The organism is Parabacteroides caecihominis (assembly GCF_023656785.1).
Classification (GTDB): Bacteria; Bacteroidota; Bacteroidia; order Bacteroidales; family Tannerellaceae; genus Parabacteroides; species Parabacteroides segnis.
The window spans coordinates 57672-173014 of record NZ_JAMOKS010000014.1; the positions used below are offsets into that span (position 1 = coordinate 57672).

General features: G+C 43.4%; 98 protein-coding genes (2 of these 98 cut by a window edge). 73 read left to right on the forward strand and 25 right to left on the reverse strand.

Going from position 1 to position 115343, the window contains the following annotated elements; all coding sequences use genetic code 11:
- The 6 genes from NBH14_RS13290 to NBH14_RS13315 all read left to right on the forward strand — a co-directional run.
- Window positions 1-730, forward strand: partial view of a sugar transferase gene (locus tag NBH14_RS13290; protein ID WP_186959678.1) — the 3' portion only. It extends 671 nt beyond the left edge of the window; 730 of the gene's 1401 nt are visible here — the last part of the coding sequence; the start codon falls outside the window, past its left edge; the stop codon is at window positions 728-730.
- 1 nt (window position 731) lies between these two features.
- Window positions 732-2516: a chloride channel protein gene (locus tag NBH14_RS13295; RefSeq protein WP_128133966.1), complete on the forward strand. Its 1785-nt coding sequence runs from the start codon at window positions 732-734 to the stop codon at window positions 2514-2516.
- A 3-nt stretch (window positions 2517-2519) separates the two neighbouring features.
- Complete coding sequence (fmt, locus tag NBH14_RS13300; protein ID WP_186959677.1) at window positions 2520-3494, forward strand: methionyl-tRNA formyltransferase; 975 nt, start codon at window positions 2520-2522, stop codon at window positions 3492-3494.
- 2 nt (window positions 3495-3496) lie between these two features.
- The gene (locus NBH14_RS13305) at window positions 3497-3868 is read left to right on the forward strand and encodes a YbaN family protein (RefSeq protein WP_128133965.1); all 372 of its coding nucleotides are present in this window, start codon (window positions 3497-3499) and stop codon (window positions 3866-3868) included.
- Window positions 3869-4007: 139 nt separating this feature from the next.
- Window positions 4008-5102, forward strand: coding sequence for an MBL fold metallo-hydrolase (locus tag NBH14_RS13310; protein WP_186959676.1), 1095 nt, complete (start codon window positions 4008-4010; stop codon window positions 5100-5102).
- Between the two features lie 31 nt (window positions 5103-5133).
- Complete coding sequence (locus tag NBH14_RS13315) at window positions 5134-5976, forward strand: aldo/keto reductase (protein WP_186959675.1); 843 nt, start codon at window positions 5134-5136, stop codon at window positions 5974-5976.
- Window positions 5977-6093: 117 nt separating this feature from the next.
- Here the strand turns inward: NBH14_RS13315 and NBH14_RS13320 are convergent, their stop codons facing one another.
- The gene (locus tag NBH14_RS13320; RefSeq protein ID WP_128133963.1) at window positions 6094-7560 is read right to left on the reverse strand and encodes a catalase; all 1467 of its coding nucleotides are present in this window, start codon (window positions 7558-7560) and stop codon (window positions 6094-6096) included.
- Between the two features lie 328 nt (window positions 7561-7888).
- On the opposite strand from NBH14_RS13320, the gene NBH14_RS13325 reads away from it, so the two are divergent.
- On the forward strand, window positions 7889-11818 hold the full coding sequence (locus tag NBH14_RS13325) for an AlbA family DNA-binding domain-containing protein (protein WP_186959674.1): 3930 nt from the start codon (window positions 7889-7891) through the stop codon (window positions 11816-11818).
- A gap of 98 nt (window positions 11819-11916) precedes the next feature.
- Here NBH14_RS13325 and NBH14_RS13330 read toward each other — a convergent pair whose 3' ends face one another.
- The 3 genes from NBH14_RS13330 to NBH14_RS13340 are packed head-to-tail and all read right to left on the reverse strand — an operon-like array spanning window position 11917 to window position 17614.
- A complete protein-coding gene (locus NBH14_RS13330) occupies window positions 11917-15051 on the reverse strand; it encodes an efflux RND transporter permease subunit (RefSeq protein WP_186959673.1) in 3135 nt (1044 codons plus the stop codon).
- 7 nt (window positions 15052-15058) lie between these two features.
- Complete coding sequence (locus tag NBH14_RS13335; RefSeq protein WP_122328957.1) at window positions 15059-16174, reverse strand: efflux RND transporter periplasmic adaptor subunit; 1116 nt, start codon at window positions 16172-16174, stop codon at window positions 15059-15061.
- A 33-nt stretch (window positions 16175-16207) separates the two neighbouring features.
- Window positions 16208-17614, reverse strand: a complete 1407-nt coding sequence (locus NBH14_RS13340) for an efflux transporter outer membrane subunit (protein WP_048318046.1) — start codon at window positions 17612-17614, stop codon at window positions 16208-16210.
- A gap of 242 nt (window positions 17615-17856) precedes the next feature.
- On the opposite strand from NBH14_RS13340, the gene bamJ reads away from it, so the two are divergent.
- Window positions 17857-18264, forward strand: coding sequence for a BamJ family beta-barrel-assembly machinery protein (gene bamJ, locus NBH14_RS13345; protein ID WP_046147635.1), 408 nt, complete (start codon window positions 17857-17859; stop codon window positions 18262-18264).
- Window positions 18265-18280: 16 nt separating this feature from the next.
- On the opposite strand, the gene NBH14_RS13350 is transcribed toward bamJ, so the two are convergent.
- From NBH14_RS13350 to NBH14_RS13390, 9 genes are all read right to left on the reverse strand, one after another.
- Complete coding sequence (locus tag NBH14_RS13350) at window positions 18281-19084, reverse strand: Fic family protein (protein ID WP_186959671.1); 804 nt, start codon at window positions 19082-19084, stop codon at window positions 18281-18283.
- Between the two features lie 126 nt (window positions 19085-19210).
- Window positions 19211-21496, reverse strand: a complete 2286-nt coding sequence (locus NBH14_RS13355; protein ID WP_186959670.1) for an NADP-dependent malic enzyme — start codon at window positions 21494-21496, stop codon at window positions 19211-19213.
- Window positions 21497-21626: 130 nt separating this feature from the next.
- Window positions 21627-21896, reverse strand: coding sequence for a hypothetical protein (locus NBH14_RS13360; RefSeq protein WP_186959669.1), 270 nt, complete (start codon window positions 21894-21896; stop codon window positions 21627-21629).
- A gap of 19 nt (window positions 21897-21915) precedes the next feature.
- On the reverse strand, window positions 21916-23637 hold the full coding sequence (locus NBH14_RS13365) for an SWIM zinc finger family protein (protein WP_186959668.1): 1722 nt from the start codon (window positions 23635-23637) through the stop codon (window positions 21916-21918).
- The gene (locus tag NBH14_RS13370) at window positions 23613-24749 is read right to left on the reverse strand and encodes a VWA domain-containing protein (RefSeq protein WP_186959667.1); all 1137 of its coding nucleotides are present in this window, start codon (window positions 24747-24749) and stop codon (window positions 23613-23615) included. The genes NBH14_RS13365 and NBH14_RS13370 overlap by 25 nt, the downstream gene beginning before the upstream one ends.
- On the reverse strand, window positions 24716-27127 hold the full coding sequence (locus NBH14_RS13375) for a DUF5682 family protein (protein ID WP_186959666.1): 2412 nt from the start codon (window positions 27125-27127) through the stop codon (window positions 24716-24718). Before NBH14_RS13375 ends, NBH14_RS13370 begins: the two co-directional genes overlap by 34 nt.
- Entirely contained in the window at window positions 27088-28200 is a 1113-nt protein-coding gene (locus tag NBH14_RS13380) for an ATP-binding protein (RefSeq protein ID WP_046147216.1), read from the reverse strand. The genes NBH14_RS13375 and NBH14_RS13380 overlap by 40 nt, the downstream gene beginning before the upstream one ends.
- 35 nt (window positions 28201-28235) lie before the next feature.
- Window positions 28236-30161: a DUF4132 domain-containing protein gene (locus NBH14_RS13385; RefSeq protein ID WP_186959665.1), complete on the reverse strand. Its 1926-nt coding sequence runs from the start codon at window positions 30159-30161 to the stop codon at window positions 28236-28238.
- A 6-nt stretch (window positions 30162-30167) separates the two neighbouring features.
- Window positions 30168-33404: a DUF4132 domain-containing protein gene (locus NBH14_RS13390; protein ID WP_186959664.1), complete on the reverse strand. Its 3237-nt coding sequence runs from the start codon at window positions 33402-33404 to the stop codon at window positions 30168-30170.
- Between the two features lie 89 nt (window positions 33405-33493).
- Here NBH14_RS13390 and NBH14_RS13395 point away from each other — a divergent pair, with 89 nt between their 5' ends.
- The 3 genes from NBH14_RS13395 to NBH14_RS13405 all read left to right on the forward strand — a co-directional run bounded on the left by NBH14_RS13395 (window position 33494) and on the right by NBH14_RS13405 (window position 36910).
- On the forward strand, window positions 33494-33847 hold the full coding sequence (locus NBH14_RS13395; protein WP_250817510.1) for a DUF8478 family putative metalloprotein: 354 nt from the start codon (window positions 33494-33496) through the stop codon (window positions 33845-33847).
- Between the two features lie 232 nt (window positions 33848-34079).
- Window positions 34080-36380, forward strand: coding sequence for a TonB-dependent receptor (locus NBH14_RS13400; protein ID WP_186959662.1), 2301 nt, complete (start codon window positions 34080-34082; stop codon window positions 36378-36380).
- Between the two features lie 101 nt (window positions 36381-36481).
- Window positions 36482-36910, forward strand: coding sequence for an HIT family protein (locus NBH14_RS13405; protein WP_007657113.1), 429 nt, complete (start codon window positions 36482-36484; stop codon window positions 36908-36910).
- Between the two features lie 54 nt (window positions 36911-36964).
- On the opposite strand, the gene NBH14_RS13410 is transcribed toward NBH14_RS13405, so the two are convergent.
- The 3 genes from NBH14_RS13410 to NBH14_RS13420 form a co-directional block, all read right to left on the reverse strand.
- Complete coding sequence (locus NBH14_RS13410) at window positions 36965-37285, reverse strand: type II toxin-antitoxin system RelE/ParE family toxin (RefSeq protein ID WP_186959661.1); 321 nt, start codon at window positions 37283-37285, stop codon at window positions 36965-36967.
- Window positions 37273-37572, reverse strand: a complete 300-nt coding sequence (locus NBH14_RS13415; protein WP_250817511.1) for a hypothetical protein — start codon at window positions 37570-37572, stop codon at window positions 37273-37275. The genes NBH14_RS13410 and NBH14_RS13415 overlap by 13 nt, the downstream gene beginning before the upstream one ends.
- 126 nt (window positions 37573-37698) lie before the next feature.
- Window positions 37699-38481: a response regulator transcription factor gene (locus NBH14_RS13420; protein ID WP_186959660.1), complete on the reverse strand. Its 783-nt coding sequence runs from the start codon at window positions 38479-38481 to the stop codon at window positions 37699-37701.
- A 163-nt stretch (window positions 38482-38644) separates the two neighbouring features.
- Between NBH14_RS13420 and NBH14_RS13425 the strand changes: the two genes are divergently transcribed.
- A complete protein-coding gene (locus NBH14_RS13425; RefSeq protein ID WP_186959659.1) occupies window positions 38645-39244 on the forward strand; it encodes a porin family protein in 600 nt (199 codons plus the stop codon).
- 133 nt (window positions 39245-39377) lie between these two features.
- Here the strand turns inward: NBH14_RS13425 and yihA are convergent, their stop codons facing one another.
- From yihA to NBH14_RS13450, 5 genes are all read right to left on the reverse strand, one after another.
- Window positions 39378-39980: a ribosome biogenesis GTP-binding protein YihA/YsxC gene (yihA, locus tag NBH14_RS13430; protein ID WP_186959658.1), complete on the reverse strand. Its 603-nt coding sequence runs from the start codon at window positions 39978-39980 to the stop codon at window positions 39378-39380.
- Window positions 39981-39984: 4 nt separating this feature from the next.
- Entirely contained in the window at window positions 39985-41445 is a 1461-nt protein-coding gene (locus NBH14_RS13435) for a sodium:solute symporter (protein WP_186959657.1), read from the reverse strand.
- 373 nt (window positions 41446-41818) lie between these two features.
- Entirely contained in the window at window positions 41819-43132 is a 1314-nt protein-coding gene (locus NBH14_RS13440) for a SpoIID/LytB domain-containing protein (RefSeq protein ID WP_186959656.1), read from the reverse strand.
- Window positions 43133-43140: 8 nt separating this feature from the next.
- On the reverse strand, window positions 43141-45138 hold the full coding sequence (locus tag NBH14_RS13445; protein ID WP_186959655.1) for an OPT family oligopeptide transporter: 1998 nt from the start codon (window positions 45136-45138) through the stop codon (window positions 43141-43143).
- A 240-nt stretch (window positions 45139-45378) separates the two neighbouring features.
- Window positions 45379-45957: an HdeD family acid-resistance protein gene (locus NBH14_RS13450; RefSeq protein ID WP_128133459.1), complete on the reverse strand. Its 579-nt coding sequence runs from the start codon at window positions 45955-45957 to the stop codon at window positions 45379-45381.
- A gap of 163 nt (window positions 45958-46120) precedes the next feature.
- Between NBH14_RS13450 and rfbA the strand changes: the two genes are divergently transcribed.
- From rfbA to NBH14_RS13640, 38 genes are all read left to right on the forward strand, one after another.
- Window positions 46121-46996: a glucose-1-phosphate thymidylyltransferase RfbA gene (gene rfbA, locus NBH14_RS13455; RefSeq protein ID WP_186959654.1), complete on the forward strand. Its 876-nt coding sequence runs from the start codon at window positions 46121-46123 to the stop codon at window positions 46994-46996.
- Window positions 46993-48066, forward strand: a complete 1074-nt coding sequence (locus NBH14_RS13460) for a GDP-L-fucose synthase family protein (protein ID WP_186959653.1) — start codon at window positions 46993-46995, stop codon at window positions 48064-48066. The genes rfbA and NBH14_RS13460 overlap by 4 nt, the downstream gene beginning before the upstream one ends.
- Before the next feature lie 13 nt (window positions 48067-48079).
- Entirely contained in the window at window positions 48080-49231 is a 1152-nt protein-coding gene (gmd, locus tag NBH14_RS13465) for a GDP-mannose 4,6-dehydratase (protein ID WP_128133457.1), read from the forward strand.
- Between the two features lie 112 nt (window positions 49232-49343).
- On the forward strand, window positions 49344-50480 hold the full coding sequence (locus tag NBH14_RS13470) for an OmpA family protein (RefSeq protein ID WP_186959652.1): 1137 nt from the start codon (window positions 49344-49346) through the stop codon (window positions 50478-50480).
- A gap of 100 nt (window positions 50481-50580) precedes the next feature.
- A complete protein-coding gene (locus NBH14_RS13475) occupies window positions 50581-51978 on the forward strand; it encodes an undecaprenyl-phosphate glucose phosphotransferase (RefSeq protein WP_186959651.1) in 1398 nt (465 codons plus the stop codon).
- 69 nt (window positions 51979-52047) lie between these two features.
- Window positions 52048-52470 (forward strand): Holliday junction resolvase RuvX, encoded by a 423-nt coding sequence (gene ruvX / locus NBH14_RS13480; RefSeq protein WP_186959650.1) that lies wholly within the window; start codon window positions 52048-52050, stop codon window positions 52468-52470.
- A 3-nt stretch (window positions 52471-52473) separates the two neighbouring features.
- Window positions 52474-53031 (forward strand): peptide deformylase, encoded by a 558-nt coding sequence (gene def, locus NBH14_RS13485; protein WP_186959649.1) that lies wholly within the window; start codon window positions 52474-52476, stop codon window positions 53029-53031.
- A 19-nt stretch (window positions 53032-53050) separates the two neighbouring features.
- Window positions 53051-54598 (forward strand): acyl-CoA carboxylase subunit beta, encoded by a 1548-nt coding sequence (locus NBH14_RS13490; RefSeq protein ID WP_186959648.1) that lies wholly within the window; start codon window positions 53051-53053, stop codon window positions 54596-54598.
- Window positions 54599-54627: 29 nt separating this feature from the next.
- A complete protein-coding gene (locus NBH14_RS13495) occupies window positions 54628-54954 on the forward strand; it encodes an acyl-CoA carboxylase biotin carboxyl carrier protein subunit (protein ID WP_007657087.1) in 327 nt (108 codons plus the stop codon).
- 255 nt (window positions 54955-55209) lie between these two features.
- Window positions 55210-57339, forward strand: coding sequence for a tetratricopeptide repeat protein (locus NBH14_RS13500; RefSeq protein WP_186959647.1), 2130 nt, complete (start codon window positions 55210-55212; stop codon window positions 57337-57339).
- Window positions 57340-57493: 154 nt separating this feature from the next.
- Window positions 57494-59449, forward strand: coding sequence for a threonine--tRNA ligase (thrS, locus tag NBH14_RS13505; protein ID WP_186959646.1), 1956 nt, complete (start codon window positions 57494-57496; stop codon window positions 59447-59449).
- 33 nt (window positions 59450-59482) lie between these two features.
- Entirely contained in the window at window positions 59483-60133 is a 651-nt protein-coding gene (gene infC / locus NBH14_RS13510; protein WP_128133451.1) for a translation initiation factor IF-3, read from the forward strand.
- Between the two features lie 50 nt (window positions 60134-60183).
- Entirely contained in the window at window positions 60184-60381 is a 198-nt protein-coding gene (gene rpmI / locus NBH14_RS13515; protein WP_128133450.1) for a 50S ribosomal protein L35, read from the forward strand.
- 106 nt (window positions 60382-60487) lie between these two features.
- Window positions 60488-60832 carry a 50S ribosomal protein L20 gene (gene rplT, locus NBH14_RS13520; protein ID WP_005635321.1) on the forward strand — a complete coding sequence of 115 codons (345 nt, stop codon included), beginning with the start codon at window positions 60488-60490 and terminating at the stop codon, window positions 60830-60832.
- Window positions 60833-61287: 455 nt separating this feature from the next.
- Window positions 61288-63462: a beta-N-acetylhexosaminidase gene (locus NBH14_RS13525; RefSeq protein WP_186959645.1), complete on the forward strand. Its 2175-nt coding sequence runs from the start codon at window positions 61288-61290 to the stop codon at window positions 63460-63462.
- Between the two features lie 129 nt (window positions 63463-63591).
- Entirely contained in the window at window positions 63592-65835 is a 2244-nt protein-coding gene (locus NBH14_RS13530) for a GH92 family glycosyl hydrolase (protein WP_250817513.1), read from the forward strand.
- 157 nt (window positions 65836-65992) lie between these two features.
- The gene (locus NBH14_RS13535; RefSeq protein WP_250817515.1) at window positions 65993-67297 is read left to right on the forward strand and encodes an AAA family ATPase; all 1305 of its coding nucleotides are present in this window, start codon (window positions 65993-65995) and stop codon (window positions 67295-67297) included.
- Window positions 67278-68063, forward strand: a complete 786-nt coding sequence (locus NBH14_RS13540; protein ID WP_250817517.1) for a hypothetical protein — start codon at window positions 67278-67280, stop codon at window positions 68061-68063. Before NBH14_RS13535 ends, NBH14_RS13540 begins: the two co-directional genes overlap by 20 nt.
- Before the next feature lie 464 nt (window positions 68064-68527).
- Window positions 68528-70447 (forward strand): UDP-N-acetylglucosamine 4,6-dehydratase family protein, encoded by a 1920-nt coding sequence (locus NBH14_RS13545; RefSeq protein WP_250817519.1) that lies wholly within the window; start codon window positions 68528-68530, stop codon window positions 70445-70447.
- Window positions 70448-70950: 503 nt separating this feature from the next.
- On the forward strand, window positions 70951-72309 hold the full coding sequence (locus tag NBH14_RS13550; protein WP_250817521.1) for a sugar phosphate nucleotidyltransferase: 1359 nt from the start codon (window positions 70951-70953) through the stop codon (window positions 72307-72309).
- Window positions 72310-72576: 267 nt separating this feature from the next.
- Window positions 72577-73062, forward strand: coding sequence for an acyltransferase (locus NBH14_RS13555; protein WP_250817523.1), 486 nt, complete (start codon window positions 72577-72579; stop codon window positions 73060-73062).
- 5 nt (window positions 73063-73067) lie between these two features.
- Window positions 73068-74582, forward strand: a complete 1515-nt coding sequence (locus tag NBH14_RS13560) for a lipopolysaccharide biosynthesis protein (RefSeq protein WP_250817525.1) — start codon at window positions 73068-73070, stop codon at window positions 74580-74582.
- Window positions 74579-75172 carry an LbetaH domain-containing protein gene (locus NBH14_RS13565; RefSeq protein WP_250817527.1) on the forward strand — a complete coding sequence of 198 codons (594 nt, stop codon included), beginning with the start codon at window positions 74579-74581 and terminating at the stop codon, window positions 75170-75172. The genes NBH14_RS13560 and NBH14_RS13565 overlap by 4 nt, the downstream gene beginning before the upstream one ends.
- Before the next feature lie 4 nt (window positions 75173-75176).
- Window positions 75177-76160, forward strand: coding sequence for an acyltransferase family protein (locus NBH14_RS13570; protein WP_250817529.1), 984 nt, complete (start codon window positions 75177-75179; stop codon window positions 76158-76160).
- On the forward strand, window positions 76157-77128 hold the full coding sequence (locus tag NBH14_RS13575; RefSeq protein WP_250817531.1) for a glycosyltransferase family 8 protein: 972 nt from the start codon (window positions 76157-76159) through the stop codon (window positions 77126-77128). The genes NBH14_RS13570 and NBH14_RS13575 overlap by 4 nt, the downstream gene beginning before the upstream one ends.
- Window positions 77125-78216: a glycosyltransferase family 4 protein gene (locus NBH14_RS13580; protein WP_250817533.1), complete on the forward strand. Its 1092-nt coding sequence runs from the start codon at window positions 77125-77127 to the stop codon at window positions 78214-78216. The genes NBH14_RS13575 and NBH14_RS13580 overlap by 4 nt, the downstream gene beginning before the upstream one ends.
- 33 nt (window positions 78217-78249) lie before the next feature.
- Entirely contained in the window at window positions 78250-79338 is a 1089-nt protein-coding gene (locus NBH14_RS13585) for an EpsG family protein (protein ID WP_250817535.1), read from the forward strand.
- A 39-nt stretch (window positions 79339-79377) separates the two neighbouring features.
- Complete coding sequence (locus tag NBH14_RS13590) at window positions 79378-80226, forward strand: glycosyltransferase family 2 protein (protein WP_250817537.1); 849 nt, start codon at window positions 79378-79380, stop codon at window positions 80224-80226.
- Between the two features lie 37 nt (window positions 80227-80263).
- Entirely contained in the window at window positions 80264-81439 is a 1176-nt protein-coding gene (locus NBH14_RS13595; RefSeq protein ID WP_250817539.1) for a glycosyltransferase family 4 protein, read from the forward strand.
- Between the two features lies 1 nt (window position 81440).
- Window positions 81441-82028 (forward strand): acyltransferase, encoded by a 588-nt coding sequence (locus NBH14_RS13600; RefSeq protein ID WP_250817540.1) that lies wholly within the window; start codon window positions 81441-81443, stop codon window positions 82026-82028.
- Window position 82029: 1 nt separating this feature from the next.
- The gene (locus NBH14_RS13605) at window positions 82030-82908 is read left to right on the forward strand and encodes a polysaccharide deacetylase family protein (RefSeq protein WP_250817542.1); all 879 of its coding nucleotides are present in this window, start codon (window positions 82030-82032) and stop codon (window positions 82906-82908) included.
- Between the two features lie 31 nt (window positions 82909-82939).
- Window positions 82940-83548: a sugar transferase gene (locus NBH14_RS13610; protein WP_250817544.1), complete on the forward strand. Its 609-nt coding sequence runs from the start codon at window positions 82940-82942 to the stop codon at window positions 83546-83548.
- A 6-nt stretch (window positions 83549-83554) separates the two neighbouring features.
- Window positions 83555-84190, forward strand: a complete 636-nt coding sequence (locus NBH14_RS13615; protein WP_250817546.1) for an acetyltransferase — start codon at window positions 83555-83557, stop codon at window positions 84188-84190.
- 7 nt (window positions 84191-84197) lie between these two features.
- Window positions 84198-85202 (forward strand): ATP-grasp domain-containing protein, encoded by a 1005-nt coding sequence (locus NBH14_RS13620; RefSeq protein ID WP_250817548.1) that lies wholly within the window; start codon window positions 84198-84200, stop codon window positions 85200-85202.
- Window positions 85192-85842, forward strand: coding sequence for an HAD family hydrolase (locus tag NBH14_RS13625; protein WP_250817550.1), 651 nt, complete (start codon window positions 85192-85194; stop codon window positions 85840-85842). Before NBH14_RS13620 ends, NBH14_RS13625 begins: the two co-directional genes overlap by 11 nt.
- An 18-nt stretch (window positions 85843-85860) precedes the next feature.
- Window positions 85861-87105 carry a DegT/DnrJ/EryC1/StrS family aminotransferase gene (locus NBH14_RS13630; protein WP_250817552.1) on the forward strand — a complete coding sequence of 415 codons (1245 nt, stop codon included), beginning with the start codon at window positions 85861-85863 and terminating at the stop codon, window positions 87103-87105.
- Window positions 87106-87261 (forward strand): cupin domain-containing protein, encoded by a 156-nt coding sequence (locus NBH14_RS13635; protein ID WP_250817554.1) that lies wholly within the window; start codon window positions 87106-87108, stop codon window positions 87259-87261.
- An 81-nt stretch (window positions 87262-87342) separates the two neighbouring features.
- Complete coding sequence (locus NBH14_RS13640) at window positions 87343-87540, forward strand: hypothetical protein (RefSeq protein ID WP_250817556.1); 198 nt, start codon at window positions 87343-87345, stop codon at window positions 87538-87540.
- Window positions 87541-87619: 79 nt separating this feature from the next.
- On the opposite strand, the gene NBH14_RS13645 is transcribed toward NBH14_RS13640, so the two are convergent.
- Genes NBH14_RS13645 through NBH14_RS13655 form a run of 3 tightly spaced genes read right to left on the reverse strand, consistent with a single transcriptional unit; the run spans window position 87620 to window position 88885 of the window.
- Complete coding sequence (locus NBH14_RS13645; protein WP_250817558.1) at window positions 87620-87937, reverse strand: hypothetical protein; 318 nt, start codon at window positions 87935-87937, stop codon at window positions 87620-87622.
- 33 nt (window positions 87938-87970) lie between these two features.
- A complete protein-coding gene (locus tag NBH14_RS13650; RefSeq protein WP_250817560.1) occupies window positions 87971-88432 on the reverse strand; it encodes a glucosaminidase domain-containing protein in 462 nt (153 codons plus the stop codon).
- A gap of 9 nt (window positions 88433-88441) precedes the next feature.
- Complete coding sequence (locus tag NBH14_RS13655) at window positions 88442-88885, reverse strand: HU family DNA-binding protein (RefSeq protein ID WP_250817562.1); 444 nt, start codon at window positions 88883-88885, stop codon at window positions 88442-88444.
- 152 nt (window positions 88886-89037) lie between these two features.
- Between NBH14_RS13655 and NBH14_RS13660 the strand changes: the two genes are divergently transcribed.
- The 16 genes from NBH14_RS13660 to NBH14_RS13735 all read left to right on the forward strand — a co-directional run bounded on the left by NBH14_RS13660 (window position 89038) and on the right by NBH14_RS13735 (window position 105656).
- A complete protein-coding gene (locus NBH14_RS13660) occupies window positions 89038-89385 on the forward strand; it encodes a hypothetical protein (protein WP_250817564.1) in 348 nt (115 codons plus the stop codon).
- A 159-nt stretch (window positions 89386-89544) separates the two neighbouring features.
- Entirely contained in the window at window positions 89545-89769 is a 225-nt protein-coding gene (locus NBH14_RS13665) for a DUF4248 domain-containing protein (RefSeq protein ID WP_186959623.1), read from the forward strand.
- A 175-nt stretch (window positions 89770-89944) separates the two neighbouring features.
- Window positions 89945-90334, forward strand: a complete 390-nt coding sequence (locus NBH14_RS13670) for a hypothetical protein (RefSeq protein WP_250817566.1) — start codon at window positions 89945-89947, stop codon at window positions 90332-90334.
- A 337-nt stretch (window positions 90335-90671) separates the two neighbouring features.
- Entirely contained in the window at window positions 90672-91199 is a 528-nt protein-coding gene (locus NBH14_RS13675) for a MarR family transcriptional regulator (RefSeq protein WP_128135565.1), read from the forward strand.
- A gap of 7 nt (window positions 91200-91206) precedes the next feature.
- Window positions 91207-92607 (forward strand): replicative DNA helicase, encoded by a 1401-nt coding sequence (locus NBH14_RS13680; protein WP_250817568.1) that lies wholly within the window; start codon window positions 91207-91209, stop codon window positions 92605-92607.
- Window positions 92594-94042 carry a DNA primase gene (locus tag NBH14_RS13685; RefSeq protein ID WP_250817571.1) on the forward strand — a complete coding sequence of 483 codons (1449 nt, stop codon included), beginning with the start codon at window positions 92594-92596 and terminating at the stop codon, window positions 94040-94042. The genes NBH14_RS13680 and NBH14_RS13685 overlap by 14 nt, the downstream gene beginning before the upstream one ends.
- 99 nt (window positions 94043-94141) lie before the next feature.
- The gene (locus tag NBH14_RS13690; RefSeq protein ID WP_250817580.1) at window positions 94142-94804 is read left to right on the forward strand and encodes a YjbH domain-containing protein; all 663 of its coding nucleotides are present in this window, start codon (window positions 94142-94144) and stop codon (window positions 94802-94804) included.
- On the forward strand, window positions 94801-96012 hold the full coding sequence (locus NBH14_RS13695; protein ID WP_250817573.1) for a YjbH domain-containing protein: 1212 nt from the start codon (window positions 94801-94803) through the stop codon (window positions 96010-96012). The genes NBH14_RS13690 and NBH14_RS13695 overlap by 4 nt, the downstream gene beginning before the upstream one ends.
- Window positions 96013-96573: 561 nt before the next feature.
- Window positions 96574-97776 carry a carboxypeptidase-like regulatory domain-containing protein gene (locus NBH14_RS13700; protein WP_250817574.1) on the forward strand — a complete coding sequence of 401 codons (1203 nt, stop codon included), beginning with the start codon at window positions 96574-96576 and terminating at the stop codon, window positions 97774-97776.
- Between the two features lie 14 nt (window positions 97777-97790).
- Window positions 97791-98573 (forward strand): polysaccharide biosynthesis/export family protein, encoded by a 783-nt coding sequence (locus tag NBH14_RS13705; protein WP_007657036.1) that lies wholly within the window; start codon window positions 97791-97793, stop codon window positions 98571-98573.
- A gap of 11 nt (window positions 98574-98584) precedes the next feature.
- A complete protein-coding gene (locus tag NBH14_RS13710; RefSeq protein WP_186959615.1) occupies window positions 98585-100945 on the forward strand; it encodes a GumC family protein in 2361 nt (786 codons plus the stop codon).
- Between the two features lie 15 nt (window positions 100946-100960).
- Complete coding sequence (locus tag NBH14_RS13715) at window positions 100961-101689, forward strand: tyrosine-protein phosphatase (RefSeq protein ID WP_186959614.1); 729 nt, start codon at window positions 100961-100963, stop codon at window positions 101687-101689.
- A gap of 39 nt (window positions 101690-101728) precedes the next feature.
- The gene (locus NBH14_RS13720; RefSeq protein ID WP_128135569.1) at window positions 101729-102016 is read left to right on the forward strand and encodes an HU family DNA-binding protein; all 288 of its coding nucleotides are present in this window, start codon (window positions 101729-101731) and stop codon (window positions 102014-102016) included.
- Window positions 102017-102446: 430 nt separating this feature from the next.
- Complete coding sequence (locus tag NBH14_RS13725) at window positions 102447-103025, forward strand: DUF3575 domain-containing protein (RefSeq protein ID WP_186959613.1); 579 nt, start codon at window positions 102447-102449, stop codon at window positions 103023-103025.
- Window positions 103026-103038: 13 nt separating this feature from the next.
- Window positions 103039-104049 (forward strand): DUF3868 domain-containing protein, encoded by a 1011-nt coding sequence (locus tag NBH14_RS13730; RefSeq protein WP_186959612.1) that lies wholly within the window; start codon window positions 103039-103041, stop codon window positions 104047-104049.
- Window positions 104050-104087: 38 nt separating this feature from the next.
- The gene (locus tag NBH14_RS13735; RefSeq protein WP_250817576.1) at window positions 104088-105656 is read left to right on the forward strand and encodes an Mfa1 family fimbria major subunit; all 1569 of its coding nucleotides are present in this window, start codon (window positions 104088-104090) and stop codon (window positions 105654-105656) included.
- Window positions 105657-105756: 100 nt separating this feature from the next.
- Here NBH14_RS13735 and NBH14_RS13740 read toward each other — a convergent pair whose 3' ends face one another.
- Window positions 105757-106683, reverse strand: a complete 927-nt coding sequence (locus NBH14_RS13740; protein WP_128135510.1) for a magnesium transporter CorA family protein — start codon at window positions 106681-106683, stop codon at window positions 105757-105759.
- Window positions 106684-106879: 196 nt separating this feature from the next.
- Here NBH14_RS13740 and dnaB point away from each other — a divergent pair, with 196 nt between their 5' ends.
- The 7 genes from dnaB to NBH14_RS13775 all read left to right on the forward strand — a co-directional run.
- Complete coding sequence (gene dnaB / locus NBH14_RS13745; protein WP_186959610.1) at window positions 106880-108409, forward strand: replicative DNA helicase; 1530 nt, start codon at window positions 106880-106882, stop codon at window positions 108407-108409.
- Window positions 108410-108596: 187 nt separating this feature from the next.
- Window positions 108597-108875: an HU family DNA-binding protein gene (locus tag NBH14_RS13750; protein ID WP_186959609.1), complete on the forward strand. Its 279-nt coding sequence runs from the start codon at window positions 108597-108599 to the stop codon at window positions 108873-108875.
- 522 nt (window positions 108876-109397) lie between these two features.
- Window positions 109398-111197 carry a hybrid sensor histidine kinase/response regulator transcription factor gene (locus NBH14_RS13755; RefSeq protein WP_186959608.1) on the forward strand — a complete coding sequence of 600 codons (1800 nt, stop codon included), beginning with the start codon at window positions 109398-109400 and terminating at the stop codon, window positions 111195-111197.
- Between the two features lie 241 nt (window positions 111198-111438).
- Window positions 111439-112635 (forward strand): hypothetical protein, encoded by a 1197-nt coding sequence (locus NBH14_RS13760; protein WP_186959607.1) that lies wholly within the window; start codon window positions 111439-111441, stop codon window positions 112633-112635.
- Between the two features lie 131 nt (window positions 112636-112766).
- Window positions 112767-113912, forward strand: coding sequence for a fimbrial protein (locus NBH14_RS13765; protein ID WP_186959606.1), 1146 nt, complete (start codon window positions 112767-112769; stop codon window positions 113910-113912).
- A gap of 21 nt (window positions 113913-113933) precedes the next feature.
- Window positions 113934-115079 (forward strand): fimbrial protein, encoded by a 1146-nt coding sequence (locus NBH14_RS13770; protein ID WP_186959605.1) that lies wholly within the window; start codon window positions 113934-113936, stop codon window positions 115077-115079.
- 1 nt (window position 115080) lies between these two features.
- On the forward strand, window positions 115081-115343 hold the beginning of the coding sequence (locus NBH14_RS13775) for a FimB/Mfa2 family fimbrial subunit (RefSeq protein ID WP_186959604.1). Its footprint extends 634 nt past the window's final position; 263 of the gene's 897 nt are visible here — the first part of the coding sequence; it begins with the start codon at window positions 115081-115083; the stop codon falls past the right edge of the window.

The window sequence follows — 115343 nt, forward strand, 5'->3', positions numbered from 1 at the left end:
AAAACTGCTTACGATTCTTTATTCGCTTTATCATTATAAACTGCCAATCAAGGTGTTGGCGGATAAGTTGAGTATGTTGTCGCAGGTGAAGATAAAGACAATCCGCGGGATTCCGCTGGTGAATGTGACGGAGAATAACCTGTCGGCGGTGGAAAAGAATATAAAGTTTGTGATGGATAAGGTTGTCTCTGTGTTGGTCTTGCTGATATTTTCGCCGATGTATCTTTATATAGCCTGGCGGGTGAAGAAAGATTCGCCGGGACCGGTCTTTTTCCGTCAGGAACGGATTGGATATATGGGGAAACCTTTTTATATCTATAAGTTCCGGACGATGTATGTGGATGCGGAAGATAACGGCCCTCTGCTTTCATCGGAGAAGGATAAACGGATTACTCCGTTCGGCCATATATTGAGGAAATACCGGCTGGACGAGTTTCCGCAGTTCTGGAATGTACTGAAAGGCGATATGTCAATCGTCGGTCCACGGCCGGAACGGAAGTATTTTATCGACCAGATTGTGAAAAAAGCTCCTTTTTATTATTTGTTGCATAATGTGAGACCGGGTATTACTTCATTGGGAATGGTGAAATACGGTTATGCCAATGATGTCGATAAGATGATAGAGCGTTTAAAGTATGATATATTATATTATGAAAATATGTCGTTAGTGCTGGATATAACAATTTTGATTTATACGGTGAGAACGGTATTTACAGGTAAAGGTATTTGAAATGGCAAAAGAAGGTTTATTTTACAGGTTCCTGTTGTGGAGGGACAAGCATATAAAAGAAAAGCATTTTATTCTGGTAATCAGTTTCCTGGTCGGGATATGCACGGCAGCGTCTGCGATTATCCTGAAACAGTTGATACACCTGATTCAGCATTTGCTTACCGGAAATTTTGATGTGAGCGGGGTGAATTACCTGTACCTGCTTTATCCGGTAATCGGTATTTTGCTGGCAGGTTTGTTTGTAAAGTATATTGTGCGTGACGATATCAGCCATGGGGTAACGAAAATCCTCTATGCTATTTCGCAGCGCAAAAGCCGTATCAAGCCTCATAATACCTGGACTTCCATTGTGGCCAGTTCGGTGACTATCGGTTTCGGTGGTTCGGTAGGAGCGGAGGCTCCGATTGTACTGACGGGAGCGGCCATCGGTTCCAATCTCGGACGCCTGTTCCGGATGGAGCAGAAGACGTTGATGCTGTTAGTCGGCTGCGGTGCGGCAGGTGCAATTGCCGGTATCTTTAAGGCGCCGATTGCCGGGTTGGTTTTTGTGATCGAGGTCTTATTGCTTGACCTGACGATGACGTCGGTGTTGCCTTTGCTGATTTCATCGGTGACGGCGGCGACGGTTTCCTATATTTTTACGGGGACGGAAGCGATGTTTAAATTCTCGCAGACAGAAGTGTTCGAGATAGAACGTATCCCATACGTGTTGTTGCTGGGTGTCTTCTGCGGATTGGTTTCTCTTTATTTTACGCGGGTGATGAACCGGGTGGAAGGGATGTACCGCAAGTTGGGTGTGTACTGGAAGAAGTTCCTGCTCGGCGGTGTTATGCTGAGTGTGCTTATCTTCCTTTTCCCTCCGTTGTATGGTGAAGGTTACGACACGATTGGTTCGTTGCTGAACGGGCAGTTCTCCCATATAATGGATAAGAGTTTGTTCTATGATTTGAATGATACGTACTGGGGAATACTGGTATTCCTGTTCCTGATTCTGCTGACTAAAGTGTTTGCCTCGAGTGCGACCAATGCCGGCGGGGGATGTGGTGGTATCTTTGCACCGAGCTTGTATCTGGGCTGTATTTCCGGTTTCCTTTTTGCGCATGCTTCCAATTATTTCCCTTTCACCATGTATATCTCTGAGAAGAATTTTGCATTGTTGGGGATGGCGGGAATTATGTCGGGCGTCATGCATGCACCGCTTACCGGTGTGTTCCTGATTGCGGAACTTACCGGTGGATACGACCTTTTCCTGCCGCTGATGATTGTTTCCATCAGTTCGTACCTGACGATTCTGATGTTCGAGCCTCACAGTATCTATTCGATGCGTCTGGCGCAGAAAGGCGAATTGCTGACCCATCATAAAGACCGCGCCGTACTGACTTTGCTGAATACGGATAGCGTGATTGAAAAGGACTTCCAGGTTGTTTCTCCGGAAATGTCGCTGGGAGATATGGTGAAGGTGATTGCAAAGAGCGGACGTAACTCATTCCCGGTAGTCGATGAAAAGGGCGTTTTGCTGGGAATCGTGTTGCTGGATAATATCCGCAACATTATGTTCCGTCCGGAGTTATATAACAGGTTCCATGTATCCAAGTTCATGGTGTCGGCTCCGGCTAAGATATGTATCGGGACACCGATGGAGCAAATCATGGGTGTTTTTGATGATACAAAGGCTTGGAACCTTCCCGTGGTGGATGAAGAAGGACGTTATGTCGGCTTTATGTCGAAATCGAAGATATTTAATTCATACCGCGAAGTATTGGTAGAAAACTTTTCAGGAGATTAAAAGATGGAAAAAAAAGAGTTACGGATTGTATATATGGGCACCCCCGATTTTGCGGTGGAGAGCCTGAAAGCCTTAGTTGAAGGCGGATATAATGTAGTAGGAGTGATTACGATGCCGGACAAACCGGTCGGACGTCACGGAAGTGTCTTGCAGGCAAGCCCGGTGAAGGAATATGCCGTGTCGCAGAACCTTCCTGTCTTGCAGCCGGAGAAGTTGAAAGATGAGGCATTCCTCGCTGAGTTGCGTGCTTTGGAGGCTGATTTGCAGATTGTGGTCGCCTTCCGCATGCTGCCGGAGGTTGTCTGGAATATGCCCCGTTTCGGAACATTCAATCTTCATGCGTCTTTGCTGCCTCAGTACCGTGGGGCGGCTCCCATCAACTGGGCGGTGATTAATGGCGATACGGAAACGGGTGTGACCACTTTCTTCCTGACACATGAAATAGATACCGGCAAGATTATCCGTCAGAAACATTTGCCGATAGCCGATACGGATGATGTCGGAATCGTACACGATGCCCTGATGACTATGGGTGCCGGCCTGGTGACGGAAACGGTGGACTTGCTGCTGGAAGGAAAAATGGATGCCGTTCCCCAGGAAGAGTTTTTTAAAGACCCGGCAGAACTTCGCCCGGCTCCGAAAATATTTAAGGAAACCTGCCGGATAAACTGGAATCAGCCGTTGAAGAAGATATATGATTTTGTTCGCGGACTCTCTCCTTATCCTGCTGCATGGACAGAGTTGGTTGCTCCGGACGGAAGCCGCATGGCGTTGAAAGTGTATAAAACGGAAAAGCGTCCGGCTTCGCATGACCTGGCAACCGGCACTATCTGTACGGATGCAAAGAGTTATGTCGATGTGGCTGTTGAAGACGGTTATATTCGTTTCCTGACGTTGCAGCTGGCCGGAAAGAAACGGATGGAAATAAAAGATTTCCTCAACGGTTTCAAACAAATCGGTGATTATACAGTAGAATAATAATGAAGGAAACCAGGCGCATTATCTATATAACACTGGGTTCTTTCTTCCTGATATTGGGAGCAGTCGGCGTATTTGTTCCGTTGCTCCCGACTACTCCTTTCTGGTTACTTACCTGCTGGTTTTATATCCGTAGTTCCGAAAAGTTATATAACCGGGCGATGGATAACCGTTATTTCGGACCGTATATCCGAAATTATCTGGTAGACAAAGCAATCCCGCTACGTTCAAAGATTATCTCGGTGGCGGTGATGTGGCTGTCTGCCATTCTTACTTCTCTTTTCCTTATTGAATATCTTTGGGTGAAAATCTTGCTGATCCTGATAAGTATCGGGGTGACCTGGCATATTCTTTCGTTTCCTACAAAAAAGTAAAATTTCTTTAGCCGTATATAATTAGGAGAGTAACGGATAGATACTGTAATAATGGTAATTATATCTGTAATTCGTCTACCAACAACCTCGCCGGATTGTTCTATTTTTGTATCATCAATAAAAACAAAGAACTCGGTTTATGAACTTAATAAAAAAGAGTAAGTGGCGTATGATAGCAGGAATAATTATAGGTATACTGATCGTATTGGGAGTGGCTGGTATTGCATTTGTCAACCAGCCGAGTTTCGGACGTCTGCCCAAAGGCGAACGGCTGGAAAGAATCAAACGTTCGCCCCAGTACAGGGATGGGGCATTCCAAAATCAGCGTCTCACGGAAGTAGTGACTTCGGAAGGTGGGCGCTTACGGGCCATGTGGAAGTTCCTGTTTTCAAAACCGGAAAGACTTTATCCCGATAAACCTGTGCAAGCAATTAAAACCGACCTGAAAACCTTGCCGGAAGACTCTGACTGGATGGTCTGGTTCGGTCACTCTTCTTATCTGCTCCAGTTATCGGGGAAGCGTGTGCTGGTCGACCCGGTTTTCTGTATGGCTTCGCCCGTATCTTCTGTCAACAAACCGTTTAAAGGCACGGATATTTATAAACCGGAGGATATGCCGGAGATTGACTATCTGGTTATCAGCCACGACCACTGGGACCATTTGGATTATCAGACAGTGGTGCAGTTGAAAGAACGGGTACGGAAAGTTATCTGTCCTTTAGGCGTAGGCGAGCATTTCGAGCGTTGGGGATATGACAAAGAGAATCTGGTGGAACTGGATTGGAAGGAAGAAGCCTCGTTGGACGAAGGTTTTACCGTTCATTGCCTGCCTGCCCGTCATTTCTCGGGACGCGGACTGACTCCCAACCAAACTCTTTGGGCTTCTTTCCTGCTTGAAACTCCTTCACGTAAGGTCTATATAGGAGGTGACGGCGGTTACGACACGCATTTTGAAGAAATCGGCCGCCATTATCCGGACATTGATCTGGCTATTCTGGAAAACGGACAATATAACGAAGACTGGCAATATATCCATCTGATGCCGGCTGCCCTGGGTGAGGCTGCCCGTGATCTGAAAGCGAAAAGGCTCGTCACTGTCCATCATTCCAAATACGCACTTGCCCGTCATCCCTGGGACGAACCGTTGAAGAATGAACTTGAAGCAGCTACCCGAAACTCGTTGGACCTGATTGCCCCGGAGATTGGACAGGTAGTAGAGTTGGAGGTCCGGTAATTTTGTATCACGTAAAACAATTAAATAAATTATGGAAACAGTAAAATTGAACAACGGCGTGGAAATGCCGATTTTGGGTTATGGTGTCTATCAGGTGACACCCGAAGAATGTGAACGTTGCGTATTGGATGCTTTGAGTGTCGGCTACCGTTCTATCGACACCGCACAAGCCTATTTTAATGAGGAAGGAGTTGGAAATGCGCTCGTTAAAAGCGGTATCCCCCGGAGCGAGGTATTTATCACCACCAAAGTCTGGATATCCAACGGAGGCTATGAAAAAGCAAAAGCATCTATCGACGAATCCCTGCGCAAACTGCAAAGCGATTACATCGACCTGCTCCTGATTCACCAGCCTTTCAACGATTATTACGGTACTTATCGTGCCATGGAAGAGGCCTGTAAAGCAGGCAAGGCACGCGCCATTGGAGTAAGTAACTTCTATCCCGACCGTTTCATCGACCTGGCAGAGTTTTGCGAAATAAAGCCGGCTGTCAATCAAGTGGAAACACACGTCTTCAACCAGCAGATAAAACCGCAGAAAATCATGGAGCGCTATGGCACCCGTGTTATGTCGTGGGGTCCGTTTGCCGAAGGACGGAACGATTTCTTCACAAACGAAGTATTGAAAACAATAGGGGAGAAATATGGAAAATCAGTGGCACAAACCGCTTTGCGTTTCCTTATCCAGCGCGGTGTTATCGTTATTCCCAAATCAACTCACAAGGAGCGCATGATTCAGAATATGGAAGTGTTTGATTTTGTCCTGACGGAAGAAGATATGCAGGCTATAGCCGGACTCGATAAGGCCAAAAGTCTGTTCTTCTCGCATTACGACCCGGAGATGGTGAAATGGCTGATTGATCTGGTAAAATAATGAAGTAACGAAAAAGGCTTTATTGACTAATTGTGAGTTTATTACAGTTTCCTCGTAGTTTCGTGCTCAGGAAACTCCAGTTCCCTGCCTAGGAAACTGGAACCCCTTCGCAAGTAATTATCTTGTTTCTTTCAGTGCATCTTCCAGACTGATGCCTAACGCATCGGCAATGCCTTTGCCATAAGCAGGATCGGCTTTGTAACAGTTGCGTACGTGACGTTGCTGGATGAACAGTTCGGCACCACCGATCTGACGGGCGGTGTTTTCGAATAATAGCTGCTGTTCGTCAGGCGGCATCAGGCGGAATAAAGCACCCGGCTGGCTGTAATAATCGTCATCGTATTCGCGTTCGTTATAATTATAGATGTCGCCGTTCGCTTTCAAAGGCGGTTCTTTCTTTTCGGGAGAGTCCTGCCATTCGCCGTAGCTGTTCGGTTCGTATCCTTTTGCGGCACCGTAGTTTCCGTCTACACGCATAGCTCCGTCGCGGTGATAAGCATGGAAAGGACAGCGAGGTTTGTTTACCGGTATTTGTTCGGAGTTGACTCCCAAACGGTAACGTTGTGCATCGCCGTAAGAGAAAAGGCGTCCCTGAAGCATCTTGTCGGGAGAGAAGCCGATACCTTCTACTGTATTTATCGGGTTGAATGCGGCTTGTTCCACATCGGCGAAATAGTTTTCCGGATTACGGTTCAGTTCAAGGATGCCCACGTCTTGCAGCGGGAAGTCGCCGTGCGGCCATACTTTTGTCAGGTCGAACGGATTGATACGATAGTTGTCTGCCTGCTCTTCCGTCATCAACTGAATCTGGAATTTCCATTTAGGAAAATCTCCCTTTTCAATGCTTTCAAACAAATCACGCTGATGCGACTCGCGGTCTTTGGCGATGATTGCTTCTGCTTCCTGGTCTGTCAGGTTCTTGATTCCCTGTAATGTCCGCAGGTGGAATTTCACCCAGATACGTTCGTTCTTTGCATTGATAAAGCTATACGTATGACTACCGAATCCATGCATGTGACGATAGGAGTAAGGGATTCCACGTGAGCTCATTGTAATGGTGACCTGATGCAATGCTTCAGGAAGTAACGTCCAGAAATCCCAGTTGTTGTTTGCACTGCGCATGTTTGTTTTCGGATCTCTTTTGACGGCGTGGTTAAGGTCGGGAAACTTCAGCGGGTCGCGCAGGAAAAATACCGGGGTATTGTTTCCGACTAAATCCCAGTTACCTTCTTCCGTATAAAACTTCATGGCAAAGCCGCGGATATCACGTTCGGCATCGGCCGCTCCGCGTTCGCCGGCAACAGTGGAGAAGCGGACGAAACATTCGGTCTGCTTGCCTACTTCACTGAAGATTGCTGCTTTTGTGTACTTGGTAATGTCATGTGTGACAGTGAAAGTACCGAATGCTCCGGAGCCTTTGGCATGCATACGTCTTTCGGGAATAACTTCGCGGTCGAAATGGGCCAGTTTCTCCAAAAACCACGGATCTTGTAATAACACTTGTCCACGCGGACCTACTGTCTGGATGTTCTGATTGTCTGCTACGGGACGACCGTTGGCAGCTGTTAGTTTCTTGTTCTCCATAAATGAATTTTTTATCTGTGTATAGTCGACGACATTCTACCCTTGAATATTAATGTAACCGAACGGACACAGCTTTTGTTTTTAATTATTGAACAAAAGTAAAATGTTATTCAGCAGAAATCAAATAGGTAATTTTGATAGGCGGATAAGGGGTATTTATCAGGAGAAACAACAAACGGTTGTCCGGCCTGATAAAGATTTGGTATTAATCATCAATCTCATTTGGTTTTTCAGATTATTGTAGTATATTTAGCCTTCAGGAATCAAGGCGTTTGCCTAATTGTTGGCTTTGAATAAAAATATGAACTAAAAAAACTGAATAACGCATATGACTGATCTGACTATAAACACTTTATATGAAAACAATCTTTCACTGGAAGGATCGACCCGTATTGATTTTACGAAGACTGTAAATTATATATCAGCTCACACCTCTTTGGATATAGGGATTGTAAAGAACAGATGTCCGTCCAGTTACCATATATCGAATCTTTTATTAAGGAAAGCACAGCTATTATATCGGAATAATGATGTTTCCTGGATAGAGGCAATCGCTGCTTTCGAAGAACTGCATGCAGAATGTTTGCAGAAAGACAGGAAAAATGCGATCGGAGCGTTTACTCTTGCTTTGGATATTTTTAAGTGGATCAGTGAAGGATCGGATTACTTGCAGTCTGTCTATAAAGATGATGTGGAGCAGAAGCGGGAGGAAATCTTTCGGCGGATGGATAATCTGCAAGGGAAAATAGAAGCATGTAAATGCATTTTGGATAAAAGGACCGAATCTCGGCTGGCGAGCATACTGTTCAGGTTGAAAGCGAGCGGGAATCTTTGGCATGCAGAAAAAGAAATCCGGCGGATATTATATCTTTTATCCTATGACACGGATGTTCTGACGAATGCTTTGATGTTGGTTATCCGTTTGATCAATGAACTGATAGCAAGCAACCGAATCGGGAAAAACGAACTTGCAGAGTTATACAGCCTGTTAAAAAGAAAAGCGCAGGCGGTGGAAGATAAGACTGCCGAAGTATGGTACATGGATGAATGGAACACTGTCCATCCGGTTATTACGAATGCGATACAAATACATGCTTTCCTCTACCTGGTATCGAAAGAGGCAGAAGTTGCCGATTCTGACCGGGCGGTGATTGCTGCACGTATTTGCCGGTATTTATCCCGTATCCCTTCTGTTTATGGTGGTGTACTGAAAAATAAATCGTATACGCTGCTAACCGGAGAGAACCGGCTGAACGGCAAAATCCGCTGGGACAGTTTGTGTGATTATGATGAAAGGCGTATGCTGGAACAACTCGTTACGATACCAATTGAAGATGCTGCCTGTCCTGTTTTTGAGCAGGCACTTAAGTGGCAACAGTATAGCAATGCATCGAATACGCTGACACTCGATAACGATGGTTTTACGCTCAGTACACATTTGCCCCATGCTTCCCTTTTATGGAAAGGGCGCAAAGACCGGGCATCCGTGTTGAATAACAGGTTGTTTGTGGCCTTATTCGATAAACCGGTCTGTTCGTTCGATGCCTGTAAGACCATAAAAGATTACAGGTTGTACTGGAAGCAGCTGGCGGAAGATTTTCCTCTTTCTTTGCCGGGCAGCAAACCGGTTGTCGAGATGTTTCCTGAAGAAGAAGCATTTACTGCGAAGAAGTCGGAAGAAGAATTTCCGGGGATTGTCTATCCTTCGCCTAACGAGCGGGTAAATATTCGTATTTTATCGATTAATAAAGAATCGATGTCGATGTATGCGGAAATAATCGACAAAACTTATCAGGGAATGAAAGCCCGTTTGCCTTTTGCCTATATCAATTCCTGTTATAGCATGATTCCCGGATTTTCCGATCTGTTTTCTGTCAACCAATTGTTTCAGGCTAAAATAAAAGAAGTGGAGAAAGGTGAAATTCTTTTATCCCTGATACAGGATTTCAATGAATTTATTTATCCGGAATGTGTACGGCGGAAAGCATTGCTGGGGAAGGTAGTCGAAGTTCGTGACGGGAAAGTCTGGTGGTTGCTTTCGTCCGGAGCTACGGCTACGACTGCTTTGACCTCGCATAAAAAATACCGGATCGGAGATATCTTTAAGGTTGAATATGTCGGTCTCCTTTCCCACAAACTGAAAAATACGATCAATGTGCAGTCGCATGTGCCTCGTCCTGACCATGCGGCTTTCGACCGGTCCGTGTTGGAGAATATACGCGATTTCTTTGTATTCCTGACAAAAGAGATTTATAAAGGAGACGGCGATTCCGTGTTATTGACCGAACAGAAGAAAGAGAATAACCCTTTTTTCGTCGCCCTGAAAGATCTGAGCCTGGAAAATGTGAATATTACTCCTTGCGATATGGAAGAAAGCAAAGAAGTAGTGGAAAAAGAGGTGAAGAGCACGCTTGCTGATAACCCGGCATTAACGATCGAACTGGTGCGTGAACTGATCTTTTGCGTGGATTCGCTGGTTTTGGAACTGGATGATTCTACCGAACGGTTCAATGTATATAACATATTGAGTCTCTTGTGTAACTTCACCGGCAACCAGGCGTTGGCTAGTTATTACCAACTTTGTGCCGACTATATATATAATGTAGAAGTGCTGATGACGGAGCCTTATCATACCCGTTTTTCGGAAGCGAACATACAAAAGTTCCGCGATCTGCTGAAGAAGATGGAGCTCATGGATATAAACCGTTATGGCCGTAATCTGAAACAGTGCCGGCAGGTGATACGGGTGATGCAGACGTTGTATGAAAAAGACTCTTTGTCGCTCTTGAACTCTTTTATGCAGGACAAGAACCCGCTTGTTTCGGAATTGGCCCGCTATTTCAGTATTGTTCGTTTTCTGAGGGAGAAAGATACGGAGTTGCAGGAGGTTATCTATAAAAGTATCAACTTGCTGTTGGGCTTTAAGGATCCCGGGAAAGAAAAGAAGACATATGTTCCGGTCTACTTCGGGCACGAAGGCATGGAGAAGGAATTTAAGACATCGGCCTTTATTCATGCCAATAAAAATGCCGGCGAAGATCAGAGTGTCGTCCTGGCCCGTGTCGTCGCCTCTTTCATGAATACGGACGGAGGAACGCTTTATATCGGCGTCAATGACAAAGGCTATCTGAACGGGTTGGCAGAGGATTTGAAATTTGCCCGTAACGACAGCGATGTCTACCTTCGTGAAGTCAACAGAAGTATCATTTGCCAGTTGGGAGAAAAAGAAGAAGACCGGAACCGGTATCAGGAAAATATCCGTTGCCGGATCTATGAATATGAAGACGGGAGGATGGTATTGGCCTTTAGGGTGGTGCCGATCAATGAAGTGGTGAAGGTGAAGGGGGTTGTATATACCCGAACAGGCAGTTCAAGTATGGCAAAGGCGGTGTGCAACGTGGACGAGTTTGTTAAACAAAGGCGTACACTGAAACTGGATTCAACACCTAAGAAGCCTGAGTTTCCGGTATTCTTCAGCGAGGAACGGAAAGAATACATTTTTAAGGTACAACAAGACAGTAATGTGCAACAGGAGATTTTTCTCCTGCCGGAAGTAGAGGTAAAAGAAGAGACCGTTCTTCCGCCGATGCGCGAGATAAAAAAAGACAATGAGAAGGGAAAAGCTAAAAACAAAGCGTATGCGTGCAAAACATCCGGTTTGCGAACGAACCCCCTGATAAAGAAACCGGACCACGGATATACGCCGGGGCACTTATTCGTTTCTTTGTTTGCCAACGGAAAGATCGCCAGTTCTCCCAGTCCCAAAATAGGTGTTTGGGGAGGCGAGGGAAAAGTCCTGTTCTCTTATAATCCGGAAGATAAAGAGGATATCCTGGTTGCAGTTTTCGCCAATGGCGAGGTCGGCCTGTCGAATCTGAAAAAAGGAATATCGCAACCCAATACTCCACTGGCATTCATCGATTCGGTAGACGGACTGCTCTTTTTGTCTCCGGCTCATAAAACAGACTATCTTTTGCTGATCGCGGATAAAGACGGGGAGAAAAGATTCCGTATTATAGCATTGGATGATTTTGAAAAGTCGATGAGCATTCAACCCCGTAATACGCTTGTACTCGAACCGGATAAAGGAACGTTCGTCTATGCAGAGATCCTGTCTGCCGAACAGGTCGGAACCCTTAATGAAGATAAATTGTCGTTGAAGGAATTTGACCAGTACAATGCCGGACGGCGATGGGAACATACCGTTTATAAATCGGATGTGGAAGTACTCAGTTCTATGTGCGGGATTACTTTCTGATCATATTGGTGATCATTCCGCAACAGAATAGATAAGAGGATGCGTCGAAAAGTTACAGTCTTTTGGCGCATCCTCTTTTTATAATCTAAAGACCTGCATCAAGCTTTAGTTGCAGTTTTATTGGGAGAGGCTTTATCCAGCCATTTCTCCTGGAAGGTTTGCATCCATTCGTAGAAGCTGGGGATAAAGGCGGTTGCAAAAATCGTATTGATAGCCATACCGAATACGACGGCTGCCCCCAATGATACACGGCTGGCTGCCCCTGCTCCGGTGGCAAACAACAACGGCATGACTCCGAGTACAAAGGCAAACGAAGTCATCAGGATAGGACGCAGGCGGACGTGTCCGGCTTCGAGGGCCGCTTCGCGTATCGGATTACCAGCGGCACGGTAGTCGCGGGCAAATTCGACAATCAGGATACCGTTCTTTGCGGAGAGGGCTATCAGCAGGATAATCCCGATTTGCGTGTAGACGCTGACGGGCACTCCCATAATGAAACAACCGAGAATGGCTCCCAGCAAGGCGATCGGCAATCCCATGATGGCTGCCAGCGGACTTGTCCAACTTTCATATTGTGCCGAAAGAACCAGGAAGGCCACCAGTAAAGCCATACCGAATATCAACATCGTGGTCGAGCCGGCTTTGGTCTCCTGATAGGCGACGGAGGTCCATTCGTAACCGAAATTGTCGCCCAGCTGTTCCTGTATGAGTTCTTCCATCGCCTGTATGGCTTCTCCCGAACTGTATTTCGGATTGGCAATACAAGTGATGGAGGCAGAAGAATACATATTATACAGGTTAATCTGGTCTAGTCCCAATTGTTGTTTCGCTTCTGTAAAAGCGGAGAAAGGAACCATCTTGCCGGAACTGTTTTCCAGACTCAACCGCATAACATCATCGATGACCTTTTGCGCCTGTCCGCCGGCTTCAATCTTGACCTGATAGATACGCCCGAACTCGACAAAGTCATTTACATAGGCGGCTCCCATGTAATAGCTGAGGGTGGAGAAGACATCGCTCAACTGTAATCCCAGTAACTGCACTTTGTCGCGGTCGATATTCAGACGGTATTGGGGGACATTCGCCTGATACATACTGGATAAACTCAGAAGTTGAGGTTTGGTACGGTATGTTTCCAGCAATGTCTGTATGGCATGCTGCATTTCGGTCGGTCCCAGGTTCTTGCGGTCTTCCAGTTGCAGTTGCAGACCGCCGGAAGCACCCAGGCCGGGAATGGCGGGAGGAACCAAAGCAAAGATTTGCGCTTCCTGGATGCCATAGGCTTCCCGGTTGAAGCGGGTGACGACATCTTGTGCCGTATGACCTTTCCCTTTTCGTTCACTCCAGTTCTTCAGTACGACAAAATAGGTACCGGTATTCGACAGTTCGCCGCCTCCCATCACAGAGAAACCGTTTATTCCCATATAGGTTTTGACTTCCGGATAAGTGTCCAGTATCTTGTTGATTTTCTGGCTGACGGCTTCGGTGCGTGGCAGGCTCGAGGCCGGTGGCAACTGGCTGGAGATAATGAAATATCCGTCGTCTTCTTCCGGGATGAAGGTCGAAGGCCAGCGCATGAACATGACGGCTGCCGTAGCTGAAACGATCAGGAAGATTATCAATGTGACCAGCTGATGTTTCAACATGCGGTCGACAATATCATCGTAGATCTTCTGTGTTTTGTCGTATACCTTATTGAAGGCTTTGAAGACGACAAACTTCGGGTCGTTAGTGACGCGTAGGAACAGGGCGCAGAGTGCCGGTGTCAATGTCAATGAGTTAATACCGCTCAGGACGGTTGCGGCAGCAATCGTCAGGGCGAACTGTTTGTAAAGCTGTCCGGAGATGCCGCCAATAAAAGTGGTCGGGATAAATACCGCCAACAGAACCAATACGACACCGATAACCGGCCCGACAAGTTCGCCCATCGCTTTTGTTACCGCTTCGCGTGCCGTATATTTCCCGGTATCCATGTATCGCGACGAGTTCTCGACGACAATGATTGCGTCGTCTACCACAATGGCAATCGCCAGGATCAATCCGAATAACGTTAATGTGTTGACCGAGAATCCCAATGCGCCCATGACAGCCAGTGTTCCTATCAATGAAACAGGAATACTGAGGCAGGGAATGATTACCGCCCGGAAATTCTGGAGGAAAAGGAAAATAACCAGGACAACCAGGGCTGTTGTCTCCAGGAAAGTCACCAACACTTCGTCGATAGAAGCGTTGATGACTTCTGTCGTGTCGAGAGTAACGCCGTATTCGACGCCTTGCGGAAGGGTGGAGGCAATCTCTTCCATCTTTGCCCGTACAGCTTTGGATACTTCCAGCGAGTTGGAGCCGGGCAGCTGGTAGATGGCAATGGCGGCAGCCTGTTGTCCCCGTAACCGTGAAGTCACGTTGTAGGAGGAGCTGCCCAGTTCGATACGGGCAATATCTTTCAGCCGGAGTATTTTACCGCCTTGCTCTGTCCGCAGGATGATATTGCCAAATTCCTCTGGCGTAGTCAGCCGGCCCTTTACAGTCAGGGTGTATTGATAAGGATTGTTCGCCTCTGCAATTGGCTGGCCTACGTAACCGGCAGAAACCTGCCTGTTCTGTGTCGAGATAGCCTGGAAAACCATATCCGGCGTCAGGTTGCGGATGCGCATGACTTCGGGGTCGAGCCAGATACGCATACTGTAGTTGCCGGCTCCCATGACACTTACCGAACCGACTCCCGGCAGACGAGCCAGCTGGTCGGTCAGGTTCAGGCTGGCATAGTTGCTCAGATAAAGTCCGTCGTAAAGAGAATCCCTGGAAGTGAGGGAAAGCATCATCACGATGTTGGATGATTGCTTTTTAGTCGTGATTCCTTGTACGATTACTGCTTCCGGCAGACTGCTTTGTGCAATGCTGACACGGTTTTGTACCATGACGGTAGCCATGTCGATGTCCGTACCGACAGCAAACGTGATGGTCAGCGAGTAAGTGCCCGAACTGGAGGAGTTGGAACTCATATAGAGCATTCCGTCCACACCGTTCACCTGTTGCTCGATAGGCAGTCCGACGGTTTGTGAAACCGTCTGTGCATCGGCACCCGGATAGACTGCCGAAACCTGTACGGTAGGCGGTGTGATATCCGGATATTGGGCGATGGGTAATACGTTGAGTGTGACCAATCCCGCAACCACGATAATCAGGGCAAGAACGGTGGCAAAGATGGGTCTGTTTATAAAGAATTTTACCATGACGTTCTTATTTTATAGGGGTAATACTCATTCCGTCACGCACTTTCAATAAAGCGGTGGTGACGTAACGTTCGTTCGGTTCAAGTCCGCTGACGACCTGGCGTAAGGTGTCGTCTACCAACTGTCCCGGTTCTATATGACGGTACCGTACGATATTGGAATCGTTTACGATATAAAGATATTTGCCCAGCTGGTCGGTGCCGATGGAGGCATCGCGTACCAGGACAGCATCCCGCTTTTCGCTGTAGGGCAGGGTGATGGTGACGTATAATCCGCTTTTCAGTTCGCCGTCCTTGTTATCCAGGTTGGCACGGACATTCAGTGTTCCGGTCGACAGGTCGACATTGGGAGAGAAATAATCCAACTGTCCGGTGTAGTTTTGCCGTCCGTTGTCTCCCAGATGTACGGCGATTGTTTCCGGCAGTTTGACGGTCGAATCGTTTTGGGCAGCGGTAATCATCATTTTCATAAACTGGTTATCTTCTATATTGAAGTTGACGAACATTTTGTCATCTTTATAAAGGGTAGCCAGCGTGACGGGTTGCGCCGCTCCGTTGATATAATTGCCGATGTCGTAAGTGGCCCGGGTGATTCGTCCGTCGAACGGGGCACGGATATAGCAGTAGCTGAGGTTGGTGCGTGCCGTATTCAGTTCGGCTTCCGAATTACGGACGGATGCTTCCATTTCCTGTGCGGTCGATTGGGCCTGCAATACCTGTATCTGGCTGACGGCTCCGCTTTTGGCGGCTTCTTTCATCCGCTCGTAATTGCTGCGGGCATAGTCGAGTTGCGCTTTGGAGGTTTTAAGTGCCGCCTCGGCCTGGGTCACATTATCCTGATAAGTGTCGGGCTCGATCACGAAGATGAGTTCTCCCTTCTTCACTTTGCTGCCGGCCACCAGGTGGGAGGTCCGGAGATAACCGTTTACCCGGGCCACCAGATTGACGGTCAATTCCGAACTCAGATAACCGGGATAGTCTTTTGTCAGCGTAATATCTTTTACTTCCGGTGTTGCCACGCTGATGGAAGGGGCGGCTGTTTCCGCCGGTTGCTTTTTCCCTTTGCACGATGCCAGCGTAAGGACCGACAAGGCGATCAGGGCGATTCTGACAGATGTTTTCATATTTGTGTTTTTTAGTTTGATAAACTACCTTTCTTAATACCCATCTTCGTCCCAGCCTCCGCCCAGTGCCTGGTAGAGCTGAATCAGATAGACGAGCGACTGGCCTTTGGCTTGTGTCAATTGATTCTCATACGACAGCAGCGAGCGTTGTGCATCCAGTACATTCTGAAACGGCGTCAGTCCCTGTTTATACAGGTCGAGTGAGAGATCGAGCGTTTGCTGGCCCTGGTTGACTACTTCGCGGAGGGCGACGATTTGTTTGATGGAGTTTTTATAGGAACTCATCGCGTTATCGACTTCCTGTACGGAGGTGAGGACGGTTTCGTTGAACTGCCTGATTGTTTCGTCTAACTGGGCTTTTGCCAGGCGGGTTGCCTGTGCCAGTTTGCCTCCCTGGAAGAAATTCCAGGAGATGGCGGGTGCGATTTCATATGTCAGGCTGTTATGGTTGGCTATCTTATCGATGTCGTGAGAAGCGAATCCGATGGAACCTTTGACGAAAACCTGCGGCCACCAGTCGGATTTGGATGCACCCAATGTCGCGGCCTGGGCGTTGACTTGGCGTTCGGCAGAACGGATATCCGGACGACGCAGTAACAGGTTGGCAGGGAATCCTACTCCGACGGTTTCGATGTAATCGGGCAGGGGGCGCGGATGGTCGATCAGTCCTTTAACGTCTTGCGGATACAGTCCCATCAGCACAGCCAGGGCGTTCGTGTACTGGATGATACCTGCTTCCAGCATGGGGAGCGAGGCCTTGGTACTGTAATATACAGATTGTGCCTGTGCCACATCCAGCTTCGACACCAGGCCGGTTTCATACCTTTTCTGGGTGATTTCGACTACAGCCTGTTGCGACAGACAGTTTTGGGTAACTACATCGACCTCCTGTTGCAGTTCACGCAGGTTGATGTAGGCCGATGCGACCTGTGCACAAAGCGATACCATGACGGCGTTGTATTCTTCTTTGGAGGCAGCGAAATTCTCTTTCTGCGCTTTCACCCGGTTACGGATACTGCCGAATACGTCGACTTCCCAGCTCATGGAGAGCGAGGCATCGGCATATTGGGTGATTGTTTGTGGCAAACTACTGGTGTTGCCGCTGCTTTGTTGCCGGTTCCATCCCGCCGATAGTCCCAGCGTCGGTGAATAACTGCCCTGTTGTATGCGCAGGTTGGCTTTCGCCATAGCGATACGATCGGCAGCCATCTGCACAGAATAGTTCTGCTTCACGGCCACATCGATCAGGGAATCCAATACCGGATCATTGAAATTCCTCCACCAGTTGTCATCAACGGGTAGGGTTTGTTGGAAATTACTGTCATTCTCCTGCCACGCTTCCGGCAATGCGTGATCGAGGTACTTATGCTTTGCCTGTGCCATCAGCGTCATTGGCAGAAAAAGGCAAAGCATAGTATAACACCATGTACTTATGTGCATAACTTTTTGTTTAGATTCTACACATAAACACAAAAAAGTCACTCTTGGTTTAATAAAGGACTAATTTTCACAGGATAGTAAAATCTCGTTTAAAATGAATAAAAACTCGTTTTAAACGGGCTCCATACTCGTTTTAAACGAATTTCAGCTCGTTTTAAACGGACTTCACATTCGTTTTAAACGAAGTTTAGGCCTTTTTTGAAGAATAATTTATCTTTGTCCTCTAAAAAAGAATGGCTAAAATGGCAAAGAACAGGAAAGAAGAATATAAAGAGCAAAATCTGCGGTATCTGGAAGAAATAGCTTCACAGGAAGGTGTAAAGAAACTGGCTGGCGGGATATTATATAAAGTAACGGAGCAGGGGAGCGGTACTGTTTCTCCCCGGTTGGATAACGTTGTTTCCGTTCATTATCGGGGGACTCTGATGAATGGGCGCGAATTTGATAATTCATACGAACGCAACTGCCCGGAGGCTTTCCGTCTGAACCAGGTTATTGAAGGATGGCAGATTGCACTTCAACAAATGCATGTAGGGGATAAATGGGTTATTTATATCCCTTATACAGTAGGATATGGTAACCGGGCTTCCGGTCCGATTCCTGCATTTTCAACGTTAATCTTTGAGGTAGAGTTGCTGGGGATTGCCTGAAGATTATCGAGATTACTTACGCTTTGAGGAATTCATCTAAAAAACCTTTTGAGAAGTTCCGGGTAAGATTCTTTTTTTCCGCAATTTCATTGCTCATCCTGTTCATGGCTGTCCGGAAGAAAAAATGTATGAGATATTCATGCGTATTTTCTTTGCGGATACATTTCAGGCAATTTATATATTCGGCTCTGTCATCGTTTCTGATTATCAGGAGAGGAAGTTCTTTTTGTAGAAGGATACGATTTGCAAGCAGGCGTCCTATGCGCCCGTTTCCATCCCTGAAAGGATGGAGATATTCGAAATAACCATGAAATAAACCGGCTACAACCATGGGGTGGATTCCTTTTTCAAGTGCTTTTTCTGTTGATTCCAGTAGATGGGAGACTCTTTGTATTAATTCTTCGTGATCGCCGAATATTGTATCTCCCGCACACATATCAACATCTGTATATTCACCGGGAGTAGCTCCGGGATGCCTGTAAGCAAGCGTATGTTCAGTCAGGATGAAATGTAACTTTTTAATATACTCTTCAGTCAGGGGACCTTCTAAGTTTTTGATCATGTATTCGTATGCACTGAAATGATCCAGTATTTCAAAAGCTTCAACTAATGGTTTTCCTTGCGGAATCATACCTAATCCCTTTTCTTTCAGGATACGTGTTTCATCTACCGAAAACGAATTACCTTCGATGGCACAGTTGTGTGTTGAGAAAAGAATTTCATTGTAGGTAATGAAATCCTCTTTTGAGAACCTGTCAGAAATCTGTTCTTTATATTCTTTGACCAACTGGTCATATTCTTTTATTTCGTTTTCGTACATAGATCGAATCTTCTATTGTTTGACTGAATGCAAATATATGCCTTATATTTGTATTTTGGTGCTTCAATAGGATACAAAAAAAGAGGCTGTTCTGCACAGCCTCTTCCTATATAAAGAATAAAGTTCTTATTCTCCTTTTTCAATTTGCTCCTGTACGATTGCATCTACAACGGCAACGGTTGTCAGGTTGAGGATGTCGCGGGTAGAGCTTTCTACGTCGGTGAAGTGAATCGGTTTGTTCAATCCCATCTGGATCGGGCCGATGGTTTCTACGACACCCATTTCGAGCAATAGTTTGTAAGCACTGTTGGCCGAACTCAGGTTCGGGAATACCAATGTGTTTACATCTTTGCCTTTCAGCTTGTTGAACGGATACATATCGTCGCGCAACTTCTTGTCTAATGCAAAGTTTACCTGCATTTCACCGTCTACGACGATTTCCGGATGATTCTTGTGAAGGTATTCGATAGCGCCGTGTACTTTCAGCGGACTTCCCTGTTTATCGGAACCGAAGTTTGAATAAGATACCATCGAGATAACCGGATCGTGCGCGAAGAACTTCACCGCATCGTGTGTCAGGCGGGCAATGTCGATCAGGACTTCTGTTGACGGATGACGGTTAATCAGCGTATCTGCCATAAAGAAAGTACCCTTTTTGCAAGTTACAATGTTCATGGCACCGAAATGATCGTATGTCGGACGGATACCGATGATTTCTTCCGCCAACTTTGTCACTTCCGAATAACGGCTGTAAACACCTGTGATAAATGCATCCGCATCGCCGGTTGCCACCATCATCATACCGAAAGCGTTCCGACCGACCATCTTTTCGCGTGCTTCCGAGAAAGTAACGCCTTCACGTGCTCTCTTTTCAGAAAGGATACGGGCGTAGCGGTCGCGGCGTTCTTCTTCACGGTCGTGGCGCAGGTTGACGATTTCGATACCTTCCAGGCTCAGGTTTTCTTCGGCTGCCAGTTTTTCCAAACGTTCTTCATTGCCTAACAGGATCGGATAACAGATTCCTTCGGCTTTGGCTTCTACGGCAGCTTTCAGCATGTTCACGTGGTTGGCTTCGGCAAATACCACACGTTTCGGATTTGCTTTTGCCATATCGGTAAAGGAACGGAGCAGTTTATTATCGTAGCCCATCATTTCACGCAAATGGTTGGCATAGCCTTCCCAGTCTGTGATTGTTTTGCGTGAGACACCCGACTCGATAGCTGCCTTGGCAACAGCAACCGATACTCGTGTCAACAACCGTGGGTCGAGTGCTTTCGGCAGGATATAATCGCGCCCGAAAGTCGTACGTTTCAGTTTATACGCTGCATTGACCACATCGGGAACCGGTTCTTTTGCCAGTTCGGCGATGGCATGTACGGCGGCCAGTTTCATCTCTTCGTTGATTGCTTTGGCATGTGTATCCAATGCTCCGCGGAAGATATACGGGAATCCTAATACATTATTGATCTGATTCGGATAGTCCGAACGTCCTGTTGCGAAAATAATATCTTCGCGTGATGCCATTGCATCGGCATATGAAATTTCCGGATTCGGATTAGCCAGAGCGAATACGATCGGGTTTTCGTTCATGGAACGCACCATCTCTTGTGTCAGCACATTGGCAACAGACAATCCCAGGAATACGTCTGTACCGACAACGGCTTCTTCCAGCGTCTTTATATCTCTTGTAGTAGCAAATTCCTTCTTCGATTCGTTCAGGTCGGTACGATGCGTAGAGATAACCCCTTTACTATCACACATAATGATGTTTTCCTTGCGGGCTCCCAGCATCACATACAGTTTCGTACAAGAGATGGAAGCGGCGCCTGCACCGTTGACAACGATTTTTACATCTTCAATCTTCTTTCCGGCTATTTCAAGCGCATTGAGCAGACCTGCACCGGAGATGATTGCCGTACCGTGCTGGTCGTCGTGCATCACCGGAATATCCAGTTCCGCTTTCAGTCGCTGTTCAATCTGGAAACATTCGGGCGCTTTGATATCTTCCAGGTTGATACCACCAAAAGTAGGGGCGATTGCTTTTACGGTTTCGATGAACTTATCGGGATCTTTCTGGTCCACTTCGATATCGAATACATCGATTCCTGCGAAGATTTTAAACAGGAGGCCTTTGCCTTCCATAACCGGTTTGCCGGCAAGCGCTCCGATATTACCCAGTCCCAAAACAGCGGTACCGTTAGAGATAACGGCTACCAGATTACCTTTTGATGTATATTTATAGGCATCAAGCGGTTCTTTCTCTATTTCCAGGCAAGGCTCTGCCACACCGGGAGAATAAGCCAATGATAAATCTGTTTGTGTACTATAGGGTTTTGTTGGAATTACTTCGATCTTTCCGGGTTTGCCTTCGGAATGATACCGAAGTGCTTCCTCTTTTGTTATCTTTGCCATAGACTTATGATATTAGTAGATTTTGTGTACGTTTTAAAATCGCCCACAAAAGTAACAAATTATTAGATATATAGTATGATATGCTTACAATTAGTTGGAAATATTTTGAATAAAACCTTTGATGTCAAAATTAATTGTTAACTATATTCTTTTCATAAAACTCCAGTGCGCATAGATTGGCGGCGACGGTTTCCAGGGTTGTTTGTCCGGCTTGCCAGGCATAGACCGAATCGATAAAACGGTCTGTTAAACGGATGGCTTCAGACATATTTAATTCATTCATCCAGTGTTTGAGGTCTTCCAGCTTTTGGAGGGTGACCGGTTGTATGTTGCGCAAGCCGGAGAAGGCGATGTCGGAAAGCTGGAGTTCCAGTTCGGCAAGGAGATTCTTTATGATCATTGTGTTCGCTTTTAAAAAGTTAGAAGTAGAAATTATCAATCTCTGAAGCGGTGATAATACTGATTGGAATCAGTGTGTCCGGTCGTTCCTGGCAGACCATGTAACGCTGTTTCTTTTCTGTATAGGGTTGTCCCAGTTGTTCCAGTTTGCGGATGGCATTACGGTTCAGTTCGCTGTATGCCAGGGAACCTTCCGTCTCTGTCTGACCGTCAGTCATGGTGAAATAGAGTTTCTGTTCGGAGGAGCTGAACCGTACCTCTGAAAGATGAGTGAAAGGGACTAAAGCCAGTTGTTCGGGTTGTTTTTTCCGGAAATAATCGTAGCATTGGTCCGGACGTATGGATAAATCGGATAACTCCGGAATCGTAAGTAATGTATTCAGATGACCGATTGTTACTTTATCTGCTATCTCACATTGTGTCTGTGAAGACGATGAGAGGCGGTTTTGCCTGTTCAGCTTGAAGTTGCGCAATGTAAGGGTGGATATCGATAACCGGGCCAGTGATGCGCTGTTCCCCCAAAAGCTTTGCATCTCGAGTTGTTTCCTCAGGTTTTCCGGTGTAACGAGTGACTGGGTATGTTCATAATAATCAGCCATGCTCAATGTCAGCGTGCAGATACTCTCTTTCTCCTGATAGAAGAAATAAGCCGTAATTCCGAAATAACCCGAACGGGTTTGCCAGGGATAAGCGCCCAGTCCGGCGAAATGGCCGATAGGGGTGGTGTAATAATCCGAGCGTGTCCCTTCAATCAGTTTGCCGAGCATCTCGTTGTTTTGTGTATTCCGTAAGAGTAAGGTAAGCGTGTTATACAACCGGGAGAGCGTGGCAAAAGTTGTCAGAGGCTGAAAACCCACATGTTTGGCAAGCATATTTTCGATATCGGAGGAGAGCGAACGGAATAAGCGGGCCAGATTTCCGATTCCGCAGGTTTCCAGGCGGATGGAATACTGGATGGCTGTTTCCGCCTCGTTTTCTCCACAACTGATCAGGCCTTTTTCCAATATGCCGAGGATGAAACGGGAAGCTCCCTGTAGGACTTTTACCGTATCCTCCGTCAGTAGGGAGAGTTCCGGCTGGTTGCCGGCGGAGTCGGACGATAGTATTCCTTGCCGGCTCAGGTATGACAGGATGGCTATCAGTTTATGTTTGCACAATCCGTTTTCTCCGCATTTGCAGACGGAACGGTTCAGGCTGTCTTCTTTGGGAAAATAGACCGTGATGTTTTCGGTGTTGATAGTGGCTTCCAGCATATCGCCTTCCGTGAAGTCGGCCGTCCAGCCATCCTGGATAAGACGGAGGGTGTCTTCGAACAATTTCTTGCCGGCCTGTTTGCGAAGTTGTGCAAGGTCTGCATTTATCAATTTCTCCCAGGGGGCGGAAGAAGGCAGGTCCGGAGACGTTTCCGGCAGGGCGTTATCGTCTTCTGCGGTTGCTGCATAACCGGCTGCGGCAAGTATTCCCATCAGGATATGCTTGCAGACAGTTTTGGAAGGACAGCTGCATGTACTTTGGGATACATTGGGGGCGAGGCAGACGGTGATGTCGTCCAGTTGGACCTGTAGATTGCTGCCTGTAACCGTCAGGGCGATTTGTCCGGTCGTTTCCAGGTCTTTCAGGGCACGTTTATATAGACCTTTGTTTGCCAGCGTAACCAGGAAGGCTTCGTTGGCAAAAGGGACGAACTGTCCGGCGGAAGCGTGGCATCCGTCTCCGTTTATGATATAATCTTTCCTATCCATTCTGCTAACTCTTCAGGGGTTATTGCGGCTACATCGGCACCCATGCCGGCAATGGTCCGTGCGGCACGGACATCATAACAGGGGGCACCGGAGTAGTCGAGTGCCGGTAATACGAACAACTTACTTCCTGCTTCGATGATGTCGCGGCAGGAGCGGAACATATAACTATAGTTGTTCCCGTCGTAAAGGTCGCTTACCAGTACTACTATTGTTTTTTGTGGCGCGGAGATTAGTTTCTTTCCATATTCCAGCGCTTTATGTATATCCGTTCCGCCACCCAGCTGTACTTTCATCAGGATACCGACCGGATCGTCGAGATGTTCGCTCAAATCGACGACCGATGTGTCGAATATCGCCAGCTTGACCGAAAGAAAGGGCATTTTGGCAAAGATGGAGGCCATGACAGCCGTATAGATTACCGAATCGAGCATGCTGCCGCTCTCATCTACCAGGATGATGATATGCCAGGGATTGTAACGACGTATGTTCTGGTTGAAATACAGGCGGTCGGGGATAATTGTCCCGTGTTCGCGGCTGTAGTTTTTCAGATTCTTTTCGATGGTCTGCTTGAAATCGAAGTTCCGGAATATTTTGTAGCTGGAATTGGTATGCGGAAGTTTCTTTCCGTAGAAGGCTTTGCGTACATTTATTTCCAGCTTCTTTTGAATCTCTTTTATGACCTGTTCCACGATTGAATAAGCCAGCTTCCTGACATGTTCCGGTATCATGTTGCGGAACGTCAGGATATTTTTCAGCAGTCCGATATTCGGTTCGAGTTGGCTCAGGACAGATTCGTCGGTCAGCAGTTGGGTAAGGTTATATTTATCCAAAGCCTGTTTCTGCATGATTTCGACGGTCTTTCTGGGGAACAGCTTCTTTACTTTTTTCAGCCATCCGGGGACGGTCAGCATGGAGCCGCCACGGCCTCCCCGGTTCGGGAAGTCGTTCCGTATTCCCTGTTCATCGGTATATTCGCGGTTGTATAGGAAATAAAGCGTACCGTCCAGTTCTGCGTTCTCCGGGTCGAGGGGCAGGCTGTTTTCGGCAAAGTCTCCCAATATAAGCCGCCAGCGGTTGACTATTTCGTGCTTGTCCATTCGATGATTCTCCATGTTTTTAGTGCTTCTGCCGCCAGTTTATCCAGGCGCATAGCTTCGGTGATTTCCTGTTGCGAAACAGTGATACTTCCTGTTAAGCGGGCTTCCGCTACCTGATGATATTCCGCAACCTGTTGTCCCAGACGGCTGACTTCTGCCGGGAGAAAGCCGGTGAAGGCATAACGCAGGTTGGGCAGAATAGTCAGGAAAGTCTCCTGGTCGGCATTGGCGATAACGCGGTCTATCGCTTCCAGGATATGCGGGTCGGTAAATAACACATCGCGGGCAATCAGGAACAGGCCGCAGATAAAGGAGGCCGCCTGCTCAGGATGCGTGATGCTGCTTTCGAGGTAGGCGGCTATCTGCCGGCAGAAAACAGCCTGTCCGGTTTGTCCTTCTTTATAATGTATAGCAAGGCAGAGGCCGAAGAGGCGGCTATTGCTGAAACTATCGTTCAATATCTTCTCTACGGCAGACAGGAAAGCGGCGGTATCGAACCAGTCTTTCGTATCCATGGTGAAACTGTAGAGATTGCGCATCTGTTCACATATTTCCTGTTCTTCTTCTTCCGTTGTGCTTTTCAGTGACGGAATCAGTACGACTGCTCCATTGAACGCGGTTCGTGCCAATCCGGCAATGACCGGCTGGATAGTTCCGTCCATCAATTGCTGCATATTGGCGAGGTATAACAGGCTGTTGATAAGTTTGCAGAGGCTGATAAAATTCCCTTCGCTTTCCACTACCAGCCGGACAGTGTCTTCATACCGGGAATAAAAGCCTTCTATCCCCATCACCTGGACGGAGATGAGCAGTTTGCCCAGCTCTTCTGCCGTCATACTGTCTTTAAAATTCTTTTCGATGAGCGAGTTGCAAACCTGCGAGAGTGTCGCCCCGTAGACGGACAGGTCAATCAAACGGGTTTCAACGCCTGTGCCGTAACGGCATATCCATTGTTCCCGTACCAGGTTTTTGTTCTTCTGGTTCACATAATCGGGACCAGACTGAAGGGTGGCGAAACCTGTCTCCAAAAACTCCATCTGGTGAAGGAAACGGCTTTTCCTGTAATGGGCCGGATTCTTAATGATGTCGAGCGTTACTTCCTGCCGTTCGATAGTCGATGTCTTTAACCGGTGAAGCGAACATAAGGAACGAAACTCACGAACCACAGGCGGAATGCAATCGTTGGCCGCAATCTTTCCGGCACCCATCCCGGAGAGAAGACGATACAGGAAATCCACTTCGAAAGTCGAAGTCGCATTCAGATCGCCTTTCACAAAACAACTTCGTACACCATCCAGCAATTCATATACGCCGGCACTCTGCTTGCCTCTCAATATAGCCAGCGAACGTGCCATATTCAAGGCATTAATTTCATCGGGCAGGGAGATTATCTGTGTTTTACGGGCATAACGGGCCGTCTTTATAATATATTCGAGAACGGTCGAAGCAAACGGGTCTTTCTTTTGTTTTTCCATCTTTTCCCAGACTTCCTGGTAGAAAGCGGGGAAGGGCATACCGGCGGCGTAACCGCTTTTACTGTCGGCTTCCTTAAATGTGTAAGGCATCAGATAAGAAGCGACATGTTCCGGGTTGCCTGATTTCAGCGATTGTTTCCGGTCTGATTGCAACTCATCCATTAAGCCGGCGATATGGAAAGCACCTGCCACTACCAGTATTTTCTGATGGTTGGGGATTGCTTTCCGTATTTCTGCTGCCATATAAGTTTCCCGTTGCCGGTCTTCTTTCAGGGACATTTCGTTGCCCGGTGTTGCCAGCCGCATGAAATAACCGAGATGAAATACGTTACGCACGAAATCGTGTGTTTTCATTTTTCCGGCATCCAGTTCGAAGCGGCTTTCCCAAAATTCCGCAAAGCTGCGGCAACCGGCTTTGCGGGCAATCATGGCCGTATAGGTATTTACTTCGTATTCCTTATTCTCATTATAATAGAACTGTGTCTGCGGCTCTTCCTCTATTTTATTTATCAGTCGAAGTGCATAGGGCAGGTCTATAAAACGGGTCGGTATGTTGCGACGTGCCCCTTCACGGATAGCGACCAGTTCCGGCGAATAAGAGAGGAATGGATAGTAAGCGCGATACTTCTCTTTTTCTTCACTTACTTTTCCCTCCTTGTCGTCGTAACTGTAATAGATGCAAAAAGGCGGAACCGATTGCCCGTCGGCTATGTAAGGCAACAGTTGTGCCGAATCCGAAGGCCCTTCTATCAGGATCAGTTCCGGACGGAAGCTGTCGATTGTCTGTTGCAGATGCAGCGCACAGGCAGGGGAGTGGTGACGTACCGGAAAGTACACCACCTGTCCGTCCATATTGAAACTGGTAGCGAAGAGGTGCTCTATTTCAGCCAGGTCCGGTTGTCGTAATATTCCTTCCATTTTCCTCCTTGTCTTTCGGCTTTCAGCCGGACTACGCCGTTAAAGTAATCTTTCAGTTTGGGTAAATCGTCTTTGTTTTCTTTCATGACGGCACCCAACAGGTTTTGTACCAGGGAACGCATGCTTACGCTTCCGTCTCCGTAATAATATCCATCCAGGGCGGACTGGTAATAAACGGATACGGCTTCGGCTGTACTCATTACGCCCGACATCTTCTGTATCTTGGCTTTCTCGAAGGAGGTTCCGTTGCGTAGTTCGTTGAAGGTGGAGGCCAGAATGTCGACAACCTCCTCCTGCACTGGCATTTCCAATCCGTTGGCAGCCAGCATTCCCTGGCATTGGTCGGTGATGATGCGGCTTTCCAATGCTACGCTGCGTATCGGTTCGACTGTCTCGAAGTTGAAACGGCGTTTCAGGGCACTACTCATTTCGTTAATCCCTTTGTCGCGGGTATTGGCAGTTGCTATCACATTGAATCCGGATGAGGCGAAGAGCAACCCTTCTTCTCCCAGTTCGGGAATATTCAATACCCGGTCGCTCATAATACTGATCAGGCTGTCCTGTATTTCCAGCGGGCAGCGGGTAATCTCTTCGAAGCGTGTGATGATTCCTCGTTTCATGCCGATATAGACGGGAGAGGGGACAAGGGCTTCCTTGACCGGTCCTTTGGCAAGCAAAAGGGCATAGTTCCAGGAATATTTGATATTGTCTTCGCTGGTTCCTGCCGTCCCTTGTACTGTATTGGTACTGATGCCGCAGATAGCGGCAGAAAGCAATTCGCTTAACATGGTCTTTGCTGTGCCCGGTTCGCCAACCAACATTAATCCCCGGTTACCGGCCAGGGTGATAATGGCACGTTCAACCAGGGCGTCGTCGCCGAAGAACTTCGGGGTGATGGTGACCAGCCGCCCGTCCAGTTCTATCGGTTCGCTTTGACCGAGGATAAAGGCACGGACTGCACGGGGAGAGAGTTGCCAGTTTGCCGGCTTGGCTCCTGTATCTTGTTTGCGGAGTGCGGCAAGCTCGTCGGCATAGCGCATCTCCATCAATGGTTTCTGAATTTTGTTATCCATATAATATATGTAAGTGCTGTATTTGTTTTATTCGATTATTCATTCAGCGGAAAGGCACGATTCAGTATATCCAGCAGAGTGCTGATAAAGCGTTCAGGGATAGACGATAACGGTAGCCTTTCCTCTTTGGGCAACTGTATGGTGTTTATATCTTCTCCTTCTTCCACGGATGAGAAGTATAACTCTTTCAAGAAACAATCACTTTCTTCGTAAACAAACGAAAGTTGTGCTACCACATTGAAAGACCGGTCTATGATATGAAGCGTGTTGTTTTCTATCCGGATAGTTATATCTGCCGTTTCAAACTCGTAAATGTTGCTGAGATAGACTTTTTTCCCTGAATAACGAAGAAGGGTATCTCCCTGCTTTTCCGTTTCGGTCAGACGATGGATCGGTGCGCTCAGTTGGGGAATGAAAGGAATGAGCTCGTAATCGTCCAGTTGCTCTTTCCAGCCAGCCAGTGTTTCATCGGGCAAGTCAATCGGATGCACGAGGGAAATGACAGCGTTGTCCGGGAGAAGGAATTCTTTTTCGTCGACAGTTGTGAACGTGCCGTCTTCCAGGTAACGGAAAGAATCCTGGAGTTTCCCTTCCTTATAGACGCCCCAGATAAGTCCGGTTGCTATATACCGCATGACCGGATTCTCTATAAAGGTTGCCAGCCAGGCCTCTTTGGGCCAGGTCCGTCCGTTCTTGAGCGACTGTTCCAGCCGTTTTTTTTGAATATTAGTCTGCGTCTTAACCCGTTTCTTCAGGCCGGCTTGTTCGGCTCTGGCATTTTCCGCTTTCTCCCGATTATCGCTCTTTAAAGGGGCGGGAAGTGACTTGCTTACTTTCTGCTTTTCAAGATCAAGTACGGATATGCTGAAGTCGGGCATCAAAGTTACCCGGAAAGTACGTGTGCCATAATCCACCATCTTTTCTCCCTGGCGGTTAAAACCGAAGTTGGGGATGATTTGGTCGGCGAGTTCTTCTATCGACAGGCCTTTCCGGATGGCGGCTTGCCGGAATGCTACCCAGGCAGCACGTTTGTACATGCCGTATGGAGCAGTCTCCATCCAGTCGTTGAGTATGATAAGCGCGTTAGGACTAGCTTTCAATCCCAGTAACTTCATCGTGAGGCCGACAAGTTGTTTGCGGGAGGCTTTCGACCATGACTTTATCAGAGGGGCTAATTGGGCTATCTGCCATTCTGCCCCGTAGAAACAATAAGGAAGCAGAAGCATCCTCCTGTTGGCCTCCGCACTGTCTGCCAGCCAATAGCGGAACAGTTCTTCCAGGGCCGCCTGCCATTCTTTTTCATCGATGAAAGGGACAATCGCATCACAGGCATGTAGCCGGGTGATTTGGGTGAGTGCCATATGTTCGCTTAATACATAGCGGAGCACATGGCGCGGCACAAACTCGTCTACATCGGTTTCGTTTGCCCAATGGATTCTCGTATAAGGCTTCTGCGGTAACCAGGCTATTTGTTGCGTGCAATAGAGCTCGATATGTTTGCTGCAATAGTCGATAACAGCCTGTTTGTTTCTGAATTTGATTTTACTGGCTGAGGCATGTGAGTTATCCCAGTATTTGAATAACTGCCGGGTCCAATTCTGCGAATCTTCATCCAGTTCCGGATATAGCTGTTCCAGTAAATTGCGGGTTTTCTTCTCCTTGTCGAGGATAATCTTTTCGATGTTCCTGCGGATTAGTTTGGAGTTTTCCTTCAGTAATCCCAGTAACTGCTCATAGTCTTTCAAGCCGCAATCGGAAAACAGCTTATTCAACCAGATCAGTCTCTTTTTCAATGCGACATCACTATATAAATAATCGTATGCTGCCTGTTTGTTCTTACGGATTATATCGTCGAGCGGCATCTCCTGAAGTGTTTTCAGAACCTGCCAGTCGGAAGCTGTATATACTTCGCAATAGCTGTCGAATAATGCTGCTAAATCCGGTTGTTGCTTTCTCTTCATATCCTTTTATTCTTCTTTCAATACATCAAAAATACCCAATATACTGCTCAGGAAGCGGGCCGGAACACTTTCGGGCGAGAGGATTGCGTTGTTTTTCGGTTCGTCGTCGGTCGTCTGGTCTTCTCCCAGGCGGTAGAGGATGACATCTCCGAGTGTCACGTCGTCATTATATTCCTGCCCCATGTACATATATTCGAAGTTCAGCAGGGCGGCCATATTCAGATACTTGTCTACCAGATGATAACAAGTGTAGCTGCCGGCATCCCATACCTCTCCGCGAACCATGTTGTGTTTCTTTGCCATACCGCTTATCTTTCCTGACTTGACGGTCAGGCCGTTGTAACGGGTTATCTTATTTCCGTCCGTCTCCTTTTCTCCTAAAACAATTATGGGAGCGGTTAGTTGCGGGATGGGCTGCACAATTTCATAATCATCCAGTTGCTCCTTCCAGCCTGCAAGAACTTCTTCCTCCAGTTCGATAGGATGGACGAGGGTGATAGCGGCTTTTTCGGGCAGCGTATATTCCTCTTCATCTACCGTATTGAATGTGCCGTCTTCCATATAACGGAACGTTCCGGTCAGTTTGTCTCCGTCATACACACCCCATATCAGGGCGGTTGCAAAACGATGCATAATCGGGTTCTCTACAAAGAGGGTGTTCCAGGAACCGGCTGTCCAGCGGCGTCCGTTCATCAGTACCTTTTCCAAACGGTTGGTTTGTGACTGTACGGTGGCCTTGATTTGTTTTTTCAGTTCGGAGAATTCCTTTTTGGCGGCCGTCGCTTTCACTGCGTCGTCATTGGCTCCGGGAGCAGGCATCGACTTGATGGCTTTCTGTTTTTCGTTGTCGAAGATAGAAAGTGAGAAGTCGGGCATCAAGGTTATCGTGAAGTTTCGCGGACCGTAATCGAGTATCTTTTCTCCTTCCTTATTGAAGCCCAGGGTGGGGACAATCTTGTCGGAGAGTTCATCCTCCGGTATTTCCAATGCTTTGGCTGCAAAAGAGAAGGCTGCTTTGGCGGCATTTTTGACCTGATTGTTGGGGAACTTGACAGAGATGCCGTCTATCATGACCAGTGCAACGCTTCCTCCGTTCATGGCGATGGCGTTGACCACAAAGGCGGCGATAGCACCGCGTGAAGCCTCGGCCCAGTCTTTCAACTGCGTTTTGAGGCGGAGTATCTGTGTGTCGGAACCGTAGATGCAATACGGGACCATAATCATTTTCTTTTTGGCTTCCGCTCCGTTCTCTTTCCAGAACAGATAAATGTTCTCCATCATTTGCTGGAAGTCCGGAGTATGCAACTGTTCCGTTATTTTATCGCAAGCCTTTACTTTGTAGGCCTCTTCCAGACAGAGATATTCGGAGAGGATATAACGGGTGACGATGGCGGGCGCTTTTTCGGTCATGTCGGCAAAGCGTACGTCGGTGAACATGTCTTCGGGTATCCAGGCAATGAATTTCTGATTGTCCTTGTCGAAGTTGTCGGTGCAATATTCGACGACGCTTTCTTTGGTAAAGGTAAAGTCTGCACCGAACTTTCGTTCGTTGTCCCAGCGTTTGATGATTCGTTTACCGGCCGCCAGGGCATCTCCTTTCAGTTTGGATAATCCCGATTCCAGCAACGGACGGGTTGCTTCTTCATGGAGGTTAATCAATTCTTCGGCAGTCTTGCGGAGTATCTTCGATTTGTTGGATAATAACCCGAGCAACGGTTGGACATCCGTTATTTTACAGGTTCCGTAAATCATGTCGAGCCAGTTCTGTGTCTCTTCAATCGAGAGGTCGCCGCTGTTCAGCAAGTCCAGTGCCAGAGACTGGTGGCTGATAATATCTTCTTTATCCAGAACGTCCTGCATCCGGTTTGGGTTATAGGCATAGGCTTTGAAGGCTTCGGCATAGGTGAACCGGCTGGTTGTGTCGAGTAATAGCCGAAGGCTTTCCTTTGGAGAACTATTCAGCCATTTCTTACGTGTTTCAAGGAAAATATATGTAAGATATACCGGATTATTTATTGCGGCATTGGTACGGACCTGAATCAGCAGCACGTTGATGAACCGCCGGGCCAGTTCCGACTCACAGTATAGAAGAGCCAGGGCACCGATCAATAAAGCCGGAGCATTCCTTCCGTATCCCCAGCCGAAGTTGCCGCAATTCTTCAGACGATTCTCCCAGGCAACCTGCGGTGTCGAATCGTCGGTCAGGGCTGAAATAAAATTACCAGTGTTACCTAAGTTTTCTCCCAGCAGGTTAAGCATGCAGCGGGCTTGTAACTCTGTACTTTCTGCCAGTTCTTCCGTGCCTTCTCCATTTTCGAGTAGGATTGACAAAAGGTAAAGGCTGTAGGCAGCCTGTTGGATGGGAGTTGTCTTTGCCAGCATCCGGTAGACTTCTATGAATAATTCCTTATCTTCTTTATACAGGGTATGGAACATGGATGCCTTGTCGGCATCATTATCTTCCGTCAGAATCAAATAATAATAAATGCCTAAAGGTGCCCCGATCGATTGCAGGAATGCCAGCATCTTATGCGGATTGAGATGGAAGAACAAGGCCCGTGCCGATATAGTCTCTTTGAGCAGTTGGAGTAAACGCTCTTTTAGTTCGGGAACGAACTTATAGCAGAAATACAGGATGAATGTGAAACTCGGACCGGAATATCTGTAAGCCAAAACGGTCAGTACCGGTAGATAGCGGGCATATTTATCCGCATCCTGTTCCAGCAACAGGATGGCCAGGTATAAAGCCAGGTATAATTCATGGGTGTTGTTTCGTTGTTCTTCCAGTTCCTTTAGTTTATCGGAAAGAAGCAGGTCGGCAAATGCTTCCGATTCGGACGGGCAATATTTCAGTAATATCTGTGCTGTTTCATATAACTCCGGGCCTTGTGTTTTGTGACGGGTTACCGACTCTTTAATCAGGTTTCTGAAATCATGGCCGTAACCGATGAGCAGGCAAATCTCCAGATCATCTTTCATTCCCCATTTATGGATAGGTCCGTCGCGACGTATTTTCGAGAGAATAACCAGCATGCGGCGTGCCAGCTCCGCATTGTCCCCGTTTAATTCATGTATAATCCAGGCGTCATAATCAACATATATCTTTGGGCCCGACATCACCGTTTCGGGAACCTGGTCGATTTTCTCGTCCAGATATTCATATACTTTCGGGGTGAAGGCGCATTTGTAGTATCCTTGCTCATAGATTCTAGTCCATTGTTCGAGCATTTGTTCTTTTGTCATGGTGTCGTTTTAAAGTTTGCTTTGATTGAATATATAAGCAAATGTATAAAAAATATTTTGTAATTTTGCACCTTCCAAACAATAAGGGTGTGAGACAAACAATGAGAAAATATCTGAAATGGCTGCTGCCGGTGATTTTTATCGCCTACTATAGCTGTATCACGTTATTTATCCATGTCCATATCGAACATGGCACGACGATTGTCCATTCTCACCCTTTCGGAAAGCTGAACGGCGGTCCTTGCCATCATCATGCTTCTCTTTCCGAGATACAGCTATTCCATATACTGACGACTCTTAGTGTGGAAGATGGAGCTGTTCATGCGTTACATCTGAATTTTAATGCACAACAGATCGCTAAAATAGTTGAACATCCGGTCTATCCGGACTATAAACTCCCTGACAAAGGGCTGCTTAGCCTTCGTGCCCCTCCTGTTTTCTGATAAAGAATAGTAAGACTTTTATTGATAAGGATAGGTGTTTCTACTATAAACATCCCGTCCTTCTAATCTTTTGACCCAGGTCGAAAACCTTTTTGACCAAGGTGACAAACGTTTTTGACCTAGGTGGTAAACGTTTTCGACCTAGGTCAAAAGTATAAAACATCGGGTGCTTCAGATTAGGAAGTGCCGTGTTTTACATTATAACATTACCTATTTATCAGAACAAATCGCAATGAATAAGATAATTACGCTTATACTATGCCTGTGCTGTGTCTTTACAACAGCATGGGCGGATGATGCTCCGGCCCTGAATCCGTCGGATGCCAATATCGTGGGACATATACTGGACAAGAAAACGGGTGAGCATCTTTCTTTTATTAATGTTTTCCTAAAAGGAACGACAATCGGTACATCGACCGATGCTACCGGTCATTATTACCTGAAGAACCTGCCGGAAGGCAAATACACCCTGGTGATGAAAACGCTGGGCTTTAAGACTGTAGAGAAACCTATCACCTTGAAGAAGGGGAAAACGTTGGAAATCAATTTTGAGGCGGAGGAAGACCTGGTATCGTTGGATGGTGTTGTCGTATCGGCAAACCGTAATGAGACAACCCGCCGCCTGGCTCCTTCGTTGGTGAATGTGCTCGATTCGAAAACATTTGAGACGACACATGCTACTTCTTTAGCAGACGGTCTGAACTTCCAGCCCGGTGTGCGTGTGGAAAACAATTGCCAGAACTGTGGGTTCCAGCAGGTGCGTATCAATGGACTTGAGGGTCCTTATACGCAGATATTGGTTGACAGCCGCCCGATATTCAGTGCTCTGACGGGTGTGTACGGTTTGGAACAGATTCCGGCCAATATGATCGAACGTGTGGAGATTATGCGTGGGGGAGGTTCCGCCTTGTTCGGCTCTTCCGCTATTGCCGGTACGATTAATATCATTACCAAAGAACCGTTGCGAAATTCGGCACAGATTTCTCACTCACTGACGATGATTGGCGGCGACCGTCCCGATAACAACACAACGATAAACGCTTCGCTGGTGACGGACGACCATAAAGCCGGTATCTATATGTTCGGACAGAACCGTTATCGCGGAGCTTACGACCATGACGGTGACGGATATACCGAACTGGGCAAACTGAATGCCCGCACGCTCGGTTTCCGTTCTTACCTGAAAACAAGCATGTATTCGAAGCTGACTTTCGAGTATCATAATATCAATGAATACCGTCGTGGCGGTAACTTGTTGGATTTACCTCCCCACGAAGCCGATATTGCCGAGCAGACCGAACATAATATCAATGGCGGTGGCTTGAAGTTCGATTTGTTTTCAAAGGATTATAAGCATCGTCTGAATGTTTATACTTCTGCCCAGCATACTCAAAGAAGCAGTTATTATGGCGCAGACAAGAATCCGAATGCTTATGGCAGCACGACGGATATGACCTTTGTCGGAGGAGCGCAGTATTCCTATGAATGGGATAAATGTCTTTTCATGCCTGCCGAGTTTACCGGAGGTGCCGAATATAACTATGACGATTTGCAGGATAAGATGTTAGGGTATCACCGCACGATTGAGCAGACTGTGCATATCGGTAGTGTTTTCCTGCAAAATGAGTGGAAGAATGAGAAATGGAGTTTCCTGGTTGGTGCACGGATGGACAAGCACAATTTGATAGACCATGCGATATTCAGTCCGCGTGCCAATGTGCGTTTCAATCCGATCAGCGATATAAATCTGCGTCTGTCTTATTCGAGCGGTTTCCGTGCCCCTCAGGCTTTTGACGAGGATTTGCATATTACGGCAGTCGGCGGTGATGTGGCGATCATCCAGATATCTCCGGACCTGAAAGAAGAGAACTCGCAAAGTATCAGTGCCTCGGCCGACTTTTACCGTCGTTTTGGTCCGGTACAGACTAATTTCCTGGTAGAAGGTTTTTACACGGATCTGCGTAATGTCTTCATCCTTGAAGAGATAGGTCGCGACAATGATAATAACCTGCTGATGGAACGCCGTAATGGAAAAGGTGCCCGTGTGATGGGAATAAACCTGGAGGCAAAAGCTGTCTATTCATGGATGCAGATTCAGGCAGGTGCAACTATCCAGCGCAGCCGTTACAAAGAACCGGAGAGCTGGAGTGAGAATGAGAATCTGGCACCTCAGAAAAAGATGTTCCGTTCGCCGGATGTATATGGTTATTTCACTTCTTCATTTACGCCGGTGAAGCGGTTGACGGCTTCGTTGACCGGCACTTATACCGGCAGCATGCTGGTTCAGCACCTGGCCGGTTATATCCCGGAAGACAGGGAGGAGAAAACGAAGGACTTCTTCGACCTGAATGTAAAGGTTGCGTATGATTTTCCTCTTTATAAGTCTGTTACTTTGCAGGTAAATGCAGGTGTTCAGAATATCTTTAATTCTTATCAGGATGATTTTGATAAATATGAGAAACGGGATGCCGGCTATATTTATGGTCCGGGTATTCCCCGCAGTTATTTCATAGGTTGTAAGATCAGTTATTAAGATGCTGATTTAAAATATTCGGAAAGGCCCGGTAAAAGTTTCTTGTTTTTACCGGGCTTTATGTTTACTTTAGCGCCCATTATAAATAAATCTGATATAACATGAATTTAAGTGATCCCAAAGATTGTTTGTATTGCACGAACAATCAGACTTTAGATGATTTGATGATCGAAATAGCTCCTTTATCAGTCTCCCGGCTTTTTCTTTTCAAGGAACAGACTTATTATGGCCGTTGTCTGGTTGCCTATAAAGAGCATGTGCATGATTTGAATATGCTGAGCGATGACGAACGGAATGCGTTTATGGCAGATGTCGTAAAAGTAACCCGTGCCATGCAGAAAGTATTCAATCCGCAAAAGATAAATTACGGTGCTTATTCCGATAAGCTGTCGCATCTGCATTTTCATCTGGCCCCTAAATATGAAGATGGTCCCGATTTCGGAGGAACATTCACAATGAACCCGCAGAAAGTCTATCTGTCGGAACAGGAGTACAAGGAGATGGTGGAGAAGATAAGAGAGGCGTTGTAATAACTAAAGTAAAAACGGGGGAGAGAAATTTTTATGCTTCTCTTCCCCGTTCCTTTATCTTAATCGTTTGCTGATATCGTTGGGATTCTGACTGTTGGGCCAAATATCTGCGATATAGATAGTCTTTTTCTCTATATAGTAAACGATTTTATGGTTTTTATGCTCGACAAAAGAACGATAGGTTCTTTTACTTGTTTGTAACTCCGGCTCAAGTATCCCCATATAAGGATTTGAGGATAGCAAGTTTACTGCATCATTGATACCATTGATAAATTTCTCCGCTGCGAGGTTTCCCATTTTCTTTTGGTACCAAAGGGCTATCTTTTTATATCTTGCTAAGGCTCTGGCTTTCCAATGAATGCTTATTTTATCCATTGAGCTGTCATTTTTTTGACTTCTTCATGAGTATAATAAACCGTATCTTCCTCAGCCAACCTCAGCCTTTCCATCTTTTCCTCGTGAGACAAAGGACGCATAGCATTTTCTATCTCTTCATCAGTGATGATGTCGATGTCATCCACTTGAGTAGTACGGGATATTTTGTATCGGTTAGATGCGATACGTTTAATATACTTCTTTACTTTCTCGATACTTTCCGTGTCAAGGTTAATGATTTCGTTGAACAGTTCCAGGCGTTCACCCTGTAATTCCATTGCTTTCATATCTTTACTCCTTTCGGTTTTGATGAATTACAAATGTATTTATTTTTTTGGAACCGACATAAGATAAAGTAAAGAAAAGTATAATCTTCTCAAAATTGGTTCATTTCAGATTCGATATTGGATTCCTTACAGTAAATTGTTGTTATTAGCAAAGGTGATTGCTTCATTGATGTTTTTCACATCCAGTTTCTGAAAGATATTCTTTTTATGAGATTTGACTGTATTTATATCTATATAAAGGAGATTGGCTATATTTTTATTGGAATATCCCTGGGCCGATAACCTCAATACCTCATTTTCCCGGATTGAAAGTTTGACTATTGATATCTCTTTCCATTTCTTGCTTTTGAAAGAATAGGAGTATTTACGAAGGTCATTTTTACTGTTAACAATAACATTCCCAATCGTTTTTTTCGAAGACAAACTGATCAGACATAGTGCCAACCATAAATCACCATTGGGAGTAAGGGAGATAGGTGTTGACTTATAATTGACCATGATTACTTTTGAGTCAGGTTGTATCATACGAAAATCGTAAGAAATAGAAAGTCCCGATCTTTCTTCAACAGGATATTGATAAAAAAGCTTGGAAGCCTTCTCCTTGATTTCAAATAACATTTCCAAATCTTCCGGAGGAACGATCTTTTTATAAAACGGGGGACCTGTTTGTTGTACTTCTTCTACCGAATGGTTACACAGGAACATTGGATTATCAGAAACATACAGATAGTTTTTCTTAAAATAATCAATAATGTAAACAACCTGGGTGTTAATTCTGGATAAAGCAGTCAGTACTTCTATGCCTGGAAGGATCTTTTGGTAACACAAATCATTTATCTCATCTCCGATTTGAAACCCCTTAAAGAAAGCGTCCTGACTGAAATTAGTATTGTTGTTCGGATAATTCATAACCTGTCTTTTGAAATTCTAAAAAACACCCTAAAGAGGGATAGGCAAAGATAATCTATTCATCTATTTTTATCCCCTGAAAATTGGTCATTAAGTAAATTTCATATTTAAACAGATATCACATTTGGTCTCCGGTCAGGAGTAACCGCAATTAAATACTAAAATGAAAAGAAGTCTTTTTATTATCTTATTACTCATTCCCCATTTTTTATATGCCCAAACAGGTATTAGCTGCGGATTGAACGTTTCGAAAAGAACTTTTAAGGATGCCAAAACCGTAACGGGACTATATGCCGGATTATATCACGATTTTAAAATAAGTCCCCGGTTTTATATTCAACCTCACCTTGCATTATCTATGGGAGGTGTAAAGATGTCGAAGGATAATATGGAAACAGTCATTAAATCAAATTACCTGGAATTACCCGTATATGCTTCGTTTAGATTTCCATTCAATAAAGAAGATAATTTTGTTGTTAATATCGGGCCATACGTCGCTCAAGGTTTATTCGGAAAGGCTAAAACGTATTCTGATGGCTGGTATGAGACAAATTCATACAATACATTTGATGAAATACCCTCATTGGATTATGGCATTGCAGGAGGGGTTGCCTATGTAAATAAAGGCAATTCAGCCTATTTCTTCATCGATTGGATGTATGGGTTAAAGGAGTTCTCTAATCCGGAAGAGGAAAATGATTTCGGAAAGGTTCTGCAGATCAGGGTAAGACTGGCTATTTCTTTGAATTTTGACTGGTTGTAATTTCTTCAGGAGGCTGTGGTTGCACGGCAACTATACTTGGTGAAGCGCGACCTTGCAGAGCGGATGATTGTGTCCGCTCTGGTATAATTGTGGCGATTCCGTACAACCGACACCATGTCGCTCCCGGATAATGCTACCCTTTTAAACTTTTATTTATTGTATCGATATAATCAAGTATTTCTTCCCGCCCGTCTTTTTTCTCGGAAGAGGATAATAGGATAGGGGGCAACTCTTCCCAACTTTCCAGTAGTTTTTCCTGATAGGCTTTCAGATTTTCTTGTAGACGGCCTTTGCTGATCTTATCTATCTTAGTGAAGATGATGGAGAAAGGAACACCGTTCTCACCCAGCCACTCCATAAACTCCAGGTCGATTTTCTGTGCTTCATGGCGGCAGTCGATTAAGACGAATAGATTAGTTAGCTGTTCACGTTCCAGGATATAATCTTCGATAATCCGCTGGATATTCTGTCTTCCTTCTTTTCCCCGTTGAGCAAACCCATATCCGGGTAGGTCGACCAAAAACCAGTTGTTATTGATAATAAAATGATTGATAAGCAATGTCTTTCCCGGCTTCTGAGAAGTCATTGCCAGACCTTTTTTGCCTGTCAGCATATTGATAAGGGAGGATTTGCCAACATTGCTTCGCCCGATAAAGGCATACTCCGGAAAGTTTCCTGCGGGGCATTTCTTTACGTCTGTGTTACTGATAACAAATTCTGCACTTTTGATTTCCATATTCTTAAACTTTTATTGTTTTGTGTTTGACAGAGGCCGCCCATAGCCCGAAGAATGTGATGGCTCCGTTGAGCATCAGCATTTCGTAACCGAAGGCATAGCCTGTATGTTGTTTCACCAGGTAATCCGTTGCGAAACAGATTAGCGGCGAGAGAATACATATATAAGGAACATATTTGTCACGCGGTTGTTTTTTGGTGAACAGGCCGAAGACAAATAATCCCAGCAAAGGACCGTAGGTATAAGAAGCAATCATATAGATTGCATCAATCACACTGCGGCTGTTTACGGCCTTAAAGATAAGGATTATTATGGCAAACAGAGCAGAGATAAGTAAATGAACCATCAATCGGGTGCGTTTAGCCTTGTTCGCTTCCTCCTTTTCAACTCCCAGAATATCGACGCAAAAAGAGGTGGTCAAAGCCGTTAATGCCGAATCGGCACTACTAAAAGCGGCTGCAATAATACCGATTGTAAAGAAAATTAGAATAGAATGCCCCAAGATTCCGGAAGTGCAGAACATTGGCAGAATATCATCGTTTAAGGCCGGCAGTTCGATATTCTTTTGAGATGCCAGGCTCAGCAATAATACACCTAATGCCAGGAACAGGAAATTTACCGGCGTGAAAGCAAAACCATAGGTGTACATATTCTTCTGTGCATCTTTCAGGCTTTTGCAGGACAAGTTCTTCTGCATCATATCCTGGTCGAGTCCGGTCATGACGATGGTGATAAAGATGCCGCTGAAAAACTGTTTCACGAAATGTTGTGTGCTGTGCCAGTCGTTGAATTCAAAGATACGAAAATGGGGATTCTCGGTCAGGGTCTGTACCATGCCTCCCATATCCAGGTCCATGGCATCTTTCACCTTCCAGATGATGACGACCAGCATGGCAACCAGGCAAAGTGCCTGAAGCGTGTCCGTCCAGATAATAGTCTTGATTCCACTCCGGTAGGTATATAGCCAAACCAGAAAAATACTGATGATAACAGTTACCCAAAAAGGAATATTCCAGGTACTGAAGACGTAATGCTGTAAAATCAGGACAACCAGATAAAGCCGTGCCGCTGCCCCGACAATCTTTGAAAGCAGGAAGAAAGAAGCGCCGGTTTTATAACTTCGCTTTCCAATCCGATCACCCAGATAGGAGTAGATAGAAGTCAGTTTCAATTTATAGTAAAGCGGTAACAGCACTTTGGCAATCAGTATATATCCGAAAAAGAATCCGAAAACCGTTTGCATATAAGTCATGTCTATGCTGCGGACCATCCCCGGAACTGAAACGAAGGTGACACCGGAAAGCGATGTCCCAATCATCCCGATAGAAACGATATACCACGGAGATTTACGGTTTCCCAGAAAGAAAGCATCATTACTTGTACTTTTCCTGCCTGTTATCCAGGCAATCAACAACAGTATGCCAAAGTAAATTGCAATTATAGAGAGGATGATATAGCTATTCATTCACCAGTATTTAATTAAGTAGAGCAGGGTATTTGGTCCCTGTCGAACGTTCGGATACAAAGATAACAACAATTTGCTAAAATGTAATATCATGTAAACTTCTTCTTCTTTCTGGCGGGACGTTAGAGGGAAAATAAGGGCGTTTGTGAACCGTATGTCAGGTTAGGTCTAATGAATTTTATCGGTGTTTTTCCCCTTTTTGTGGGTAAAATATCCTTATTAATCTATTTTGTTTGTCTTCTTGATTTATTCTTTATTCCTTTGTAATCAGTTAGAGCTCGTGAGAGTGAAGACAACCGGATTCCACTAGGAACCGGAAAGATAGGTAAACACAAAAAAAGGCCGCTATCGTGAGATTAGCGACCTTTTTAGATTAATACCTTTTCTCTATAAATGCTCCCCGGAAATAATGTTCCAGTATTTTTGTATAAGAATATCCTTTTTCGCCCATGACGGCTGCACCGATCTGGCAAAGTCCTACGCCATGCCCCCAGCCGGCACCCGTCAGTACGAAACGTTGGGGAATACGAACGCGTATATCTTCTTTGTCTACCACAAAGGCGGAACTGTACAGATGGGTTTCCGATAAAGTGCGCCGTATCTCCAGTTCCTTGCCGATAGTATAAATACGGCGGGTTCCCACAATCTGTAACTCTTCGATACGTCCGGAAGTTCCTCTTTTCAATGGAATCAGGTCTTGTATTTCGCCAAAGTCGATGCCGCTTTTGCGATGAATCAGTTCGGACAGTTCTTCTTGAGTGTAAGACACTTTCCAGCGATAGAAATTTATCGTTTCCTGATCATAGTTGTTCAAGACCTGGCTGAGTATCTTTTTATTTGTTGTGTTGCAAAATGCGTTAGGAGAATTACGTATCCACATTTCCGCTTCAATCGGGTCGGTCAGGTCGGGATAAGAAGTCTCTTTACTGTCCCGTACAACCGTCAGATAGGAGTGGGGTACCGGCTCCCAACAGTGTTCGAACTGTTCGGTCACGCCTCCGCAACATTTAGAGAAACGTGCGTCGCAGATGGATTCGCCATCGGTCAGTATCTCGCCGCGGGTTTCGTGGACCGCTTCCTGTACGATTGCGGTAGAAGCACGGGTAATGCCTTGGTAACGCTGGCAATGGTCGTCGGCACACACATCGAACATGGTATGATCTTCGCGGTCGTACCAACGGATTAATTGGTTATTGTCGCGATGGCAACTCTCATATTTTTCCGAAGCGTTACCCAGGCGGAAATTCTTTTCTATCTGCGCCAATAGCCAGCTGCGGGAGATTACGGCGTGTGCCTTCAGCAACTCTTTTGATGCTGTGGCACTCATTTCAGACGAAATCACGCTTGTCAGATATTCTTCAACGTCAATACTGTTGATTACAACAATCCCGTCATTTGTTGCCACCAGGTTCAGTGCTCCTTTGAAGCGTTGGTCTTCCTGGCGTTGCCAGTGGAAGTCTACTCCGATTGTCACAGCTTTCAGGTCGAACGATGATTGGGGCGAAGCCGGTTCAAAGAAAAGTTCCTTGTAGAGCTTGCCGTTATAGACGATATTTCCGTTTACAAACAATGCGCGTTGTTCTCCCGTCAGGAAGGAACTGCTCTCCGTATGGATATATTCTCCATTGAATACGAAAGAGAGAGCCTTCCCTGTCATAATTCCAACATTAACTAACGGTGCATCCATTCTTTATTTTATTCTTTTTTCGCGCTCAATGAACTTATCGCCAGATAAGCCATCAATGCAATATACATTACAACAGCCAGCGGTTCGGCAAAGTTTCCTTCCAACCATTTTTCATTCAGCAGGTTGATGCCACCGAAACGTAAAGCTGCGCTGATAACTCCCATCAAGGCACCACCTGCGATGAAACCGGATGCAAGTAATGTTCCTTTTTCCAAACGGGCCGTATTCAATGCCTGGTCTTTGCTGCGGCTTCCTACATACCAGCTGATGGCTCCACCGATCAGCAGCGGAGTGTTCAGTTCCATCGGGATAAACATACCCAGTGCGAATGCCAGTGCCGGAATTTTACAGAAGTTCAGAACGATAGCCAGTACGGCACCGATGCCATACAGCACCCAGGGTGCTCCCGAACCGCTCATCAGCGGTTCGATAACGGCTGCCATTGCATTAGCCTGCGGTGCGGCCAGCTGCCCGGTCGTAAATCCGTACGTCTGGTTCAGGATAAGGATTACACCGCCAACTGTTGCAGCAGAGACTAAGGTGCCGAGAAATTTCCATGTCTGCTGTTTAGCAGGCGTACTTCCCAGCCAGTAACCTATCTTCAAGTCGGTAATGAAACCGCCTGCCATGGAAAGTGCCGTACAGACAACACCTCCGATAATCAGGGCCGAAACCATACCGGCCGTTCCTTTCAGTCCGGCAGCCACCAGAATGATGGACGATAAGATTAATGTCATCAGCGTCATACCCGACACCGGATTTGTTCCTACAATAGCAATGGCATTTGCGGCAACAGTCGTGAACAGGAAGGCAATAATCCCGACAATCAACAACCCGATTAAGGCATAATACCAGTTATCCAATACTCCGAAATGGAAGAACAGATAAGTAACAATCAGCGTAGCAAAAATACCGATTGAGATAATCTTCATCGATAAGTCTTTTTGTGTGCGTACTGTGGCTGTGTCTGCTTCCGTATTTTTCCCTTTCAGTTCTTTAGCTGCCAGTCCGACGGCCCCGCGGATAATTCCCCATGAATTGATAATACCGATAACTCCGGCCGTTGCGATACCACCGATACCGATATGGCGGGCATAGGTCGTAAAGATTTGTTCGGCACTCATGCTTCCGACTGTTGCGGTAATAGCGTCATTACCGAATGTCAATACGTCTGCACCGAAGATGGCAGACATCAGCGGGATGATGACCAACCAGACAAGGAATGAACCGGCACAGATAATCATGGAATATTTCAATCCGATGATATAACCGAGTCCCAGTACAGCGGCACCTGTATTAACTTTCAGCACGACTTTCGCTTTGTCGGCCAGCATTTCACCAACTCCGACAATGCGCGTGCTGACAGTTTCGCTCCACCAACCGAAAGTGGCAATAATAAAATCGTATAAACCTCCGATCAAACCCGCCAGAATAAGCGGTTTCGCCTGGCTTCCGCCTTTCTCGCCCGAAACAAGCACTTGGGTGGTTGCCGTTGCTTCCGGGAACGGATATTTGCCATGCATATCCGAAACGAAATACTTCCGGAACGGGATTAACAGAAGAATGCCGAGTATGCCGCCCAGCAGCGAACTCATGAATACTTCAAAAAAGTTGATGGTAATTTCCGGATATTTGTCCTGAAGGATATACAGGGCAGGAAGAGTAAAAATCGCCCCGGCTACGATTACACCGCTACAGGCTCCGATAGATTGGATAATTACATTTTCTCCCAATGCATTTTTTCGTTTGAAACCGCTCGACAGTCCGACGGCAATGATGGCAATCGGGATAGCTGCTTCAAACACCTGTCCGACCTTCAATCCCAGATAGGCGGCAGCCGCGCTGAATATGACAGCCATGACAAGTCCCCAGAATACAGACCAGGGAGTTACTTCCCTGTATTGTTTTTGAGGTGACATAATCGGGTTAAATACTTCTCCTTCTTTGAGTTCTCTGTAGGCATTTTCGGGTAGCCCGCTTACCTTTTCTTCATCTTCCTTTTTCACTGTGAGTATTATTTTTAGTTAGATTTAATCCCAAATGTGTTTTTCTGTATCTATAGCGTTACAAAACTACGTTATTTTTTTTATTGAACAAATGATTAAGGCTGGAAGAATGACAGACAGGGATATTTAGTGAAACAAAATCCCCACCTTTTTGACATAGGTGGGGAAAACGCCCCATATGTGTGGGGAATAATACCCATGCATGTGGGGGAAAAGTCCCATTCGAGTGGGGAAAAAACTTTACTGTAGCGGAGTTGTCGCTCTTTTGTGCAGGCTTCTTAGTTCGAAAGAAAGCATTACACGGAAGATACCGATGATAAGAAGTGCATAAGCAATCATATAAACAAGGGTGAATACGCCCAATCCCGGTTGCCAGATGATAGCGATGCTACAGATGATTGCCAGGATACCGAAGGCCATATACCAACCCCAGTTTCCGGTTCCGAACCGTTTCAGGTCCATGGCATAGCCTGTGGAAGAGAAGCCTCTGAACATTAGCCAGAACGCCAGGATAAACGGCAGTACGGTCATGCTCAGTCCCGGACTGGCCATGAGGTAAATACCCAGTATCAGGTCGATAATACCGCCTGCCAGATACCAACCCCAGCTCGAAATGTGCTTCCGGTTCGACACGGCAAAAAGGATTTCGAGCGTACCGCTTACGAACATGGCGACGCTGAATAGAAGGCTTAAAGCCACATAACTTGCCATCGGTGTGAACATCAGGCATATTGCGATCAGGATATATAATAATCCCAGTAAAAGTGAAACCCACCAGTTCTTTACAGCGGAACTGATTCTTTCGTCAAATGTATTCATATCAAGTTACCTTTAAAAATTATTTCTACTGTAACAAACCGTAAGAAAGAAAGGTTTCACGATTAAGTAAATTAAGGGTGCCGATTGTATTTCCTCCATGCCTTCAAAATGAAATATTTTATATACATTTGCCCCGTATTAAGTAAAATTAAAAGTCTGTTTTATGAAAGGAATTGTACTGGCCGGAGGTTCCGGAACCCGTTTGTATCCAATAACCAAAGGAGTATCCAAGCAATTGTTGCCTATTTATGATAAACCGATGATCTATTATCCTGTGTCTGTATTGATGCTTGCCGGGATAAGGGAGATCCTGATCATTTCTACCCCGCAGGACTTACCCGGGTTCCGGCGGTTGCTGGGAGACGGTTCGGATTATGGCGTGCATTTTGAATATGCCGAACAACCTTCGCCCGATGGTTTGGCACAGGCTTTTATCATAGGGGATAAATTCATTGGTAATGATTCGGTTTGCCTTGTGTTAGGCGACAATATCTTTTACGGACAGAGCTTTACGGCTATGTTAAAAGAGGCCGTTAACAATGTGGAGAACGAACAAAAAGCAACCGTCTTCGGTTACTACGTAAACGATCCGGAACGCTATGGCGTTGCTGAATTTGACAAGGACGGAAACGTGCTGAGCATTGAAGAAAAGCCGAAGAACCCCAAGTCGAATTACGCTGTTGTCGGACTCTATTTTTATCCGAATAAAGTGGTCGAAGTGGCAAAACAAATCAAGCCGTCGGCACGCGGAGAACTGGAGATCACAACCGTAAACCAGGAGTTCCTGAAAGACGGAGAGTTGAAAGTTCAGTTATTAGGACGCGGTTTTGCCTGGCTCGATACCGGTACGCACGATTCGCTTTCGGAGGCTTCTACATTTGTGGAGGTGATTGAAAAACGACAGGGACTGAAAGTGGCTTGTCTGGAAGAAATCGCTTACAGGAAAGGTTGGATCGATGACGAGAAACTGAAAGAAGCAGCTACTCCGATGATAAAGAACCAGTACGGCCAATATTTATTGAAGTTGATAAAGGAATGAATAAAGACAGTAAAATATTTGTAGCCGGTCATCGTGGCCTGGTCGGTTCTGCTATCCTGAAGAACTTGCAGCAGAAAGGATACACAAACTTTGTTTTGCGTACCCATACAGAACTGGACTTGACCAATCAGTGTGCGGTAAATGAATTCTTTGCGACGGAAAAACCGGAGTATGTCTTTTTAGCTGCTGCCCATGTTGGCGGTATTATGGCAAACAGCCGGTATCGTGCGGATTTCATTTACATAAATCTGATGATCCAGAATAATGTGATCCATGCTTCCTATATTAATAATGTAAAGAAATTACTGTTTTTAGGCAGCACCTGTATTTATCCGGGCGAAGCGCCGCAGCCGATGCCCGAAGATTGCCTGCTCACTTCTCCGTTGGAATATACTAATGAACCCTATGCCATCGCAAAGATTGCCGGTATAAAGATGTGTGAAAGTTATAACCTGCAATACGGAACGAACTATATCGCAGTGATGCCCACTAATTTGTATGGGCCGAACGATAATTTCAATCTGGAGACTTCGCATGTGCTTCCGGCGATGATCCGTAAGATTCATCTGGGCAAATGCCTTCATACCGATAATTGGGAGGCTTTGCGCAAAGATTTGAATGCACGTCCTGTAGAAGGAGTGACCGGGAATGCAACGGATAATGACATCCTGGCTATTTTAGCTAAATACGGTATTTATCCGGGAAAAGTGCAGCTGTGGGGAACCGGAAAACCACTCCGTGAATTCCTTTGGAGTGAAGAAATGGCAGATGCTTCTGTTTATATTATGGAACACATCGATTTCCCGAATGTGCGTCCGGAGGGAAATGAAGTGCGCAACACACATATAAATATAGGTACGGGAAAAGAGTTATCTATAAAAGAAGTTGCTACGCTGATTCAGGAAAAGATCGGTTTCGATGGCGAACTGGCTTTTGATGCTTCCAAACCCGATGGGACATTACGCAAACTGACAGATGTAAGTAAGCTGCACGCTTTGGGATGGCATCATAAAATAGAGGTTGCCGAAGGTGTGGAACTTTTATACAACTGGTATTTAGACAAACAATAATAAATTCGTATAAATGAGTAAAGTAGCTTTAATAACAGGTATCACAGGACAGGATGGCGCTTATCTGGCAGAATATCTTGTAAAAAAAGGATATACGGTGCATGGCATCAAACGTCGTTCATCCATGTTCAACACAGACCGTATCGATCATCTTTATCAGGACCCTCATGTGGAGAATCGGAACCTGATCCTTCATTATGGCGACCTGACCGACAGCCTGAACCTTACCCGTATCATCGGTGAAGTGCAGCCTGACGAAATATATAACCTGGCAGCTATGAGCCATGTGAAAGTAAGTTTCGATACTCCTGAATATACGGCGAATGCCGATGGTCTGGGTGTGTTGCGTATCCTTGAAGCGGTGCGTCTGCTGAACCTGATCCCTAAAACCCGTATTTACCAGGCTTCTACATCCGAATTATATGGATTGGTTCAGGAAGTGCCTCAAAAGGAAACGACACCTTTTTATCCCCGAAGCCCGTATGCTGTTGCTAAATTATATGGTTATTGGATTACGGTAAACTATCGTGAAGCCTATAAAATGCATGCTTCCAACGGTATTCTGTTTAATCATGAATCGCCGCTTCGCGGAGAAACTTTTGTTACCCGTAAAGTAACTCGTGCCGTTTCGCGTATTGCTTTGGGTATGCAGGAAAAAGTTTATATGGGAAATTTATCTTCCAAACGTGACTGGGGACATGCTAAGGATTATGTCCGTGCCATGTATGCAATTCTTCAGCAGGATGAACCCTCTGATTATGTTATTGCTACCGGGATAACGACGACTATTCGTGATTTTATCAGTAAAGCATTTAAAGAAATAGGAGTAGAAGTCATTTTTAAAGGCGAAAATGTTAATGAGGTCGCAGTATTAAACTATATTGACGAAAAAATGTTTATAGAGAAAGTAGGTGAGGCTTATCTCGAAAAGTTTAAAGAACGGATAGGTGAAGAGGTGGTTGGTATTGACCCTCAGTACTTCCGTCCGACCGAGGTTGACTTACTTATCGGGGATGCTACGAAGGCCCGTACCCGTTTGGGTTGGGAGCCGAAATACACCCTCGATGCTCTTATTCAGGATATGATGCAGAATGATATTAAGCTGATGAAAAAAGAGTCCTACCTGAAAGAAGGTGGATATAAGATTCTGAATTATTTTGAATAAATTAAGAACAAAACATAGATTTATTTTGTTTTAGTTAAAAAAAGAGTTAATTTTGCTCTAAATTTGAGCGTTATTTAAGGTAATTGATTGTTTAATTAAAAAGTTGATGAATATGAAGACTAAAGTATTACTTTTAGCTTTATTGTCAGGTTTTGTTTTCTCTGTGTCAGCACAGGAATTTAAACCACAAGTTGGTTTTAGTACTGAAAAAGGTTATAAGACAAATTTCAAGAAAAACAAAGCTGGCGATAATTGGTTTATTTCTGTTGCCGGTGGTGCAAGTATGTTATTGGGTGACCAGAATAATAAAGCAGATTTTGGTAACCGTCTGAATTTTGCACCTCAGTTCTCATTTGGTAAGTGGTTCAATCCGTATTTGGCTTTCCGTACTCAGTTGAACGGCGGTATCCTTCACGGATTTGTAGGTGACAACGCAGAGATCATGCAGCACAACAAATATGCAGCTGCTCATGTAGACTTGTTATGGGATGTTACCAATTTCTGGGGAGTTTATAATGAAAAAAGAGTATTCCGTTTGATTCCTTGGGTCGGTTTCGGTTATGCACAGCGTTTCGAAAATCAGGGATATGCTAGAACAGAATCTCCTACATTGAATGCTGGTATCCTTACAGCTTTCCGTTTGAGCAAACGTGTTGATTTGAACGTGGAAGTTCAGGGTTCTTTGCTGAACGAACAGTTCAACCGTGTTAACATGTTCCACCTGACAGACGGTATCGCTCAGCTGAGCGCTGGTTTGACATTCAAACTGGGTAAAACTGATTTTGAAGTATTGGAACCGATGGATTACGCTTTGTTGAACGACCTGAACAATCAGATCAACTCTTTGCGTGCTGCTAACGATGAACTGAGCAAACGTCCGGAATCTTGTCCTGAATGCGAAGAAGTTGTAACTAATGTTGTAAACAACTATGTTGACAATGTAGTATACTTCCGTCTGAATAGTTCTAAAATCGATAAGAACCAGCAGATCAGTATTTACAACACTGCTGAATTCATGAAGTCCAACAATGCTCCTATCAAGGTTATCGGTTATGCTGATAAGAACACAGGTACTTCTAAATACAACATGGGTCTTTCTGAAAAACGTGCTAAAGCCGTTGCTAAAGAATTGATCGACAAATACGGTATCAACTCTAACCAGATTACTATCGAATGGAGAGGTTCTGACGAACAGCCGTACAGCGAAAACAACTGGAACCGTGTTGTTATCATGTCTGCTAATAATTAATTTATTTTTAATTATATCTGAAAAAGGCTGCACATTCTATTGTGCGGCCTTTTTTTTGCACAGAATATTCATTACTTTTGTGGAATTTTAGAACACAGTTATGGAATTCGACAAAAAACATGGTTACCTTATCCAGTGGCTGATAGGAATGGGAGATTTAGTTGTATTAAATCTATTGTTCTTCGCTGTCTATTATGGATTGGGGGAATTTTATACAAAAGCTATATCCTATAGCTTGAGAGAGGTTGTTCTCTTATTGAATTTCTGTTATTTCTTTGCCCTTTATTTTGTTCCCATGCAATTGCATGTGGCTGTTGTTTTTATTGACAAGATTGTACAGCGTGCCTTTGCGTTGGTTTCTATATTTGTCTTTCTGTTTGCTACTTGTCTTATCTTTCTGAATATAGGGGATGCCCTGGCTACATTTCTGCTGGTTTATTATGCTGTAACGGTTATAATTTTTGCTCTTTGGAGAGTGTTTGTTCGCGTTACACTAAAGATGTACCGTAGAAAAGGACATAATTTTAAAAGAATTATTATTGTAGGAGCAGGTAAGAACGGTATGGAATTGTATCGGGTTATGAAGGATGATCTTTCCTATGGATTTAGTATCATGGGGTTTTTTGATGATAATCTGTCTTTGCAAAGTGTGTTGCCGAATTACCTGGGTATGACGCATGAAGTGGAGAAGTATGTATTAGCTAATGATATAGACGAAATCTATTGTACTTTGCCTGGAACGCAGGACGAGAAAATATTGCGGATAATGAATTTTGCTGAAAAGCATATGATCCGTTTCTATATTGTTCCGGAGTTTTACAGGAATATAAAGAAGAGTCTTGTTATGGAAATAATGGAGTCTATTCCATTATTGGCAGTTCGCCGTGAACCTTTGCAGGCTGCTTACAACCGGGCATTAAAGAGAACTTTTGATATTCTTTTTTCTTTGGGTGTTTTACTGACCATTTATCCGATACTTTATATTGTTATAGGAATATTGATAAAAGCAACATCTCCGGGTCCCATTTTTTTCAAGCAAAAGCGTACCGGTTTGTACGGGCAGGAATTTGAGTGTTATAAATTCCGGACAATGCGGGTCAATGCAGATGCTGATAAATTGCAGGCAGCGAAAGATGATCCGCGTAAAACCCGTATCGGAGATTTTCTTCGGCGTACGAATCTGGATGAGTTCCCTCAATTTATCAATGTATTAAGAGGGGAGATGTCGGTAGTGGGCCCTCGTCCTCATATGTTGAAACACACTGAGCAATATTCGGCTCTTATCGATAAATATATGGTGCGCCATCTGGTAAAACCCGGAGTGACGGGATGGGCGCAGGTAACCGGTTATCGGGGAGAAACCAAGACGCTCGAACAGATGGAAGGACGTGTGAAACGGGATGTATGGTACATCGAGAACTGGTCGTTCTTCCTGGACCTGAAGATTATCGTGGTGACGATTCTGAACATGTCTAAAGGTGAAAAGAATGCCTATTAAACTTATAAATTGCACACTTTTTGTGTATTTGTGTAATACAAATGCATATTTGTGCTATCTTTGCAGCCGATGGGAAGGATACTAGCAATTGATTATGGCCGGAAACGGACCGGGTTAGCAGCTACAGACACTTTGCAGATGATTGCAAACGGTCTGACAACGGTGCCGAGTGGAGAATTGGTCTCCTGGTTATCTGCTTATGTGGCAAAAGAACCGGTCGATTTATTCGTGGTTGGCTTGCCGAAGCAGATGAATAACGAGCCTTCGGAAAACATGAAGTATGTAGAGGCTTTCGTGACGCATCTGAAACGGACCATTCCGGATATTCCGGTTGAATATTATGATGAGCGTTTCACGTCTGTCCTGGCGCACAAGGCAATGCTCGACGGAGGTTTGAAGAAGAAAAAAAGACAGGATAAAGGCCTGGTGGATGAGATCAGTGCAGTTATTATCCTTCAATCATATTTAGAAAATAAAAAATATCAGTTATAGTTTATGATTTTACCAGTATACTTATACGGTCAGCCTGTGTTAAGAAAAGAGGCTGAAGATGTACCCAGGGATTATCCGGAATTAAAGCAGTTAGTAGCTAATATGTTCGATACGATGTACAATGCCGATGGAGTAGGTTTGGCCGCTCCCCAGGTTGGGTTGTCGATTCGTTTGCTTGTGATCGATGCTGATGTGATGGGAGATGATTTCCCTGAATGTAAGGGATTCAAGCGTGCGATGATTAATCCGGATATCGTTGAAAGCAGTGAAGAAGAGATTTCTATGGAAGAAGGCTGTCTGAGCCTTCCTGGCGTACATGAGAAAGTGTCCCGTGCCAGCAAAATTCGGGTGAAATATTTTGATGAAAACTGGGAGGAACATGACGAGGTGGTAGATGGTTTTGCTGCCCGTGTGGTACAGCACGAATGCGAGCATCTGGAAGGTCACGTGTTCATCGACAATGTTTCGGCTATCCGTCGCCAGTTGAATAAAGGAAAACTAAATAGTATTATTAAAGGGACTGCTCGTTGTTCATACAGAGCAAAAGCTGTCGGTAAATAATAAAAATCTATTAAATAATATGACAGATTTAAGTAAAAACATTCAGGCCCTCAGGGAGAAGAAAGCCGTCGTTGAGATGGGTGGAGGCGAGGCTGCTATCGAAAAGCAGATCGCAATGGGTAAACTTACTGCCCGTGATCGTATTCTTTCCTTGCTGGACAAGAACTCTTTTCATGAGTACGATTTGTTTGTAAAGCACGATGGCCGTGACTTCGGAATGGATAAGAAAGATTTTCCGGGTGATGGTGTAGTTACAGGTACAGGTACTATTTTCGGTGCTCCGGTATGTATCTACGCACAGGACTTTACTGTAGCCGGTGGTTCATTAGGTTTGCAACATGCTCGTAAGATCACCAAGATCATGGATCATGCATTGAAGATGAAATGTCCGATTATCGGTATCAATGACTCAGGTGGTGCACGTATTCAGGAAGGTGTTGGTGCTTTGGCCGGATATGGTGAAATATTTTATAGAAATACAATCGCATCAGGCGTTATCCCTCAGATCTCATTGATCCTGGGCCCGTGTGCCGGTGGTGCCGTTTATTCACCTGCTTTGACAGACTTCGTATTTGTGGTTGAAAATATCTCCAAGATGTTTATCACCGGTCCGAATGTGATCAAGACTGTTTTGGGTGAAGACATCTCCATGGAAGACTTGGGTGGTGCCCGTGTTCATGCGGAAACAACAGGTAATGCTCATTTCTATGCCTTGAGCGAACAGGAATGTTTCGAACAGGTTAAACGTCTGGTCAGCTTTATTCCCTGGAATAATACAGATCATGCTAAACCAGTTGAAGCGAAAGAACCGTCGGCTATGCTTAATATTGAACAGGTTGTTCCTTCCGATCCGAAGCAGCCGTACGATGTGCGCGATGTTGTTAAATGTATTGTCGATGATTCTGACTTCTTGGAGGTGCAGGAATTGTGGGCAGCCAATATCGTAGTAGGTTTTGGGCGTATGGGGGGCGAAACTGTAGGTTTCGTTGCCAACCAGCCGATGGTGTTGGCCGGTGTACTCGATTGCGACAGTGCCGACAAAGCTGCCCGTTTCATTCGTTTCTGCGACTCATTCAATATTCCTATTATTACATTGGAAGACATGCCGGGTTATCTGCCGGGCGTAGATCAGGAACATGCCGGTGTGATCCGTCACGGGGCAAAAGTTTTATATGCTTATTCGGAAGCAACTGTGCCTAAGATCACAGTGATTCTGCGTAAAGCTTATGGTGGTGGTTACATTGCGATGAACTCACGTCACCTGGGTGCCGACTTTATGTTTGCATGGCCGAGTGCAGAGATTGCCGTTATGGGACCGGAAGGTGCAGCTAACATTATTTTCCGTAAGGAAATCATGGAAGCTGAAGACCAGAATGCAATGCGTCAGGAAAAAGTGAAAGAGTATATCGAGAAGTTCGCTAATCCTTATGTGGCAGCTTCGAAAGGATTTATCGATTCTGTTATCGAGCCGAAAGAAACACGTGCGTTGTTGCTTCACGCTCTGAAACTTTCTGTTTTGAAAGAGGAATACAGACCGGCTAAAAAGCACGGAATCCCTCCGTTCTAATTAAATCCGTACATATACTTTTTGAAAATATGGAAAATAAAGAAAACGAATATGTAGATTTTGTAGTTACCGCCCGTAAATACAAAACGCTGCTGACAGAGAAATATAAGAACCGTAAGATGTGGCATAAGCCCTTCGTCGGTGATGTGATTTCGACTCTTCCGGGAACTGTCGTGAAGATTTATGTGGAAAAAGGGCAGGAAGTTGAAGCCGGCCAGTTGCTCCTCATTCATCAGGCGATGAAGATGTACAATCGGATCGTCGCTCCGGTATCTGGAGTGATTACTGAGTTGGACGTTACCGAAGGAGATAAGATCGCAAAAGATCATTTGATGGTAAAAATACAGCCGAAGTAAAATTTGGTTATTTCATAGTACGTGCGAAAAGGTTGTGCCAGTAGTGTTTATACACTGGTGCAACCTTTTTATTTGATACATTTTACACTCAATTTAAGTTTTTTGGCTTGATTACGGTTTGTTGAGGATTATTTTTGCTGCGAACCGTTTTAACATTCACATGAATTGCTTATTTTTGTTCGCTGAATAAAGAGGGGTGTCAAAAGTCTGTTGAAACCTTTTGGCATGCCTCTTTTTAACACTTAAGGCAATCTGATGAAAAAAATATTCCTCTTTTTGATGTTTGTAGCATGTTCGTTGGCGATGTCAGCGCAGATCAATACGGATCGTGTTCTGGCTATCGGACGTAATGCCTTGTATTTTGAAGATTACGTATTGTCGATACAATATTTCAATCAAGTCATTAAAGCAAAACCCTGGATCGCGGAACCCTATTTCTACCGCGCTGTTGCCAAGATCAATCTGGACGACTACAAGGGAGCGGAAGAAGACTGTACATTATGTCTCCAGCGGAATCCATTTCTGGTCCAGGCCTATTATGCCCGCGGTATTGCTCGTCAGAGCCAGGAAAAATATGCCGAAGCAATTGCCGATTACGACAAAGGTCTTGAATTTAAACCCGAGGATCGCCAGATGCTTGTCAATAAAGCCGTAGCCAATATCCAACGGAAAGACTATGATGATGCCGAAAAGACATTCGATGTGCTGATGAAAGCGCATCCTAAGTATTCGATGAATTATCTGACCCGCGGTGCTATGTATACCGAGAAAGGCGACACGGTAAAAGCGCTTGCCGACTATAATAAGGCTATTGAAATGGACCCTTATTATGCTCCGTCCTATGGTAACCGTGCGATCCTGCTTTATCAAACTAATAATCTGAAAGGTGCTTTGGCGGATCTGAACGAGGCTATCCGCCTGAATACCCGTGAAAGTGGCTATTATATCAATCGTGGTCTGGTACGTTACCAGATGAATGACCTCCGTGGTGCGATGGATGATTACGATCAGGTAATCGGTATGGATAAAAATAATCTGATTGCCCGCTTTAACCGGGGACTGCTTCGTTATCAGGTAGGCGATAACAACCGTGCTATCGAAGACTTCGATGTGGTGATCCAGCAAGAACCGGATAACTATATGGCTTATTATAACCGTGCTCTCCTGCGTTTTGAAACAGGAGATTACCGTGGTTCCGTTCAGGACTTCGATGTTGTTTTAGGTCAATATCCGAATTTTACTCCGGGTTATTACAGCCGTTCCGAAGCAAAGCGTAAAATGAATGATCAGGTAGGTGCCGATCGCGACTACTGGACCGCTATTGAAATGGAAAACAATTCCAAGAAGGACCGCCAGTCCGCGCAGGGTGGAAATGCCATGGCCTCTACTAATACGACTGGACAGGATAGTAATGCATCTTCTTCGGATGACAAAGGTGAAAATACACGTGAGAAATCAGATAAAAACATCAGTAAATTCAATCGCCTGGTGGTGTATGACAAGGAAGAGGAACGCAGGAATAAATACCAGAGTGATGTCCGTGGACGTGTGCAGGATCGTAATGTCCGCGTAGATATCGAACCTCAGTTTGTCCTGACTTATTACGAAAAGATTGATCCGATCAAGAAAATTGTTTATTACGACAAGACGATCGAAGAATATAATGCCCGTATGGTTTTATCGCGCAAACTGCGTATAACCAATGAAGAGGCTGCCCTTACGGAAGATCAGATTTCGGTCCACTTTGCTTCGATCAATGATTATTCTGCGAAGATAGAAGCCCGGCCGGGAAATGCGGATGCGTGGTTTGGCCGTGCTGTAGATTATATGCTTGTGCAAGACTTTACGGAAGCTATCAAAGATTTCAATAAGGTTATTGAACTTGATCCGACCTATACGATGGCTTATTTCAACCGTGCAGTGGTACGTTACAAACAATTGGTTTATGATATGTCCCAGACTACTACAACCGATGACTTGTCAGCCTCTATGGGTAGTATGAACTTTAAGATGGGGCAGAGTCCGACACAGCCGAAAGCTCCTTCTGATCCTAGATCGGCCGAAGTGAAGGATAAAAGGAAGGCTTACGAGCATGAGTTGATTACACGTGATTATGATATGGTTATCCGTTTGAACCCCGGATTTGTGTATGCCTATTTCAATCGTGGAAACCTGCGTTGTGTGCAGCGTGACTTCCGTGCGGCCATACAGGATTATGATGAGGCGATCAAACGTGACCCTGATTTTGCAGAGGCTTATTTTAACCGCGGACTGGCTCATCTCTCCCTGGGTGATGCCAATCAAGGTATTGCGGACCTGAGTAAGGCTGGTGAATTAGGTATTATCAATGCCTACAGTATCATCAAACGTATGACAAGCAATTGATCTGAATAAGCTTTTTAGGTTCAAAACAGACATGTTTCCCAACAAAACATGTCTGTTTTGGGTTTAAAGCATATATCTTTTGACCTAAAAAGATCATTTTACGAAAAAGAATGCTAAATTTGCATGCTAATTAAAGAATTATAGAGAACAGATTATGATAAAGATTACATTTCCGGATGATTCCGTAAGAGAATACGCCGAAGGAACAAGTGCTATGCAGATCGCAGAAAGCATCAGTTCCCGTTTGGCTCAGGAAGTTTTGGCCGCAAGTGTGAACGGAGAAACATGGGACCTGTCTCGTCCAATTATGCAGGATTCAACTGTGAAGCTGCTGAAGTGGGATGATGAAGAAGGTAAACATGCTTTCTGGCACTCAAGTGCTCACCTGATGGCTGAAGCACTGCAGGAACTTTATCCTGGCATCAAGTTCGGTATCGGTCCGGCTATCGAGAATGGATTCTACTATGACGTAGATCCGGGTGAAGCTACAATCAAAGAAGGTGATTTCGCAGCAATCGAAGCAAAGATGCTGGAACTGGTAGCTAAAAAAGAAGAAATCAAACGTCAGGACATTACCAAGGCAGATGCCATGAAAATGTTCGGTGACAGAGGTGAAGAATATAAAACTGAGTTGATCAGTGAACTGGAAGACGGTACGATCACAACCTATACACAAGGCTCTTTCACAGATTTGTGTCGTGGTCCGCATTTACCTAACACATCTTACCTGAAAGCTGTAAAGATTCTGAGCGTGGCCGGTGCTTACTGGCGTGGTGATGAAAAACGCAAACAGCTGGTTCGTCTGTATGGTATCACTTTCCCGAAAAAGAAAATGTTGGATGAATATCTGGCATTATTGGAAGAAGCCAAAAAACGTGACCACCGTAAGATCGGTAAGGAACTGGAGTTATTCACATTCTCTACCGCAGTAGGAGCAGGTCTTCCTTTGTGGTTGCCCCGTGGTACTCAGTTGCGTTTGAAACTGGAAGATTTCCTGAAACGTATCCAGAAGAAATACGGTTACCAGCAGGTAATGACTCCGCATATCGGAGGCAAACAACTGTATGTAACGTCAGGCCACTATGCAAAATACGGTAAGGATTCATTCCAGCCGATCCATACTCCGCAGGAAGGCGAAGAATTCCTGTTGAAACCGATGAACTGTCCTCACCATTGTGAGATATTTAAAGCATTTCCGCGTTCATACAAAGACCTGCCTTTGCGTTTCGCAGAGTTCGGTACGGTTTACCGTTATGAACAGAGCGGTGAGTTGCACGGTTTGACGAGAGTACGTGGCTTTACGCAGGATGACGCCCACCTGTTCTGTCGTCCGGATCAGTTGAAGGATGAATTCCTGAAAGTAATGGATATTATCTTTATCATCTTTAAAGCGCTCGATTTCGAAAACTTCGAAGCCCAGATTTCTTTGCGTGATAAAGTAAACAGAGAAAAATATATCGGTTCGGAAGAGAACTGGGAAAAAGCTGAAACCGCTATCATCGAAGCCTGTCAGGAAAAAGGTCTGAAAGCGAAGATCGAATATGGTGAAGCAGCTTTCTATGGTCCGAAACTCGACTTTATGGTGAAAGATGCTATCGGTCGCCGCTGGCAGCTGGGAACTATCCAAGTAGACTATAACCTGCCGGAACGTTTTGAACTGGAATATACAGGTGAAGATAACAAAAAACACCGTCCGGTAATGATCCACCGTGCACCGTTTGGCTCAATGGAACGTTTCGTTGCCGTGCTGATCGAACATACAGGAGGTAAATTCCCGTTGTGGCTGACTCCGGATCAGGTATGTATCATGCCTATCAGTGAGAAGTTCAATGAATATGCATGGGACATCGCCCGTCAGCTGGAAGAACAGGACATTCGTGTTCTGGTAGATGACAGAAATGAAAAAATCGGTCGTAAGATTCGTGACAATGAATTGAAACGTATTCCTTATATGCTCATCGTCGGAGAAAAAGAAGCAGAAAATAATGAAGTTTCTGTAAGAAAACAGGGCGAAGGTGATAAAGGTTCGATGAAAATTGCTACCTTTGCAGCGCTTTTGAACGATGAAGTAGAGGACATGATGAATCGTTGGCAAAATAAAAACAAGTAAATAACTAATAACGAGGAGAATAAATCTTTTTGAATGAAGAATGACAATCTGAAAGAACAGTACAGAATCAACGAACGTATTCGTGTTCGTGAAGTTCGTTTAGTAGGTGACAATGTAGAACAAGGTGTATTTCCTACATCTCAGGCATTAAAAATGGCTGAAGATCAGGGATTGGACCTGGTAGAAATTTCACCCAATGCTGCGCCCCCCGTTTGTAAAATAACCGATTATCAGAAATTCCTCTATCAGCAGAAAAAGCGACAGAAAGAGCAAAAAGCGAAGTCTGTGAAGGTTGTTGTGAAGGAGATTCGTTTCGGACCTCAGACAGATGATCATGATTATAACTTCAAACTGAAGCATGCTAAAGGATTTCTGGAAGAAGGCTCTAAAGTGAAAGCTTATGTGTTCTTTAAAGGACGTTCCATTCTTTTCAAAGAGCAGGGTGAAGTTTTATTGCTTCGTTTTGCTAATGATTTGGAAGACTACGGTAAAGTAGAACAGCTACCGGTTTTGGAAGGTAAACGTATGATCATCATGCTGACACCTAAAAAAGCAGGGGCACCGGCTACAGCAGCTGCTCCGAAACCTGCATCTGCAGGATCTGGACCGGCAAAGCCTGTGGTTAAGAAAGTGATAACTTTGAAGCCGAGGACGGAATCTGACGCTGAAGAAAATAAAGAATAAAAAACGCCCGTAGAGGGTGTCAAGTTTAATAATTAAAACAAAATTGGAAAATGCCTAAGATGAAGACTAATTCCGGTGCCAAAAAGAGGTTCGCCCTTACCGGAACAGGAAAAATCAAAAGAAAACACGCTTTTAAAAGTCACATTTTGACTAAGAAGACTAAAAAAGCTAAGAGAAACCTTACTCACACTGGCCTTGTTGCTACTGTTGATGTAAGCAGTGTTAAGCTAATGCTTGGCATGAAGTAATCTTCTTAAATTAAGCGAGTTTTACAAAGATTTTTATTAACCGAATGTATTTAGCAAGTAAGATCATCATAAAGGATGACGCTAACATTCAAAACAGATTAGAATTATGCCTAGATCAGTAAATCATGTTGCTTCAAGAGCAAAAAGAAAACGGATTTTAAAACTTACCAGAGGTTATTATGGTGCACGTAAGAATGTGTGGACCGTAGCAAAGAATACCTGGGAAAAAGGTTTGACTTATGCATTCCGTGACCGTCGTAACAAGAAACGTAACTTCCGCGCATTGTGGATCCAGCGTATCAACGCTGCCGCTCGCCTGGAAGGTATGTCTTACTCTCGTTTGATGGGAGCTTTGCATGCTGCAGGAATTGAAATCAACCGTAAGGTGTTGGCCGACCTGGCTATGAACCATCCGGAAGCTTTCAAAGCTATCGTTGCAAAAGTAAAGTAAATTGATATATAAATGTCAATAGGAGAAGGGTTCCGGTTTCGGGACCCTTTTTTTGTTTGCTTTTTACAATTCATACCTTCTGAAACACTGAGACTTCACTTTTTTATTCATTATTTAAGGGGAAATTGTTGACATTTTGTTTGGAAGATTCAAAGGCTTTACATATCTTTGTGATAAGAAAAATGAGTTAGCCGCACTTGTTCGATTGGGAAACTCATCAGTTTATTTTAATTCCGAGACAACGCTCTTGTCGCTAATGGCGGGCCGCACCCTTCGGGGCATGCATCGCACAGCGGATTACAAAGGTGGCAAAGCACTCAAATCCTGTCATACGGAGTTTGTTCATATCTAGGGTGCGGCTTTCTTCTCATATAAAGGGAAAATCTCTTACGGGATTTTCCCTTTTTCTTTGTATATTTACCGCACCAAGAATAAATACACAAAAACTGATTATTATGTTACTGCCAAAACAATCGCGCATAGCGATGACGGGTGTTACTGTAGTATGCTCTTTGCTTCTTGTTGCCTGCTCTCCGAAAGAGACCGTGCAACTGAATGTAATCCCGCTGCCTGCACAGGTTAGTGCTTCAGGAGGCTTTTTGAAAGTCGACAGTGCTGCTGTTTTTTCTACGGCAAAGCCTGCAAATGTCCGCTTTACCGTGGATGAGTCAATAGGTGGAAATCCGGAAGGATACCAGCTTGTAGTGAATGAAAAGGGTATCGACCTGAAAGCGGCCACCGAGACAGGTCTGTTCTATGGCGAACAGACACTCCGTCAGCTGTTTTCTCCCCAGGGAATCCCTTATGTCACCATACAGGATGAGCCTCGGTTCAAGTACCGAGGGATGCACCTGGATGTGTCGCGTCATTTCTTTCCCAAAGAAGAAGTATTCAAGTTGCTGGACGTGATGTCCTTTTATAAGCTGAATAATCTGCATCTTCACCTGACGGATGCAGGAGGATGGCGTATCCAGATGGATAAATATCCTAAACTGACTACGGATGCCGCTTTCCGTACCGAATCCGACTGGCGGAAGTGGTGGGATGGAAAAGACCGCAAATATCTTTCTGAAGGAACTCCGGGAGCCTATGGCGGTTATTATACCAAAGACGATATACGTGCGATCGTTGCCTATGCAGCCTCTAAACATATTAATGTATTGCCGGAAATCGAATTTCCCGGTCATTCGGAAGAGGTCCTGTTTGCTTATCCGGAGTTAAGTTGTTCCGGTCAGCCTTATAAGAACGGAGATTTCTGTATCGGTAATCCGAAATCATTTACCTTTATGGAAGACGTACTGGATGAAGTGATCGAACTTTTTCCATCCGAGTATATCCATATAGGAGGGGACGAAGCCGGTAAAGCTGCCTGGAAAACCTGTCCTAAATGTCAGGCGCTCATGAAAAAGAATGGCATGAAAAGCGTGGATGAACTGCAAAGTTATATGATACATAAGGCAGAGGAACATCTGATCTCTAAAGGCCGTAAGCTGATCGGCTGGGATGAGATACTGGAAGGTGGTCTTGCTCCGGAGGCTACCGTTATGTCCTGGCGTGGTGAAAGTGGTGGTATCAAGTCTGCCCGTATGGGACATGACGTGGTGATGACACCGGGTAATTATATGTATTTTGACTTCTACCAGGCAGATCCTAAAACACAGCCTTATGCTATCGGCGGATATACTCCGATCAAGAAAGTGTATAGTTATAATCCGATTCCGGTCGACTCCCTGACTGCCGAAGAAAGTAAACACATCATGGGAGTACAGGCTAATACCTGGACAGAATATATCCAGGATGAACAACATCTGGAATATATGATGTATCCCCGTGCCCTGGCCTTGGCAGAGATTGCCTGGTCGCCTCAGGAAAAGCGCGAATGGAATGACTTCAAACCCCGTATGAATGCTCATATCTCAAAATTACAGCAGATGGGCATCAATACATTTACTCTTTCCGACGAACTGGAAGTAACGATGAAGGTCGATACGGTCAACAAACAGATTGAAGTCTACCTGGATGCCGAAAAGTATCCGGCAGAAATCCGTTATACGACGGACGGTACTGTCCCGACAGCCTCCTCCACAGTTTACGACGGGATGATTCTGGTGAAGGATTCAGCTTATGTTAAAGCTGCCATTTTCAGTAATGGCCAGTTGCAGGGAACCCCGACCGAGAAGAAAGTCGATTACCACCGCGCTATCAACAAGCCTATACATTATAATAGTAAGTTGTACCTCGGTTATATGGCAGGCGGTATGAATGCGCTGCTCGATGGCTATCGGGGAGGACTGACCTATCTGGATGGTCGTTGGCAGGGCTACCTGAACGATCTTGACTGTGTGATCGATATGGAAGAAGTTACCGATATTCACAAAGTATCCGCCCGTTTCATGCAACTGATCGGGCCGGGAGTTTTCCAACCGGCTACAGTCGAGTTATTGACATCCGAAGATGGAACGAATTTCACTTCACAGGGAATTATCCCGACCACCATCTCCAATAAAGATCCCGAACTTTCTTTCCAGGAATATCTCTTCCAGGGAGACTGGAAAGCCCGCTATGTCCGTCTGAAAGCTGATGAAGCGAATAAGGGATTCATCTTTGTGGAGGAAATCGTCGTATGGTAAAGAGGATGATGAGCCAATGTGGTAAATATGCCAATGTGCCAATTCTAAGAATTAATGCATATGTATACTCATTGGCATATTGGCACATTTTCAAATTAGCATATTATTAATTAACTAAATAAATCGAGAATGAAGAAGCAAGTAATGAGCCTCCTGCTGTGTGGTAGCCTGATGGCGGCAGCACAACAGCCGGTAGATTATGTAAACCCTTTTATCGGAACCAGCAACTACGGGACTACTAATCCCGGAGCCATCTGTCCCCAGGGTATGATGAGTGTCACTCCATTCAATGTGATGGGATCGGAGAGCAACCGCTTCGATAAAGACAGCCAATGGTGGTCCACTCCATACTCAGCCGACAATGACTACATGACAGGTTTTGCCCATGTAAACCTGAGTGGGGTAGGTTGTCCCGAATTAGGTAGTCTGTTATTGATGCCGACCGCCGGTGAACTGAAAGTCGATTACCGAGAATATGGTAGTAAATATAAGGATGAAGTAGCTCATCCCGGTTATTATAGCAATGTCCTGACAAAATATGGTATCAAGACCGAAGCGACAGCCAGTATGCGTACCGGCCTTAGCCGTTTCACTTTCCCAAAGGGGCAGGGGAATATTCTGCTGAACCTGGGAGAAGGATTGACTAACGAAACCGGAGCAACCGTTCGTATTGTCAACGAAACAGAGATTGAAGGAAGCAAGCTGCTGGGAACTTTCTGTTATAACCCGCAGGCCGTTTTCCCGATCTATTTCGTAATGAAGGTCAGCAAGGCTCCCAAGTCGATGGGATACTGGAAGAAACAGCGTGAGATGAAAGGTGTGGAAGCCGAATGGGATGTCTATTCAGGCAAATACAAACTATATACCAAGTATAACCGTGAAATGAGCGGTGACGATGTCGGTGTATGGTTCACCTATGATACGGAAGAAAACGAAGCCATCGAAGTCAAGATGGGTGTCTCTTTTGTCAGTATCGAAAACGCCCGTCTCAACATGAATACGGAACAACCCGGCTTCGACTTCGATAAAGTCAGGACAACCGCCAGCAATATGTGGAACAGCGACTTGTCGCGTGTAAAGGTAGAAGGCGGCAGCAAAGACGACAAGACAATTTTCTATACCGCTTTATATCACCTGCTGATTCATCCGAACATTATTCAGGATGTAAACGGTGAATACCCGATGATGGAAAGCCTGAAAGTAGGTCATACTACCGGAAACCGTTACACCGTATTCTCTTTGTGGGATACCTATCGTAACGTAAGTACCTTGATGACCTTGCTTTTCCCCGAACGTCAGCTCGATATCATCCGTACCATGGTCGATATGTATAAGGAAAGCGGCTGGTTGCCTAAGTGGGAACTATACGGACGCGAAACCCTCACGATGGAAGGTGATCCTTCCATACCTTATATAGTAGATGCCTGGATGCGCGGCCTTCGTGATTTCGATGTAGAAACAGCTTACGAAGCGATGCGTAAAGGAGCTACTACACCGGGTGAGTTCAACCTGCTTCGTCCGGACAATAACGATTATATGAGCAAAGGATATGTTCCGCTTCGTGAACAATACGACAATTCTGTATCCCATGCTTTGGAATATTATATAGCCGACTGGAACCTGTCCCAGTTTGCTAAAGCATTGGGAAAGAAGGAAGATGCAAAACTCTTTTATGACCGCTCGATGGGCTATAAGCATTATTACAGCAAAGAATTCGGTACGCTTCGTCCAATTCTGCCCGATGGAACATTCTATTCTCCCTTCAATCCTAAACAAGGTGAAAACTTCGAACCCAATCCCGGTTTCCATGAAGGAAGTGCCTGGAACTATACTTTCTATGTTCCTCACGATATCCCCGGTTTGGTTAAGCTGATGGGAGGCCAGAAGAAATTTGTAGACAAATTGCAGATGGTATTCGACGAAGGCCATTACGATATGGCAAACGAACCGGATATCGCCTATGCCTACCTGTTCAGTTACTTCAAAGGTGAAGCTTGGCGTACACAGAAGCTCGTTCGTGAATTGCTAAGTAAATACTATCATAATGCACCGAACGGTCTTCCCGGCAATGACGATACCGGAACCATGTCGACCTGGGCTGTCTTCTCTATGATGGGATTCTATCCGGCTTGTCCCGGCGATATGGATTATGTTCTAACTTCGCCGACCTTCAATAAGGTTACCATCGATTTGAATAAGAAATTTTATCCAAAAGGTGAGTTAGTAATCGAATCCATGCATAACAGTCCGGAAGACATCTATATTAAAGAAGTAACAGCCGACGGAAAGAAACTAAAAGGCTATACCATTTCTCAGGAAGAATTGGTAAATGCCGGAACGCTTAAATTCATTTTGGAAGATACGCATAAGTAAGAGATAAAAACATGGCAGAAATAAGCCCTGGAAGTGTTGAGACTTTCCAGGGCTTTCTATTTCTAATATAGGATACTTGATAAATAATAAATCCTTTTACCTTTGTAGTCATCGGTTTTTCCTTTATTTTTGCAAAGACAGAATTAAAAAAGGACAGATGAGCAAATATAAATATTCGCTATATGGGTATCATGCTATAGAGAAAGCTGATATTACTATCAATGGAATAACTGTGTTGTCCGGAGAAAATGGTTGTGGCAAAAGTACTTTGTCAAGATGGTTGTATTATATAATTAATGAATCGAACAAATTTGACGAATCTCTTTATGAGGAATTCTCCAATAAATTAAGAGGAAATCTTCAAAAATTGGTTAGAGCTAGTCGGGAGATAAGTCAGAGCGATGAATTAATCTCATATCATGAGGTGATCGGTCAAATAAATGATCAAGTTGATATAGACACATTGAAAGAAAGATATATAAGTTTGGTTAAGCAGTTCGAGTTGAGACTGATATCTTTCTTATCTGCAGAAATGATGAAGAGCAGAAAAAAACGTATTTTCTCTTATCTGAAAATTTCATATAATGAAGATAAAATCCTCTTGGAAAAGAATATCGCTGAATTTTTTAGTTCATTAATAGCTGATTTTGATCAAAAATATGAAGAACTCTGTCTTGATAAAGAAAAACGCTCATCAGATCAACTGTATAGATTTATAAAAAAAAATTATTCTGAGGAAGATAAAGCTCCGTCAAACATACAACTTTCAGAAGACGGGGTTAAGCTATTGGAAAAAGGAAAATTTAATGCTCCATTGATGATTCATAGAGCAATATATATAGATACTCCAATGGCTTTGTCTGATAAAGCTAAAATGTTAAGTCCCCATTGGACAGATTTATATGAAATGATGATAAGTCCTCAGGGAGAAATGCCTCAGTCTGGCAAAAAAGTGTTGTTACGCATCAGGCGACTGATAAATGGGCAGATAATAGTTGAAGACGATACATTTGGTTTTAATAAGGAATTGCATTTTCATCGGGAGGATGGTTTAAATATACCTTTGGAAAAAGCTGCTACCGGTTTGAAAGCTTTTGCCTATTTACAGCGTCTTTTGGAAAATGGTTATCTGAATGAAGAGACCTTGTTGCTTATTGATGAACCCGAAGCCCATTTGCATCCTCAGTGGATAGTGGAATTTGCACGTTTATTAGTTTTGCTGCATAAGGAATTAGGCTTAAAAATTATGATTGCCAGTCATAATCCGGATATGGTTGCAGCTATACAATCGATTGCCCATAAAGAGGATATTACCGAAAATACCTGTTTTTATCAGGCGACTAGAAGTGAGAATTCATTACAATATACATATCAAAACCTCGGAAGCGATATAAAAGAGATTTTTGAGTCTTTTAATATTGCGATATCCCGTATTCAAGATTATGGTTCCAATAATTTATAATGAAGACATTATTGTTTCTCATTTGATAGCAAAACATTGTTTGTGTTTATTAGATGAAGTCTCTCAAAGAGATTATAATAAAGTAGGGATTTTTTCAAACAAGATCAAATGTTTGGCTTTGGATGATTACGAAACAAAGTTCTGTGGTGGTTCAAAAGATAATACAATGGATGCAGCAGTCGGAATTAGTGATTATCAAAATAATCGAAAAGTAAATCATAGATTGTTGTTGGTAGAATTACGTTTGGATTATCAAAGTTCTAGAAATCTGGAGAAAAGCTCATTAGTTCGTAAAATAAAACATTCTAAAGATTTATTATCAGAGTCTAGGATTGCCCCCAATAGTTATTTTATTTTTTCTGAAGAGGTTGCTCCCAAGGCTCAAAGTTGGGTACGGCGTTTTGCTCGTGAGTTTAGTGCGAATTGGGAGGTGATGAATCCCATACAGTTTAATGCTTTTATAAAATTTGAATCAGATATGCCGTATCAACCGGAAAATGATTTAGATAGAATAAAAGAAGTCTTGTATGAATGTTTGAAGAAAAAGGATTTAAAGAACTTTTTTGATAATACAAGATATTGGCGTACAGAAGCTTTAAAATATAGGAATCAATTTAAATTATTGGAATTTGAAGCCATTACAGATACGCTATGGAATATATGGAAATCTTTTGATATAGCGGCTTATTCATCTGATGAAATGGATATTCTTGAATCAGAAATAGAAAAAGAGGATTTGCAGATTCTCATTGGAAGATACGCATAAGTAAGAAAAATAAATTATTGTAAGGGAGCCCTGGGGAGTAATGAACTTCTCAGGGCTTTTTGTATTTAGGAAACTGTATTATGAGCGTAAAGATTGATAGGATGATTTGTTATTGGATGTAAAATCTTTTAAAAATAATGAAGGGGGATAATTCAAAATGACTAGAAAAAACGATCGTTTTTTCTAGTCATTTTTTTGTGCTGCAAATGTAAGTGATATTTATTGAAATACAAAGAGTTTCTGAGAAATTATCTATTTGTTCCTCAATGTTTTAATTCGATTTTTTCAAAAAGCCGCTCCAATCATAGGTTAACAAAAATTAGGCAAAATATAGTGACTAGAAAAAACGATCGTTTTTTCTAGTCACTCCAATGACCTTTAAGTATAAGAATTACAATGATTTATGTAGGTTGGTCACTTGTGACTGACGAACTTTTTTACATAACATCCTTAATTTATAACTTATGAATATCAATGGTTTTGCACTAGTATTATCACGCGTTAAATTTTTTAACCGTTGGATCGTCCTATTTATTGATTTATTTCTATCAATTCTGGCTACTGCTACTTCTCTGTCATTCCTATGGTATATCCTTGGAACAGAGCTTGTGGACGATTCTCTATTTCATATATTATCCATTTCTTTCTGTAGCAGTCTGGTGAGTTTCTTTTTGTGCCAGACCTATAAAGGTGTGATCCGGCATTCTGCATTTACAGAAACTGGACGTCTTGCTTTATCCTCATTAATAAAGGTACTTTTCATTGTCGTTTTGGTTTACCTGACCACGACGATTCAATCTCCTCGTGAATTAGCCTTAGGAGCTGTAGTAGACTTGTTCCTTACCTTCTTCCTTTTGACAATACTCCGTGTTTTCATGATCGTTTTCTATTCAATTATAGTCAATAGTGTATCCTTGAATCAAGGAAAACTATTGATTTATCAAGGTGATAAATCCGGAACTTTCTTGTTTGATGCTTCCCTGAGTGACAAACTATTGTATAAAGTTTGTGGTTTCCTGCGCTTTGGAGATCATACCTGTTTACGTGTAGGAAAATACAGAATTTATTCAATTAAAAAGCAGGTAGACTTTAACCATTTGGTTAATAGGAAAAATATTAAAGCAGTGCTGTTTACGGACTATCATTTAGTAAAAGAAGAGAGTGAGCGTTTAGTCCGTTATTGTGAAAAGAAGAAAGTTCGTATGTTGATGCTTCCTTCTGTCGATGAATTGAAGAAAGGTAAGGTTAATTTCCGTAATCTCCCTGAAGTACATATAGAAGATTTATTAGGTCGTGAGGAAATATGTATCAATATGACTGAAATCGCTACATCCTTGAAAGGTAAAGTTGTTTTGGTAACCGGAGCCGCCGGTTCTATCGGTAGCGAATTATGCCGTCAACTATGTACATTCAATCTGAAGCAGTTGATCTTATTCGATAGTGCAGAAACCCCTATGCATAACATACGTTTGGAACTGGAAGAAAAATTTCCTCAGGTAGAATTTGCTGCCGTAATGGGAGATATCCGGATGATCGATCGTGTAGAGTCTCTTTTCTTGCGTTTCCAACCTCAATATGTGTTTCATGCGGCAGCTTATAAGCACGTACCTTTGATGGAGGAAAATCCTTGTGAAGCAGTCCATACGAATGTGTATGGAACCCGTAATGTGGCGGATATGGCTGTCAAATACAATGTAGATAAATTCATAATGATTTCTACCGATAAGGCGGTTAATCCGACTAACGTAATGGGAGCTTCCAAACGCCTGGCAGAAATCTATGTACAAAGTTTAAGTATCGCTATCAGCAAAGGTTTGCATCCGGGTAAAACCCGTTTTATCACGACTCGTTTTGGTAATGTTTTAGGAAGTAACGGTTCTGTTATTCCCCGTTTCCGTGAGCAATTAGCAAAAGGAGGCCCTTTGACTGTGACTCATCCCGACATCATCCGCTACTTTATGACAATCCCGGAAGCGTGTCGTTTGGTGCTCGAAGCCGCATTTATGGGCAAGGGGAATGAAATCTTTGTATTCGATATGGGAACCCCTGTAAAGATCGCCGATCTGGCTCGTCGTATGATCGAACTGGCAGGTCTTATCCCCGGCGAGGATATCGAAATTCAATACACGGGTCTTCGTCCGGGAGAAAAACTGTATGAGGAACTTCTGGCAACTAAAGAGAACGTCCTCCCTACAAATAATGCTAAAATATATCGCGCTCAGGTGAGAGAATATGATTACAATGATATTTGCTCGGTTATGAGTCCGTTGATTGCTTTGGCGATTAAAGTAGATAAAATGGGGACAGTCCAAATGATGAAGGGGATTGTACCGGAGTTCAAGAGTAAGAATTCGGAGTATGAGGTGTTGGATAAAGTTGAATAACATCCTGCTGATATTTTTCTCCGTCTTATCTGTCCTCTGTTTGATCTGTGGCTATTATGTCGATGGAATTTGTATTTGGTTATCCTTTCTGACATTGCAGGTTTGGCCGACATAGGTAGGAAATCTGTTGAATTATTTACAAAGAAGAAATGGAAAAGTTTAGTTTCTTTGTTGGCGATCCTGCTCCATACGGATTATTTGTTGGTCGTTTACCAGCCCCCCATATTGGAATAAACCGGTTGCATCCTAACAAGAAGGAATACACTTGACAGTAGTCACCTACAATACAGCCATTTCTATTGGAACAGAAACTATACGATGAACGAAGCCGCTGCTTATATCAAGAAGTTATAACCCGATATCGTCTACTTCCGGGAAGCTCCTGGTGACAGGTATTACCAGTAAGACAGTATCCGGTATACTTTTTGCCGGAAACTGTTACAATTTTTTGTGCGTTAGGTTGAAAAAGAATGATTTAGGACTAAGGTAGATATAAATTCAGTATGCAATTAATCTTATTATCAGGAGGTTCAGGTAAGCGCCTGTGGCCTCTGAGTAACAATACACGTAGTAAGCAGTTCTTGCCTCTCCTTGAAACAGAAGATGGCACCATGGAATCAATGGTGCAACGCGTAGTGCGCCAAGCCATTCAAGCAGGTCTTACTACCAATATCACTCTTGCTACCAATGCAAGCCAACTCGACATTATCACCAACCAACTTGGTGACAAAGTCAGCGTGGTCACTGAACCAGAACGCAGAGACACTTTCCCTGCTGTCGCACTTGCAGCCAGCTACCTTAGTCTCGAGAAGCAGTGTGCTGATGACGAAGTAGTAGTTATTATGCCTTGCGACCCATATACTGAATCAGAATACTTTCACACCATAGCTCGCATGGTTCAATGCGTTGATGCCAATGTCGCAGATCTTATCCTCATGGGCATCACACCAACCTACCCATCTGCCAAATATGGCTACGTAGTGCTAGACTCTGATTCGTCATTCAACATTCGACATTCATCATTTGCCAAGCCTGTTGCTCGCTTTACTGAGAAACCAACGGTCGAGGTAGCAGAACAATTATTGGCAGAAGGTGCATTCTGGAACGGAGGTGTTTTTGCCTTCCGCCTTGGCTATATGATGAACATCGTCCGTAAATACGTTCAATACACCACTTTCGCTCAGACTCGGGACAACTATCAGAATTTCCCAAAGATATCGTTTGACTATGAGGTAGCAGAGAAGGTAGAGTCGGTAGCTGTTGTACCATTTAAGGGTGAATGGAAAGACCTTGGAACATGGAACACCCTCGCCAACGAACTTAGCAAGCATGTCATTGGCAATGCCGTGTTGGGTTCGAAGTGTGAGAACACGCATGTGATCAATGAACTGCAGCACCCAATCTTTGTGGATGGTGTGAAAGATGTAGTGGTGGCTGCATCCTTCGATGGCATTCTGGTTTGTGGTAAGGAGGATACAGAAAAGATAAAATCTTACGTAGAACCTTTTTGCACTCGTCCAATGTATGAAGAGCGCTGCTGGGGCACATACAGAGTTCTTGATGATAAGATGTATGCAGATGGTAATCACTCTTTGACAAAGAGTATTACCATCGCTGCTGGTAAGAATATTTCTTATCAGATTCACCATTACCGCACAGAGGTATGGACTATCGTTGAAGGCGAAGGCTTATTTGTCCTCAATGGTGAGTATCGCTGTGTCAAGCCAGGCGATGTGCTTATTATTGATAAGGAGAATTGGCACGCTATTAAAGCTCTAACGCAACTGACCTTTATCGAGGTTCAAATGGGTAATCTATTAATTGAGGAGGATATTGAGCGCGGCGTATGGAGCTGGAACTGATTTAGAAGTATTATAACAAATTAAGCATTGAGTCCCGTTTAAAAAGTCTATTTTTCAAATTCATTCCCTCTCAGAAGTATCTGTAGGAAATAATTTATGTCAAAAGGCACTTTTTGTAGTGGACTCAGCATTTAAATTATGATAATCATAAGCTTTTTTTTAAAATTGATTAGCTGTTTATACCACTTGCCAAGAACAATAAAAAATTGGCGACACGAACGTAACATCTGTAAGAAGTTCACAAAGAGAGGGCTTCGTTATAATATTATGTCATCAGCGAAGATCATTTTTAATGATGGTTCTTCTGCAAGCGACATAGAGTTGGGCGAATATGTTACAATATATGGAACTATTCATTCTCAGTCTGGTGGTAAAGTTCAAATGGGTGATTATACTAGGTTAGGTAATAACTCAATAATACGCAGTGTAGAAAAAGTGCTAATAGGCTCTTATACTGCAATTGCAGACAATGTAGTAATTGCAGATAATGGAAACCACCCAATAGATCCAGTATTTCGTAGAAAGATGAAAGAGGATACGCTGGATGGCCCAATGAGATTATGGAAAAACGCAGAACATGCTCCTGTTATTATTGGCGAAAATGTTTGGATTTGTGAGAACGTAAGAATCAATCGTGGTGTTACCATAGGAGATAATTCAATTATCGCTGCAGGGGCAATAGTTACACATGATGTACCTGCAAATGTTATTGTAGGTGGTTTGCCTGCAAAAATTATTAAACATATAGATTAAATAGTATGGAGTCTAATAGAGCAGCAGGGATTGCAAAAAATACACTTTACCTATATGTGCGAATGTTTGTTACGATGTGTGTGTCAATATACACATCTAGAATTATTTTACAAGGTTTGGGTGTTGAGGATTACGGTCTTTATAATGTAGTTGGTGGTGTCGTTGGTTTGATGAATTTTTTTATTAATGCCCTTTCTTTTTCCTATCAGCGTTTTTTTTGCATAGAACTTACAAAAAATGAGAATAATAAGTTCAAGCAAATTTTTGGAACAGCACTCACTGTTTCGATGCTATGGAGTGTCATCATTATATTGATTTTGGAAACAGGCGGTTATTGGCTTATAAATCATAAAATTGTTATACCTGCTGAAAAAATGTGGCAAGCAAATGCCATATTTCAGTTTTCTATACTATCTTTTATTTTAGGTTTATTTCAATCTGTATATAGTGCTTTAATAATATCAAATGAGCGAATGAGTTTCTTCGCTTTATTGAGTATTTTAGAAGCAGGAGTTAAGCTAGCAGTTGCATTCTTAATAGGTGTATTTGCTTCAAAAAAACTGTTTTTCTATGGTGCTTTGATGTTGGCTGCACACTTGTTAGTTCTTTTGAGCTATATGATATATAGTTTGAAAAACTTTAACGAATGTCGAGTCTTTTTTTGCTATAGAAGAGAATATATTAAACAACTTTTTGGATTTTGTAGTTGGACATTGATAGGTACTTTCTCGAATGTATTACAAACACAGGGTGGTAGCATTCTTCTTAATGTATTTTTCGGTCCGATTGTAAATGCAGCAAGAGCTATTTCATTTCAAATTTATACAGCTGTCATCACGTTGACACGAGGTTTTCAAACTGCATTTTCACCTACAATGTTGAAAACATATGAACAGGGTGACCATGAATCTTCATTTCAACAGATTATAACAACATCAAAAATATCGATATATTTAACATTCTTGTTGTCAGTTCCATTCTTTGTTTCAACTGACCTAATTTTGAACTTATGGTTGGGAACTGAAAATGTTCCAAAATATACAGCCCAGTTCATACGAATGATTATTGTAATAGGCTTGTTAGAAGCTGTATCAACACCTGTCGTTAATGTAATCTACGCAAGTGGTAAAATTAAATCTTTTCAAATTGCGATAGGGTGTTTTACTCTTCTAGTTCTTCCAATCTCTTACATTCTTCTCAAAATTGGAATGGGACCAGAATCTCTATACTATGTCACAATGATCTTTGCATTAATATCTATTCTAATTAGAATATTTTTCTTGAAAGGTTGTATGGATTTTGGACTTTGTAAGTACATTAAAAACATTTTTGGACAAGCTGTATTATTTTCATTTTTACTGTTTGCTATCAATTTTATTTCCCCAATAGAATGGAAAAACAATATAGCATTAAATATTCTGATAATAAGCCTGGTAGAAATACTATCTTTGGGTTTTATTTATATTTTATTGTTAAACAAACAAGAGAGAAACTTGATAAAGAGGTTAATTAAACGATGAAACGACTTTTTAATATAATAGTCGCTGTATTATTAGGGTTTACAGCAAGGGTTTACTATGTTATAATATATGCGTCGTCTTCGAAAGAAGTAAAACAAATTATCAATAAAGATGTTATAAATAATTTAAGTCAAGTCTGGGCAAAATATAAATTGGGATCTATTCTATCTTTTATCCTTTTATTGCATTTAGATAAATATTATAAAACTATATTTTTTCACAGGACTCGTAAGAACGTTTTCTGTCGAATTTTTTCACATGAAAATAGACACTGCTTTATCATACCTTATGATGTCACTTTAGGTGAGAATATAAAATACGATCATCCTTATGGGACTATTTTAAATGCAAAATATATTGGTAACAACTTTCATTGCAAACATCTGACAACAATTGGAAATAAAGATGATAATGAAGATCTTCGCCCAACTATACTAAATAATGTGACTTTAGGTGCAAATGTCACAATAATAGGTCATGTTACTATTGGAAATAATGTCGTAATAGGAGCTGGCACAGTTGTTACTAAAGATATTCCTGACAACTCTATTGTTATAAGTGGTTCTTATTTAAGGTTCTTAAATACATAACAATATGCAAAGAATAGACTTTATAGATAAAATAAAGGGTGTTTGTATTATATTAGTTATATATTCACATATTTTGGGTGACCTATTCGAAGGTTTACGTTTTATCTTCTGTTTTCATATACCCATGTTTTTTTGTTTATCGGGTTTGTTTTTTAAACCATATACTTGTTATAAAGAATTTTTGAGAAAAAAAGTAAATACACTTTTAATTCCATTTGCTTTCTTTTATATTCTATCTTACTCTTTGTTTTTCTTAAAAAAAGCGATGTTTGGCTCTAGTCAGAACTTTAGTATTTGGGATTTTTTATATGGCGAACAAATGTTTAATATTTCATTATGGTTTCTTTTAAGCCTGTTTATAATATCCAATATTATGTACGTAATATACCATTTTAAATCATCAATAGTAAAACTACTTGTTGTTATAATACTTGGTGTGGTTGGTTATATTGGTGCTCTTTACGATTTCGGAAACATACTGTTTTTTATGGCTTCGTTAACATCTTTGCCATTTTATTATTTAGGCTGTCTGCTTAAGGAATATGGGTATTTAGAACGCAGAAAGACATGGGAGTTTGGAGTGGGAATTTGTCTCTTATTTGTTGGACTTGTTATTGCTTTTGTTTCGTTAACACCTCCTAGGTTGCTATATTTTAATAATACAATTATGGTAGGTAATGTATTCGAAATTTACATTACTAGTACTAGTCTCGTGATTGGTTTGATGATAGTTTTGAAATATTTATTGAAAAGAGGAAAGTTTATATCTTGGATAGGAAATAACTCTATAGTATTATTAGTATTACATATGTTATTTAGTCCATTTATTTATCCAATAGTAGGTGTATTATTTCAGGGAAATTCAATGTATTTTTGTAGTTTCATTATAGATATTGCATTGTGTATAGTGGCCATACCTATTACTACACGATTTATTCCAGTACTTATCGGGAAGAAAGAGTTCTTGAAAAATAAACAAGTTATATGACAGAAAATAACAATAAGATTTTAAATCAAACGGGAATAGTATATGCAACTGATGACAACTATGTAAAACATGTGGCAGTTTCTTTAGTTAGCCTATATGAAAATGCAAAATCCTATGAACTGCCAGTTGTATATATAATAGGAAATCACTTGTCAAAAACGAATATTAATAAATTGGATAATGTGGCAAATAAATACGGTGGTAGAGTAGAATATTTAAAAGCTGATGAAGCGATAGAAAAACTTCCAAAAGATGTAAATACTGCAAATTTGACAGTCAGCACTTATATTCGTTTATTTTTAGCTGAGATAATACCAAATAATATAAAGAAGATTTTATATTTGGATTGTGATACGTATATTTGCTGCAACATATTAGATTTGTTGAATGTTGATTTTGATGGTAAAATAATTGCAGGAATTGAAGATACTATGTATCCTCATATGAAGACTAAAATAGGTCTTCATGAATCAGATAGGTATATTAATGCAGGTATTCTTCTTATAAATTTAGAAGAATGGCGTCGTCAAAATGTAACAAAAGAATTTATCAAGTTCATTTTTAAATTCAATGGAAGTGTACCACATTTGGATCAGGGGGTAATAAATGGAGTCTTTAGGGGGCAGATTAAATATATACCGCTTCGTTATAATGTTCAATCCCCAATTTTTGCTATTCACTCATATAAAAGACTTTTGTCGTTTCATGGAATGACAAGTTATTATCCTGAAGAAGATGTCAAGCTGGCAAGAAAAAATCCAGCTATTATACATTTTACCTCTTTCTTCACTGGTCGACCTTGGGAAAAGGGTTGTCTGCATCCTTTAAGAAAGTTGTACTATGATGCAATTTCCAAAACTGATTATGCAGATACTTCTTACGATAGAGTCCTCCCTCCAAGCCGCAGAATTAGGATATTTTGTTTCAAATATTTTCAACCTGTTTATTTTATCCTAAAAAGAATATGAGAAATATTGTTATTGTAGCATATGATTATCTACCCAACAATGGTGGTATAGCTCGCCTTTGCGGCGATATTGTCTCTGACTTGGAAGGACGAGGTATTCCATATCTCGTTATAACAGCTGCAGCATGTGCAGAAAGTGAGAATAATCCAAGAATACATAGACTAAATGCAAAACGAGGTCGACTTGAAGTTGAAATGATTAAATGTATAAAAAGAGTTACAACTAAAGACGACATTATTATTTGCGATACATGGCATCCCGCTGCTACTTTGTGTATCTTGGCTGGTAGAAAACCATATACACTTGCACATGGTGCTGAACTTTTGCCAGGCCAGGGTGTTTTCAGAAAGTATGTGTGGAAGTATTTCCGCCACTTCATTTTTTCATGCTGCAAGGGTGTTATTGCGAATAGCCATTATACAGCAAATTTGGTAAAAAGCGTTGCAAAAAGCGTATCTGTTAAAGCAATATCTCTACCTGTAAACTCGCAAATGTTTTATCCTACAGCTCCAAAGCATAATGATAATATTCTACATATTTGTTCAATATCGCGACTGGAAAAGTTTAAGGGGCATGATTTTATTTTAAAAACGATATCAACTCTGCCAGAAAGTTATAAGGAAAAAATTAAGTTGTCAATTGCTGGCAAAGGTCCATATAAGAATACTCTTGAGCAATTATCATTTGATTTGAAATTGAATAATATCATTGACTTTTTAGGTTTTATTCCTTCTAGTGGTATGAATGATTTCTATTCTTCACATGACCTCTTTATACTTTGTACGAGAGAAGAGCCTGAGTTGCGAAATGTAGAAGGCTTTGGTTTGGTTTTCACCGAGTCTCAATCTTGTGGGACAGCTGTTATTGCTACAAGAACTGGCGGTATATCAGATGCAGTAAAAGAGAATGATGGTGGTTGGCTTATACAGCAAGATAATACTGATGAACTCCATAATATTTTAATGAAGTTGATTGAAAATAAGAAGTTGGCATGGGAGCAAGGTACAAAAGCGCGAGAAAGAGTATTGAGGGATTGTTCTCTAAAAATATTTGTAGATAATATACTATCCTATATTGACTGGAATTGACGTACTGTGTTATTTAAGTAACAATTTGTAATCATGGAAAATTTTTGGATAGATCCTTTCTTGTATGTTCAAATATATCAAGCTGTATTAGTTTTTACAGTAATATTCATTTTAACGAAACAGGTGGGTTATGGTTTAGATAATATTAATGGAAGAGCTATTTTGCTCGCATTATTTATTATTGTATATTGGGCTGTTCGACCTATTACGCATCTAGCCGGTTTGGTTGATACAAAAGCTGTAGCCATTTTCTTTAACCTGGCAAAGGAGTATGGTTCTGATGTCTTGGGTTATAAAGATCTGGGTTATGTTATTCTTGTAAAGACAATGCTACCGTTTACAATTGAGGTCTTTTTCGGAGTACTTGCTTGTTTATATATTATCACATATCTTGTTGCATATAAAAATATTTATTCCTCTAACTTTGGAATTGCATTTATTATACTTGTATGTTCATTCTCTTTTTTCGGTTACGGTGTAAATGGAATGCGAAATGGTATAGCTCTTGCATTTGTAACACTGGCGATTTCTAATTTGAACAGAAAATTGTGGCAAACAGTGTTCATGTGCATAATTGGGCTTTCTTTTCATAAATCAGCTCTCCTTCCAATTTGTGCATTTGTTTTGGTTAGATTCTATAACAAGCCTAAAGTATACATGAGTGTGTGGTTTGCTTGCTTATTGTTATCTCTTGTTTTTGGAAATTTTCTTGCATCACTTATACCTGCGGATTTAATGAGGGAGGATGATAGATTGTCTTCATACTTAACTGCAGATTTTGCTAATCAACAGAATGCCACTTTTTCATATACAGGTTTTAGGTTTGATTTCCTCTTTTATAGTATGATTCCAATAATTGTTGGATGGAAATATATGAAAAAACTAGAATTGAAAGATGTTTTTTATTTGAGAGTTTGGAGCACATATGTTATATGTAATGCTTTCTGGATATTAACGATATATGTTCCTTATAACAATCGTTTTGCATATCTTTCATGGTTCTTATTTCCAATACTAATTACTTATCCTTTTGTTAAAGAAAAAACTAGACTAACTAGAAATATACACTCTGTTCTTTTTTTGAATTACTTGTTTATGTTTTTAATGTGGCTTAAAGAATAATAAAGATAGAATTATTAGAACAATACATTTTAATTTTAGATGAATAATCCTTTAGTTTCTATAATGATGCCAGTATATAATGGTTTACCATATATCAAGGCTTCATTGGAATCATTATATAGACAGTCGTATTCTAACTGGGAATGCATAGTCGTTGACGATGGTTCAACAGATGGAACCACGCAGTTTTTGAATAGCCTGACAGATAAAAGAATTCGAGTATTTCGCTTTAAGAAGAACAAGGGACGGTCTGCTGCAAGACAAAAAGCCTTGGAGGAAGCTTGTGGTAAATATCTTGCGATGCTTGATGCTGATGATATATATCATCCTGAAAAACTAAAAAAACAGGTTGACATATTGGAGAATAGCGAATATGTTTTGGTCTCTTCTGCAATGATTTCGTTTGGTCTTAGTACTGATATAATAACAAAAAGAGGCATTGGCCATGATTGTGCAGTTCAATATAATGGTACTAACACACCAGTCCATGCTTCTAGTATGTTTAGGACTGTGATAGCAAAGAATAATTCCTATGCAACAACTTTAAAGTATGGTGAGGATCAAGACTTCCTTAAGAAATACTTATATGGTTACAAGGAGTATTTCTATATGACGACCCCTTTATACTATTACTCTGAATTCGATTCTGTGACTAAGAAGAAAATATTAGAATCATATATTAATCGTTTTAAACACAATATAAGTAAACACAATTCAAAGCAATCTATACTATTATTGTTTAAGATCATAAGCTTTGCGTTAGTATCGCCTTTTGTGTCCATTAATCAGATACTAAAAAGAAGAGGGTATTCACCTAATGCTGATGAAATACAAGATTACGAAGAGTTGATAAAACCGATAATCTTGTCAGTTGAAGGAAGTTGGTAACAAAGGCACGGATCTATTCAACTTAAAAATTCAGTATATGTCTACAACAAAAAACAGACCACATAATATACTTGAGATAATAAACTTGGCAAGTAGTGCTAGAAATTTCATTGGTGGTCAGTTTGTCTATCTAAGAGAACATGGCTATGAAATGCATTTGATTTGTAGCCCTGATGATGAAATGGAAGAGTATGCAAGATTTAACCATGTGAAATATCATCCGATCTTGTTATCAAGGACTTTAAGCCCATGGGCAGACTTTAAGGCTTTCATTGAAATATGTAAATATATTCACAATAATAGAATAGATACAGTGATTGCACATCAAGCTAAAGCGCGACTGCTTGGTACTACAGCTGCGTGGATGTTGCGAGTTCCCAACCGCATTATCTTTGCCCACGGTGTTATATTTGAAACAATGAAAGGCTTAAAGCGTAAGCTTGTTATCTTAATGGATAGGATGGTAGCTACGATGTCTCATAAAACTGTTTGCGTAAGTAGATCAGTAGCAAATGCCCGTTTGTTAAATAATGTTGAAAAATCATCACGCCAGTATCTTTTAGGAGTTGGTACATGTGGTGGTATTGATACTCAAAATCTTTTCAACCCAGTAAGAATAGTGCAAACAGAACAAGACGAATTAAAGCGAAGCTTAGGCATAAGCGATAATGATTTTGTTATTGGTTTTTGTGGGCGCATGGTGCAAGATAAAGGTATCAGAGAATTGGTGGATGCTTTTAAACTCATTAAACAGGAGAGGTCGAATGATCATAATATAAAACTACTTTTGATTGGACCTGTTGAAGTTCGTGATAGTATTAGTCAAGAATTAGTTGATTTTATTAAAACAGGAGAAGATATTATTAATTGTGGTAGTGTTAATCACGATGATATTTATAAATATTTCTCTTTGTTCAGCGTTGTGGTTTTACCTTCTTATCGTGAAGGTTTTGGCATGGTTACGATAGAATGCGCGGCAATGAACATACCAGCCATTGTCTCGAAATCCACAGGTTGTATTGATTCGATAGTTGAAAATGAAACTGGTGTGTATTGTGAAATCAATACAAAGTCTATTGCAGACAAGATTAATTTCATGATAGACCATGAAGAGAAAAGAAAAGAAATGGGTGAAAAAGCTCGTAGATTGACAGTGGAATTGTATGACAATAAGGTGGTTTGGCCGCATATTATAAAAGTAATTGAAGCATAGTATGGAATCAATTAACAAAAAATTATCGTTAACATATAGATTTTTGCGGGTTATTGGATTGAACTATTCTGAGGAGGAATATGGCCAAGTATCCTTATGGAAGGTTATTTGTAGAGGCTGCAAAACTTATAGAGACTCGTTTTTAATTAATTGTGTAATGGAATCTTGGATTCTTTCTCCTTTGCTCCCGAGAAAAATAAGACCATGGATTTTGAAGAAAATAGGTTGTCATGTTGGTAAAGATATATTTGTCGGTGATCATGTTAGAATAGATGCAGGTCATGCCGATTTAATATATATAGAAGAGCATGCTCATATAACAGGTGGTTGTAGGTTATTATGCCATCAAAGAAATCTTAAAAGTTATTGTGTTGGTGATGATGCTGCAAAATTACCATATAGCCTTGGTGAAATTCATATTGGCAAAGGAGTAATGATAGGTATGGAAACGCTTATCATGCCTGGTGTTACTATAGGGGATGGCGCAATTGTGGGGGCTTACTCCCTAGTGACTAAGGATATACCAGCATGGACAGTTGCAACAGGAAGACCTGCTAAAGTTGTAAAAAATATCTCACAAAGAGAATAATATGAATATACTATCATATGATATAGAAGAATGGTACATTGAAAAGAAATTCAATGGCGCAAGAAAAGAAAAGTACAAGGAATATGATGAATATTTTCATCGTATTTTGGATGTGTTGGATGCACGAAACTTTAAGGCAACATTCTTTTGTGTAGGTGGTATCGCTACTGATTTCCCTTATGTAGTGAAGGAGATTGCTAAGCGTGGACACGATATCGGCTGTCACTCTAACGAGCATACTTGGTTGACAAAGATGACTCCAGAGCAATTGCAATTGGATACTAAAACTGCTGTTGCTGCACTGGAAGATTGCTGTGGTCAGAAGGTCGTTAGCTTCAGAGCTCCTGCATTCTCTATTGGAGAGAATAACAAATGGGCGCTAGAAGTGCTTGCTGAGTGTGGTATTGAGTGTGATTCATCGTTATTTCCAGCTAGGCGTGACTTCGGCGGTTTTGATAGCTTTCCAACCAGCAATCCTTCGATTGTTGAGTATAAAGGTGCCCGAATCAAAGAATTTCCTATTATGCTTGCACCACTGTTTGGAAAACAGGTAGCCTATTCAGGAGGTGGTTATTTTCGTCTTTACCCTTATAACTTTGTGTCAGACAATATGAAAAAGAATAGTTACAATATCTGTTATTTTCACATTGGCGACTTGATTTATAACAAGGAGAAGATAATGACTCGAGACAAATATGAAACCTACTTTCAAGAGAATGGATCATTAAAGAATCGTATATTGCGATACTTCAAGTCTCATGTAGGCACTAAGGGCGCATTTAGCAAGATGGAACATCTTTTTGATGAATTCGAATTTATGAGTCTGGCGCAGGCTGATAGGAAACTCAATTGGAACAACATTGATTTAATAAACTTGTAAGTTCAAACAATGGTCTATAAATAATCGGGTTATGTATAAGCATTTCTTTAAACGTTTAATTGACTTTTGCATTGCATTCATAACTTTGTCAATTCTATTTTTGCCATTGGCAATTGTCACTATTTGGCTGCATTTCGCTAATAAAGGAACTGGGGCTTTCTTTTTCCAGAATCGTCCCGGTAAAGATGGAAAGATATTCAAGGTAATCAAGTTCAAGACCATGACGGATGAACGGGATGCTGACGGTAATTTACTGCCTGATGCGGATCGGTTGACGAACGTAGGGCGTTTTGTTCGTTCTACTTCAATCGATGAATTGCCCCAGCTGATAAATGTCCTGAAAGGGGATATGGCGTTGATCGGACCTCGTCCCTTATTGGTTCAATATCTACCATTGTATAGTAAAGAGCAAGCTCGTCGTCATGATGTGCGACCGGGTATTACCGGATGGGCACAAGTGAACGGACGTAATGCGATCAGTTGGACGAAGAAGTTCGAACTGGATGTCTGGTATGTGGACCATTGTTCGTTCTTGTTGGATGTAAAGATCATCTTTTTAACGATAAAAAAAGTGTTTGTCCGGGAAGGTATTTCACAAGAGGGGCAGGCTACGATGGAGTTTTTTACGGGTAATAATTAAACGGATATGTATTTATACGGTGCGAGTGGTCATGCTAAAGTGATCATAGATATATTAAAAGCGAATCATATAGAGATAGAAGGTCTTGTCGATGATAATCCGAATATAAATGAACTTTTAGGTTATCCGGTTTTTCATGGAAAAGAAGATATTTCACCTCTGATAATAAGTATAGGAGATAATAAAATACGCCAGGTTATCGCTCATAAATTGAATGTTGAGTTTGGAACGGCGATACACCCGTCTGCGATGATCTCTCCTTATGCTATTGTACGGGAAGGATCGGTTATAATGCAGGGAGCGGTTGTCCAGTCTTGTGCCTGTATAGGGAAACATTGCATTGTTAATACCGGAGTGTCAGTTGATCATGAATGTGTGATAGGAGATTATGTGCATATCTCTCCACATAGTACGCTTTGTGGAAACGTTCATGTTGGTGAAGGTTGTTGGATCGGTGCAGGTACGACGGTTCTACCGGGTATCAAGATTGGAAAATGGTCTGTGATAGGTGCTGGCTCGGTGGTTGCCAAAGACATTCCGGATGGGGTTTTGGCTGTAGGAAATAGATGTAAAACGATAAAGGCATTGAATATCGAAATGTTAACCGGTGTTAACGGGGGGGGGGGTAAATTACCTTCTTAAACCTCTTTTGGCAGCAAGAGCTGCTTTGGAGCGTCATGATCTTCGAGGTAATATTAATATCCTAATCACCTCTGCTGGAAAGCGGGTTACATTGACAAAGCTGTTTCAAGAAACATTGAGACGTTTTTATCCTGAAGCGAAGGTGTTCACGACAGATATGAATCCTGAGATGACTCCTGCCGGGATTGTTTCAGACGGGTGCATAGCTGTACCGAGGGTGACAGATCCCGGTTATATAAAGATGTTGCTGACAATATGTAAGGAAAAAGGAATTCGGATTATCGTGCCGACGATCGATACAGAATTATTGGTATTGGCTGAGAATAAGAAGCTGCTTTGGGAGAATGGGGTAGAACCGATGGTCTCGGAATTGCCTTTCATACAAGCCTGCCGGGATAAGCGGAATACCGGGACATTTTTGAATAGCCATGATATTCGCGTTCCGGCTCCAGTGGATAAATATCATCCGACTTTTCCACTTTTCGCCAAACCATATGACGGTTCCTTAAGCAAAGACCTGTATGTCGTTAGGTGTAAAGAGGAATTGACACCGGAAATATTGAATCATCCGAAATTGATCTTTATGGAATATATTGACAAACAAGAATACAAGGAATTTACGGTCGATATGTATTATGGCAGAGATAATAGGGTGAAAGCCATTGTGCCCCGCGAAAGAATAGAGATCCGTGCCGGTGAGATCAACAAAGGGTTTACCCGCAAAAACTATTTGGTTCGGTTCTTGAAGGAACGGCTGGACTATTTGCCGGGTGTGGTTGGTTGCATCTGTATCCAATTGTTCTATAGGGAGTCGGACGACGATGTGGTCGGGATCGAGATCAATCCACGGTTCGGCGGGGGATATCCACTGTCCTATTATGCGGGAGCCAACTTTCCGGAATATGTCGTAAGAGAGTATATGTTGGATGAAACGTTGACCTATATGGATACTTGGGCGGACAATACTTTGATGCTCCGGTATGACAACGAGGTAATCGTATATGAAAAATAAGATTTTCATTTTTGATCTAGATGATACGTTGTATAAGGAAATCGATTTCTTATACTCTGCTTATCTGGAAATTGCCGGATGGATAGAATTGAAGTTCTCCTTGAAAGGAATCTATGTTTTTATGTTGGAAGCCTATAAAGAGAAAGCGGATGTCTTTTCTCGTTTGATCGATACTTACGATTTGTCGTTGACGAAAACGGATTTGTTGTCCGTCTACAGGTCTCATCGTCCCGATATCCGGTTGGAACTTGATACCTTGAAGGCTTTAGAAATTCTGAAGCAGGATTTTATGCTGGGGATGATAACGGATGGTCGCTCAATTACCCAACGGAATAAGTTTCGAGCATTGAGACTTGACCAATTTATCGAAAACGAGAACTTGGTCATATCCGAAGAGTTTGGCTCTGAAAAACCGTCGGAGAGGAATTTTATGTTTTTTCAGAATAAATATGCCGATGCGAAGTTTGTCTATGTCGGGGATAATCTTCGGAAAGATTTTATCACACCTAATAAGCTGGGGTGGAAAACGATCTGCCTGTTGGATGATGGAAGAAATATCCACCGTCAGGACTTTTCCTGTCAGGAAGAGTATCTGCCGGATGTAAAGATACGTACTCTGAAAGAATTATTGTCTTTGTAGATTTAATTATAAATTATAATGAACAAACGAATTTACCTTTGCCTTGCCCACATGAGCGGCAAAGAACAGACTTTTATCCAAGAAGCCTTTGATACCAATTGGGTTGTACCCTTGGGACCGAATGTGAATGGGTTTGAAGAGGATCTGAAACATTTTGTAGGTAATAATAAGGAAGTTGTAGTACTTTCTGCCGGTACGGCAGCCGTCCATCTTGCATTGTTGGCCTGTGGTGTGGGACCGGGGGACGAAGTGATTGTACAGAGCTTTACTTTCTGTGCTTCTTCGCATCCGGTGACTTATCTGGGGGCTACTCCGGTATTTGTGGATTCGGAGGCGGATACTTGGAATATGGACCCGGAGTTGTTGGAAGAGGCTATTAAAGATCGGATCGCCAAGACAGGCAAGAAGCCGAAGGCGATTGTTCCCGTTTATCTGTATGGTATGCCTGCTAAGATTGAGGAGATTATGGCGATTGCCAATAAGTATGATATTCCGGTTATCGAGGATGCTGCCGAAGGATTAGGCAGCCGGTATGACGGACAGGTTTGTGGTACGTTCGGACGGTATGGGGTACTTTCTTTCAATGGGAATAAGATGATTACGACTTCCGGAGGCGGTGCATTAATTTGTCCGGATGAAGAGGCAAAAAGGAAAATCATGTTCTATGCTACCCAGGCTCGCGAGTCATATCCTTATTATCAGCATGAAGAGATCGGTTATAATTACCGTATGTCGAATATCTGTGCCGGTATCGGACGCGGGCAGATGACAGTACTGGAAGAACATATCGTCCACCATCAGTACACTTGCCGTCTTTACAAGGAGTTACTTGCCGGAGTAGAGGGAATCGTACTGCATGAAAATCCATCTTCCCGGTTCGATAGCAACTATTGGCTGAATACAATCCTGCTTAATACTGACTTACATGTGAAAGGTGAAGAACATGCCTATGAAGTGGTTGTTCAGGGAGCTGTAGGTGGTGCTGCCGGAGTGACCCACGAAGCTTCTTCTTTGCATACGGATTGTGAGCCAAACAAGAATGTAGAGGCGATGCGTATGGCTTTGGATGCTGCCGGTATCGAATCTCGTCCGCTATGGAAACCAATGCATTTGCAACCCGTTTATAAAAATAATCCTTGTTATGTGAACGGTGTAAGTGAATCTTTGTTCAAACAAGGGCTTTGTCTGCCAAGTGGCCCATGTGTGACGGATGAGGATGTGGTTTATATTGTGCAAGAGATCAAAAAGGCGATTCAGAAGTAAATGATTCTCGGTTATACGCATAACATCATTAATCTTTTCGATACGGAAGAACTGATAACTTTTCTTTATTCCTACCATCCCCGTTTCAGGAAGTACATAGAACAACGTGGCTTCAAATTCGATCAGCGTGTGATCCGGTATGAACAGCAGGGATGAATAAAGACGAGTGAGGAAGTTGAGAGTTTTTTTACAATCTATCTAAAATTCCTCAAGGATTTTTGGGGACAATATGATAGAGTGGACAATTCGGGGCATAAAATAGCCGTAGAATGTAAGTTTAAGAGATTAGTTAATCCAATCTCTATTCCGGCTTTAAGTAATCTGGCCGACGAAGAAAATATGTCCGGTCGCTACATTGCCAATATCAATATGGACGAAACCTATAAAGAAACCCGTCTGATGCCGGGAATACTGGCTGACAGGATAAAAGTATAGATAAAACAAAGTCCCCCTCGAAATGAAGGGAACCTTGAGTTAACGAATTTCATTTTTAGACAAACCTCTGTTATCCCGCCTATGAGAGGAATAATTTACACAAACACCCAACCCCGCCCATCAGCATCAAGCTATATCCGGACATTCCGAGCCAGTCGGCTCCGGGAGGGAGGCTTTCTTGCCGGGTTCCCCAGTCCCCCTGTTCGAGAGCGAGAGTATCGCTCCGATACAGGTCAGGGTCACTTCCGTCTCCCGCATCAGGAGGGAGAGGAGGCTCAGCAGGAGCAGGCAGAGGATGAGGACAGGGGCAGTCACCGGTTGCCGGTTTTCGCTTGCGGGGAAGGATGATCCGGGCAAGGCTGGTGAGGAAGTTGAGAATTGTTTCAAGGACATTCATGGGAATTGAAAATTATAAATTGAAAATTGAAAATTAATTGACCGATAACCGCTCTATCGAGCGGCAGATCGACACTAGCATACGCTGGTAAGCGGCACGGTTGTCACCGTTCACTTCGCTGATGTATTTGCTGTAGGCAATCTCTTTGGCATAAGCCGCAGGGTGGAAGGTGAGAGTCGCTGCCACAGGATAGGCAGAGTGGATCAGGCGGGCGAAGTCGAGGAAACTGTCTTCTGGTGAAGCGTACCGGCGGAACCATAAGGTCGGACGGCCGGTGACGGCAGATAAATCGGTCCGGTCGCCTTTCCAGAAAGGGTTGGGACGGCCGTAAGCCGTGATGCCGAAAAAGTTATGATGCTCCTTGCAAAGTGTACTTTCGCCCCAGCCGGTTTCGATGGCGGACTGGGCCAGGATGATGACCGGGTTCATTCCGAATTGCACTCCCGCCTTTTGGGCGAGAGGCAAATACTGTTTGATGAAATCTTGCTTTTTCATGGTGCGTCATTACTCGATTTCAGGACGGTCACTCCCTGAGCCACTGTTGTCGGAAGAGGTGATCGGTACAATTTTCTCAAACTTCGGTTTCGCTGTGACTTCTTTCAGCATGGGACCCGGTGTGAAAACGATACGCCCCTTTTTGAACAGACTCGTGGTGAAATCATCGGCAACCGCTGTTCCCTTGCTGCCAGCCAGCATACGGAAGTTACCGAAATCGCCCACCTGGACTACTTCGCCGTTTTCCAGATGTTGGCGCATGACGTATAACAAACCGTCGATCACTAACATGACATCACCGCGTGAAGCCGTAGAATAAGAAGCAATGATTTCGCAGAGTTTGTTAAACTCCAGTTTCTGTTGGGCACGGATCTGGCCGTAATACAGCTTTGAACCGGCAGCAGCATCTTTACTCTTGTCAAGACGCTGTACTAAATGATACTTTAAAGCCATGGGAAATAATTTTTTAATTTGACAATGTGCCAATATGCCAATGGAAATGCTCCGAAAGCTATTGACGATTAACTGGTTGGTTATCGATAACAATACAAAGGTACACAGATGGGAAAACGCAAATTCCTTTCTGTCCTTCAACGGGAAGATCGATGAATATTTGTTCTTATTTTCATTCAGTTATAGAAATAATTGAACTATCCCGTTCCCGTGCTCGACACGGGATCGCAAAGGCACAGACCATATCGACTTTCAACGAGGCGAGCCTCGTGCCGCAGGCTCTATTTTGCCGTTGGTTTCAACCAACGGTTCTAAATACAGGAGGCAAAGCCTCTTCCTCTGTGGGATTTATCCCCTTTCATTATACATATCAGGAAAAGGGGTTGAAACCCACAGAGGAATCCGGTAAAACCGGAAAGATTATCTATCCGTCAGTTGAAACTGACGGCAAAAGAGAGCCTACGGCATGGGGCTTTGCCCCATTAAAGAGATACAAATAGCTCACATCTGACAATAATTGATCTATTCGCAATACTCAATGTCTGTATTAAGGGGCGCAGATGAATATGATTGAATCTCTTGAAATAATTGAGAATAAAGTTGATTATGTCGTTTTTATTTTGTAACTTAAAGGCATGTAAAACAATGGATAATGGAATATGGAAGAAGAAAAATTCAAGATCAGATCGTACGGTTGGCAGGAGTTGGCATTGTTGTATGGACAGGGACTTACGCCTGAATCGTCTAGTAAAAGATTAAGTAAATGGGTACAGGTCAACCCTTCGTTGATAAATGAACTGGAACGATGCGGATGGAAGAAGGGGAAAAAGACCCTGACACCGATACAGGTGCAGGTTATCGTCCGTTTTCTGGGCGAACCATAAGTGAGAAAACAGATAGTTATGCGTGGCGGATTACATAGTTATCCGTATGCGATTATATAGTTAGGAAATTGACAATTAAAAAAGGCTTTCTGACAGCATAATACAATTGTCATATGAATTTATTTATCAAAAAACATATCGATCTGATCAAGATCGTAAAAAAAGAATCGGTGCTTTGACCGGTAGAAACCTTGCGTATACGTACCTGGAGGAAGTAATCGAAAAGAACGATGATAAAATCGGTCTGGTATTAATGCTCATCCCTGTCCTGGCATGCAATGACACGAAAAGCACGAGTCGTTGGGATAGTCTGCGAATGCAGTTTTTCGAAAACAATAAAGAATTGATCCTGCATCAACTTGGGTACATGAATCTGGTCGAGGCTTTTGAAAAAATACCATTGGATGAAAAGGGAAAGACGAAAGTGATAGAACTGTTTCTTGAAATGAGAGAAGCCGGTTTACTCGGAGATATTTCTTACGGAAGATTGGCCGCCGCCCTGCTCACCATTTTTGAAATGAATTGTACGAAAGAATACCTCAGTTCACATTTGAGTCATTCGTAGTATAGATTATACTAGTTTAACAAACTGTATTTACACAAAAATACGTATTTTAATTTTATAACCTGTTGTCAGAAAGCCTTCTAAAGAAATAAAATGCGGAAAAAAGCGGGTTGCCATCCGTTTCCGAACCGTCTACTTTTGTCTTCGTAATGCAAGTTGAAAATCAATGTTTATTTTTTATATGTTCTTTTAAGAAGTTCTTTAATATATATAGAAAATAGGGTAATGCGTCTCAAAAGCGTTTCGAAAAAGCTCAAATCTTTTTGTTAACCGGATGAGTAGCGTTTTAAAAGTGTTTCAAATTGCGTTTCAGATGTTACACGTTAAAGTAATACACATGAGACAAGAAAACAAAGAACATGAACGGGTGGCGCTCGAATATATGGGGCATTCATTCGTAAAAGTACCCAGAGTCTTATATGCTAGGGTATTGAGTTTGGAGAAAGAAGAAAAAATGTTAGCCGGGTTGCATTTGGTTTTGTTTATTTCATGCAACTTCGATGACAGGGTGGTGAAATTGGGAAATAACCAGGTGATGAGTTACAGAGGGGAGTATGTAGGCACGTATCGTGAGCTGTCGCGATTGTCGGGAATACCTTTCGGCTCGATCAGCCGCTTGCTTGAAAAACTGGAGAAAAGAGAACTGGTCGAGATAGTCCGGGTACCGGGCGGCTCTGTCATCCGCGTAAACGGATACGATAAATTCTGTTTTGCTTCGGAGAAGGAATACAAGTTGCGGGACACAGGTAAAATCAGTCGGACAAACGATGCGAAACAGGCGGAAGATGCCGCTGCACGCCTGTCGGAGGCTGAGGCCAAGATAGGGGGAAGAAGTAAGCAATATCCGAATAAAAACGTTAACTGAATCGACCATGACAACAGACAATATCGAAAATAAAATATTCGCAGGAGAAAACAACATCAGTGTGGAACAGGTGGAAGAAGCCGTTATCAGCGCTTTGCTGCTCGATGCCGAGGCGATAGTGGGCACCTTTCCCGTCTTGAAACCGGAGATGTTCAGTCGTCCGGACCTGGCATTTATTTATCAGGCAATCAGCAATCTTTATGACAAGGGGGAAACGGTGGATATGATCACAGTCGATACCGAAATGCGTAAGACCGACGAGAAGCGTTGGAAGGAGTGGGGCGGTATTAAACGAATGGCTTCGCTGGTAGGACGCATACGCCATATTTCAGGTTTGCCTTATTATGTGGAAGAGGTGAAAAGACAGTATATGCTCCGCCTGTTGAACACTCTTTTTGTGACGCTGGGCGCAAAGGCGGCCGGGTTCGAGTCTTCTTACACACTGTTGATAGAAGAGGCGGAGCGGTCGTTGCTCGAACTGCGTGAGAGATGCACGGTGGGTAAACCGCTCGAACGTATCGGGTGTACGGCCAATGAGGTGCTTCAGATGCATCGTGAACGGTTGAGTACGGGGAATGACAGAATGCGTATCCTGTCGGGGATCGAAGAGTTCGATTACGTGACGGGCGGACTTTACAACGGTGAACTGTTGGTGGAAGGCGGACGTCCGAGCGACGGAAAAACGGCTGTCGCCATGCATATTGCCATGAATGTCGCACTTTCGGGAAAAGCGGTCTGTTTCTTCAGCCTGGAGATGACGGCTATGCAGACGATGAACCGTCTTTTTGCCGGTTATGCTAGTGTGGATGCTGATCATTTACGTATCGAGGGACTGACGACGGCTGAACTGGAACGCATGGAACGGCTGGCGGGAAAGTTTGAAGACCTGCCGCTCTTTTTCGACCATACGCCGGGCAATAGCATAGAGAATATTCGTGCCCAGGTGATGTTACAGAAAAAGAAGGGGCAGTGTGACCTGGTAGTGATCGATTATCTGCACCTGATGGAACGCAAAGGACACGCCGGGGAGACGATGGACCAGTTGGTGGGTCGTAATATAGAAGGAGCGAAACAGGTGGCGGTCGATACCAATTGTCCGGTGCTGGTCTTGTCGCAGATGAACCGTAATAGTGTACAACGTATCGAAAAGGCGTATGTCCCTGAATTGCATGATCTGCGTGATTCGGGTGTGATCGAACAGGTGGCGGATTGTGTCTTTTTTGTTCACCGTCCCGAACGTTACGGTATTTTCAAGGACGAGACGACAGGGGAGAGCCTGCGGGGTGTAGGAAAATTATATATACTGAAAACACGAAACGGATCGACCGGGATTGCTCGTTTCCGTTACAATAAGTCATTTACCCGTATTACTAACTATGACAACCGGATGCGTTATGAAGAAGAGTGATTTTCAACAAATAAAATCATCTGTTCGTATCGAGGAGGTGATCGGCGGTTATCAGCATTTGGAGCCTAAGGGGAAGAATTATGTCGGACTGTGTCCGTTTCATCCGGACCACCATCCGTCGTTGATGGTGAATCCCGAAAAACAGACTTATTCCTGTTTTGCCTGCGGGGAACATGGGGATGTATTCGAGTTTGTCAGGAAGATGGAACATTGTACGTTGAGTGACGCGGTCAGGAAACTGGCGGCAGGCAGATTTGCTGAGGGTAAGCCGGGTTTCGTGATGCCCGGTACAGGGCGGATGGCTATCAAACGACAGGCGATACAGCCTGTAAAGGATTTTGCGGCTTTTATGAAACTGTTGTTGCCTTATGCCTGCGGGTGTTCGGAGCTTTCGGCGGCTTATCTGGATTTTGAAGTGGGCATGTCGCCTGTGCAGGTGCCTGCCGAATGGAAGGTGATGCGCAACCGGATTATTTTTCCGGTGCGCGACGAGTATGGAAAACTGGTCGGGATGGGAGCACGCCGGTTGTGTGATGAAGATACTTCGGTTCCGAAATATATCAACTCGTCGGCAGCCGACGGGTATGACAAAGGGGCTACCTTGTACGGACTCAACCGTGCGGTGGCGGTGATACGGAAAGAAGATTATGTGTTTATTACCGAAGGATATAAAGATGCGATTGCGATGCATGCTGCCGGGTTTGTCAATACGGTGGCTTTGTGCGGGACGGCTTTGACCGACAGCCATATTGTTTTGCTGAAGAAATATACCAACCGTGCCTGTCTGTTGCTCGACGGTGACGAGGCGGGGCAGGCGGCTTCGAAGAAAGCGGTGTTGCGCTTGCGGGAAGCGGGGATGGATGCCGATTCGGCGTTGATTCCTGGCGAGGGAGATCCGGATTCTTTATTCCGTCGGTTAGGCAGGGAAGAGTTTGCACGGATGATCGGGCGGTTGCAGAACAGGCCGCATTCGTCGGAGTGTGCCTTGCTGACGGTTTGCCTGTTGTATCCGGAGGCTACTTTTCGTTTGAGAGGGGAGGAGTACCTGTTTATCGACCTGGTGGCTTCGGCCCTGGAGACGGATGATCTCTGGTTTGAGGATGCGGACCATCAGCGTATTTTCGAACATTTGCAGGAGGCTGGAACGGAGGACGGGTTGTCGGCCCCGCTTCAATGTGTTGTTGCTGAACTGCATCGGGAATATGATACTCAATTACAGACTGATCTGGAACTGTTATCATCCGATGTATATCTGCCTTATCTGCTATTCCTGTACAGCGAAGCTCGTTTGCTCCGGCTGATCTCCCGGCTGGTCCGTCAGGTAGTACAGGAAGACCATGAAGAGTTGCAGCACGAACTGGTTATAAAGCTGGCGGAACGCCGGGAACAACTGCGCCACGTTTCGGTGTGGCTGGATAGGCCGGGGGCGGTTTGATAATTGAAAATTAAAAATTGAAAATTGAAAATTAGGGTTTTATTTGTTTTGGCTGCGGGCTTTTTGCTGGGCGGTTCATCCTTATACGCTCAACATTCGATGGGGGTGACGGGATTATTGAATATTCCGACGGCAGATATGCAGGTAGACGGGACGTTTATGGTGGGGGCGAATTATCTGCCGGAACAGATGCTTCCTGATTTCTGGGATTATAATTCCGGGAATTATTTCCTGAATGTGACATTTCTGCCTTGCCTGGAGGTCGGTTATCGCTGTACGTTGATGAAGCTTAAAACGGGTAAATGGAATCAGGACCGTTCGGTGTCGTTGCGGATACGTCCGTTGAAAGAGGGAAAGTATTGGCCGTCGGTGGTCGTGGGGAGCAATGACGCTTTGACGACCGGGCAACTGAATACGTTCAGTGAAGTTACTGGTAACCGTTATTTTTCGTCGGTGTATGGGGTAGCGACGAAGCACTTCCTACCCGGCGGCCATGACCTGGCGTTTACATTCGGATGGAATATCCCGTTCCGTAAGCATGCTGTTCGTGACGGAGTCTTTGGAGGAATGAGTTATTCGCCGGCCTTCTTCCGTCCGCTTTCCTTGATGGCGGAGTACGACGGTAGTGCTGTGAATATGGGCGGTAACGTGCGTCTTTTCAATCATTTTACGGTACATCTGTTTTGTTACGACTTGAAAGCGGTATCGGGTGGGATACGGTATGAATTGGTATTGCTCAAAAAGAAGGGAGGCCGGCAATGAGAAGAAGGTGTTTGGGAATGGTTTGCCTGATGGCCTGGGGAATGGTTGTCGTACTGATGGGGCAACAACCGGCGGGAAGATCGGTGGCTGAAGCGGCTGAACAAACTTTGCTTTCGCTCGGCATGGAAGAGATACGGGTGGCACAGACCGATTCGGTTTGTACGATAGCCTATGAAGATAATATATACCGGGGTACGTATCGCGGACTGGCGGCTGTGATTGAAGCCTTGCGTAGCCTGCCGGAGACAGAACAGGCGGCAGCGTATGAGCTGGTGGTGTTGGACGACTGTATACCGCGTTTGTTATTGACACTGCCCCGGCAGACGGCGGCATTGGAGGTGGGTTACGATACGGATGAGGCGATGCGGCGCTTGAAAGGGAAGGAACGCAGAAATAAGATGGCGGGACGGATAGATGTGGTGTTGTATCCGGAGCTGTTTTTACAAAATTCATGGCTCGATAAATTATATGGGGTAGCGGTCAATTTCTCTCCGGCTATCCAGATGGACCTTTGGAAAGGGGCGGTGCTGACGGGACAGGTCGTGTTGCCGGTTTATACGAATATGACTGATTTCCGCAAATATATACGTCCGGGAGTGATTACGCTGCGGCAGGAATTTCGTCTGCCGGGTGGTGTGTCGGGACGGCTTACGGCCGGAAACTTCACGGGTAACCGGATGGGAGTGGATGCCGGCCTCCGTTACCAACCGGCCCGGGGACGGTGGTTGGTGGGTGCGAATGTCGGACTGACCGGGTCGAGTACCTGCTATGGCGGGGAATGGGTGGTGTCGACCTGGAGAAGGGTGTCGGGTTCCGTCTGGGGACGGTATAACGAGCCGAATTATGGTTTACAGATAGACCTGGCGGCCGTGCGGTTGGTGTATGGCGATATGGGAGCCCGGTTAGATTGTCGCCGTCATTTTGGCGAGGTGACGGTCGGAGTATATGGCTTGTTTACCGATGGTGAGATGAATGGTGGTTTTCATTTTGCTCTCCCGATTCCGGGAACGAAGCGGGGGAAACGCAGAGCCGTCCGTTTCCGGTTACCTGAATATTTTGCCCATGAATACAGGGCTCGTCATGGCGGTTCGTATGGCGACGAATTATTAGGTTACAGCTACGAAGTCCGCCCCGACGAAAACGGCAGCCGGGGATATGATGCCCCGGATTTTGTGAAGAAGGAGATTCTGAGAATTGTTACAAAATAATTTCCTGTATAGAAATATTTGAGCCTACTTTTCCCTTGATGGAAAAGTAGCCAAAAGATCAAGGCTGCACCTGCTTCGCTACTTCGCATCCTCCGTTCGCTGTCGTCTGTGAACTCGCTTCGCTCAAACAGCACAGCCTCCGGACGCTCTCTGCGGCTGCTTCGTTTAACGCTCATCAGCTGATGCCTTTCATAGAACGCTTTGCGTTCTTCTGGGATTGCCGATACCGGCTGTTGAAAAAGAGAGGATCTGTTATATTATATAGGTGTCTGTCTCGGCCATCCTAGGAGGAAGCACAGCTTCCTTGGAAAGGCCTAAGCGGGTGAACGTCCGCGGAGGTGAAAGACGGAACGGTAAAGAAAATCCGTTGTTTGAGCGTAGCGAGTTTCGGATTTTCGAGTGGAGTCTTTCACTGAAGCAGTGAGGCCGGTTGAGCCTTGATCTTTTGGTTACTTTTCTATCAAGAGAAAAGTAACATTCAAACCTGAAAAGAATTGAAATAACTGCTTTTCATAAACATATTATCAACAAATAATAAATATTAATTAATCCATTTTTAGTATGAAAACAACTAATTTCTGGTCGTTGAGCCTGTTGGCTGCAACGCTGATGGTGGGGGGATTGTCCTTCAACTCATGTAAAAAAGATGAAGTGGAACCGGTTCCCGAAGTAGTAGAGAACCCTTTGGAAAAAGAAGCCTATTTTATTACCGGTAAGGTAACGGACGGAACAAATGCGTTGGCTGATGTTTCCGTATCTGCCGGAGAGGCGTCGGCAAAAACGGATGCAACCGGTACTTACCAAATCGAGGTGAATAAAAAAGGTTCTTTTGAACTGAGCTTTGTCAAAGACGGCTACCTCACGATTAAACATGAAGTGACAGTAGATAGCAAAGCAGAAAAAGGCACCACCGTATTTTACTCGCAGATACTGACTAAGCAGGCTGAATCTGTCAAAGTAACTCCGGAGAAAGACACTTTGCTCAGTGTTACGCAAAATACCGAAGCGTTTGTTCCTGCCGGCGCAGTGGAAAAAGAAACGGAGATAGCAATCACGGCATTTGTACCGGCTGCTGATAAAAAGCTGAAAGAGGTGGCCGATAAAGCGGTGTCGACTTCTACTCCGCAAACAACATCTTCTGCATTGGCGCTGTCTAGCTTTGATTGCCAACCGGACGGTGTCAAGTTTGAAAAGCCGTTGGAAATAAGGGTGAAGGCTGTGGAAGCCGATAACGATGTTTATTTCACGGAAGTGAAACATTATGTCAACGGAACGGATAAAGCCGAAGCTATTTATGATGATTCGGATAAATCTTATGTCTTGCAGCTGGATGGTTTTTCTGTACATGAGTTGAAAGTGGTTACTGATTTGTCTGCTGAACCGAATAGTGAAACCATCTTGTCTGAAAGTGTTGATAACCTGGGAAAAACAACGGCTGTATCGAAAGATTTTTCCGTTAAGGCGAAAGAAGGTTGGAAAGTCATATCCAAAAGCGAAGGAGTGAAAGGCGATATAGAGGCTAAGCTAATGGCTGCTTTAAGGAATGCCTTGGCTTGTGAAGGCGTTTCCGAAATCGCAATGGCAAAGAGTATGGCGGTAAGCGGCGATATGAAGATGACTGTTACTTATAAGCAGGCAGTAATAAAATATACGATTCGTGTTAAGACCAACCGTGGTGTGGAAAGCATTGTGGCCGAACAGTATGGAGCGGTATCGCAAAATATCGAGAAAGAGCAGGGAAACATGAAACCTGAGCATAATTAATACTGTAAGTAACTATGTTTAAGAAGTATGTGGCCTATTTGGTCGTGTGTATGGCGGTATTTTTTACCGCCTGCACATCGACTAAAAAAATTATCTATTTGCAGGATGTCGTTCCGCTGAAACAACAGGAAATCGAACAAAAATATGAGGTGATTATCCATGGTGACGATTTGCTGGCTATTATGGTGAACAGTCGCGACCCGGAACTGGCATTGCCTTTCAATATGCCGATGGTAAGTTATCAATTGGGTTCTAACACTGGCGGACAGCAACGTGTTTTAGGGTATCTGGTGGATACGAACGGAAACATCGACTTTCCCATCTTGGGAGAAATCCATGTGGAAGGCTTGACCCGTATGCAGTTGACCGAACTGATCAAAAACAAGCTGATCGAAGGCGATTTGATTAAAGACCCGATTGTGACGGTACAGTTCCTGAACTTCAAGATTTCCGTGATGGGCGAAGTTGGCCGTCCGGGTAGCTTTACTATCTCCGGTGACCGTATCACATTGTTGGAGGCTTTGAGTATGGCAGGTGACCTGACAATCTACGGACGTCGTGACCGGGTAGGGGTGATTCGCGAAAATAACGGAAAACGTACAATCCTGTTCCATGACTTGCGTTCGGCTGATATTTTTAATTCTCCCTGTTATTACCTGCAACAGAACGATATTGTTTATGTGGAACCGAATAAAGCGAAATCGGGTCAGAGTAGCATTAACCAGAATAATTCGATCGGAGTCTGGGTTTCTGTTATCTCCTTGCTGACTACGATTGCGGTATTAATCTTTAAATAATCGGATTACAAATGAATTCTGAACAAGAAACAATCAACTTGCGAAGAGAAGAAAACGAACTGAACCTGAGTGACCTATTCCATATTGTGTTGGCCAACTGGTATTGGTTCGTTTTATCTGTCCTGGTTTGTGCCGGAGTCGCTGTTCTGTATCTGAAATGGGCTCCTAAAGTCTATACACGTACGGCATCGGTACTGATAAAAGACAATAGCAAGGGTGGAGGGCTCAGCGAGTCGGCAGCTTTCGAAGAGCTGAATATGTTCAATGTAAAAAGTAATGTGGACAATGAAGTGTTGGTCTTCAAGTCGAAGCGTCTGATGTCGGTAGTGGCTGAACGGTTGAACCTGGATATCAGCTATACGATAAAGGACGGGTTGCGGACGGAAGAGTTGTATACGCAATCGCCGATAGCCGTACGGTTCCCGGAAGCGGAGGCTTCGCAATCTTTTTCATTGGTGGCGACACCTTTGTCGGCCGGAGAGGTTTTGCTGTCCGGTTTCTCGACAGATGAGGCTAAGAGTTTGAAAGTGGCATTGAACGATACAGTCTCCACTCCGGTGGGTAAACTGGTGGTGACCCCTACGTTGTATTATGCGGATAAATATTTCGGGAAGGCGGTAACTATAAGTAAGCGGAACAGGGAGGAGATCGCTTTGGCATACAGCAATTCCCTTCAGGTGGCGCTGGCCAGTAAGACGGCGACGATCATCAACCTGACATTGCAGGACGTATCCATACCGCGTGCCGAAGATGTTCTGAATATGTTGATTGCCGTGTACAACGAAGACGCGATAAACGATAAGAACCAGGTAACGGTGAACACCTCCAACTTTATTAATGACCGTTTGATCATTATTGAAGAGGAGTTGGGCAGTGTGGATGCCGATATCGAAACGTATAAACGGGAAAACCAGCTGACGGACATCAGTTCGGAAACGGGAATGTACCTTCAGGAGAGCAGCCAGTATAGCAAAGAAGGACTTGGACTGGAGAATCAGGTGACTTTGGCGAAATATATACGCGATTACCTGACGGACCCTCATAAAAGTGCTGACCTGATACCGGCCAATACCGGTATTGCGGATGTGAACATCGAAGGACAGATCAGTGAGTACAACAACCTGTTGCTGAAACGTGACAAACTGATTGGTAATAGTAGTAATAAGAACCCGGTGGTGATGGACCTGAATAATTCGCTTAGTGCGATGAAGCAGACGATTATCCGGGCTATCGATAACCTGATTGTCGGTCTGAATATCAAGATAAAGAATATCAGAGAGCGGGAAGCTCAGACCAGCCGCCGTATTTCGGCTGTGCCGACACAACAGAAATATGTGTTGTCTGTCGAACGCCAGCAGAAGATCAAGGAAGAGCTGTATCTCTACTTGTTGAATAAGCGGGAAGAGAATGCTTTGTCGCAGGCGATTACCGAAAGTAATGCCCGTGTGATCGATGCGGCGCAGGGAAGCCGGAGTCCGGTGGCACCGAAATCGATGATGATCTTATTGGCGGCAGTAGTGCTGGGATTAGCTATTCCGGCAGGTATCATCTGGTTGCAGATGGTCATGAATACGACTGTGCGTACACGTAAGGATGTGGAAGATGCCGTATCGATCCCGTTCCTGGGAGAGATTCCTTTGCGCGACAAGAAGAATAAAGATGAAATAGTCGTCCGTGAAAATGGGCGCGACAGTATTTCGGAGGCGTTCCGTATTGTCCGTACGAATATGGATTTCATGCGTGTGAAAGCGAAGGATATGAAAGTGGTGATGTTTACTTCTTTCAATCCGAATGCAGGAAAGACATTTGTATCAATGAATCTGGCTATGAGTTTTGCCCTGACTCGAAAAAAAGTGATACTGGTCGATCTCGATATTCGTAAGGGTACCCTTAGCGGCCATGTTAGTGGAACCACTAACATGGGAATAACAAACTATTTATCTGGAAAAGTGGATGACATCAACTCTATCATAAAAAAAGAGGAACTTGCCACAAACCTGGATATTATCCATACCGGCCCTGTGCCTCCGAATCCTTCCGAACTATTGTTGAGCGACCGTTTGGAAGTTTTGATCGAAGAGTTGAAGAAACGGTATGATTATATCATTCTGGATAATGTGCCTGCCGGCTTGGTTGCCGATGCAGCGATTGTAAACCGTGTAGCCGACCTGACCATTTATATCCTGCGTGCCGGGTTGATGGACCGCCGGCAGTTACCGGAGCTGGAAAAGTTATACAGACAGGATAAATTCAGGAATATGAGTCTGGTTTTGAATGGTGTCCGCTATAATCGTTCGGGTTATGGTTATGGTTACGGTTATGGCTATGGATACGGCTATGGTTATGGCTACGGGAACGAAAAGAAAAAATAAAAACTATTTTCCAATATGCTGACCTGGTTTAGCTCAAAGAAAAACATAATCCGTACCACATTGCTTGAAGGAATGACAGATGTGCATGCGCATCTGCTTCCTAATGTGGACGGTGGATCGGAGTCGTTGATGGACTCGATCGCTGCATTAGAGAGAATGAAGGAAGCCGGTGTGAAACGGATATTTCTGACTCCCCATATTATGGCGGAGTTTCCTAATAATACACCGGAACTCCTGTGTGCAAAGTATGCTATTTTGAAGGAATGTTGTCCTCCGGAAATAGAGTTACACCTGGCTGCCGAGTATATGCTGGACGATGGTTTTGAGGCATATATGAAGGGAATGTTATTTACACTTCCCGGCAGACAAGTCTTGGTTGAGACTTCCTGTTTGTCGGCTCACGACAAATTTCTGACAATCCTGTTTGACCTGGCATTGGATGGGTATATGCCTGTTATCGCTCATCCGGAGCGATATGGGTATATGAAACAGGAGGACTATTCTTATTTGAAAAGTAAAGGGTATAGATTTCAACTGAACCTGTTTTCCTTAGCCGGCTTACAGGGTAAACAGGTCCGGCAGGTAGCAGAGCATTTGCTCCGTGAAGGGTATTATGATTATGTCGGTACCGATTTTCATAAACTAAGTGAGTATGAGAAAGGATTGAGGACTTTACGCTTGTCTGGGGAACAGGTCCGGTTGGTACGCAAATTATTAGATAACAATGAAATGCTTTTGAAATAACAGATCAAACATAACAAACAATTAAAAATCGTAAAAGATATGATGAACAAAAGAGAGTTGATATACTCCATTGCAGAACAGACAGGGTACACGCAAAGTGCTGTACGAAAGGTATTGAATACATTTATCGATACTGTATTTAATGAAGTAAAATCAGAGAACAAGGTAAGGATAGGAGGGCTTGGTGTTTTTTCACCCGTGCTCCAGAAGTCCCGCCCTGTTCGTAATCCGCAAACAATGGAACCTATTATGCTTGCTCCGAGAACAACAATAAAATTCCGGACAGCAGACGATTTGGTCCGTAAACTGAATAATCAGGAAGAATAGCGGTATAGGTTTTATTCGTGTTCAATATTTAACTCTGTATTTTCCGGTTTCAGCTAAAAATAATACTGGGAAATACAGAGTTTTTTATGAAATATTCATGAGGTTATAAAGCAATGACTAAAAAAAACGATCGTTTTTTTTAGTCATTTATTTTGTGCAAATATATTTTATATTAAATGAAAAACAAAGCATTTTTAATCTTTTTATTTTACTGTATTACAGATAGATAAATGTAATTTTTCAAGAAGTTGCAATAATCATCATATATTGAATTTTACCCTTGAAATAGTGACTAGAAAAAACGATCGTTTATTCTAGTCATTATTTTTTTGTGAAAATGTAAAAAGTGAAGAATATATGGTGTTAATTATTTACTATGATATTTATTATGCAAGAAAAAAGAAATTATAAAGTTGATTTTTATAGCATTATGAATTATTGCAATAAAGGTATTTTGTTGTTTTATAAGCCTAAGTATCTTTTATTTATTGTTTTGATTATTAGTGTCTTGCAAAAAATGAATTGTCAGAATATAGCAGTGAAAAGTAATGTTCTCTATGATTTGACGTCATCTTTGAATATCGGTGGGGAGATAAAATGTAATGATACCTATTCTATCAGTTCGATTATAAGTTATAATCCGTGGACTTTTGCTGATAACAGAAAGATGAAGCATCTTCTTATACAACCGGAGCTCAGGAAATGGTTTGGCGATGTTTTTCAGGGAAGTTTTGTCGGTATACAGGCTCATTATGCTCGTTTTAATGTCGGAGGGATACTATCCGATTATCGTTTTCAAGGAAATCTGGTTGGTGGCGGGGTTTCTTACGGATATCAATGGATGATAAGTCCGTTGTGGAATCTGGAGGCCAGCATTGCGTTTGGATATGCTTATTTGAGTTATGATAAGTACGGGCGGAAGGAGGGGGCATCTCTGATAGAAAAGGCGCATACTAATTATGTCGGTCCGACTCAGATAGGTCTCTCTTTAGTCTACTTTATACAATAAAAAAACGATAAATATGAAAATCAATTTGCTCGTGTTATTGGGCTTATTCTTTATTAGCAATTCTTTATCTGCAAAAGATATCGATGTGGAGATAAAATCGCAATCCTGTTTTGTGGCAGGGGATTCGCTAATGGTGTCGATAAAATACATGGTCAATGCGCATGATTTTGCATCAGACGAAGCCCTGACGCTTATTCCGGTTATTAAAGAAAACAGGCAGGAAAAAGAGTTGCCTCCCGTTTTATTAAATGGTAAAAAAAGACATCGTACTTATGAACGGAACCGGGTTTTAAATAAGAGAAAAGGAATTAAAGGAGATGACTTTTTTCTTGTAAAGGAACTGTCGGAAAAAGAACCTTGTGAAATAGTCTATACTACTTCTGTTATTGCGGAGAACTGGATGCGTAAACCTGAGTTGTTTTTGAAAATGAACCGGTTGACTCATTCCGGGGAGATTATTAGGGAAGAGGTCCGTTTGACGCATCCTGGTTTGTCTTCGGATAGCGGGAAACCGCTTGTTGTGGAGGGGGCCGTATCTTCGTCGACAGTGTTCGGCCTGTCAGGATTAAAGGCATCTTATATTTCTCCTGAGAGCGATGCAACGGATATACGTAATCAGAAAGAACTGAATTTTAATCTGGAGGAAGCCCGTGTAGTGGCTGAAATGAACCCTCAGATGCTCTCTTTGCGTGAGCTGTATATGGTTGCATTAAGCTATAAAAATGAACCGGAACAGTTTTATAAGATAATCGAAACAAGCGTCAGGATTTATCCGGCTCATCCGGTAGCCAACCAGAATGCGGCAGCGGCAGCCATCGAACAGGGAAACTGGCAGGCTGCCGGACAGTATCTGCAAATGGCGCCCCATGAAACGTTGGCCTATAAAAACTGTAAGGGTGTGTATGAGTTAATGACCGGAAATTTGTATGAGGGTATCCGTTTGCTGAAGTCTGCAAAAGCGGAAGGCTCGGAAGAAGCCGGCATGAATCTGACATTATTTTTTGAGAATAATAAACGTCATTGAGTTAGTCTGGAATATTATTTACTAAATACTTTTATCGTATGAAAAACAAACTTTTTGTAAAATCGGTATGGCTGTTATGCCTAGCTTTGGGGCTGGCCGGATGCATTAATGATGCAGATGTTTTGCCGGAAGATAATTCCGGTTTTGTGGATGGAGGAGAAGGAAATGTCCGTTTTGCTTTTGTTGTGCCCAACAATTCTTCAACTAAAGCTGGGGATGCCGAAACTTCGGGTATTTATGAAACCGGAAATGCGAACGAATATAATGTGAAGTCGCTTAATGTCTATCTGTTTAATTCGGATACGAAGGCTTTATATAAAAAGATTCGACTGGAAAATATAACGCGTACGGCCGGTCCGCAATTACCGGAAAATAGCTCATCCGGAAATCAAAACGAGCATGTTGTGAAATATACGGCCAACCGGGTGTTGATAGACCCGGGTACGTATGATATCTTTACGATTGCCAATGGAGATGTTACGGGTTCTTTCAGTACAGAAAATGAGTTTATAAACCTGGTGGATAGGTCTACTTATAAGGATGGTTTCGGAGTCTTGACCGAAGACGGCACATTGCAGATGACAAACCGTGCCGATAACAGCGGTTTGTATGATGGTACGGTCGATTCAAATCTGAAAGTGACAGTTCGTGAGATTTTGCCGTCGGAGGAACCGGATATCGTGACTATCAATCTGGAACGTGTGATGGCTAAAGTCCTGGTCGGGCAGTCGAAAGAGGATTACAGCCTGGTTGACGGAAATGGAAAAGAGTATGTTTCCATCAGTCTGACCGGATTCCAGTATATCAATTTGAGCCGGTGGTTCTATACGTTTCGTCACACGGCGGTGCTGACAGCCAATAATGCTCCTTCTTCCTATACTATTGCTAATGGAAATTTTGGAGAGATAAATGCGAATAACGGTTATGTGATTGACCCTTATTTCTTTTCGAAAACGGTAGATGGGGCGAAAGGGTTTGATAATCCGGATGGTTATTATGCTTATCCATTGACCTCTGTGGCTGAAAGCTGGCAGTCGGTTCCGGTTGATGCGTTCCACGGTTTTTATTGTCTGGAGAATTGCATGTTTAAAACGGCACAGTTGAATGCTTATTCGACCGGGGTACGGTTTAAGGCAAGTTTTGTTCCCGGTACGCTTTGGGGAGAGGGTAAAGAGGCAACTAGTGCAAGGCCTGATATTATTTATTATGCAAACTATAAATTTTATAGCAGTATCAAAGCGATGAAAGATGCCGGACTTAAACTGGATGGCATTACGGAAGATTCGACTGATGAAGAGTTGGCAAAGTTCTTTGTGAAACGTTACCGGAAAGATCCGGAAGGTAACAATTACTATTGCTATTATAATTATTGGATCAGGCATCTGGATAATAACAAGGAAAATGAAATGGGAGTTATGGAGTTTGCGATAGTACGAAATAATATTTACCGTTTGCTGGTGACGAACATCTCCGGACTTGGTTCTGGAACTCCGGAAATCGATCCGGAAAAACCTGATGAATACGAAGCTTATCTGAAAATGGATTTTAATGTTTTACCCTGGATCGTCCGAAATCAGGGTGGGGACGGAGGCGCAACCCTTAAATAAGTATATATCGTTTTTCGGGAGAACTATTTGTTTCCCGTTAAAACAAGCCAAAAAGTCCCGGATATCCGGGACTTTTTTTGTATGATTTTTTATGTAAAGATCAGAACCACTTTATTTTTCTGAAAATAAAGAAAGCCAATGCCGATAAAGTGATGGAGAAAAGTACGAGGATGACAAAGCCATGTGGCATGTCTTCCACGTAATTGACCACATTCATTCCGTAGAAGCTGGCAATCAGCGTTGGTACCATCAGGATAATAGAGATGGAGGTCATGCGCTTCATGATGGTATTCACGTTGTTGGAGATGATGGAGGCGAAAGCATCCATCGTTCCGGTAAGGATATCGCTGTAAATGTTCACCGTGAGGTGTGCCTGTTTTAACTCTGTTTCGACATCTTCCAGCAATTCCGCATCCATATACATAGGTTCCTGGAAAATGCTTTGCAGCTTCGAGAGCATCACTTCGTTTCCACGGATAGAAGTGTTGAAGTAAACCATACTTTTCTCTAGTTTCATCAACCGCAGGAGATCTTCGTTACGGATACTCTTTTCCAGGGCTTTTTCGGCACGTGCCACTTCGTTGTTAATCTGTTTCAGATATTTCAGAAACCAGACGGCTGATGAGTGGATCAGGCGCAGGATCAGGTCGTATTTATGACGTACGACAAGTTCTTTACGCCGGCTATAACGGATGAAATCAGGCAATAACTCGGTTTTGTGATAACATACCGAGATAATAATCTCATTGTTGGTGATGATACCGATCGGAACGGTGGTGAAGGGAATACCGCTTTCCTTGCTTTGTACCGGGATACGCAGAATAGTCAGCAGCCAGTTTCCTTCATATTCGATACGCGGACGTTCGTCGGTATCGGCGATATCGCTCAGGAATGATTCGGGTACGTGAAATTGATTTAAAAGGTATTGGATGTCTTCGGGTGTAGGGCACTCTACATTTACCCAGCTGTTAGGAAGCCACTGGTCTTTCTCCACAAAACCGGCTTCACAATAAAGAAATGTTTTCATTATTGCCTCCTTTCGTTGTTAACACGAACAGAGGTAATAAGAAACCCCCCGTCCGCTAATTTTTACTTGTTAATGTTTCTCGCGGAATACTGTCGTCCATAATTAGTTAATTACTTTTTACGGCTGCAAAGGTAAAAAAAAGGAATGAATACCAAATAAAAATCGTATTTTTGGTGTCCGAAAATTACAAAAGAGAATGGCAGAAGGAACTAAAAATACCGGGAGAGGAAACTCCGGAAGGGGAAAGCAAAAACCTGTGGTCGTGTCCGATATGGGGCGTCTACAGCCACAGGCACGCGAGTTGGAAGAGGCCGTTTTAGGTGCCTTGATGCTTGAAAAGGATGCTTATTCGATCATTAGTGAGATATTGAAGCCGGAGTGCTTCTATGAAAAGTCGCACGAGATGATCTATGCAGCTATCGTGGATCTGGCAGCCAGCCAGCGTCCGGTCGATATGCTGACCGTGACGGAACAGTTGAGGAAACGCGGCGAATTGGATCAGGTGGGTGGACCGTTTTATATTTCGCAGCTCACCAGTAAAGTTGCCAGTAGTGCGCATATCGAATATCATGCCCGTATTATCGCCCAGAAATATCTGGCAAGGGAGTTGATCTCTTTTACGGCCATGATACAAGGGAAAGCATTTGATGAGACGATCGATGTGGAAGACCTGATGCAGGAGGCCGAAGGTAAATTGTTTGAGATTTCGCAACGGAATGTAAAGAAAGACGTGACCCAGATCAATCCGGTTATCAAGGATGCGATGGATTTATTGCAGAAAGCGGCAAACCAGAAAGAAGGTCTGAGCGGTACGCGTACCGGTTTCGATGCGTTGGATAAGATCACTTCGGGGTGGCAAAATTCCGACTTGATCATTATCGCTGCCCGTCCTGCGATGGGTAAGACGGCGTTTGTACTTTCGATGGCGAAGAATATGGCGGTGAACCATAATGTGCCGGTTGCTTTGTTCTCGCTTGAAATGAGTAACGTTCAGTTGGTAAACCGTCTGATCGTGAATGTATGTGAGATACCGGGTGAGAAGATTAAAAGCGGACGCCTGGAAAGCTATGAGTGGGAGCAGCTAGACTTCAAGATAAAGGAGTTGTATGATGCTCCGATTTATGTGGATGATACGCCGAGTCTTTCGGTGTTCGAATTGCGTACCAAGGCACGCCGTCTGGTACGTGAACACGGGGTAAGATGTATTATCATCGACTACCTTCAGTTGATGAATGCGAGTGGTATGAGTTTCGGTAGCCGTGAGCAGGAGGTAAGTACTATCTCCCGTTCGTTGAAAGGGTTGGCGAAGGAACTGAATATCCCGATTATCGCACTTTCGCAGCTGAACCGTGGTGTGGAAAGCCGTCAGGGAGCCGAAGGAAAGCGTCCGCAGCTGGCCGACCTTCGTGAATCCGGAGCGATCGAGCAGGATGCGGATATGGTTTGCTTTATCCACCGTCCCGAATATTATAAGATTACGGAAGATGAACGCGGTAACTCGCTGGTCGGTTTGGCGGAGATCATCATAGCCAAGCATCGTAACGGTGCGACGGGGGATGTGCGTTTGCGATTCAAGGGCGATTATGCGAAGTTCATGAATATTGATGAAGATGTGGCTGTCCGTGAGTTTTCATCGAATATGAACAGTGACGATCCGTTACCACCGATACCGCCTGCCGGTGCAGATTTCCTGAACCAGGGCAGTAGTAACGAGGTCCCGTTCTAATTAACAGTAAATAAAATAATATGCGGCCTGCTCCCGGATTTGAAGGGGGACAGGCCGCATTATTTGGGTGAAAAAGAAAAAATAGAACATATTATGAAAAAAATCCGGATTGTGTAGTATGATTGAAAGTACGAACTTTGTGACCAGTATAATAAATGAATTTTTCGCAGTTAATAATTAGTAGAGAATGAATAAAACACAAATCATTAGAATGTTGGCAGAAAGGCTGGATATAAGTCTGGTAGATAGTCGAACTTATTTGGATACGTTATTGGATATTGTAACTGAAGGACTAATCACTGATGAAAAAGTGGCAATCCACGAGTTTGGCAAGATATTTATTTTACCCCAATCACGACGACTGGCCCGGAATCCGAGGACGGGAGAGACAGTAATGCTTACTCCCCGTAAAACAATCCGTTTAAAACCGAGTGAAACTCTTATTTACAAGATCAATAAGTTATGAAAATGAACGGAGTTCATACAGAACTCTATATTTTCCAGATTCAAAGGTATAAAATAATCTGATATGAACTAATTCCAGGCTTTATTTTATAACGTGACCCTTATTTTACTCTTTTTCTTTCTCATTTGTAACTTTACAAACCTGTTATTCGTCCGGTATCTTTACAGGAAAAAATAATTTCTGCCGATAGGAGCTGTTCTTCCTCTATTCTTTTATCATCTTTCATTATGTATCAATTTGGGACATCGAATTTCTGTTGAAAAACAACAGAAATTCATTGTCTATCTCTCTGAACCATAGTTCTGTATGGACTATGCATATATTGTATTCTAAAGTGTAAGTTGTTGTCAGTCAGTAGTTACGTGTGATTCATGTTCTACAATCGGACTCGTATGATTGGCTACTTGGAGACAATAATCAGCAGTAAATCCATAAAAAAGATACTGAACTTCTACTGAACAGCAGAAGATATGATAAATATCAACGATATCAGTAAATGAAAAATAGTAAATCTTGATATACATGGAAATGATCAATCAATTTCGGACACTTATCACTGTTTTGTTCGCCCATAGGCAGAAACAGGAAAATACAGAAAGAGTGGAAAATGGGGAAGAAGCTACACTCAGACTGGAGAATGAAGAGTTGAAGCGTACCATTGATACGCTAACCATCAAGAACCGTGAGATACAGCAACTCATGGTACATAAAATCAGGGAGACAGACGATTGGGGCCATGAGCATGAAGCCAAATACAAAGAAGCTATCCGGAGAGCGGATGAACTGGAAAAACTCCATAACTCTTTCTTCGTTGAAGCAGTACATGAGATGCGTACGCCTCTCTCCCTGATATTGGGATACTTGGGACAGTTGGTACAGAACCGCGAACTCGACGGTTTGGTTTCCACCCAGGTTCTTTCGGCCTACCGCAATACGCTTGCCTTGCAGGATATGATGTATCAGTTGCAGGATATACGTCATGGCGACGATGTTGCTAACCATATGCGTATAGCCCGTTATGATCTGGTGGATATAACGAAGCAGATATGTGATCTGTTTGTCGACTGGATTGCCATGAACAATATCGATTTTAAGATCAATACGCAGACGCCTGTCTTATGGGTGTGGGTAGACCGTCGGAAGATGGAATACGCTTTACGTACTTTATTATCCAATTCTTTGAAGAATACATTCATGTACGGGAAGATTACGATCGATATAAAGGTGGTCAGGATAGACGGTAAACCCTGTTGTTCCCTGAGTGTACATGATGACGGTCTCGATGCACAGGACAGTGCACGTATCGGTTTGAAACAAATTTCCGATATGGCAGAAATTGTTCATGCTAAATTTATTCAGGAAACGATGGAAGGGCAGAGCGGGACCCGTTGCACGATCCTGATCCCGCTGGGTAAACGGTCCTTGATGGAACTACCCGTCGAATTTGTGGAACCGGATAGCGACCTGGTCAATCTGAACGAATTTCAGAAGGAAGAAATCGCCGGTTTCGTACAGCTTATCCCCCAGAAAAAAGAGACCGGGAAGAAACTACTGGTCATTGACGACAGCGACCAGATCCGTTGGTTCCTTAAACTTGCCCTGGGAAAAGAATACCGGATACTGGAGGCACACAATGGCGAGGAGGGTGTCATGATGGCGAAGAAAGAACGCCCCGACGGTATCCTGTGTGATGTGATGATGCCGGTAAAAGACGGATTTACGGCATGCCGTGAGATAAAGACGAATCCGGCAACCAGCCAGACGGTAGTGATTATGCTGACAGCCAAGGTGGAGAACGAAGATGTGATAGCCGGTATTGAGGCGGGAGCGGACGATTATATCACCAAGCCGTTCGACTTGGAGGTACTGCGCAGCAAATTGATCAGCCAGCTTAAACGTCGCGACCAGATGAGGGCATTCTATACGCAGTCGGCACCGGACACGGAAGAGACTGCTGTTGCCATGCCTGCTCCGCTCAATGAGATTGAGGTGGCGGGAAATGCTTTTATGAATAAAATAGTAAAGATTATCGAGGAGCATCTGGATGATCCTTGTTTTGATGCAAAATTTTTGGCGGATGAAATGAGTATGAGTATTCCGACGCTTTATCGCAGGGTAAAAGCGTTTTCTAATTGCAGTATCCTGGAACTGACGCGGAGTGTCCGCATCAAACATGCGGCTGAATTGATTTTACAGCAGCGGTATTCCATTATCGAGGTATGCGAAATGGTCGGATTTAATGATATGGCAACATTCCGCAAACGTTTTACCGAACAATATGGTGTAAATCCTTCTCAATATGGGCAACCGACAAGGGTATAAAGCGTGGTATTCATTAAAACAAATGTAAATAAGCATAGGAATTTTTATCATTTAAAAATTACCGCTCATGAGTGATAAATATACCGACAGACCCTGCAAATAATGCTTTCTACATTTGCACTGTCAACAAGAGACAATGTTACAGAAAACTTGATTATCAGAATAGTCAAAGAGAAATCTAAGTATGTAAAATAAGTATAGGGTAGTAAAATGATTTATCACTTTTAAAACATATAAAGTTATGAAACTTCAAAATTTAATTTACGCAACTATGGTTGCTTGCGCTTTCAGCGCTTGTTCTAATGATGACGATCCTACTATTCCGGATCCGGCGCAGGAGTTGGATGCTACTTTGACGGTGGCGTTTAATTCGATTGGAAATTCTGGTTCTGGTTTGAAAAGTCTGACAAAATCTTCTACTAATGGGGAAGTCGGTACAATTGGTATTGCTGTTTTTAATAATGGAGCAATGACAAATATGGCTCCGGGGGCTTTGATTAATTACAAAGAAAGAATTGCAAACACTGCTACTGATACAACTGATTGTATTGATGCAAAAGCAGGAGCTGTTAATGTTTTGGTTGTTGTGAATCCCCCGGAAAAAGTGTTTGAAGGAAAGACAAACATCGAAGACTTTAAAAAGGCAATATCGAAAGCCGAATTAAGTTCTGCTCAACCTTTGATGGCTAGTGCTGTTATATCTTATACTTTAGTAAAAGGTAGAAATGTCGCTTCTGTGGATGCAGCAACAGTCTTTCCTACAGCAGATAATCGTTTTACAGATAACATCAAAGTCTTCCGAAATATTGCCAGTATTAATTTGGAAAATATCACTCTAAAGCCACGTGAAGATTTTGCTACGAATGCAAAGTTGGAGGTAAACAAAGTTTTTATTATGCATTATCGTAATGATGTAAAAGTTTTTGGTGTTGCTACTCCGTGGTGCCCTGTTGTAAATGCTACGGATGCAAAAAATATTGTTTCTAATACAGCTGGTGATGCAGGTATCTATACTCACACCTTCTCTCAGGAAATTACAGGAACAAACAGTACTCCTGTTGAAGTGGCTAATGGATCATTCTTTGTATATGATAATAGTTCAACAGTGCAGATATCAGATCCAACCAAAGCAACAGCATTGGTTATTCAGGGTACTTATACTTATACCGCAGGTAATGGTCAAACCATAACATCAAAAGACGCTTACTGGACTGTATACATTAATAATAATGAAACAGCAAGTGAGGTTAAAAATGATAGCGGCTATAAAAACTTATCACACTTTGGTGTCCTACGTAATGTGAAATATGCAATTAACGCAACTATTACGGGTCCTGGTAGTGATGATCCGGAAACTCCGACTGGAGCAGCATCAATAACATCAAATATTGAAATAGTACCTTGGGGCACGGTCACTCTTGATCCTAGCATCGACTAACAATCAATTATACTAGTTTAAGTTCAAATTTCCTTATTCGAAATTCTAACGAACCAATCCGGGGTAATTCCCGGGTTGGTTTCACTCTCAAAAAATATTCCGGTTTGACGATTTATAAAACAATATAATCTATGAATAGTAGGGTTTTATTTTACAATGTATTCCTGTTTCTCGCTTTGCTATCCTGTTCCCATGACGGGAATCCTGAGATAGACGAAACCGGAGATGCTACACTTTCATTACGCATCACGATTCCACAGATCGGAACCAGAGCCGGTGACTCCGGAATCGAAAGACTCTATGTGGCTATTTTCGGCACTTCCGGTGAGAATGCAGACAAATTGATCGTCTCCCGCGAAGCCACACAAACAGATACTTTTGAAGATATTACCCCGCTGAAAGCCGGGACTATCCGGATGCTGCTGGTCGCCAATGCACCCGACGGTACTTTCGACGGTTTAACCACTTTGGACCAATTCCTGGCCCTTACCAAGACGATTGAAAACGAAGATACAGCCCCGACAATGAGTTCGGGAGTACAGATTTACACTTTGAAGCCTGGAAAAAATACGATCGGTTTGCAGAAGACGGGAGCCAACCAGATCAGCGCTTCTCCGGTAACGATCTACCGTTTGATTGCCCGCGTTTATCTAAACAAACTGTTCCTGCGTCCACTGGAAGAATATGGCAACGAAGCCCGCTTTAAACTGGAATCCGTGTTTATGGCAAATGTCAAAAATTATTCCCGTTATATCAGTATGGAAGGTTGGGGTGCTGTAGAAGTGACCGACCGCTCCCTTTCTGATTTCTTCCTTACAGGTGCAAATCCGGACGTTGAGGGCATTTATAAAGAAGGCTCTTCTAAACTGTCGGATAAGTTACTTACAACCTATAATTATGATTTCCGTACGGCTACTGACGAGACGGGCCTTATTGCTAACTGTGCTGCCAATACCTATACTGTTTTCGAAAATATGCAGGAAGCGACTTGGCATACGCTGCTGATCCTTCACGGAACTTACCATTATATCGACAAAAACGGGAATACCCGCAACGTGGATACCTATTATCCCGTAATTGTAAACCGACAGCACGATCAGATATCCAATGTGACGGATCATCTGTATGTGCGCCGCAACGTGATCTACTCTATTGATGTCGTTATCAAAGGCCCCGGTTCCGATACTCCGTTTGACCCGTCCGATGATGCCACGTTGACAAGCATGATCGAAGTACAGGCATGGGGTGAGATTGTGGAGAATCCTTCAATTGATTAATACAGCTAAAATAAAACTGATATGAAACGAAATAAAATATATCTGTTCCTTTTATCCGGTCTATTGCTGGCGGCCTGTTCGAAGGAGGATGAACCGTCACCGACACCGGGTGGTGAGGATACTTTTGCTACTGTTTCCGTAGCGGTGGACGGTATTGCCGGGACAAAAGCAGATACAGATCCGGGTACTACTGCCGAAAATGAAATCTACGACCTGAATGTTGTTTTTATCAATGGTAACAACGAAGTTGCCGGTCGTGCTTTTCGCAAAATTGATGATGATCAGGATACTATTCGTGTGGGTTTGAAAACCGGTACTTATAAATTATTGGTGATTGCAAATGCCGGAGAAATGTCTTCTTTCAAGCCGGATGATTATTATGATAAAACAGTTTCATTAGCTGGTCAGGTAGGCAAACCTGCCGGTCAGGTCGGTGAAAAAGGTTTTATTATGACTAATATTGCCCGGGATGTAGAGATCAGAAAGACTGTGGAGAATGGTGGTATAAATCTGATATCAGAGAAGGTTAAGCGGGTTGTCGGTCGTGTGGATTTAAGTCTGGTAGATATAGACAATGATTGGCTAGATAAAAATTTGAAAGGAATGAAGTTTCAATTATCCCAGGTTTTTCTTGCTAATGTTCGTCCCCAGTCTTATTTGTATGATACGAAAACAGACTGGACTTTACCCGAAGGGGCAACACAGCATACGATGGAGTTTATAGAGGACCGTTATTTATGTGGTATAGAAGAAGAACTTCAAGTAGGAGGGGAGATTGTTGCCGGTAGCGAATATGCTGAATATTTGACAACAGCGACAGACGTTACCATAACAGGTGATGATAAAGAACCTCATAAAGGCATCGCCAGTTTCTACGCAATGACCAATTCGTTTACTAAAGACGGAGCTGCCCCGGTCATCCTTTATCTCAAAGGTAGTTGGTATGATGCGGCAGGTAAGCCTGCCCTTACAAACCGCTATTATCGTATCAAACTAGAGAAGGGCGTTCAGCGAAACACTATTTACAAGATAGAGGCGACTCTTAAGGGTAAAGGATCCCCGGATCCGGATATAAAGGATGACGTAACATTATCCGTTACTATCACCGTAAAGTCGTGGGAAGGAATAACGCTTGATGAATATACCATAGAAGAAATCGAAATATAATATGAAACATATCAATCATACTTGTCGATGGTTGGCAGCCGCTGTCTGTGCTTCAACCCTGTTGCTTTCCGGTTGTATCCAGGAAAATCTGCTAGCTTGTTATAAACTGACTTTAAAGGCCGAAAATGCGAAAGGCGATGATGTCACGGGAAGTGCCCTGGCAGATGCTTCCCTCTATGTTTTCGATGAAAATTACGAATACCTCCAGACCGTTCGCATGACGGAAGGACAAATACGCAATCGTGAAGAAATCAGACTGAATTA

Coding starts and splice junctions, on each gene's coding strand:
- NBH14_RS13680 (WP_250817568.1), top strand. CDS start 91,207: ATGACAACAGACAATATCGAAAATAAAATATTCGCAGGAGAAAACAAC.
- NBH14_RS13425 (WP_186959659.1), top strand. CDS start 38,645: ATGAAAAGAAGTCTTTTTATTATCTTATTACTCATTCCCCATTTTTTA.
- NBH14_RS13310 (WP_186959676.1), top strand. CDS start 4,008: ATGAACTTAATAAAAAAGAGTAAGTGGCGTATGATAGCAGGAATAATT.
- gmd (WP_128133457.1), top strand. CDS start 48,080: ATGAGTAAAGTAGCTTTAATAACAGGTATCACAGGACAGGATGGCGCT.
- NBH14_RS13525 (WP_186959645.1), top strand. CDS start 61,288: ATGTTACTGCCAAAACAATCGCGCATAGCGATGACGGGTGTTACTGTA.
- NBH14_RS13690 (WP_250817580.1), top strand. CDS start 94,142: ATGGGGGTGACGGGATTATTGAATATTCCGACGGCAGATATGCAGGTA.
- thrS (WP_186959646.1), top strand. CDS start 57,494: ATGATAAAGATTACATTTCCGGATGATTCCGTAAGAGAATACGCCGAA.
- NBH14_RS13315 (WP_186959675.1), top strand. CDS start 5,134: ATGGAAACAGTAAAATTGAACAACGGCGTGGAAATGCCGATTTTGGGT.
- NBH14_RS13370 (WP_186959667.1), bottom strand. CDS start 24,749: ATGGAGAATCATCGAATGGACAAGCACGAAATAGTCAACCGCTGGCGG.
- NBH14_RS13405 (WP_007657113.1), top strand. CDS start 36,482: ATGAATTTAAGTGATCCCAAAGATTGTTTGTATTGCACGAACAATCAG.
- NBH14_RS13365 (WP_186959668.1), bottom strand. CDS start 23,637: ATGGATAGGAAAGATTATATCATAAACGGAGACGGATGCCACGCTTCC.
- NBH14_RS13335 (WP_122328957.1), bottom strand. CDS start 16,174: ATGAAAACATCTGTCAGAATCGCCCTGATCGCCTTGTCGGTCCTTACG.
- NBH14_RS13360 (WP_186959669.1), bottom strand. CDS start 21,896: ATGATCATAAAGAATCTCCTTGCCGAACTGGAACTCCAGCTTTCCGAC.
- NBH14_RS13660 (WP_250817564.1), top strand. CDS start 89,038: ATGAATATTTGTTCTTATTTTCATTCAGTTATAGAAATAATTGAACTA.
- NBH14_RS13420 (WP_186959660.1), bottom strand. CDS start 38,481: ATGAATTATCCGAACAACAATACTAATTTCAGTCAGGACGCTTTCTTT.
- NBH14_RS13715 (WP_186959614.1), top strand. CDS start 100,961: ATGCTGACCTGGTTTAGCTCAAAGAAAAACATAATCCGTACCACATTG.
- NBH14_RS13375 (WP_186959666.1), bottom strand. CDS start 27,127: ATGGAAGGAATATTACGACAACCGGACCTGGCTGAAATAGAGCACCTC.
- bamJ (WP_046147635.1), top strand. CDS start 17,857: ATGGCAAAGAACAGGAAAGAAGAATATAAAGAGCAAAATCTGCGGTAT.
- NBH14_RS13415 (WP_250817511.1), bottom strand. CDS start 37,572: ATGAAAGCAATGGAATTACAGGGTGAACGCCTGGAACTGTTCAACGAA.
- NBH14_RS13645 (WP_250817558.1), bottom strand. CDS start 87,937: ATGAATGTCCTTGAAACAATTCTCAACTTCCTCACCAGCCTTGCCCGG.
- NBH14_RS13700 (WP_250817574.1), top strand. CDS start 96,574: ATGAAAACAACTAATTTCTGGTCGTTGAGCCTGTTGGCTGCAACGCTG.
- NBH14_RS13735 (WP_250817576.1), top strand. CDS start 104,088: ATGAAAAACAAACTTTTTGTAAAATCGGTATGGCTGTTATGCCTAGCT.
- NBH14_RS13650 (WP_250817560.1), bottom strand. CDS start 88,432: ATGAAAAAGCAAGATTTCATCAAACAGTATTTGCCTCTCGCCCAAAAG.
- NBH14_RS13550 (WP_250817521.1), top strand. CDS start 70,951: ATGCAATTAATCTTATTATCAGGAGGTTCAGGTAAGCGCCTGTGGCCT.
- NBH14_RS13475 (WP_186959651.1), top strand. CDS start 50,581: ATGGAATTCGACAAAAAACATGGTTACCTTATCCAGTGGCTGATAGGA.
- NBH14_RS13685 (WP_250817571.1), top strand. CDS start 92,594: ATGAAGAAGAGTGATTTTCAACAAATAAAATCATCTGTTCGTATCGAG.
- rfbA (WP_186959654.1), top strand. CDS start 46,121: ATGAAAGGAATTGTACTGGCCGGAGGTTCCGGAACCCGTTTGTATCCA.
- NBH14_RS13695 (WP_250817573.1), top strand. CDS start 94,801: ATGAGAAGAAGGTGTTTGGGAATGGTTTGCCTGATGGCCTGGGGAATG.
- NBH14_RS13565 (WP_250817527.1), top strand. CDS start 74,579: ATGAAACGACTTTTTAATATAATAGTCGCTGTATTATTAGGGTTTACA.
- NBH14_RS13770 (WP_186959605.1), top strand. CDS start 113,934: ATGAAACGAAATAAAATATATCTGTTCCTTTTATCCGGTCTATTGCTG.
- NBH14_RS13725 (WP_186959613.1), top strand. CDS start 102,447: ATGAATTATTGCAATAAAGGTATTTTGTTGTTTTATAAGCCTAAGTAT.
- NBH14_RS13760 (WP_186959607.1), top strand. CDS start 111,439: ATGAAACTTCAAAATTTAATTTACGCAACTATGGTTGCTTGCGCTTTC.
- NBH14_RS13400 (WP_186959662.1), top strand. CDS start 34,080: ATGAATAAGATAATTACGCTTATACTATGCCTGTGCTGTGTCTTTACA.
- NBH14_RS13390 (WP_186959664.1), bottom strand. CDS start 33,404: ATGACAAAAGAACAAATGCTCGAACAATGGACTAGAATCTATGAGCAA.
- NBH14_RS13705 (WP_007657036.1), top strand. CDS start 97,791: ATGTTTAAGAAGTATGTGGCCTATTTGGTCGTGTGTATGGCGGTATTT.
- NBH14_RS13655 (WP_250817562.1), bottom strand. CDS start 88,885: ATGGCTTTAAAGTATCATTTAGTACAGCGTCTTGACAAGAGTAAAGAT.
- NBH14_RS13590 (WP_250817537.1), top strand. CDS start 79,378: ATGAATAATCCTTTAGTTTCTATAATGATGCCAGTATATAATGGTTTA.
- NBH14_RS13610 (WP_250817544.1), top strand. CDS start 82,940: ATGTATAAGCATTTCTTTAAACGTTTAATTGACTTTTGCATTGCATTC.
- NBH14_RS13470 (WP_186959652.1), top strand. CDS start 49,344: ATGAAGACTAAAGTATTACTTTTAGCTTTATTGTCAGGTTTTGTTTTC.
- NBH14_RS13765 (WP_186959606.1), top strand. CDS start 112,767: ATGAATAGTAGGGTTTTATTTTACAATGTATTCCTGTTTCTCGCTTTG.
- NBH14_RS13295 (WP_128133966.1), top strand. CDS start 732: ATGGCAAAAGAAGGTTTATTTTACAGGTTCCTGTTGTGGAGGGACAAG.
- NBH14_RS13720 (WP_128135569.1), top strand. CDS start 101,729: ATGATGAACAAAAGAGAGTTGATATACTCCATTGCAGAACAGACAGGG.
- NBH14_RS13570 (WP_250817529.1), top strand. CDS start 75,177: ATGCAAAGAATAGACTTTATAGATAAAATAAAGGGTGTTTGTATTATA.
- NBH14_RS13635 (WP_250817554.1), top strand. CDS start 87,106: ATGATTCTCGGTTATACGCATAACATCATTAATCTTTTCGATACGGAA.
- infC (WP_128133451.1), top strand. CDS start 59,483: ATGAAGAATGACAATCTGAAAGAACAGTACAGAATCAACGAACGTATT.
- NBH14_RS13350 (WP_186959671.1), bottom strand. CDS start 19,084: ATGTACGAAAACGAAATAAAAGAATATGACCAGTTGGTCAAAGAATAT.
- NBH14_RS13755 (WP_186959608.1), top strand. CDS start 109,398: ATGGAAATGATCAATCAATTTCGGACACTTATCACTGTTTTGTTCGCC.
- NBH14_RS13340 (WP_048318046.1), bottom strand. CDS start 17,614: ATGCACATAAGTACATGGTGTTATACTATGCTTTGCCTTTTTCTGCCA.
- NBH14_RS13535 (WP_250817515.1), top strand. CDS start 65,993: ATGAGCAAATATAAATATTCGCTATATGGGTATCATGCTATAGAGAAA.
- NBH14_RS13580 (WP_250817533.1), top strand. CDS start 77,125: ATGAGAAATATTGTTATTGTAGCATATGATTATCTACCCAACAATGGT.
- dnaB (WP_186959610.1), top strand. CDS start 106,880: ATGGCAGAAGGAACTAAAAATACCGGGAGAGGAAACTCCGGAAGGGGA.
- NBH14_RS13450 (WP_128133459.1), bottom strand. CDS start 45,957: ATGAATACATTTGACGAAAGAATCAGTTCCGCTGTAAAGAACTGGTGG.
- NBH14_RS13320 (WP_128133963.1), bottom strand. CDS start 7,560: ATGGAGAACAAGAAACTAACAGCTGCCAACGGTCGTCCCGTAGCAGAC.
- NBH14_RS13665 (WP_186959623.1), top strand. CDS start 89,545: ATGGAAGAAGAAAAATTCAAGATCAGATCGTACGGTTGGCAGGAGTTG.
- NBH14_RS13675 (WP_128135565.1), top strand. CDS start 90,672: ATGAGACAAGAAAACAAAGAACATGAACGGGTGGCGCTCGAATATATG.
- NBH14_RS13600 (WP_250817540.1), top strand. CDS start 81,441: ATGGAATCAATTAACAAAAAATTATCGTTAACATATAGATTTTTGCGG.
- NBH14_RS13585 (WP_250817535.1), top strand. CDS start 78,250: ATGGAAAATTTTTGGATAGATCCTTTCTTGTATGTTCAAATATATCAA.
- NBH14_RS13500 (WP_186959647.1), top strand. CDS start 55,210: ATGAAAAAAATATTCCTCTTTTTGATGTTTGTAGCATGTTCGTTGGCG.
- NBH14_RS13305 (WP_128133965.1), top strand. CDS start 3,497: ATGAAGGAAACCAGGCGCATTATCTATATAACACTGGGTTCTTTCTTC.
- yihA (WP_186959658.1), bottom strand. CDS start 39,980: ATGGAAATCAAAAGTGCAGAATTTGTTATCAGTAACACAGACGTAAAG.
- fmt (WP_186959677.1), top strand. CDS start 2,520: ATGGAAAAAAAAGAGTTACGGATTGTATATATGGGCACCCCCGATTTT.
- NBH14_RS13355 (WP_186959670.1), bottom strand. CDS start 21,496: ATGGCAAAGATAACAAAAGAGGAAGCACTTCGGTATCATTCCGAAGGC.
- NBH14_RS13385 (WP_186959665.1), bottom strand. CDS start 30,161: ATGAAGAGAAAGCAACAACCGGATTTAGCAGCATTATTCGACAGCTAT.
- NBH14_RS13555 (WP_250817523.1), top strand. CDS start 72,577: ATGTCATCAGCGAAGATCATTTTTAATGATGGTTCTTCTGCAAGCGAC.
- NBH14_RS13750 (WP_186959609.1), top strand. CDS start 108,597: ATGAATAAAACACAAATCATTAGAATGTTGGCAGAAAGGCTGGATATA.
- def (WP_186959649.1), top strand. CDS start 52,474: ATGATTTTACCAGTATACTTATACGGTCAGCCTGTGTTAAGAAAAGAG.
- rplT (WP_005635321.1), top strand. CDS start 60,488: ATGCCTAGATCAGTAAATCATGTTGCTTCAAGAGCAAAAAGAAAACGG.
- rpmI (WP_128133450.1), top strand. CDS start 60,184: ATGCCTAAGATGAAGACTAATTCCGGTGCCAAAAAGAGGTTCGCCCTT.
- NBH14_RS13710 (WP_186959615.1), top strand. CDS start 98,585: ATGAATTCTGAACAAGAAACAATCAACTTGCGAAGAGAAGAAAACGAA.
- NBH14_RS13625 (WP_250817550.1), top strand. CDS start 85,192: ATGAAAAATAAGATTTTCATTTTTGATCTAGATGATACGTTGTATAAG.
- NBH14_RS13605 (WP_250817542.1), top strand. CDS start 82,030: ATGAATATACTATCATATGATATAGAAGAATGGTACATTGAAAAGAAA.
- NBH14_RS13540 (WP_250817517.1), top strand. CDS start 67,278: ATGGTTCCAATAATTTATAATGAAGACATTATTGTTTCTCATTTGATA.
- NBH14_RS13530 (WP_250817513.1), top strand. CDS start 63,592: ATGAAGAAGCAAGTAATGAGCCTCCTGCTGTGTGGTAGCCTGATGGCG.
- NBH14_RS13495 (WP_007657087.1), top strand. CDS start 54,628: ATGGAAAATAAAGAAAACGAATATGTAGATTTTGTAGTTACCGCCCGT.
- NBH14_RS13630 (WP_250817552.1), top strand. CDS start 85,861: ATGAACAAACGAATTTACCTTTGCCTTGCCCACATGAGCGGCAAAGAA.
- NBH14_RS13410 (WP_186959661.1), bottom strand. CDS start 37,285: ATGGATAAAATAAGCATTCATTGGAAAGCCAGAGCCTTAGCAAGATAT.
- NBH14_RS13440 (WP_186959656.1), bottom strand. CDS start 43,132: ATGGATGCACCGTTAGTTAATGTTGGAATTATGACAGGGAAGGCTCTC.
- NBH14_RS13575 (WP_250817531.1), top strand. CDS start 76,157: ATGACAGAAAATAACAATAAGATTTTAAATCAAACGGGAATAGTATAT.
- NBH14_RS13730 (WP_186959612.1), top strand. CDS start 103,039: ATGAAAATCAATTTGCTCGTGTTATTGGGCTTATTCTTTATTAGCAAT.
- NBH14_RS13615 (WP_250817546.1), top strand. CDS start 83,555: ATGTATTTATACGGTGCGAGTGGTCATGCTAAAGTGATCATAGATATA.
- NBH14_RS13595 (WP_250817539.1), top strand. CDS start 80,264: ATGTCTACAACAAAAAACAGACCACATAATATACTTGAGATAATAAAC.
- NBH14_RS13460 (WP_186959653.1), top strand. CDS start 46,993: ATGAATAAAGACAGTAAAATATTTGTAGCCGGTCATCGTGGCCTGGTC.
- NBH14_RS13380 (WP_046147216.1), bottom strand. CDS start 28,200: ATGGATAACAAAATTCAGAAACCATTGATGGAGATGCGCTATGCCGAC.
- NBH14_RS13740 (WP_128135510.1), bottom strand. CDS start 106,683: ATGAAAACATTTCTTTATTGTGAAGCCGGTTTTGTGGAGAAAGACCAG.
- NBH14_RS13325 (WP_186959674.1), top strand. CDS start 7,889: ATGACTGATCTGACTATAAACACTTTATATGAAAACAATCTTTCACTG.
- NBH14_RS13490 (WP_186959648.1), top strand. CDS start 53,051: ATGACAGATTTAAGTAAAAACATTCAGGCCCTCAGGGAGAAGAAAGCC.
- NBH14_RS13560 (WP_250817525.1), top strand. CDS start 73,068: ATGGAGTCTAATAGAGCAGCAGGGATTGCAAAAAATACACTTTACCTA.
- NBH14_RS13545 (WP_250817519.1), top strand. CDS start 68,528: ATGAATATCAATGGTTTTGCACTAGTATTATCACGCGTTAAATTTTTT.
- NBH14_RS13330 (WP_186959673.1), bottom strand. CDS start 15,051: ATGGTAAAATTCTTTATAAACAGACCCATCTTTGCCACCGTTCTTGCC.
- ruvX (WP_186959650.1), top strand. CDS start 52,048: ATGGGAAGGATACTAGCAATTGATTATGGCCGGAAACGGACCGGGTTA.
- NBH14_RS13435 (WP_186959657.1), bottom strand. CDS start 41,445: ATGAATAGCTATATCATCCTCTCTATAATTGCAATTTACTTTGGCATA.